Origin of the sequence: Paenibacillus sp. GCM10012306, from assembly GCF_042649265.1 — a bacterium.
GTDB lineage: Bacteria > Bacillota > Bacilli > Paenibacillales > Paenibacillaceae > Paenibacillus_AQ.
In genome coordinates this window covers 57,672-173,014 of record NZ_JBHRYW010000007.1, presented here as the reverse complement: position 1 = coordinate 173,014, position 115,343 = coordinate 57,672, and the positions used below count along the sequence as shown (strand labels likewise).

Genomic DNA, 115,343 nt, shown 5'->3' with positions numbered 1-115,343 from the left:
TATGCAAGTATGAGCATTCGCCGGATGAGGATTTTATTATCGACAGGCATCCGCTGCACAGCCATGTGCTGGTAGCCGGAGGCTTCTCGGGACATGGTTTCAAATTTTCCAGTGTGGTCGGCGAAATCTTGGCAGACCTCGCTACCGACGGGCGTTCGCGCCATGAGATCAAACCGTTTTCGCTATCGCGTTTTGATACGCGAAGGAAATCGGAAGACAATGTTATTTTGGAGGGGACATAATGAGCACTGTGAATATAGAGGGTTACCTGAACACTCATCAGCAATTGGTTCAAGCAATAGAAGGTCTGACCGAGGAACAATTGAAATGGAAGGCTGAGCCGAAGAGCTGGAGTGTGACAGAAGTTCTAACGCATCTGGCGGATCATAGTATCGTTATTTCCTTCCGTATCCGTGACATTCTGGCCGATACGAAGGTGCAGCTCCCAGCATTCGGGCAGGACGCATGGGTGAGTGGCCAGCATGCCAATGCAGGCAGTGCCGGAGATAGTCTGGAGCTTTTCCGCAGCCTTTTGCAGTATAACGGTCTTCTATTTGGACGGCTTAGTGCAGAAGAGTGGGAGAAGAGTGGTATTAATTTCAAAGGCGACAAGGTGCGGATTGTTGATATCGTAACCAGCTTTACCAACCATGTCCAGACGCATTTGGGTCAAATTGAGCGGATTAAAAAAGGGGCCTTAGCCGCGGTATCTCAAGCGCAGTAACAGTTAGTAGCTCTGCACATTACATTTTTAGGAGGAGAGAATATGGCGAAGTCAAAACAATTGAAACTGGGAGCCTTGCTACACGGGGTGGGTGGAAGCACTTCTACGTGGCGTCACCCTGATGCCAAACCGGATGCTAGCGTGAATTTTGAGCTTTACAAGTCGTGGGTACAGAAGGCTGAGGAAGGCAAACTGGATCTGATTTTTATCGCAGATGGTCTGTATATCAATGAGAAATCTATTCCGCATTTCCTGAACCGTTTCGAGCCGTTGACCATTCTCAGCGCATTGGCTGCCGTCAGTACCAACATTGGTCTGGTAGGCACCTTGTCCACCTCCTATAGCGAGCCGTTCACTGTTGCCCGCCAGTTCGGTTCGCTGGATGTGATCAGCGGCGGTCGTGCAGGCTGGAACGTGGTAACCTCTCCGCTGGAAGGCTCCGCCTTAAACTATGGTAAAAAAGAGCATCCAGATCATAGCAAACGGTATCGGATTGCGACGGAATATCTGGAAGTCACTCGCGGACTCTGGGATTCCTGGGAGGATGATGCTTTTGTCCGTGATAAGGAATCCGGTGTCTTCTTTGATCCGGAGAAGGTGCATACCTTGGATCATGAGGGAGAGTTCTTCTCTGTAAAAGGGCCGCTTAATATTGCCCGCTCCAAACAGGGGCAGCCGGTGATTTTCCAGGCAGGCTCATCTGAGGTTGGCCGGAACTATGCCGCTCAGGAAGCGGACGCGGTCTTCACAGGCCATGATACGATAGAATCCGCACAGGAATTCTACCGTGATGTCAAAGCCCGCGTGGCTGCATCCGGCCGCAATCCGGACGAAGTGTTGATCTTCCCAGGCATCGGGCCAATCATTGGTGATACGGAGGAGGAAGCGGAGCGCAAGTATCAGGAGGTAGCTGGCCTGGTAACAATTGAGAATGCACTCAACTATTTGGGACGCTTCTTCGAGCATCATGATTTCTCCCAATATCCGCTAGATGAGCCGTTCCCTGAGTTGGGCGATCTAGGGCGTAACAGCTTCCAGAGCGGGACTGACAAGATCAAGAAGGATGCCAAGGAGCAAGGCCTGACCTTGCGTCAAGTGGCTCTGCAATCGGCTACGCCACGTACGAGCTTCATCGGTACACCAGAGCAGGTAGCGGATCAGATTCAGACCTGGTTCCAGTCGGAAGCGGCAGATGGCTTCATGATCGCGGAATCTGTACCGGGCGGGCTGGAGCAATTTGTGGAACGGGTCGTGCCGATCCTGCAAGAGCGTGGACTGTTCCGTACAGAATACGAGAGTGACACACTGCGTGGCAACCTCGGACTGCCTGTACCGGAGAACCGGTATGTGAAGACTTCGGAAACCGCCGGCAGCATTTAATAGAAAAGCCATGGTGCTCTGCTTTTGCAGAAGCGGCCATGGCTTTTTTTGATTTTGTTCGGGCAAGGTGGCCTATTTGCCGCCTTGGCTTTGTTTGTTTACATAGACGATGACAGCCCGATAGGGGCGGATCGGCGATTTTTTAACATAATATATGTTGGAGTGTCTGTTTTGAAGATGATAACATTAAATGTATAAAATTATAATTTCAAGCTAGCACCGGAACATAGCCTGTCGACAGATTTCAACTGCTAGAAGCGTAAAAGCGGGGTATTCCCTTTAAACAGTTGTCTTAACCCTGAAAAGAGGGATTATCTCCCTAACTAACCGTTTTAACAGTGAAAAGAGGGATGCCTCCCCAACTAACGGCATTTTTGCACCTTATTTCTATCCAAAATGGGTAAAAGAGGGAAATAAGGGCATTATTGCATCTTATTTTTCGAAAAAGCACACCGGACGGGGTATTCTGGAAGAATTAAGGTACAATATTGCACTTAATCTCCACTAACCCTTAACTGAAGAGGATTTAAGGTGCAAAAATGCCGTTAATTAGACTTCTTAGATAAGCTCTCTTTTTCCTTGGATATGTTTGGTTTATAAATGCGTTTTATATAGCCATTAATGTTGTTATCTTGCGGTCTTATTCCAGTGCATCAGCAGAAATGGCGGGATTAAGGTATAGTAGTGCTGCAGGCCATTTATGGTGAACGATAGGAAGCTTGCTGGAGGGATGCCGGTGGGAACGGTTGTGACCAAGGTTTTCAAGTATGGGACTGAACAAATAGAGGCGCTGGGGCAAGCAGATGCCACGCTTGGAACGGCAATGCAGCGGCTTGGCCGGGTGGAACGGGGCATTATTCCTGATTTGTTCGCTGCGCTGGTGCATGCCATTGTGGGGCAATTAATCTCAGCGAAGGCAGCCGCTACAGTCTGGGGAAGAATGCAGGAACAGCTTGGCGAGATTACACCGGAGAATTTGCTTTTACATACGGCATATGATATCCAGCGTTGTGGCATGACGATGAAAAAAGCCCGCAGCATCGAGGCAATTGCTCGTATCGTGGCACAGGGAGAACTTGATTTGGAGAGTCTGCGTGAACTACCGGATCAAGAAGTCATTGCCAGACTGACGGTATTGCCCGGTATTGGCCGATGGACAGCAGAGATGCTGCTGATCAATTCCATGGAGCGCCCGGATATCGTAAGCTGGGGGGATATAGCCATCCGGCGTGGCATGATGAAGCTTTACGGACTGGATTCGCTTACCAGGGAGCAATTCGAGCAGTTCCGCCAGCGCTACTCCCCTTGGGGTTCTGTGGCATCGGTTTACCTGTGGGAGCTTTCTTTTGAATAGATATGAAGATAGATATGCGGACAGATATACGGGTTGTAGCGGTATGACATACTATGAAGGAAGGACAAGGATTATTAAGCATGGATACAACCATAAGGGAGCAGCTGTTGCTATTAACCGATGCAGATTATCAAAAGTTTACGGCGAGCTTAATTCCGAATATCAGTAACATTCTGGGCGTTCGGTTGCCCGAGCTTCGCAAGCTGGCCAAAGGGATGGCGCGGGGAGATTGGCGGGCCTATCTGGAGCAGGCGGACAGCGAATACTTCGAGGAAATCATGCTGCAAGGCATGGTAATCGGTTATGCGTCAACCCGCAAGGGAGCTGATATCGAAGAAATACTGAAATATATCACCGCTTTTGTACCCAAAATCGATAATTGGTCGGTGTGCGACAGTTTCTGCATCGGGCTGAAGTTCACTAACAGTCATCGTGAGCGGGTATGGGGGTTTCTGCAGCCTTATCTGGCATCCGACCAGGAATATGAGATCCGATTTGCCGTGGTGATGATCTTAAATTTTTTCGTTGAAGATGATGATATGGATCGGGTGCTGGAGCAGCTGGACATGATCGTACATGAGGGCTATTATGTCAAAATGGCTGTGGCCTGGGCGTTATCCGTTTGTTATGTCAAACATCCTGAGCGGGTCATGGCTTATCTGAAGCATAACTTCCTTGATGATTTTACATTCAATAAAACTTTGCAAAAAATTACGGAATCTTACCGTGTCAGCTCAGAGGACAAGCAGAGAATTCGCAGTATGAAACGTAGATGAAGCGCTGTTGCATATCGTCTGGGATCTAGGTGGGATGGCAAGACAAGTTAAGCATAAGCCGAAAGTGAAATTTGGCTCGAACAACAGTATAGGTAGTATATAAAAAATGAAATGAAACGAAATGAAGCCTCACCGGTCCTGAGTTGGATCGGTGAGGCTTCATTTATTGCGCCGGATGAAACCGGCCTGGATCAAGTTGGTTGTCGCCTTATTTGCCGTTGTTGGTTTGACTACGCAGACGCTCCAGTTCAACATCTACGGCTTGACTGAGTTTAGGATCTACTGCCGGATAAGCTGCCGGGCGGGCACTGTGGCCGGATTGTTCCGCCAGCACTTCCCATTCGGTAATTTTCTCCTCCATACGTTCGAAGCCTCGGGAAGCTGTGTTAGTAGCGTTCAAGCCATATTTGCCATAGACATTGGGACTGCCGCCATTACTGCGAGGAGCCGATTGGATGGTCTCCGATGCTTTACGGGCACGTTCTGCGAGTTCGGCTCTTTTAGCCTTCAGGCGGGTACGCTCTTCTTTGGCTCTAGTAATATTGGCTTCCAGTGTAGCCAGCGTTTGCCGGGTCTCCTCCAGACCGGCTGCGCATTCCTGAATACTTTCGGTGTACCGCAGTTTGGCCATCACTGCCAGGCGCGCTGCTTCTTCATTGCCTTGGGCCATAGCATTAACGGCCTCGGATTCGCTTTGTTCCACCAATTGCGCATACTCTTGCTTGCGACGCTCCAGCACGTTCGCGGCGACTTGCAGATCACGTTCATTGCGTTCTGCTGTTTCAATCTCTTCCTCAAGATCGCGCAGGTACTGTCCAGTCAATAGGATGGGATTCTCCAGTTTGTTCAGGCCTTCGTTCAGGGCGGCTTTAGTCAGGGTTGCAATTCTATTCAAGATACTCATAAGTAATCTCTCCTTATATTTAAGTTGGTTTCACAGGAACAGGGCAACAGTGGATTAATAGAAATCGTGTTTGTCGGAAAAACCACCATACGGTTCTTGGGGAATCAGAACGCTCAAGATGATGTACAGCAGAGCGACTGTGCCAAAGCTGAAGAATGCACCCACCACCGTAATCACTCGCAGGATTGTTGAATCGATGCCAAAGTATTGGGATAATCCTCCACACAGACCACTAAGTTTCCTATCAGTTCTGGAACGGTATAATTTTGTCATGCTATCTCTTCCTCTCATGAGTGAATTGTATCTGAATTTGTTTAACCGGCTTGCTTATGACCTTATTGTAGGATTTTTTGAGGGTTCGCAAAACGGCCTGAGGACGGTTTTATGCACTCGACCTAAGGCGGGGAAGGCTCCCGCAGAAAGACGGGGATGCCTGTGGGAGGGCATTTGAATAACGGGAAAACCTCTAGTTATTTTAATTGAAATCGCTTCTCCTCTAAAAATAACTGGAAAATATCAGACTGCCCAGAAACACCATTCTCTACGATTGTTGATGCGAAATAGCCTTATAAATCAGGCTCAGCTTCATCATCAATCCTTGTCAAAACCACTGCTTCAGAAGGTTGGAGACGTATGCATGGGGGCTAACGGCCCCCAGCGCCGTTATTTAACACATCAAGTAGCTTCTGAAACATGTAACGGACTCAGGTGCCGCTATTTCCTCCCAAACCGTGGATTTTACACCCGTTTTCTGCTCATAGCGTCTCTGGAGTCCGTTATTATCTGGAACGGTCAGTTGTTAGGAAATAACGGACCTGAGGTCCGTTACCAGAGGGAACAAGAAGCAAGTCCGGATTTCGAGATCGGTTCATTCATCAAGGGTTTAATTATGGATTTTCTCAAAACAACTACTTTCTCAACAGTCTGAGAAATTCCCTTTATTTTATTGCAAAGAAGGTGAAAGGGAATATTAAAGGTATATTTTCCAGTTAGCATAGCTACTCTTAGCTTCGCACGTGGGCTCAGGCGGTTATTTCCGGTGAAGTGTGGACTTGCGGTCGCTGATGTTCCCCCGTTCCTTCTATGTTAAACCGGCGCTATTCGCTGAACATAAAAATGATAACTTACGAATCAGTTATACAAGCTACACCCTTGTATACTAAGGATTTCGCCCATCTAGATGTTGGATTTTTTAAGTTCAGACTATATAGTATGAAAAAGCAGCTCCCGGTATATGGGAGCTGCTTAATTTGTAGTGAGGTGAGCATGCTATCTCCTTCAGGAATTTTCAACCTCGTCGTGTCACTGCCCAGAACAGAAGAGCTGCAGCGCTGACAGCGGCGCCCAGCAGGCACACTGCATTCCAGCCTCCGTGAGCATACGCATATGTCGAAGCGAGGGAGCCGGAAGCACTTCCTATGGAATAGAAGATCATATATGCGGCGGTGAGACGGCTCCGAGCTTCGGGTCGTACGTTAAAAATCAGACTCTGATTGGTAACATGTACGGCCTGAACCGCCAAATCCAGAAGAATAATACCACCCAGCAGTGCGAGCAGTGAGTAGTGTAGCAGTGAAATCAGCGCCCATGAAGTCAGTAGCAGAATAAGGGCCAGCCCAGTGGTACGCTGGCCGAATCCCCGGTCGGCTAGCACTCCGGCCCGAGCCGCTGCGAGGGCACCGGCGACTCCGGCCAGGCCAAAGGCACCGATGGCCGTGTGTGAGAGGGAGAAGGGCGGCGCGCTAAGCGGCAGCACCAGAGAGGTCCACAAGATGCTGAACGCCATAAAGATCAGCAGCGCAAGCACCGCGCGGACCCGCAGGATCCGCTCTTGCACGAATAGCGCGAGGACCGAGCGCAGCAGCTGCGGATACGATAATGTCGCGCGTCTTGGTTCCGCTGGCAAAATCCGCAGCAGGATCAGCGCAATAATGGTCATCATTCCGGCGGAGAACAGGTAGACGGAACGCCAGCCTGCAAGATCGGTCAGCACACCTGCGACCGTACGTGCAAGTAGAATACCGATGACTATCCCGCTGGTGACAAGGCCGACGATACGGCCACGTTCAGCGGGAGCGGCCAATGTCGCGGCGAAAGCGACAAGCACCTGTGTCACAACGGCAAGCAGTCCAACGATGGCCAGACCGATGAAGAGTACTGTAATTCCAGGCGCGAATCCAACGGTTATAAGAGCCAGCACAGATAATATCATTTGGCTAACAATGAGCTTGCGTCTGTTCAGCAGATCCCCCAGCGGGACCAACAGCAGCAGTCCAAAAGCATAACAGATTTGGGTAATGGTGATAACCACTCCGATTGAAGAATGGGAGATGGAGAATTCACTCGCAAGGGTGTCCAGCAGCGGCTGGGCATAATAGATGTTAGAGACGGCCAGCCCACAGGCAATGGCGAATAATAAGGCCACGGAGCGGGTCATCCCCGATGCCGGAAGCCGAGAAGCTAAGGGGTCAGAATGATCGGCAGACATGGGGATTTGTGATTCAGGAATGTGATTGTTCACAGAGGATCTCTCCTTTTTAATTTTATACTGATTAGTATAATATACTGAATAGTATGAAAAGAATCCAGTTATTTTTAATTTGTTTAGAGTGAGTGTCAGGATAATTCCACTGATTTTATTGAAAATTGATTTATTATATAAGACGATTAAAAGAAAGTAACAAAGAGCGGGAAGGAACGAGGGGGAGGTTTGGAACTATAAGAGTGAAAGTGCATACCTGAAAGCTTTCTGCAGGAAAGCCCGCAGGAAAGCTCGCAGGAAAGCTCGCAGGAAAGCTCGCATCGAAAGCTCGCTTCGGAAGCCTAAGCCGTAGCCAGATTGCAACCACGACAGAAGTCCAAATATTGATCGTAGTGAAGACCAAGCCTTAAGTGAGAATCTTAAGTTCGATTTATAAATCTACTATGTGAATCACTTCAATTTGACAACCTTTATACAAACCCTTAAAATCATAACATACTGAACGATATGAAAAGAGTTGATAAATATGGTTCGACAGCGGGAATTTGATGAAGGGAAGGCACTGGATGCGGCGATGCGGGTGTTTTGGGAGAAGGGGTTCGAGGCTTCTTCTTTAAATGATTTGACATCTGAAATGGGCATTCAGCGCCCCAGTTTATATGCAGCGTTTGGGGACAAGAAGCAGTTATTCGAAACCGCACTGCGGAAATATACCCAACTTCATGCATCCGGTATTCGGGCCAAGCTGCAAAAGGGGACAACGGTCAAGGAATCCTTCTGTTTCTTGCTCGAAGGGATCGTGGAAGAGGAATACGCGGAAGGGCCCAGCAAGGGGTGCTTTTGTATCAATACGATGGTGGAGCTTGCTCCCCATGACGAGAAATTTGAGATCCTGACGCGGGAACATCAGATGTACCTGGCTGCAATTTTTCAGGAAAGAATAGAACAGGGTGTACATGCAGGCGAACTTGCGGGTGATACCAATATAAAAGCCCTGGCACAGGGGCTGGTCATCACGTTGATCGGGCTAACAGTAATGATGAAGGCGCGCCCGGAGCGCTCTTTTGCCGACAACGCCATTCAAATGGCACTAACGATGATCAAGTAAAATTGGATAAGTGAACGGGCCAACCTTTGAGTTGGCTTTTTTGCATTATAATAACCATTCATGATAAAAAGTGACAAAATAAAGAATCTATTACTAAAATAATACAATTAACATCAATTATTATTGACGAAACTAAAAAGAAACAATAATAATTAATTATGGTATTTATTTCAATATATTAGCAGATTGGAGGAGGGTAATGAGAAAATGCTCAATTATTATTCCTACGCACAATAAACGCGAGTTTCTGGAGTACACGCTGCGTGGATACCAGGAACAGACATTCAGGCAGTTTGAACTGGTTATCGTCAACAATGGCTGTAGCGATGGCACCGGAGATCTGTTGCGGGAATTCTCCGATACACTCGAAATTAATGAGGTCAGGTTGGAAAGCAAGGTTGAATCTCCTACGGCACGCAATGCTGGATTAAAGGCAGCTCGTTATGACCAAATTATTCAGACGGATGACGATCGCATTCCCTGTCCGCGGTTTGTTGAAGCGCACTTAGAGCGGCTTCAGGATACAAGGTGCATCAGCATCGGGGGGAAACACCCTATATTGACCATCCTCAAGAAAAGAACACCGCTCTGGCAGTTTACGGAGGATTATTCCGGTCTTCAAGAAGAGCTGAAGCAAGGAGACCACTTGTTACTTTCAACCCCGGATGATATTCAAGCGCGGGGACAAGCCTATTTTGATCCATGGAACAAAGATGAAACACCAGATAATTTCCCTGCTGTTCGCCGCTCTGAAGAGTTCACGCTTTTTTTGGAGAACTTCGGCTTTATTATGGCTACGGGCGGCAATTGTGCGTACAACAAGACTCGGGGAGCAGGAGTTATATTTGACGAGGCGATCAAGGGCTGGGGCTGTGATGATAATGACTTTTTCTATAGGCTGCACTCGCAAGGCTATTATTTTTCTTTTAACAATGAAGCCCGGAACTATCATCAAGAGCACCCTAGGCGTGACAGTGAACGAGATGAACTAAGGGTAAACCTGAAGTATCTTTGTCATAAATATAACCGGTTGGAGTTTTACTTATGGGCCAGGACGTTTATGGATGAATCGGAGTTTACCCATCTGGATGGTGATCGATTCTATCGGCTGCTATCACAGGATTCTAGCGTGTCGGCGGATTATATCGGCTTTCTTACAGGCAAGTTGGATAAACATTTTTGGTAGAGGAGATGTGTGTATGGTCTGTCCGGTGGTTATCTTCTGCGGCGGGCGTGGAACACGAATGAATCAAGTCACCACAGAGATTCCGAAGCCGCTTGTTGAGATCAATGGTGTCCCGCTGATTTCTCATGTCATGGATACTTTTATGAGGCATGGATTCAATGAGTTTATTCTCTGTCTGGGCTATAAAGCGAACAAGATCAAGGACTATTTCCTTCATGAAGTGTATTACAAAAATGATATTACGCTAGATGGTGACGACATCGTTCAAATACATCATAAAGACCGTGGCAGCCGAACGATTACGATGGTTGATACTGGACTTGATGTCATGACTGGAGCGAGGCTTAATGCTGTTCGTAAATATATTTCATCTGACCACTTTTTTGCCACCTATGGTGATGGCATTGCTGATATAGACTTGCACAGATTGTACAGCTTTCATACCGCTCATGGCAGAATAGGGACCGTAAGTGGGGTGCAACCGTTTTCTCAATATGGGCATATCGAGCACCAGGGGTCCATTGTCCGACAGTTCACTGAGAAGCCTAAATTGGATCATCGGATCAATGGTGGTTTCTTTCTCTTTAAGCAGGATATTTTTAAGTATCTTTCGGATGATGCAGATTGTGTTCTTGAACGGGAGCCGCTGGAGAACCTGGCAAGTGACGGGGAGCTTATGATGTACGAGCACAATGGATTCTGGAAATCGGTAGATACTCAGAAAGATCAGCAGGATTTGGAGCTGATGCTGAGACAGCACAATAGCAAAGGGGCGGTAAGCTTTGAGCATCTCAACGTTTTATAAGGGGAAAAAAGTGTTGGTTACCGGAGATACAGGTTTCAAAGGCAGCTGGCTGGCGTTATGGCTGTCGCATATGGGAGCTGAGGTATACGGTCTTGCTAATGATGAAGGACACCCGCGCGGATTGTTTCAATTATGCGGGTTGAAAGAGAAGATCACGCATTACGCAGCAGACATTACTGATTATTCGGCTATGGCTGACATTTTCAAGAAGGTAGAACCGGAAATCGTCTTTCATCTTGCGGCCCAACCTATTGTGCAAAGATCTTATGTTGAGCCCCGTGAGACGATTGAAGTGAATGTCATGGGTACCGTCAATATTTTGGAATGCCTGCGGGACAGTGGTGTTCGAGCCGCCATAATGGTAACTTCAGATAAATGCTATGACAATACAGGAGAGTTCTGGGGATATCGCGAGTCTGATCCGTTGGGTGGGTCCGATCCATATAGCTCTTCCAAAGCATGCTGTGAATTGGTGACGAATGCTTATGCTCAATCGTTCAATCAGAACCAAGCGATGGGAATAGCTACGGTCCGGTCCGGCAATGTCGTGGGGGGAGGAGACTGGGGCGAGCTCAGACTTATCCCGGATATTATTAAGGCAATTGAAACCAACGGGACGCTTTCTATACGAAATCCGTTATCCACCCGTCCATGGCAGCATGTTCTCGATTCGCTTCATGGTTATTTGATGCTGGCTCAAGAGCTGTACCAGCAACCGCAGAAATTTGGCGGAGCCTGGAACTTTGGACCGTCAGCCGCGCATAGCTATACCGTAAAAGAGGTAGTCGAGGAAGCGTATGCTGTGTGTGAAATTCCGTACAAGCTGTGTGTAGAAGAGGGACAATTTAAGGAAATGAAGCTGCTGTCCCTTGATTCGACCAAGGCTAATATTATGCTGAATTGGCGGCCCAAGCTGTCCTTCAAGCAAATGATTACATTGACTGTCGATTGGTACAGACGCTCTGATAGCACAGATATTCTACAGCTCTGTCTTGAGCAAATTGAACTGTATCATACGGAGAGTCTTCCGCAGAAGCAAGAGTTATTCATATAGGAGGGACAACCATGTCCAGTGAAGCGAAGTGGAGTCTCATCCTGGAAGAACATTTTGCTCAGCCTGTTTTGAATTCCGAGTTATGGTCCTATGTCCAAGGAGGAGGGGGCTATGGGAATGAAGAGCTCCAACACTACACAGACAGGACCAAGAACGTAAGGATCAGTGAGGGGAAGCTCATCATTGAAGCTCATGAAGAACAATATGGAGGCGACCCTTATACTTCGGGAAAAATCATCACCAAATCTAGATTTTCTTTTCAATATGGCAAGGTTGAGATTATGGCCAGACTTCCCGAAGGTCAGGGGATTTGGCCTGCGTTCTGGATGATGCCGGAGGACGAGCATCGCTATGGTGGGTGGCCGTCATGCGGGGAAATTGACATTATGGAGATGATCGGCCATCAGCCGGGAACGGTGTATGGAACGATTCATTTCGGGCATCCGCATACATATACCAGTGGAGAGTACACCTTGAAGAATGGAGCTTCGTTCTCAGAAGACTTCCACCTATTCAGTGTGGAATGGTCGGAGCATGAAATGGTGTGGTATGTGGATAATCAGGAGTATTCCAGGCTGAATGAGTGGCATAGCTCTCCAGGTGGGGGGAGTTTGCCTTACCCTGCCCCCTTCAATGCACCGTTTTATTTGCAAGTTAACTTGGCTGTTGGAGGTAGATGGCCGGGATACCCGGACAATTCCACCGTGTTCCCACAGCAGCTGGTCGTTGACTATATCAAAGTGTATCAGTTAATACCGGAGCATTTCGTTAGTGAAAAGTGAAATTCGGATAATCATGCTATCGCTGGATGCAATGAGCCAATCCTTGAGGTTGGCTTTTTTTGTTTATGCAAGCGCACAGTTCTTGAGATTCTTTAGTTTGAACGAGTCCATCTAACGACAACTCGCGAGGTGATGGAGTGAAAAGACACTGTATGTAAATATTATTTATGGTTATATAAATAAAAAAAATATTTACATTAAGCATATTTACAATGTGAATATGAAGTTGTATAATTTCCAAATAAAGGAATGTCATCAGGTCTACTATGGATATTTGCTTCGCTACGTATCGGGTAAAAAAATCGCTCAAGGCACGCTAACGTTATCCCTATAACGAATGAAAAGAGGTAGAGATGTGAAAGGAAGAGACATTATTTTAGGCTTGCTGCAGAAAAAAAGGAGGACCGGATACGAGATTAACGAGGTGTTCAAGACTATTTTTTCGCACTTTTTCAATGGTTCATATGGAATGATCTATCCCACACTCAAGAAGCTGGAGAAGGAAAAGGTAATTGACAAGGAGGTTGTTTTTCAAGAAGGAAAGCCGAACAGAAATGTGTTTTCAATCTCTGAAGTGGGGACTAAAGAGTTCTATGAATATCTAATCTCGCCTGTTCAGCCGGAAATCCGTCAATCTGACTTTTTGATGAGAATGTATTTTGGAGAATTTGTTGAGAACGAGGTTATTATTCAATGGATTAATGATGAAATCAAACAGAAAACAGAGCAAATCGATCAGTTGAAAACAGATTACATTAAGTGGAAAGATAAACTAACCTACACACAAAAAATATCCTATGACATAGGCATCGCACAATACGAGGCGGAAATACAGGTGCTAGAGGCCAAACTGGTGGAGATGGGTTAACCTTACAGGAGGTTTTATGAAAAAGGAGATCAATCTTTTTTTAACCATATCTGTGATGTGTATGGGGATATTCTTATGTATGTTAGATACGACTATTATGAATATAACATTGCCGGCTATACAGGATAGTCTGGGTGTGACCCTGAATCAATTATCCTGGGCACTGAATATATACACAATAACTTTTGCAGTAATGACGATTCCTCTAGGCAGATTGGCAGAGATTTATGGTAAAAATAAAATCTACATTTTAGGTTTTATCATTTTTTGTGTCGGATCATTGATTTGTTCTTTTTCCAATGATGTGTCTGTGCTGATTTTCGGAAGAGGCGTACAGAGTATAGGGGCAGCTATTATTTTTCCGATTAGTATGGTTATTGGTATATCCACAGTGTCTATAGAAAAAAGAAGCAAAGTTATAGCGATTCTAGGTGTAACCCAAGGGCTTTCGGCAGCGTTGGGACCTTCAATTGGCGGACTAATCACACAATTCCTCGGCTGGAGATGGGTTTTTCTAATCAATGTTCCTTTAAGCATCATTGCGATTGTGATCTCCTTCTTCTGTCTAAACATTAAAAATGAAGAAAAAATAAAGAGCAAGAATGATTACAAGGGTGCTTTCTGGTGTGTATGCTTCTTGTTTAGCTTAACGCTCGGGCTAACGCAAGGGAACTCATGGGGGTGGGGGAGCATACGGATTATTGCTACTTTTTCAGTCTCCATCCTATCGTTCATCATTTTCATTTTCACAGAAAAAAGAAGTCAGTATGCAATGATCAATTTAAAACTGTTCAAGGATCGTCAGTTTAATGCTTCAGCGGTAACCGTAGTGTTCAGCAACCTTTTTCTAATCGGGGTTACCGTGCTCCTGCCGACGTTTCTGAACCGAATTCATGGAGAATCTGAGCTGCGAGCGGCGCTATTAGTCACTCCAATATCCGCAATGATCTTTGTATTTTCGCCGATTGCTGGTTTACTGGTTGATAAAGTCGGGAGAAAGGCAGTTATATTCACAGGTTTTATGGCGATGGCTGTTGCCTACTACATGCTTTATCATTTGGACGTATCTAATGGATACACACAATTGATCATTGCTTGTTTGGTTCTTGGGTTTGGTTATGGGATCATTGTAGGGCCGATTACAGTTCTGGCCGCATCTTCTTTTACCGGTGAATTGCTTACGGCGTCCCAGAGTGTAGTTGGGGTACTGCGCCAGGTTGGGATTGTTCTAGCGGTAGCCATCTTTGTATCCGCCCTGACAAGCAATATCGCCAATGCAAAAGTTCAAATATTAGATCATGCCCAAAAGGAAATTCTAAAACTGGATATTACAAAAGAGCAGCAAAAGATCGTACTGGAAAACACTAACAGGAATTTAGAGTCCGAGAAAATTAACACAAACGCTTCTTCTAATGATGAGAAAAAAATAATGAGTCCTGAGGAAAGGTCAGCATTAATTGAAGCAGAAGTACAGAAGGCTATTCAACAATTAGGTACAATGAAACCGCTGAATGACGCTACCAAGAAAGGGATACAAGAGCAAGTAACTGTGGCTGTTGATCAAAAGATCACTAAAGTTCAAAACGAAGTTAACGCCTATGCCGCAGACATTCAGCAATACTCGCAGAATAAGATCTCTAAGTCGTTCTCAAGTTTATACGGTATCGCTTTTTTTGTAATTATATTATGTAGTTTGATCTCTTTCTTGTATAAAGAAGCAGAAAAGAAGGACAGAAATGAAGTGATAAAAGTTGATTCATAAAATAAATGATGCAATCTATCGAATCGAACTGCCATTGAGTGACATCGGTGGTGAGAATTCTGTGAATTGTTATTTGCTCATCATTCGGATCACAACGGACTTTTGACAATATTGCCTGACCGCATCCCGATTTATATGAAATAGATATTTCCTATTTCACATATGAAGACTATGTTATCCCGACATGTAGTCTTATGAAAAAGGAACTGATCGGGGACAATGTTAAGTCGTTCGCTTGAATATGTGCACGTTCTAGTCTTGTATTTAGAGACAAGAACGTGTTTTTTAATACAGAAGGCACTTCTATGCTATACGATAGAAGCGAGAATCGACATCTTCTTAGTGACTATTGGTTAATTACACTAAAAATACAAAAAAATCATTGCATTATTGACTACAATGAAGGATATTTGTCGAATTTCGTAGAAATTAAACTATATGTTATTCGAAGCAAGGACACATTGTGGGGAAGATAACGGCGTCTGAATTTGCCGCTGTGATCTGCATCGGTGAGTTTGCTTCGTTCCCCGTTCCTTGAAACTTGGATTTGCTCGTTAATGAATCTGTCCGGGGGTGGACGGTTTTTCTTACGTTTATAAGAAAGGTCTTCGGCGTGCTGTTTGTGTCCAACGCCTGGTAGATATTTGTAGGGCACATTTTCCTTTAATGATGTTATTGTTTAGATAATTAACTAACGTATCGCGCATCTTGTAGATTGGGGTCGGTTTCATAATGAGGGGGATTCTCCGATTCGGTTCTCGTACTATCTTGCTCTATATAGCTGCTGCCGTTGTTGTTGGTTTGGTTGCTAGCTATGCCGTCATCTCTGCTTCGGATTCCCCTAAGCTCCAAAGTAAAAAAGGCATTCTGGATCTAACGCAGGTTCATGTCAGTGAGAATCCGTTAAAGTTAGCAGGGGAATGGGAGTTTTACTGGCAAGAGCTGCTGTTACCTAAGGAAATACAAATTCGTTCGGCAATGGACGGAAATCATAACCGCTGGATCAACATCCCGGGCTCCTGGCTAGGCTATCGGTTAGATGGCCAGCAGCTGAACGGTACAGGCTTTGCAACCTTTCGGTTGGTCATAAAGCTTAGCGACCAGGATAGGAATGCGCGGCTTGCTCTGCGGTTACCTACCATCTTTCATGCATATAAATTATGGGTTAATGGCGAGATGCTGGCGGAAGTTGGTGTGGTTGGACAGGACAAGAGCAGCGTGACACCGCATCTGGCAACGAAGCTGGTGTTCTTTCAGCCAGAGAACGATAGGATAGAGCTTGTTATGCAAGTCTCCAACTTTCACCATGCGCGAGGCGGCATTACCAAGTACATAGAACTTGGCGGCAGTGATGTGTTAACGGTCAAAACCAATCTGAGAATCGCTGCCGAGATGTTCGTAACGGCAAGCCTGCTAGTGATTGGTGTGTATCACCTGCTGTTGTTCCTCCTGCGACTCAATGACAGGGCTACATTGTATTTTGGCTTGTTCACCATGTTGCTCGGTATCCGATCCCTGATGGTCGGCGAGTTCTTGATCACACAATTGTGGCCAGGTATTCCCTGGGAATTGCAGTTCAAGATCGAGTACCTGATTCTTTGCAGCAGTACTTATATCATCACGATGTACTCTGATTGTATTTTTCCGAACTATGTGTCGCGTTGGTTCCGTCTTGGCACGCGGATCGCAACCAGCGTAATCTGTATAATTGTTGTGGTGACCCCTGCAATTGTATATACAAAATTGTTAGTGCTGATCGGTGTGATGATTGTTCTACATATGGTTTATCTGATGGTTGGCTTGGTCCAAGCGGCTGTGCGGAGTATGGAGGGAGCGCGGATCTTCCTCTTGGTGTCGGTGGTTGCTTTGGTTACGGTCATCAATGATTTTTTATATTACAACGGATGGTCACTAATCGGAAATACATCTCCGCTTGGTCTATTGGTATTTACGATTGCACAGATGATGCTGCTATCATCAAGATTTACGAGGGCGATATCAAACGAGGAGAGGATTGCACGTGAGCTGCAGGACGCTAACAACAAGCTGACCGAAATGAATATGAATTTGGAACGGACCGTGCAGGAACGGACAACTGCCCTATCCGAAGCTCATGATGGTCTCCGTACTTCGTATGAACGGTTGCTTCGCTCCGAACAAGGGAGAAAAAAGCTTCTTGCCTATATTACGCACGATCTGCGTATGCCGCTGTCCAGCATGCTTGGTTATGTAGAAGCTGTGCAGGACAAGATCAAGCCGGAACGAAATGAACAGTACCTGAAGTATATCCGGGATAACACGATAAGGGTTAACCGTATGATCGAGGAGTTGTCCTTCTTGTCACATTTGGAGACAGGACAAGTCTCGTACCAAATGAAGCCAGTTCATATGATTCACTTCTTGCACCAATTCTATGAACAGTATGAGCTGGTTGTGCGTGACGCAGGGTTGGATTTCATGTTGGATATCGGAGATGTGGAAGATCAAGGACAAAGCTTGCCGGTTGTAGAGATGGATGCGCAAAGACTAGATCAGGCGTTATTCAATCTGGTGTCGAACGCAATGAAGTTCACTTCTAGAGGTGGGATGGTGCGTATTACGCTAGCCGTGGACAAGGTGAAAGATACCCGCTATGCGATAATTAGCGTGCAAGACTCTGGCACGGGTATTCCTCCAGATCAGCTCGAGCAAATCTTCGATCGCAATTACAAATATGATCGACCGGGCATGGAGCAGGATGTAGAGGGGAGCGGGCTCGGGCTGGCGATTTGCCGGGAAATCGTACAAGCACATGGAGGGACGGTTCGAGCGGAGAGTGACGGCAAGACGGGGTCGGTATTCTACGTATCCCTTCCTTGTATTGTAAACGAAAGAAGGTGATGGTGTGGTGGACACTACCAAAATTATGATCGTCGATGATGATCCCCATATATGCGAGATTGTTCAGCTGTATTGCGAGAGGGAGGGTTACATAACTTCCTACAGTCATAACGGGACAGAAGCCATGGAGCTGCTTGCGTCGTTCGAGCCTGATTTGATTGTACTGGATGTATTGCTGGCTAATGAAAACGGCATTGATTGGTGCAGGAACGCACGTAACTACACGAATGCACCGATCGTGTTTCTAAGCAGTCGTGAGGAAGATGAGGTGAAAATCGACGCATTATCCTATGGCGGCGATGATTATGTGACCAAGCCGTTCAGCCCGGGAGTACTCATGGCCAAGATTAAGGCTCACCTTCGCAGAGTATCGATGGGCAGAAGGGAACAACTGCTGGAGTTACCGGGCTTGACGCTGGATTTCTACGCACAGTCCGTCAACATGGGGAGTAAAACCATTTTTTTATCGAAAAAAGAATTCAGTCTACTATCTTATATGGCACAAAACGTTAATCGTGTCATTAGTGTCGATACGTTGTTTCAGATTATCTGGGGAATGGAGAGTCTCGAGGATACGAGAACGGTTGCTGTACACATCAGTAATTTACGTAAAAAAATTGAGGCTGATCCTGTCCATCCTGAGATAATCATTACGGTTCGAGGGGCCGGATATATGCTAGTTGCCACAAATGAGTCGCAAACGCGAACATAGCGTTAAGTGTAGTAGTGTGACCATGGCTGACGCTAAACTTAGAGATCGAATTCATTAATAAAAAGCGGCGTAGGGATATCTTCCTTACACCGCTTTTTTTATGCACTATTACGATAGGACATTCCTTAATTCTTATAGTGTTAAGAACAGGTCTAGCGCGAACTTAAAGTTTTCTTTGAGTTTCATTAATGGGCTAAACTATCATGATAAAATACAATCAGGAAAATCGCTATGATTAATCATACTTTAGGAGGAAGAACACCCATGAAAAGGCGCATGATAAGGCGTATGATAAGTTTGTCGTTAGCCTTGGTACTAGCTGTGCCCCCTGTTGCCTACACGGCAAGCGAGGGGACAAAGATCAGCACATTAGCTGGAACAGGGACTGCCGGCTATTCGGGAGATGGAGAGGCGGCGACGTCAGCTCAATTGAACGATCCACGTAGATTGACTGTAGACAGCAACGGGGATGTGTATATAGCGGATAGAAATAACGCAGTAGTTCGGAAAGTGGACAAGTCGACGGGGTACATCAGTACGGTCGCGGGTACGGGGACTATTGGCTACTCGGGAGACGGAGGGATGGCGACCTCGGCACAGTTGCAAGAACCGTTGGGAGTAGCTATTGATAGCAGTGGAGATCTGTATATAGCAGATAGTGGAAACAACACGATTCGAAAAGTAGAAAAATCGACGGGAATCATCAGCACGGTGGTGGGCACGGGAACTGCTGACTATTCGGGAGACGGAGGAGCGGCGACATTAGCCCAGTTGAACTTCCCGGAAAAAGTAGCTTTTGACAGCAACGAAAATATGTATATAGCGGATCATTATAACCAGCGGATTCGGAAAGTAGATAAGTTGACGGGTATCATCAGTACGGTGGCGGGCACAGGGACTGCTGACTACTCAGGAGACGGAGGAGCAGCGACCTCGGCCCACTTGAGCTTCCCGTCTGGAGTAGCTTTTGACAGCGACGATAATCTATATATAGCAGAGAATGGAAGCAACACGATTCGAAAAGTAGATAATTCAACGGGCATCATCAGTACGGTGGCGGGCACAGGGGGTACTGGCTTTACGGAAGATGGACAACCAGCGATACTAACCACCATGAGCAACGTGACTGACGTAGCTGTGGACAGCAGCGGTAATGTATACATAGCCGATACTACTAACCACCGGACTCGGAAAGTAGATAGGTTGACCGGTATCATGGGCACGGTGGCGGGTACGGGGGAGGCTGGCTATTCGGGAGACGGAGGAGCCGCGACGTCGGCCCAATTGTTCTACCCGAATGGGGTAGCTGTGGACAGGAATGACAATGTATATATCGCGGATTCGAGTAATAACCGGATTCGAAAGGTAGGCCTATCAAGGGATGCTAGCTTGAGTAACTTGACGTTGTCGAGCGGAACGCTGAGTCCGGCATTTGTGCCGGGCGAGAAAAGCTACACGGCGAGCGTGCCAAACAGCGTGAGCAGTATTACGGTAACACCAACGGTGAGCGACAGCAGCTCGGCGGTAACCGTAAATGGTACGCCTGTGACGAGTGGTTCAGCATCGGGAGCGATCGACCTGAACGTGGGGAGCAATAACACGATTACGGTCAATGTGAGGACGCAGGATGGTACGTCGGCACAAACGTATACCGTGACGGTTGAGAGAAAGCCTGCTGCAACGATTGAACTGACAGCGATAGCTGGCAACGGACAGGTGACGTTGAACTGGGGCAGTGTATCGGAAGCAGTTGAATATCATATTTACCAGGGAACGGCAACGGGGCTCTACGGACCCACTCCGATTGCGACCGTCGGCGGAGCAACCAACAGCTACACGGCATTGGAGCTGACGAACGGAACAACTTACTATTTTGCAGTACAAGCAAGCAACGCTACAGGCTCCATCGGTTACTCTAAAGAAGTAAGTGCAATACCACAAAAAGGAAATACAACGGTGGCGGCAACCGATCTGACCATCGGAACAGATGCACCTGCGACAGGCGCGACCCAAGCAGACGGAACGAATACATTTAAACATGCAACAGCTGTTGTAACATGGTCGAGCGGAGGGGCTTATGCGCCAGCAAGCGGAACCTACTTGTCGGGCATCGCTTATAAAACCAAATATGTACTCACAGCCGATACAGGCTATGTGTTTGACGCAACGGCTAATGCATACGGGAAAAACGGAGCGCAAGATTTATCCGGGCGAATTACCCATTTAGGTGCAGGCACATTTACAGCTACCGTATCAAGTACGGTTAAAACAAACGATACGCTTACTATAATCGTAACCTGGCCGGGAACAGCGCTAAGAACGGTGGCGGCAACCGATCTGACCATCGGAACAGATGCACCTGTGACAGGCGCGACCCAAGCAGACGGAACGAATACATTTAAGCATGCAACAGCGGCTGTAACATGGTCGAGCGGAGGGGCTTATGCGCCAGCAAGCGGAACCTACTTGGCCGGTATAGCTTATAAAACGAAGTATGTACTTACAGCGGCTGAAGGATATACGTTTGACGCAGCTGCTAATGCATACGGGAAAAACGGAGCGCAAGATTTATCCGGCCGAATTACCAATCTAGGTGCAGGCACATTTACAGCTACTGTATCAAGTACGTCTACGACCAACGATACGCTTACCATTATCGCAAGCTGGCCGGCAACTTTTCAGAATTTGGTCAAAGTGAACCTGGATAACACGACTTACTTTCAAGCCTATTATAATGGCGCCATCATTCCTGGACAGGGAGTGAATATTGCAGGCGGAAGTGATTTCGGCATAGAATTGGCGAATAATTCGGTTTCCCCGTCTCAATTAAAGCCTGTAGTGGTTAAAAGCGTTACGGCTGTTGATGATAAGGGAAACAATGTACTGGTCAATTTAACACCAGATACCACGCATAGTGCTTGGGGTTTGAATTTGAACATTAAAGGAAATTCCGCACAAACGAACAGAACAGTAACTATAACTGTAAAAACGGAAGCGGCTTATTCGATTGATAAAAGCTTTTTGACTAGTTTTACAGGCATAGCTGCTTATACGGACAGCTCAAGAAATGTCTATCCGAATCAGTACAACGCCACACAGTATTTTACTGCCGGAGATAAATTGACCTTGAGTCTTTCCTCAAACGCAGTTATTCCTAATGGCGTCCAATTAATCGGTACAAAAACCTCCAAAGTGGTTGAGCTGACGAACACACTTTTTGACACGAATAATTATAAATACCAATATACATTTACAATGCCGAATGAGCCTGTATCTGTTGTTGTAAAATCAAGTACTAATGCAAATGCTCCACACAACATAAATGTAAGGCAAACAATAGATAACGTGATCCATCCAACGCTTTCGGGCGGCTCGACTTTTGTTCAGGCAACAGCAAGCACGCCAGCGAGTGCAAAGGCGGGAGAGAAGGTTACGATTTTTCCTGGCAGTTATAGTACCAAATTTTATTCAATTACCGGTGTTGATGTAAGATCGGCGCTCTTTAATGAAGTGGTGCCGGTTACTAAGAATGACAATGGTTCCTACTCTTTTGTTATGCCTTACACCGATGCAAACGTAACAGTGAATATCGTAGCCAATCCGTTCATCTCGATAACGACCACAGCTAAAAATAATAGCAGCGCTCAAATTACATCTGACACCAAAAATTATTATCCGGGAGATCGAGTAAGTTTTCAAATTACGAATACCGATCCGCACAAAACGTTGTCAGCTGTCCGTTTTATAAGAACATCGGACAATACTGTAATCTCTACCTTAGACAAGAGTAGCCATGCATTCGATTCAAGCATAAGCGATAGTTATGTCATTTATCCTAGCGGTCGTCAAGTATCTTCCAATGAAGGAGTAACCATTGTTGCCGAGTTTAATGATTATGCAGGAATTCCTGTATACAAGGGTACGCAAAATACCAAAACTGAGGCGCAATTTTCGGCTTATCCGGCAAATGTGCTGAAAAACCAGCCATTTACTTTTAAATTTACTGTACCGGATGATTCCAATAATACGCATACTCCTCAAATAAAAGTTACAAATAGCGATGGTACAGCCTCTTATATCGATTCTATCTATGAAAGTACAGATTCTCAAAATCAGAATATAAGCACCTATAAAGCTGACCTTAGCAGTTTGAAAACAAATCCGCAAAGTATTACTTTAGTGGATAAAATCAAATCTGCTAATAAGGGAAGACTTATTCAAGCGTTAAGCGCAAATTCAAAATTGCCTGGTTTATTTACGACCATCGTGGTAAACGGAACGAACATGAATAGTACAAACGGAGATCAGGCGGTGTACATCGGTACATCATCGAATCCAACGCAACAGGCCACTTTATCCAATAAAACCTCAACCTCTTTTGAAATAAAGGTGCCTAGTAATATGCTGCCAAAGGACAAAAATGTAACCTATTATATTTCTGCAAACGGCGTTCAGAAATCATTGACCATCCAAACTGAACAGGAATTGAGTCATAAGACCTTTGGTGTATTAGCTGTTGTGTCATCGAATCAGAGTCATTCTGTCATTATTGGGGCGGACGATACAGACATTAACCAACAGTTGGGTAGCAGAAAGTCCATACTTACAATGAAAGGGAAATTCGTTGTCACTGGAAGAGAATATCAATTCAGCGACACAACGATGATTAATTCTGTAGTCAGTAGTTATATGGAAAGGGAGGGTAAGCTGAAGGTTACGGATTCCGGAAACGGGAATGTAACGGTTGATGCCAAGAATGTCAGCATGGCCGCAGGCGGTATGACCTTTATGAGGGGGAATTCGAAAATCGAACTGAAAAAAGGAATCGAGTACGATATCGAGGAGTACCAAAAAGGGGATACCGGCGATTGGAAGTTCCCAAATAATCAAAATATTAAAATTGATAATGTGGATGTCAATCTCGGGGGATTAGCTGTCATTGACAGCGGGTCTACAGCAAAGATTACTGGCGCTTTGTTGATTGGTAAGAACTTCATGTTTGAAGGTAAGGTTTTTGTGGGAATCATGGCACCGGGCGGACAAGAATTTGGGCTTTCGCTGAATATAGACAGACTTCAATATGGTCTGAATGAACAAGGACGACTGGTTTATAAAGGCCTTCAAGCCGGGGGGGCTATAACGCCTCCAAGTGATTTTTATGAAAAGCTGCTTCCCGGTTTTAAACTTAATAACAGAGTGTCTATCGAAGGATCAATTGATACTTTTGAAAAAGTATACGGACTGGGGTTTGACTTAGACACCAAGCTAGCGAAAATAGCTGCCAGCGGGGTTTTAAAACGAATTGACGGCACATTTTTACCTAATAAAGTGAAGTTAATCGTCGGTTCAGAGGCGGGGCTTCCGATCTTGCCTACTGTTATTTTAAGTAAAGTTGGTGGCGGTGTTGACGGTCTTGCTGATTATATAACCAAAAATTATAAAGGTATACCACCAATCGTGTTTATGTTGAACGGTCAGTTGGATGTAGGTCCTCCTGGTGTACCCGCTGATAAAAAACCATTGCACTTTAATAATCTAGAACTGGTGTTAGGACCTTCAATGGTTCAACTGACGGGTATGCCTAATCTCTTGGGAATCGATTTGTTCAAGTCATTTAGAGCGGGTTTATATAGGGATATGGATAAAGTTAGTTTCCAAGTGGATCTTGATGCCAATATACTGAAAAATTTTGAAGTCATACTGGCACAGGGGAAAGCCAATGTTACTTCCTATAGTGATCCGAAGCGAAAGACGGATTTTTATGGCCTGCTTCAGGGAACTGTACAAATTCCTAAAATAACCTTGGCTCGCACATGGTTTGGTAATATTACCGCTGGACCGCTAACTTTGCGTCAAATGGGAGTTGGCTTGAGCAACAGCAACGCTTTTGCTACGTTCTCTATTTTGGGTTTTGGTCTTAAAGCGGATTATAGTTTTGGAAGTAGATCAGTATCTGTATCAAGATCCTTGTTGGCTTCCAGTCAAATGGACAATAAGCAGACATACTATGATGAAGACGGCAATTTCGCGGGCGAGATGCAAAGCTTCTCCAATATTAAAGTAGTAGCTACCAGCCCTTCCCAGGCAGCAGGGCGAATGTTAATGGCCGCTTCTTCGGGTGTGTCCGATCAGCCGACGATCAAGACGAATGACGCATCTACGATTCATACGATAACATTCCCTACAGGCTTGACGCAGGATTACGCGGTTACGGTAACTGGCAGCACTTACGATTTCAGCATCACAGATCCTGAAGGTCATCCGTATGCCATAACGTTTCCCAAAACGTTGAGTGACGGAAGCATCTATTATGATGATCCAAATGCTAACGCAGCATTTTTGTCTGACGATACGATTATGTTTAAGCTAGGCCATCAAGCAGGAGACTGGACGATTTCGTCCGCGTCAGGCCAGCCTTTTGCAAGTGCTGTTCTTAACATCATTCCGATTCCGCAAACCGACAGTGCAGTGCTTGATTCCAAAACAAAAACCGTTAATTGGACACTTAAAGGTTTGGATACAGTCAATGAGACCTACCAAGTGCAAGTACATTTGTCCACCGACAATGGCGATGACAAAGCAAACCTAAGCCCTGGCGTTCTAATTCATACGATTAACGTTGACCCGGCACAGGTTGTGAACGGTGGAATAAGTGGCAGTTATGTATTCTCGCAATCTGATTTGAGTCATTTGCAAAGCGGCAGTTATTATCCTAGAATTGCGCTTATTGGCATACCTAAGGACAATAAAGATAAAAATATACCTTATTCCAGCATGAATGCTAAGCAAGCTTTGGTCACAACCAATCCGCTTGCACCTGGTGATGTAAGCTCTGTTTCCGTATCAGCAGGCGGTGGGGGAACATTAAAGGCTAAGTGGAATGAGGTTCCCGGTGCGGATGGTTATCTGGTCAACTTGTTTGATGATCAAGGTAGAGCTGTGATGTCACCTTTATCTTATACAGATGAAATTGGGAGTGATGGAAAGGCTACGGACAATCAAATTCCTCACGCCGGCGTACCGATCAGTTACAGTATCTCACCAGACTATGCTGTCGATGGAGCATTTTCAGTTGATTTTTCAGGAATGACTCCAGGCAGCAGTTATAAAATCATGGTATCTCCTTTTTCATATGCCGATAAAACAGATACAAGCTCAGTTCAATTTTACGGCAACCCGACCGTTTCAAATGTTGCCTTTGTACCTGTTCCGCGAAATCCGGTGTTAAACGTTACGTCCAGTAATGGAAATGTGGCAATAGACGAAGAAGCGGGCAATTTACTTTACGTGAATGGAAACTTCAATCTGGATATTTTATCCACTTTCCTTAATCAAAAGGATGGGACAAATGTGAATCTAGACAGTAAAATTACCGTATTGCAAAGCGACGGAACGATTAACTCGGAGACCAGCAAACCTAACTTTAATAAGATTTACAGCAGTGCTGATTATGAGAGTACGATTTCCGTTCCCGTTGCGGTCAGTGATACAAACCGTTCAAGCATCATTAAAATTGTGGCTGAAAACCAAGATGGCGATAAGTCGAGCTACAGTCTGGTTGTTCATTACAACAACGATGCTCCTGCGTTATTTGTAAATGCTGATTCGAAAGGCACTATAGTCACGGACCAAAACGGCAATTATCAAATTCAAGGCAGCACACAGCCATTTATAACCGTGAGAGATAATTTTGGGAATCAGGTAAAAGCCGACGAACGCGGCAATTTTACAATCAAAGGAACGTTGAACACTGGATTGCAGGCTTACAGCACCATAACAGTAACGGATTCGTTCGGTAATTCTGCACAAGATGATGTAATTATTTCTGGAGCTACAAAAGATTCCGGAGGTAGCAGTTCTCCGCCTGCAGGTTCAAACAACAGCACATCTAATCCTGCTTCGCAAGATAGTGGCGCAACTAAACCTGCTTCGCCAAAAGATGACACAAAAACTGATGATAAGACTCCGAGCAGTGGTGTTGTAAAATCAATATTTAAAGATGTGCATTTAGAAGCGCCTTGGGCTGAACAAGCTATTGAAAAAGCTTATGCACTGGGCCTTGTAAACGGCAGATCAGTCGATATCTTTGATCCGAACAGCAACACCAAAAGAAGGGAAGCCATTACAATATTAGCTAGAGCCAAGAAGCTAACTTTAGGCCTTCCAGCAGATCTCAATAAAGCTGCATTGCATTTTGCAGACTGGGACAGTGTGCCAGAATGGAGCAAGCCTAGTATCGCGGCAGCATATGTAAATGGGCTAATAAGCGGCTCAAAAGTTAATGGGAAGTTTTATGTGAACTCAAATTCCAATATAACAAGAGCAGAGCTTGCGGTGCTTATACAAAACGCGTTTAAGCTTAAATCTGACATGAATAATGTCAAAACATTCTCTGACGATATCCCGTCATGGGCCTCTGAAAGTATAGCCGCATTGTCATCAAACAAGGCGGTTAGCGGTTATCCGGATGGAACCTTTAAACCTAGTGCCAATGCAACGAGAGCAGAAATGGTTGTTATGTTGATCAACGTTATTAAACCGGAATAGTCAAAATAAAAAATCACATTCTGTAGCAGGTTATGCTCAGAATGTGATTTTTTAGGTTTTGGTGCAATGCCAGAGCAGGGGAATTGCTAAGAGTGGATGGATCAAGTCCACGAAAGACAAAAAAGGTAGAGCTTGAGCGGATGCGCGAATCGCTCGACTCAGGGGACAATTCCTCTACGATAAGTATCTGAAAAGTCAAGGCGGAATCTTAATGAAAGGACCGAATAGCCGCTTTCCGGAGGTGAAGCTCGGTAACTTGCTATTATAATTACGGAACAGGCTACCGATTTTGACATGCTCCCCATCAAGTGCAGAGGTTTATTTCTCAATGTTGTGATGATTTATGTATCTATGAATCTAGGTTTCCTTTATATTGTTATAATAGGAAGGTAACTTTTTACAATGGAGGATTTAAATTTGCAGACCCAGCGAGTATTAAGGAAGATATTGTATATTTTTATTTTTATTTTTATTATGGGCCTGACTGTGAACGATCATAACGTAGTAAACGCGGGGAGTAAGGAGATATCTGTTATTCTGGATGGAAAGGTATTGGAGTTGTCCAAAAAAACAGTGACCATAAATGATGTGAATTATGTGCCACTGCGTGGTGTGCTAGAGCAAATGGGTGTTAATATCCAATGGAATCAGAGCTCAGGAACGATAATAGCAAGAAAAGGTGCACAGATCGTGGAATATACGCTGGGCAACTCTTATGCACGTATAAATACTATGGAAACGGTTATGTCTTCACCTGGTAAAATCATTGATGGTTCGGTAATGGTTCCGCTTAGATTTGTCGGAGAAGCATTTGGAGCAAAGGTCACTTGGAACGCAGCGGCAAGATCAATCACCATCATTTCTGACGATATGCTGCTTGCTTCCATTTCTCCTGAGCCTACGGGAAATACTGCTTCCAATCTGATGAACAACGGTTTTGCCGTTAAGCAGGGAAAGTGGATATATGGACTCGAAAATGAACAGTCAGGTTATCCAACTCATGGAAATGGCGGTTATCTGTATAAAGTGAACGAGGATGACGGAAAAAGCACCAAATTGGTCCCTGCCCAAGCGCGAATGCTGAATGTGCAGGACGATAGGATTTTTTATATCGGTCCGGATGGAATTTACAAAATACTCACAGATGGCAAGGAAGGAACACGCCTTATCGACTCCTCTTCCTCAAGACACCTGTATCTTCTGAACAATTGGTTATTCTATGATACGGAGGATGGAATATATCGATTACAGACAGACCGGTTGGGAGCAATACCTATTCGTGTTCTTGAAAATCCGAATGTTGATCAATTTACAGTCTCGCAGGGCTGGGTCTATTACAAGGGGTTTAGAGATAATGATGGACAGACCGGGGAATTAGGAAGAATTCGGATTAACGGAAGGGACAATATCGTCTACGGCAGATTCGAGTGTAATGATCTTACAGTACATGGGGGATATCTTTATTTTAATTATTTTGATGAGAATACGGATACGAATAAGATTGGAAGAATGCCTGCTGTAGGCGGTGAGTTACATTATTTAGTTGATGCTGAGGGTTATAATATTTCAAATAATTTATTGTTTTATGGAAAAGGGACAGTGATATATCGAAGTGAATTGGATGGTACTAACGCTAAACCCGTTGCTAATCTGGAGTCCTGGCCTATGCCGCTCAAGTTTGTAATATTTAATGACTTTCTGTTTTATGAAAAATCAATCTTTGGTGACAATGGCCAACACGCTTCAGCGGTATATGGAGTTAATTTAGCCGCCAAGAAGGGCTGGAGCTTGTTTGGAAAATCACTCCCTGCCGAGCGGAAAGATAACAGTCATCTTTACCCACATAACGATAAAGAGAAAATTAATGAGGTTGAACAATACGCTAAAAAAGTAGTACAGCAAACAGTTAGCCCTGACATGACTCCCCGTGAAAAAATAAAAGCATTGCATGATTATGTTGTAAAGAATACGGCCTATGACTATGAAAATTATATAAAGGACACTATACCCGAAAATTCGTACACGGTATACGGTACGTTAATAGAGCATAAGGCGGTCTGCGAAGGATATGCACTAACGATGAATGTGCTATTAAAACTCGCGGGTATGGAAAGTTATCTTATCTCAGGATTGGCCAATGGACAAGGTCACGCCTGGAACATCGTTGTTCTAAATGGTGTCTATTATCATTTGGATGCCACCTGGGATGACTCTGCACCGGATATTCCGGGTCAAGTCAAATATGATTATTTTCTAATTTCGGATGATCAGATGGCTCTGGATCATGAATTTGATACAGAAGGAATCAAGGGATTTTTTGAGAGAAAGAAAATGTTGGAGGGAATTGCTATTGATTTCGAATAACTTGTACCTATTTATCCCGTACATGCACTTCTAGGCCTCTGCCCACATAGAATAAAAGGACCATGAACCCGTAGTTCTCATTGCTGATCGGTTTCATTGTACACGTGCGGGAGGTGTCGCAAATTGCCCGGAATCATAAGTACAATTGCCCTGTTGATCAAAGAATTGACGCTGTTGGTGTCGTATGTAAGGAACAACGCGTTTCCACAGCCCCTTACCGAAGAAGAGGAAAGCCGGTACCTGGGGCGGATGGCGGAGGGGGATGCCAAGGCCCGTAACTTGTTGATTGAGCATAACTTGAGACTGGTTGCCCATATTGTGAAAAAATTCGATAATACCGGCGAAGACATGGAGGACCTGATCTCCATCGGGACCATCGGCCTGATCAAGGCGATCGAGAGCTATCGTCCGAATAAAGGTACTAAGCTGGCTACCTTCGCAGCCCGTTGTATCGAGAATGAAATTCTCATGCACTTGAGATCGCTGAAAAAGACCCGTAAAGACGTCTCCCTGCATGATCCCATCGGTACTGACAAGGAAGGAAATGAAATTACACTTATAGATATCCTCGGTTCGGAAGCCGATGATGTAATCAAGGAAGTCGATCTGAAGATTGAAAAGAGCAAAATATACCGCAACCTCGACATCCTGGATGACCGGGAAAAAGAGGTCGTTGTCGGCCGTTTTGGCCTGGACACGGGCGGGGAAGAGCGGACGCAGCGGGAGATTGCCAAGGAGCTTGGCATCTCGCGGAGTTATGTGTCGCGGATAGAGAAGCGGGCGCTGATGAAGCTGTATCATGAGTTTTATAAGGCGAAGCGGTGAAATTTAACGAAACACACCTCACTTTTCGGATGCCAGTTCCATCGCTGGTAACGTTAAGTCAGAGGTTCAATATTTCTTGACTCCATTGCACAAAAGATCGACCCAATGTCTGGGTCGATCTTTTGTTATAAGAACCCATGGGCGGCAAAGTCTCGGAGCTCACTCTGCACAAGAAAGAATTTTGAAAAGGGATAAGGACAGGAATCGGAATCTATAAAAGGGATCTAAGTTGAAGGAATAGTTTCTATTCGCAATCAGAACGCTATAACCTCCTAAATAGATATTACTATTTAGGATACATATTAACTGCTCGCAGAAAGGGGTGCTCTGCGCAGCCTCCCGAACCGTCAAAGCCTTTTATAGGCAAATAGCAGAATAATCACGGAAACAGCAGCATAGCTCAGTGAAACAAAGGGATATCCATTAATGCCGAAAAAATCAGTAACCGGTAACTTTTGCATTACACCGAGATACCAGAGGAAAAGATAGCAGAAGCTAAATAAATGCATCGAAAGAAACGAGCAGCCTATGGCGAGCGTAACCGTAAATAACAGACCTGTCAGAAGCATGATCAATTTTACGTATTCCTGTGCCAGCAGCAGATTCAGAATGGTGCCGCTAAAAAAAAGAGTGATACAGCCGGTAAAAAACACTATTTTAGAAATGAAATATTTCTGTTTATAAGCGAGGGTGGTATGGATGAACAAGTCCTTCACCTTGAATGTAATATTAGCAAACAAAAATAAAGGCGAGATCGAGGTGAAAATAAAAAGTACTCCGTCTAGCCCTTTGGATGAAGGCGAAAATTGAATCAGAAATAGAGGAATTAGCAGCAAATGCGTCTTTTCAAGGCTGCGTCTGTAAATTAACGCCTCAAGACGGATTAGTGCACCCAAATGTACATGGAAATAAGTCGAGGTCTGGGGCCAGGCCGACGATTTCGATTGGTTATGCACCAGGGCTGCCGCCGATCTATCAGACATTTTAATTTTCTGCCGGACAGGTTTAGGTGAACTGATTTTGATTTTGGAGGTAGCACCTTTCCTATAAAAAATACTGTCATAGCTTCGGGTTGCCCCAACCACATGCACAAGCAGAAATGCAAGTCCGATGATTACCAGCCTACTTGCAATAAAATCAGGTTCCCAGTTCACTTTGTGCATTAAGAATGTATTGTCGTAATGGTCAATATTCTGAAGGAAACCAAGTCCTCCATCCCATTGGCTAAGAGCCATAGCAGGAACAAATTGATCGATAATATTGTGGACAATAAACAGAAGTCCTGAGAAATCATAATAGGGATTAATTGTATCACGGTCAACTTGGACCAATACATAAGACAAATATCCGATGGAGAAGACAAAAATAAGGATGTTGCCGACAGTATTGCGTAACATATTGAACATATCCAGACACACAGCCAGACTGGCCAGAACATACAAAAAGGGGATGACGAGCAGAAGGAAAGGCAGAGCATATGACAGAAAAACAAACTCTGCGCTTTCACCACGACTAAATTGCATAATGATAGCCATTACTTCCACTGCTGCGGCAATAAAACATAGATACATAAAATTAGTTAACCTTTTGGACTCAAAATATCTATGAAGAGATAATGAAGAGCTTTTAATATACAAATCCAGCTTTGAATCTATGTCCAGTCTAATTGAACTGCGAATAAAATATATTCCACTAAAAATAAGGACGGTATGAAGGAACAGCACTACCAGAAGTCCCATCCAGGCTGAATTGTAAACTCCGCGAAAACCGCCTTCAAGTGAATTACTATGGATGACTGTTGTTAGTGTCGTATACGTCTGATTGCTGGAAGGAAAATAAAAAAAAGTGAGTATGGCAAAGAGAAGCAGAGTCCATAAAAAGGAACGTTTACGAATCTTCTCTTTTACTTGAGGAGTGACAAGCTGCAACTGGTTGAGAATCAGGGGCTTAATCATTTTAGCTCTCCCGCCAATCTGTCATGACCGCCAAATCTGTCCTTCATGTCCGGGGTGTCCTGATTCAGTTGATCTTGATGCATATAATATAAGTAGACATCTTCAAGGGTAGGCCCAATCTCTTCCGCGTGCGGGGCAGGGCGTGTGTAAGACAACACTCGTGTCTCCAGGCCGTTGCGGTTCATCTGGCTACCTCCGTAGATGTAAGGTACTTTTAAGTCTGCGTCGGGGCTCATCTCCGGAATTCTCCAGACTATATTGTTAATAGACTGCTTCAAGGTACCCGGGTCGCCTGAGGCAAGAATCCGACCTTTTTTCATAATAATGATATGTGTTGCAAGTGCCTCGACATCGGAGACGATATGTGTGAATAATACTACTGTGGAACGTTCGGCGTGTCTGGCAATGAGCTGTTTAAAGAATACCCGTTCATCGGGGTCGAGCCCTACTGTAGGTTCATCCAGAAGCAGGAAAGAGGGTTGATTTAGCAAAGCTTGGGCAATGCCGATCCTCTGCTTCATGCCTCCGGAGTAGGACTGTATCGGCTGGTCGCAAATTTCCGAGAGATTGAGTGAGTCCAGCAACTCCTGCACCACAACGGCAGCTTCCCTCCCAGGTAAGCCCTTCATGGCGGCAATATACATCAGAAACTCTCGTCCTGTCAGGACAGGGATCAGACCGATACTCTGGGGGAGGTATCCGAGCCTGCTTTTATATTTTTGGGCTGTTTTGTGAATATCATTGCCCTCATAGAGGATACGGCCACCTGACGGTTGCTCGATCATGGCGAGCATGTTCATCAAGGTGGATTTCCCTGCGCCGTTGGCTCCAAGCAGACCATAAATTCCTTTTTCTAATGTAATGTTAAGGGGATATAGAGCTTGTGTATCCTTTCCGTAACGCTTCTCTAATTGCTCAATTATAACGGTCATTAAACCCCACCTTTGATAATATTTAACAAATAAACAAGGAGAATTATACCATGAAAAATCATGAGTGATATGAAAACACAACAAACAAAAAATAATATTGTGAATTTTTGAACATGAAACTGTCAAATTAATCTTTAGCAGTGATTTAAGTATAGATGTGTGTTCATAATGCTGGTCGGCATCATCAGTATCACGAATAGAAAAGGGCACCGATGAAGCTGTATCATGAGTTTTGTAAGGCGAAGCGTTGACTTATCTGAGTAGAGGTTTCTTTTTTCCATTTATCATGAAAAGCAAGCGCAGCAAGAAAAAAACAAACCTGGCGCAGAAGCTCATCAGGCTTGTTCCTTTTCAAAAATATAAGAATTTAATGGTTTGCGCTACCGTTTCTACTTATCACCAAGCTGTATCCCCTTCTCCTCCACAAACCTCTCCAGAACCCTAAAATCCTCAGTAACCTTTTTAAAAGGTAAAGCCCCCAGTACCTTATCCCGGTAATCCTTCTTGGCTGCGGTGGACAGACGGGAATCCAGTATGCTGAGTACACCAAGGTCAGTTTCGCTGCGGATTAGCCGCCCGGTTCCTTGTCTTAAGCGGAGCAGCATGTCCGGTACAAAAACATCCTTCAACGGATTGTCTGCCATTGATGCTTTATATTCATAGACAGGATCGGAAGGAACAGGGAAGGGCAGGCGGAAAATGATTAACTGCGACAGATCGGAGCCTTCGATATTCACGCCTTCCCAGAATACACCGGTACTAAGAAGAACACCTTTACTGCCCCTGAATTCAGCGATCACCCCGTCCTGGGACGAGCCTTCTCTTTGCACATGTAGCGCCCATTCAAGCTTCTCGGAGTGTAACTTCTTATGAATGTACTTCATATCCTCCTTAGCTGAAAAAAGGACCAAAGTCCGCCCATCCGTTAAGTTGCAGAGCCTCATCATTTCCTTGTATGCCGCTTCAAGATAAGCTTCCCGGTTCTGATGGTTATAATAGGGGATGTCCTTCGCAATATACATCATGGTGTGATTGTCATAATCAAACGGTGAGGCCTGGCGCTCCATATAATCTCCCCTGTAACCGAGGGATTGCGTAAGATATGCGTATTGTTCCTCCAGCGTGTCGCCGCTTTGGCACATGGTAGCTGATGTTAAAACAACGGAGGTCTTCCCGTTAAATAACGTATATTTTAAAAATTGGCTTATGCCTTTAGGACAGATGCTGATGGTACTCTCCCGCTGGGTGTTGCTTGCCCATATCAGATAATTATCCTTCACTCCGGCGAGTACATCAAAAAGTTCTATAAGTCCGTTGATATCCTCAAAAAGATTATCGATCTCCCGCTCATGCTTGGAAGTTAAGACGGAAAGGCTGAGACTACACGCTTTTAAAATCTGTGACCCTCGTTTTAAGGGAACTCCTGTGATCTCCGATACTTTTATACGGTCATTGTCCTGCTTGGCTGTCTGTAGCAAATCTGCCTCGACCTGTTTGAAAATATGGCTAACACATCTTTTTAAAAATTTGAATTGCGCCATAAGCTCCCTATCTGCGGATTGCTTGAAGAGAATCTGTAGAGCGTCATCCAGAATACGGCCGGTTCTGCGGAATGTAAACTCGAGCGTCCCGGCATCTCTAACCTTTGCCTCCAAATTATGAGCTTCATCTATTACGATCAGAGCGGGCCGTTCAGTGATTAATCCCTTTGTTCCTTCTTTTTTCTTGATCAAATCACGGATGAGCAGGTCCTGGTTGACGATGATAAAATCCATATCGCTGGCGTTTGCATTAATTTTAGCCCTCATCTCGTAAAACGAACATGTACTTTTATATTGGCAACGTTCAAATTTGCAATCATTGACACACACGTTGGACCATACAGCATCACTAATACCGCCCTTAATATCTGCTCTCTCATCAATTTCATAATTCACAATCTGCCGGGCAAGTGTGGATAGCGGGGAACTTGAATCATCCGTCTGTAACAGGTCTGCTGCTCTGTAACGGCAAGCGTACTGTCCCATCCCTTTTCCGACTACAGAGCGAACCCTTGTAAATCCGAGCCGGCTTCCGATGAACCTCAGATCCTTATGTATCTGTTCTGAAAGCTGTATGGAGGATGTGGCAATAATGACCGGTTGCTGTGAGATCTGGTTAATGAGCAGGCTGGGAATGAGGTATGCAAAGGACTTACCGATGCCAACTCCGGCTTCAATCATTGCATTGCGTCCATTAATATAAGCATCCGCGATATCCAGAGACATATCTTGCTGCCCGAGCCGCTCTTTAAGTCCAATCCGGGGAAATCTATCGTACATCCGGAAGATGGCATTGACTAAAGAGGGCTCGATGTCCTTTTTTAGCTCCCGCTTCTGTAATTTATAGAGATCACTTAACCAGCTAATAACGACCGCCCCTTTTCATAATCAATGTTCTTCCTGCTATAGTTTTTTGGTGAGGTTGTAATTATCTTCTAAACTACACTTACAGTCAAGTGTGAGAACATAAAGCGGAGAAGGAGTGCATAGTGGGCAATTATCAAGGCGCTTGGCATCAGCCGGAAGGATGAGTGGATAGAGAAGCGGACGTTGATGGAATTTTTGTTGTAAATAATGATATTTTTAGCATTAATTTCAATTCGATTGTAGTAAAATGCTTCTTGTAAATGAAGGAAATAAACTCTATTTAAAGGAGACAATCTTTTGAATAAACTGTTAAAAACATTTTCCATTATATTGCTTATTTTTAATGTCGGGGGATGTGGGACTGGATCAAATAATCAAGAGAAGATCTTCAATGATAACAAGCGTTTAATGGATTCAGGGGATAGCTACACATTTAGCAGTAAGACAGGAAAGATTACAGAGGACCATGCAGAGATAAAATTCTCGGGCTTTTCAGGGGTCTATACTGTATGGAGCATAACTTCAGATGCTGACGTGACCACAAAGATTAACATTAACGGAAATGCTAAAGACGATAAATTTAAAATTATTCAGGTTAATGAATATAAAGAATTGATAACTCTTTGGAATGGGGAAGGAGCAACTGAGCTTACAATATCTATACCCAAAGGGAGTAGTGCAATTAAATGGGCTGGCAAACATGCTTCGGGCAAGGTGATGATGGAACTAGAAACAAAATCAGAGATGAAAATAGCTTCTCAGAAGGATCTGTTTGAGGGAGATGAATTTTTCAAAAAAGATTAATATGAGATGTAACTATCGACAAAGTTAAAGCCGTGTTGACACGGCTCTTCTTTGTATTGTGTTGTGTTGTGCAAATGGGGCAGGTGAGCTACGAAGTAAAATCTTCACCATCTTAGTCTGTAGAATGTCCCTAATGATAAGTTGTTGACTCTGTAGTCAAAAAGTGATAAAGTAACTCCCATGAGCAGACCAAGAGAATTTGATGTCGATCGTGCGTTGCACCAGTCTATGGAAGTGTTTTGGAACAAAGGATATAAGTCAACCTCCTATGAGGATCTAACTCGTACGACTGGGGTTAAAAAGCAAAGTTTGTATGGTGTATTTAACGACAAGCGTTCGTTGTTCTTAAAGGCGTTGGTACATTATCGTGAGCAAAATACAGAGATATTAGAAAAGCTGGATGCTCAGGAAATGTCGCCACTGAACAAGCTGGAGTCTTTACTTGACTTTCTTCTGAGCGAGGAAATCGCATGCCGCGGATGCCTGATGGTAAATTCCGCAATGGAGTTCGGAACAGAAGACGATCAGGTCACCCGTGAAATAGAGTTGATGTTTGCTGAAGCAGAACATGTGCTAGAGAAGATTATCATCAGTGGCCAAGAGCAGCAAATGATTACGTCCCGTTATTCCAGCAAAGAGTTGGCAGCCTATCTGCACAACGCTATTATCGGCGCGAGGATGATGGAAAAATCAGGTGCATCCCGGGAACAGGTCGAGGCAGTATTACGCGTGTCTTTTTCTTTAATATCGCCTTGATCTTTTTTTTGCCAAGTTTTTGACTACGTAGTCAAGTAAATGTCGTCGCTATCAGTAGAACGCTATTATTAAATTAAAGGAGGTGATGCTTTTCGAGATGCGCCTTCAGGCTAAATTCGAATCGAAGTCAAGCTGATCTTAAGCGCAGGCGACAAGTCTGTGATAATAATTAGATTTTTTCGAAAAATATATTAAATTTGGAGGATATTATGAACCATACTCAATCTGTAGAACCCTTGTTTACGTCTTTTGAATTAGGCAACTTGAAATTATCTAGTCGCATTGTGATGGCACCAATGACCCGGCAATTTTCTCCGGACGGCGTGCCTGGTGCAAACGTAGCTGCCTATTACCGCCGCAGAGCTGAAAATGGTGTGGGACTTATTGTGACTGAAGGAACGGTGATCAATCATCCGGATGCGTCCAATCAAGCCAACGTTCCGTTCTTTTATGGTGAAGCTGCACTAAACGGCTGGGCCAATGTGGTAGCTGAGGTGCATGAAGCGGGCGGTAAGATTATCCCACAGATCTGGCATATGGGAGCACGAGGCCAAGTGAATGATTATTCGGAAGTGGAAATTGCTGATATCGTTCAAGCTTTTGCACAGGCAGCAGCCGAAGCTAAGCGACTTGGATTTGATGGTATTGAGTTACATGGTGCGCATGGATATTTGATCGATCAATTCTTCTGGGAAAAAACCAATCAGCGTACCGATCGTTATGGCGGTGATATGCTTGCACGCACACGTTTTGCCGTGGAGGTCATTGAGGCTTGCCGTAAGGCAGTTGGGCCGGATTTCCCGATTGTACTGCGTTTATCGCAATGGAAATCTACTGAATACACAGCAAAATTGGCTGAAACACCGGAACTACTGGAACAGTTCCTGGCGCAACTGGTTAATGCAGGCGTGGATATTTTCCACTGTTCCACTCGCCGTTTCTGGGAACCTGAATTCGAGGGCTCTGAGCTGAACTTTGCCGGCTGGACCAAGAAGCTGACAGGCAAACCGACCATTACAGTTGGTTCTGTTGGCCTGGATGGAGATTTCACTAGTTTGTTCGCCGAAGGAAAAGGTGCAAATCATGTTGGGATTGACCGGTTGATTCAAAAGCTCGAACATGAAGAGTTTGACTTGGTAGCCATAGGTCGTGCTCTGTTAGCAGATCCTGCTTGGGCAGATAAAATCCGTGACGGCCGGACAGATGAGCTGATTCCTTTTACAGCAGAGGCCCTAAAGACACTTCATTAATACTTTCTCCGAATTGACAGAACACACTATTATATGTAAAATTTAAATCATACTTATCTCATCGACATAATAATATATTGGTGTGGTTGACCAGTTCGACTGGAGACTGAGGCGGATTTCACGACATGTGATCCGCCCAGTCTCCTATTTGCGTTTATCGCCAAAGGAGAGAGAGCGGATGAGTGAAAGGCTGAACGGAAGCAAGAAGTGGAGATTCGATACGTTGCAGGTGCATGCTGGGCAAGAGCCGGATCAGGCTACTGGTGCACGGGCGGTGCCGATTTATCAGAGCAGCTCTTTTGTATTTAAAAGCACGGATCATGCTAGTGCGGTGATTAATTTTGAAGAAGAGGGCAACATTTACACGCGGATCAGCAATCCGACGAATGCTGTGCTGGAGCAGCGGATCGCCGCTCTGGAAGGCGGAGTGGGGGCGTTGGCCGTAGCTTCAGGCTCCACAGCAGTAACGTATGCAATCTTTAATCTGGCAGGAGCCGGAGATGAGATTGTTGCAGCTAACACTTTGTACGGCGGTACGTTCAATCTGCTGGATGTCAGTCTGCCGAAGCTGGGCATTAATACCGTGTTTGTATCCCCAGATGATCCTGACAATTTTCGTCGTGCCATCACGGACCGGACCAAAGCGCTGTTCGTTGAATCGATTGGCAATCCAGGTTTGAATGTTGCTGATATCCAAGCCATAGCTGATATTGCTCATGAACATCATCTCCCATTGATCGTGGATAATACGTTCGGTAGCCCTTATCTTGTACGTCCGTTTGAGCACGGTGCGGATATTGTGGTGCATTCTGCGACCAAATATATTGGCGGGCATGGCACCTCCATCGGCGGTTTGATTGTGGATGGCGGCACCTTTGATTGGACCAGTGGCAGATTTCCGGGTTTTACGGAGCCAGACCGCAGCTACAATAATCTTCGTTATGTCGAGAAGTTCGGAGAACTAGCGTATATCACCAAAGTCAGGGTGCAGTTTTTACGAGACATGGGGGCGGCGATCAGTCCGTTTAATTCTTTTTTACTGCTGCAAGGATTGGAGACCTTGTCTCTGCGGCTGGAAAAGCATCTTGCGAACACGCGAGTTGTCGTTGAGTATTTGGAAAACCACCCGGATGTGGCCTGGGTCAATTATCCGGGCTTGCCTAGCAGTCCATATTACTCGTTGGCTGAGCGGTATTTTCCGAAGGGGCCAGGGTCGATCTTTACGTTTGGTTTAAAAGGAGGCTATGAGGCCGCGAATGTCTTCATCAATAATCTAGAGTTGTTCTCGCATCTGGCCAATGTGGCGGACGCCAAATCGCTGGTGATCCATCCGGCCAGTACGACACATGCCCAGCTCTCACCGGAGCAGCAGCTCGCCGGAGGAATAACTCCCGACCTGATTCGGTTGTCGATCGGCATTGAAGATCCCGAGGATCTGAAGGAGGATTTAGAACAAGCGATTCGGAAGGCACAACTAGCTGTGGCGGATGCAACTGAGGAGACAGCAGCTCCAGAGGCGGAGCAAATAACAGGTTAGCAACGTTTAGCCAGAATGGATTAATACACAAAACGGCCCTGTTTCGCATTTACTTGCGACAAGGCCGTTTTATTGTTTTGTGAACATATAAGCCAGTTTACATGCCTGCTTAATGTTACCTAAAACCAGCAATGGCGGTGCTTACAGAGGTTGAGAATATTCCTTATTTTGCTATAATTCAGGTAGTATGAGCAGTCGTCGACACTCATGAATTAGGAATCCTCTGATTAAAAGGAGACGTTCTTATGAACAAGCGTAATAAATACATTTTATTCGGAATAGTGATGCTAATCATCGTTGGTTTAGGCATCTTCTATATGTCTCCGAGTAACACGACTTTTAAAAAAGCTGTATTGGACCAATTGGATGTAGCAGAAGTAAGCTCCATTAAAATTGATAAATCAGGAGCTGCTGTAGATGAAAACGAAGTAACCATTACAGATCCGGGCGAGATCGATAAAATACTAGGCACACTCGCTCAGATAAACTTACGTAAGTCGAGGCTATCTAACATTAAATATAATGATTCATATTGGATAACCATCGAGACAAAGAGTGAGAATTTGAAGTTTGGAATCACACTCTATGATCAAAATTATTTAGAAACTTATGAATATAATGCAAAGATTCCTAAAAATAAAATCCAATCCTACAAAATAACGAACGACTTTGATCTAGAGGTTATCCGCGATTTATTTAAAAAGTGATATCAAGCTCTTGCACTTAAAACTTATGCATACAAAAAGCAGCTATTCTCCAGTGTTTTAGAGAGTCGCTGCTTTAATTTTTTTTGAGTGCTGGCGATTTTATTCCTAGGTAACCCACTACAACGAAGCGGACTCCTTAGCTGCATAACGATTCGACGGGACTTCCAGCCCGAGATGTTCTCTTAATGTACTGCCCTCGTATTCGGTGCGAAACAACCCACGTTGCTGCAGAAGCGGCACGACCTGATCCACGAATTCTTCAAGTCCGTCTGGCAAAGAGGGGGCCATTAGCATAAAACCATCGGCTGCGCCTTCCAAAAACCATTTTTCCAGAGTATCCGCAATCTTCTCCGGTGTACCTACCAGATGATCCTGGCTGAAGGATCCGATAATGAGAGAATAAACTTCCCTGAGTGTAGGGTTCTCCCGGGCAATGACAGGCTGATGTTTGGCATAGTCAGGATTCCGGGCTTCCAAGTGAACCAGTCCTGCCTGAGCGGCGGTGGTTTGTGTCGTAAATCCACTGAAATCAAGCTCTTTAAAATAATCGGCCAGGAAGTCGAGAATATCGCTATCCGGTAGCAAATCTTCCAAGCGTTTTAACTTGGCATAGGCTTCTTCCTCCGTGGGGGCAATGACTGGAGATATTCCTTGCAGAATAAAGACGTCGTCCGGGTTCCGGCCATATGAGGCCACTTCTTGCTTAAACTCCTGATAATAGGCTTTGGCATCCTCAAAATTATATTTTATGGCGAAAACCACTTCTCCGACTCGTGCCGAGAACCTCCGCCCGGCCTCCGAATTCCCTGCTTGAACCAGCACGGGATGACCTTGCGGGGAACGGGCAATATTAAGTGGCCCTTCCACAGCAAAAAACTCCTCTTTATGATGGAGCCGGTGCAGCTTATCTGGATCGAAGAACTGTCCGGACTCTTTGTCATACAGAAAAGCATCATCCTCCCAGGAATCCCACAGGCCGCGCACGACATCTACGAATTCCTCGGCTCTTTTGTAGCGATGATTGATCTCGAAGTGGGACTCTGCTCCGAAGTTCCGGGCTGTGTTCCCGGACAAGTCCCGGGTGGTGACGATATTCCAGCCTGCTCTTCCTTTACTGATCTGATCCACGGACAGGAATAGACGAGCCAAATTGAAGGGTTCAATGTAAGAGGTTGAAGCGGTGGCTACCAAACCGATCTTGGAAGAGGAGCCTGCCAGTGCGGCGATTAGCGTAATAGGCTCGAAGCGGTTGAGGATATTGGGGTGGGATTGTTCATTAATCGCGAGGCTGTCTGCGAGAAAAGCCACATCGAACTTTCCGCGTTCAGCGGTTCGGACAAGCTCACGGTAATAATCAATATCTATGCTGGCTCCAGGATGTGCTGACTCTAGTCTCCACGATGAAGCATGCATACCTGTTCCGACGAGATAAGCGGATAATTTAATTTCTCTTTTGCGTGTCATTTGGGGCATTCCTCCTAAATGAGGGTCTCCAGTTGACTGGTCGAAACTCATATAATCAATAAGTATGTAGGTTTGATTAATGGGTATTTATGCAAAAGATTTTAAATAGATGAACTAGGTTTGTCAATATTAAATTTTCAAATTATTAGCAAAAAAATAGGTTGTTGACGATTGTTAAAATTTGCGATACTATGACCTCAATATAACCGATTGAATTACTCGGAAATAAATGCGCGACCAGTCAACTGGAGATGCCGCTTCTAAATCAACTATTTAGAGCTGCATCTTTTTTTATGAGATGAGGTGGGGAAGTGGCAAGGATAGGCGCGGCAGTCGTAGAACGAAATGTGCCAGTACCGATGAGAGATGGAACCCTCTTGTATGCGGATGTATACCGCCCTGAATCCGAAGGTCTTTATCCGGTGCTATTGCTCAGAACGGCATATAACAAGGAAGATGCCCAGAGTATGAACTATGCCCATCCGTCCTGGTATGCGCGGCAGGGATATATTGTCGTGGTACAGGATGTCAGAGGGCGGTGGGCTTCAGAGGGTGAGTTTCATCCTAATAGCTATGAGGAGGAGGATGGATACGACACGGTTCAATGGGTATCGGCGCTTCCTGGCGCCCTACCCAAGGTTGGCATGTACGGGTTCTCCTACTGCGGGGCAGTGCAATGGCAAGCGGCATTAGCACGGCCACCAGCGCTGATATGCATTGCTCCGGGAATGATCGGTTCAGACGCCTATCAGGGAAAGACGTATCGCAATGGCGCTTTTGCACTCGCGAGTCTGTTATCCTGGGTGCTATTCGTGGCCCAGGACACAGCGCTGCACCGGGGGCGGAGTGATTGGGCGGCGGACATCCCTGGGCTGTATGCGGGAATCCATTCGTTATATGGCAAGCTCCCGCTAAAGGAGCTGCCGGAGCCGCTTGAGGAGCTAGTTCCCTTTTATAAAGAATGGTTGGAGCATCCAGAAAGAGAGGAATACTGGCTTCCCTCGTCACTAAAGGAGCAGTATCAGAAGATTGAGGTGCCTGCTCTGCATATCGGCGGCTGGTATGACCTGTTCATTGACGGAACGATTGAGAACTACAACGGTGTCCGCCAGCATGGGGCCACTGAGACCGCCAGAGAGAACCAGCAGCTATACATCGAGCCATGGTTCCATATGCCATGGTCCAGATATGTAGGCGAAATGGATTTTGGGCCGGAAGCGGTTAACCGGATCGATGAGTTGCAACTGCAGTGGTTCGACAGATGGCTGAAGGGTAAGGTGCCGCAGGGTCGTGAAACAGCGAACATCCCCATCCAGTTCTTCCTGATGGGAAGCAATAGCTGGCGGCAGGCGGAAGAGTGGCCGTTGCCTGGGACACGAATTACGGATTACTACTTACATAGCACGCGTAAAGCCAACTCCATCAATGGAGATGGGCGACTAGATACGCTGCATCCAACGGATGAATATCCGGATGTCTATGTCTATCATCCTTCCATTCCGGTGCCTGCGCTTGGGGGGAGGTCGGGCGCTGTACCAGATTTAACGCCGATGGGGCCGAAGAATCAAATCCCTGTGGAACTGAGGAACGATGTGCTCGTCTATACCTCGGAGCCGCTGACCAAGGGATTGACCGTCATTGGAGAGGTTGTCGCTGTCCTCTTCGTTTCTTCGAGTGCCGAGGATACAGATTTTGTTGCTAAGCTGGTCGATGTCCATCCGGATGGTCGGGCGTTCAATGTTGCAGAAGGCATTTTACGGGTCAGTTACCGGAACGGACTGGAGCGGCGCGAGCCGATTATTCCGGGTGAGGTGATGGAGCTCCATCTCTCGCTTGGGCCAACGGCGATAGAATTTTTACCAGGGCATGCGATCAGGCTGGATGTGACAAGTTCATTGTTCCCCACCTTTGACCGGAATCCGAACCGGTTGCTGAATCCCGGAGAGGTGACGGAGAGGGATTTCGTTACAGCGACGCAGAGTCTTTTTCACGATAACAATTATCCATCGAGGCTTGAGCTGCCGATCATCGAGGAATGAAAAACAAAAGAGGTGCAGGGGATGACAGTAGCTTATATCTGGTTTGATCTTGGATACACGCTGGTTTATTTGGAAAGGGAGGCGGCGTACCGTGAATTTCTGCTCGAACAAGGCATAGAGAGGTCTCTGCAGGCCATTGAAAAAGCCTATCATCAGACCGACAAACTGTTCATGCGTCAATATAAAGGGGCGCTAGGCAAGGATACGGATACGTTCTATCCGTGGTACATCGGTATATTGAATTACTCTCTGAACGTACATTTCGATCTGGTCCGCCAATGCAGACGGCTGCGGGAAATTGAGGCCCAGCAGCAGAGCGGCTGGCGGGCGTTCCCTGAGACACTGGAAGTGCTGGGTGCCCTTAAAGAGCGTTCTTACGGGATTGGTCTGATCAGTAACTGGGATCTTACGGCGAGATCGGTGCTGGAGGAGAACGGGCTGCTGCCCTTCTTTGATCAGATTGTCATTTCCTCAGAGGTGGGCGCGGTGAAGCCGGATGAGGTCATTTTTCGGAAGGCGCTGAAGTTGGCGGGAGTGAGTGCCGGGCAGAGTCTGTATGTGGGTGACAACTATTATGACGATGTCATTGGCAGTCAGCGCGTGGGGATGGAGAGCTGTCTCATCAACCGGTTTGGCAAGCTTGGGATTGAGGAGATTGGGCAAGTGCCGACTCTTTCATCCATTAAGGAACTTCCGCAGCTGCTGGGCGCATCACCGAAGAAAATATCAAGGGGCTAGTAAGTGTACATTATCGCGAGGCATTAACGATTGCACATTACTAAGATAAAGGTGGGAAAGAAGATGACGAACAAAAAGCTAACGAACACAAAGAAATCCTTATATGTCCTCTCGTTGATTACGGCTGTACTCATGGTGCTGGTGTTATCTGCCTGCGGCAAAGATACAGCGAAAACGAACGCTTCACAGTCACAGTCAAAGTCACAGCCCACCAGTAGTACAGAAGCAACGCAAGCTCCTGAAAGTACAGAAGCACCGAGTGCTGAACCGAAAAGCGGAGGCAAGGTCGTCGTCATTATCCCGCAGGATCTGGATTATTTGGACCCTCATCTGGCGGTAGCGGCTGGAACGGCCGAAGTGCTGTTCAACGTGTTTGAAGGTCTTCTGAAACCGAATGATAAAGGCGAGCTGTATCCGGCAGTTGCTGAATCCTATGAGGTATCCCCGGACGGCTTGACCTATACCTTCAAAATCCGCAGCGGTGTAAAGTTCCATAACGGCAAAACCGTGACCTCTGCAGATGTGAAGTATTCTTATGACCGCCTGGCGGGTACCGCCACAGGCAAGCCACTGTCCACAGCTTATGAAAGTGTAGCCTCGATTGAGGCGCCAGACGCTTCAACGGTTGTTTTCAAGCTGAAGGAGAATAATTCCTCGTTCCTGACCTCCTTGACCGCGGCGAGCGGAGCGATTATTCCGGAAGGTTATGAGGACAGTAACAAAACGCCTATCGGCACAGGCCCGTTCAAGTTCAAGGAGTATCTGCCCGGACAGCGTCTTGTTGTTGAGAAGAATTCCGATTATTACGTGAAGGATATCCCTTCGCTGGATCAGGTGGAATTCCGGATTATTACGGACAGTGAAGCTGCGCTACTGGCTTTGAAGTCAGGAGAGGCGGATATTTATCCACGGATCGGGACAGAACGGCTTGAGGAAGTGGCTGATAAGTTCAACGCCGTCAGTGCCCCGCAAAATCTGGTGCAGCTCGTGACCTTCAACATTGCCAGAAAACCGTTCAATGATGTCAAGGTGCGTCAGGCGATCAACTATGCGGTTAACAAAGATGAGATTATTGCCGGGGTTGCACTGGGCAAGGGAACCAAGCTAGGTTCCAATCTAAGCCCTGTACTTGCCAAGTACTATCAGGAAGGTCTGGAGGATAAATACGCCACGGATATTGAGAAAGCCAAGAGTTTGCTCGCCGAGGCCGGTTATCCGAATGGTTTTGAAACTACCTTGTCGGTGCCGTCCAACTACCAATTCCATGTCGATACGGCACAGGTCTTCGCTCAGCAGCTTGCGCAAATTGGCATTAAAGTCAAGATCGAGCCTGTGGAATGGGCAGTCTGGCTGGAACGGATTTATAAAGGTCGTGATTACGATCTGACGATTATCGGGCTGGATGGCAAGCTCGACCCGTACTCTATTTTGAACAAGTATCTGTCAGATTCGCCGAACAACTTTTTCAACTATAAAAATCCGGAGTTTGATGAGACGCTGAAAGCTGCCGTTAAGGAAGTGGACGATGCCAAGCGGGTGGAGTTGTATAAAAAAGCCCAGACCATTCTGGCTGACGATGCTGCAGCTGTGTATATTATGGACCCTAACCTGAACGTAGCTATCAGCAAAAAGCTGACCGGATACAAGCAGTATCCGATCTATGTACAGGATCTGTCGACCGTGCACTTTACGGAGTAACCTGCGGGAGGATTCAAGGCATGAACTATTACGCACGCCGGTTAGTCACGCTCTTTTTGACGGTATTGTTCGTCGTAGTATTGACGTTCACTGCCTTTCGCATCATCCCTGGTAATCCGGCGTTGGCCATTCTGGGAACGGAGGCGTCGAATGAGCAGATTGCTCTGCTTGAAGCGAAGCTCGGCACCGACCGTCCCCTTCTGGTCCAATTCGGTGATTGGCTTGGTAACGCGGCTCTGCTGGATTTCGGCGAATCACTGCGTTTCTCGGAGCCGGTGTTGAAGCTGATCATCAGCCGTGTTCCTGTCACGTTATCACTGGCGCTGCTTGCGCTAGTGATTTCCGTGTTTACAGCGGTGCCGCTTGGTATTCTGGCCGCCAAATCGCACGGCAAGAAATGGGATGCTCTCATCTCGATCGGCACACAGTTCGGATTAGCCATTCCCTCCTTCTGGATGGGCATCATCCTGATTCTTGTGTTCGGGCTGACGCTGAGGTGGTTCTCGGTCAGTAGCTATGTACCGTGGTCAGAGAGTCCACTTCTGGCATTAAAGTCGATTGTATTGCCCGCTGTTGCGCTAGCGATTCCGCAGATCGCAGTGATTGTCCGGTATTTGCGCACCACGATGCTGGAACAGCTGAATCTGGATTATGTGCGTACTGCCAGAAGCAAAGGGCTGTCTGAACGGTCGATTCAATATATACATGTGCTCAAAAATGCGCTATTGCCGGTCATAACTATTGTCGGGATTAATTTTGGCGAACTGCTGGCCGGTAGTCTTGTCATTGAACAGGTCTTCACACTGCCAGGCTTCGGCAGTCTGCTGATTACCGCCATCGGCAACCGTGATTATCCGCTGGTGCAGGGGCTGGTGCTGCTAATCGCTGTCACTGTCATTATCATTAATTTTATTGTCGATCTGTCTTACCGCTGGTTGGACCCGAAAATTCGTCTAAAGTAGAGGGCTCTTAAGGATGAGGATAAATAAAAGCTTCAGTCTGGTGCTCGGTAGTCTGTTCGTAGGGCTGCTGCTTGTCATTATGATAATCAGCCTCTTCTACACCCCTTATGGGGAGAATGTCATGAGTATAACCGAACGCTTGCAGGCACCGGGCTCAGCGCATTGGCTGGGAACGGATAACTTCGGGCGAGATGTGCTTAGCCGCATTATGGTCGGGGCACAGACAGCCTTTCTGGTCGGCTCTATATCCGTAGCGATTGGCCTTACTTGTGGTTTCATTGTGGGTACCTTAGCCGGGTATGTGGGAGGCTGGGTCGATGAGTTGATGATGCGGGCTACGGATGCATTGCTGGCCTTTCCCGGCATTCTGCTGGCGCTGTTGCTAGTGTCTATCTTCAAGCCAAATCTGTTCCAGACTATTATCGCTATAGGTGTGTTATCCGTCCCATCCTTCGCACGGGTGATTCGCAGCGGCGTACTGCAGCACCGGGAAGCGGACTATGTGCGAGCGGCAAGAGGAATTGGCGCAGGACATTTCAACGTCATTTTTATTCAGATCCTACCCAATATTATTTCTTCTATTATAACAACGGCGGCACTTAGCTTCTCGACGGCGATTTTGGTAGAAGCGGCGCTCAGCTATCTGGGACTTGGCGTTCAGCCACCTGATCCCAGCTGGGGCAGGATGCTGAACGAAGCGCAAGGATATTTGAACAAGGCACCTTGGTATGCGCTGGCGCCGGGGCTGTTGATCACATTATCGGTGCTTGGCTTCAACCTGCTCGGGGATGGTATCCGCGATTTGCGCGACAACGTGAACAGAGGGGGATGACTAAGTGGCTGAGAGGGAAACGGAACGTCAGAAGATACTGGACATCCGCAATCTACGAATAGAACTGAAAGGACGGCGGCGGGAACGGCTGACTGTAGTGGACGGAATCTCGCTGTCGGTATCTCGGGGAGAGACACTGGGGATTGTCGGCGAATCGGGCTGTGGCAAAAGCGTGTTGTCACTTTCAATGCTCGGACTGCTGCCCAAGGCGATGGAAATCAGCAGCGGGGAAATCTGGTACGGGGAGCGGGAGGGTACGGCGCAACCTTTACATCTTCTGAAGCAGAAGGAGCTGCGGAATATCCGCGGCCGGGAAGTAGCCATGGTTTTTCAGGACCCGATGAGTTCCCTGAATAACAGCTTGACGATAGGCTATCAGGTGACGGAAGGACTGCGTCTCCACCTGGGCTATTCCCGTCAGGAGGCTGCGGCACAGGCTATTGAGCTATTCCGTAAGGTTGGTCTGGCGCGTCCAGAAAAGCTGCTGAAGGAATATCCGCATCAGCTCTCTGGCGGCATGCGGCAACGGGTGATGATCGCCATTGCTATCGCTTGCAATCCCGGGCTGTTGATCGCAGATGAACCGACCACGGCGCTGGACGTGACCATCCAGGCGCAAATTCTGGAGGTCATGCGGCAGATCCGCGATCAGGACGGAACTTCGATTGTACTGATCTCACATGATCTTGGTCTTATCGCGGAGATGTGTGACCGGATTGCAGTGATGTACGCGGGACGGATCGTGGAGGAAGGGACGGTGGGAGATATTTTTGACCGGCCTCGTCATCCGTATACGATTGGGCTGCTGAACTCTATTCCGTCGCCATCCCATAAAGGTCACAGGCTACACTCGATCCCGGGTGTCGTTCCGGGTCTACATGAGCGGTCGGTTGGCTGTACTTTCGCTCCCCGCTGCCAATATGCCATGGAACGTTGCCGAACAGAGCAACCTAAGCTGTCGCCGGTTGGATTCGGGCATACATCCAGCTGCTTTCTGGTAGCGGAAGAGGGGGTGAAAAAGGGTGACAACCGAAATACCGCTGATCGAGCTGAGGGAACTGGAGAAGTATTATACGAAACGAGTGTGGCCGCAGAAGAGACAGGTGCTACGAGCCGTTGACGGTGTCTCTGTTTCGATACGGAAGGGAGAGACGCTGGGATTGGTCGGCGAGAGTGGCTGCGGCAAGTCGACATTAGGCCAGATAACGGCCAGGCTGCTTGAGCCAAGCGGTGGTGGTCTTTTCTACAATGGGGAGGAGATATCTGGTTCAAAAGGTCGGAAGCAGCAGGAGCTGCGGCGCCGGATTCAGTACGTCTTCCAGGACCCGTTCACCTCCCTGAATCCACGCTTCAAGATTGGACGGCTGCTGGAGGAGCCGCTGAAGTTGAACCGCTTGGGCAAGGCTGCGGCCCGGTGGAGCAAGGTCAATGACATGCTGGAGAGTATCGGTCTGGACGAGTCGTATCGGAGCCGGTATGCCCATGAATTAAGTGGTGGGCAGCGCCAGCGGATCGGCATTGCGCGAGCACTTATGCTCAACCCGGAGTTTCTCGTGCTCGACGAACCGGTGTCTGCGCTGGATGTCTCTGTCCAAGCCCAAGTGCTCAATTTGCTAAAAGACCTTCAGCAGGAGCTATCGCTAACGTATCTATTCATCTCGCATGATCTGAATGTCGTCCATTATATGAGTGACAGAGTGGCTGTCATGTATCTGGGCAAAATCGTCGAGATTGGTGATATGGAGGAGGTGTACGCTCATCCTCTGCATCCTTATACGCAGGCACTGGTCTCCTCCATTCCGGCAGAGCGTACGGCACAGAAGCGGGAACGAATCGTACTTGAGGGCGATCTGCCAGACCCTTCTGCGATTCCATCGGGCTGTGCGTTCCGCACGCGCTGTATGCACGCCCACGACAGATGCTTCTCGGAAGCGCCCACCCTTGCGGACGTGAGGGAAGGGCATGCGGTCAGTTGTCATTTGTGGACAGAGGAGAGTTATAGCGTGAACAAGATTAGAGAAGTCAGAACCGCCTCCCTATAAAATCGCGAAGAGCACAGAGGGATTTTTCAAAATGGTATGTATATCTTTAGGCGAGCTCTTAACGGGTGATTGGCACATGTATCGATAGGGTGCCTATCCCCGTTTTTTATTGTCATGAAGAAACGCGGGTTACCCCGATTAGTTGAAGTTGAGACGTCTAAGTCTCTCATCTATTGTCATAACCTAGAAAAAACTGCTATATTTATTGGGGATTACAAGAAATAGCGGGGTGCATCACATGGGGGATCGGCTTTGGAAATGGTATCGCTTCACATTTATACAGACGCCAATAGCAGCGCTGGTGATTATTGCCTTGCTGGTGGGAGGCATGTATGCGCTGATGACGGGGATTGAGGTTCGCCAGTACAGCTCGGCGCTGGGGACGATTGATGCGGACAGTAACTCAGAGGTTATCCATTTGAGTGTCTTGTTAGGCACCGGAACCCCTGAACTGCAGAGTAACGATGAAGTCGTGTGGTACACCGAAGAAAGCGGGAATCGTTATCCCGCCAAGGTGAACAGTATCCATGAGGAGGACCGGGGGACGATTGTGGTCATTCAGGTAGAACCTGCAGTGTGGGATCGGGCCAGCGCGGAAGGATCAGGGAAGCAGAAGCCATATGTCGTGGAGATTCCAGTCGGCAAACAGACGGTTATGCAGCGGCTTTTCCAGAAAGGGGATAGTCATGGGGAATAACACTCAGCAATCGGTGTGGTCACAGCTCCGCATGTTATGGCCCATTATCCGCAGGTATCGACTGCCATTAATCAATCTGTTTCTATGTGTGCTCGTCACATCCGTTGTTGGCATGGTTTATCCTTACATATTTGGTCTGTTGGTTGATGAGGTTTTCTATCATCGGAACATGTCCTTCTTCTTATTTATTGTAGCAGGCTATGGTTTGATCTATATCTGTGAGCAAGGGCTTCACCTGGTACTTAACAGTGTGTGGACCTATCTGGTCACACGCTTCACATTTGATATCCGTAAAAAGCTGTATGATAAGCTGCTCACCCTGAAGTCCACCTTTTTTCATAATAGTCGTACAGGGGACCTGATGACGATCCTTAACCGGGATACAGAAGAGGTCATGGAGTTTATTCATTGGAACATTTTTTATTTATCGGCGAACGCCCTTAGACTGCTAACAGCTGTAGCGTTTGTCTTATACGCGAACGTGTATCTAGGACTGCTTATGGTGGTTGTCATTCCTGTGGTTACCTTTACTACACTTGCATTTAACCGGGCCACGAAGTCACGAATGGAGCGGCAGCGCAAACAATATGGGAAGCTGATGAGCTGGTGTGTAGAGATGCTTGGCGGATTACGTGATATTCGCTTGATGGGTGCTGACCGTTATACTACCCGCCAATTTGTCCATCAACTTGCCGATTATATGCGGCTTAAGAATCAAACTAGCAGCATCGGGTTCTTCTCCGAACGTGCAGTTAGCTTGGTTGCGCTCGTATCCGACCTGATTCTGTACATAACTGCAAGTATCCTCATTGTGAATGGTCAGCTGACGGTAGGCGGGTTCGTGGCGATGATTGAATACTTTGCCAGAGCGAGTGGCCTACTGAAGAATATGTCAGGAGCTGGCGCGAGACTGCAGCAAAATAAAGTAGCCCTTGAACGCGTGAGGGGCCTTCTGCTTGAGCAAGAAGAGGATCGCTCGCTGAATTCCCCTGATCTGTTGATCACAAAAGGCAATGTAGAATTCTCGAAGGTTTCGTTTGGTTATCGGAAAGAGACGCCAGTCCTTCGCGATTTAAGCCTAAGCATTCCAGGCGGGCAAACGGTAGCGATTGTAGGAAAAAGCGGAAGCGGCAAAAGCACGCTGATCTCGCTGCTTCTTCGTCTGTACGATCCGGAGGAAGGAGAGATTCGGATTGACGGGATGCCGATTCAGCATTGCCGGTTGGCTTCGATCCGCCGTTCAATTGTGGTGGCGCTACAGGAGCCATATCTGTTCGAAGGCACGATTCGCGACAATTTGCTGTGGGGCAATGCACAACAAAGTGATCAGATGTTATGGCATGCCTGTGAGCAAGCTGCGATCCATGACTATATTCTCAAACTGCCGCATGGACTGGACACAAAGGTAGGAGGGACCGAGGGCATATCCATGTCGGGAGGTCAAAAGCAACGGATAGCCCTTGCGCGAACATTTATGAAGCAGCCGAGAATGGTCATCTTTGACGAAGCAACATCCGCATTGGATGGGGAAACGGAGCAGGTGGTCAGAGATAGCTGGCGCAAGCTGGGTCGTCAGACGACGATCATCATCATCGCTCACCGCCTTTCGACGATTAGGGAAGCTGATCAGGTGGCTGTGCTGGATGAGGGACGAATCGTTGCTTATGGACATCATGAGGAGCTACTTCAGAGGAGCAGTGCCTACCGTAAGCTTTTTGCAGAACAGTATACAGAATACGGGGAGGTCATAGGTAGATGAAGCAGTCGCTAACGATACGTATGCAATGGTTCCGATCGTTCAAGCCGGAGTGGAGACAGCATCGGTTATTGTTCGGCGGATTGATTGGAGCGAATGCGATGCTACTCCTGCTGGGGCTAGCCTCTCCACTGCTATTCAAGCTTTTAGTGGACCGGGTAATGATCGGCCGTGAGCTTGGGTTGCTTTGGTACATTGGCATAGGATATATCCTCCTGTATGTCATAGAGAGCGCAGTGACGGGTGGACAACTGGTGGCACAGAATAAACTTTCCAATCGATTGACCTTCGCAGTCCGCAGGAAAGTGTGGGCTCGGTTTATACATATGCCGTTCGAGAACTATGAACAACAGAATTCAGGTGACCTGAAGAATAGAATCGACCAAGACGTTGAAGCTGTAGATCGCCTGTTTAAATCCCATCTGCTTGATTATGGTTATAGCGTTGCTTTTCTGGTGTCCAGCGCATTACTGATGGCATGGTTTAGTTGGAAGCTGACATTGTTTGGCTTGCTGATGGTGCCACTATCCTTCTGGATGACTAAGTGGCTGGGAAAAGGAGCGAAGGAAGCCGCAGAGAACTACAGGGAGACGTTTGGACGATACGAGGGATGGCTGCAGCATTCGATTCGCGCCTGGAAAGAAGTTAAGGTAAATGGGATGGAGAAAAGGAGCTCGCTAGCCTTCACCGAGTATTGGCATGAGCTCAGCGGGTTATTTTTCAAACGTCATATGTATTGGTACGGCAATCGCTCATTTCAAGCCCTTAAGGATTTCTTTATTACACGCATGAACCTGTACTTTGTGGGTGGTCTGCTGATCATTCATGGGGATATGACGATAGGCAGTCTCCTGGTGTTCATGAAGTATTACGAACAGTGCTTCACACAGCTTGCCAAAATTATGGATCTAGATATGAAGCTCATGGACGATATCCCCTCTCTCCAAAAGGTGAAGGATACGCTGGAGGAAGCTAAGTCAGAGAAGAAGAGTTCGCAACTGAATATGAAACCATTTCTTCTGCCAGGAGCGGGATCGATTTCCTTTGAAAATGTGAGCTTTCGATATGGGAATGCTGCAAAATCGGCGCTGCAAGGCATTACTTTCCGTATTGAAGCAGGGACGAAGGTAGCTATTGTCGGTCGAAGCGGCTCAGGTAAAAGCACGCTGATGAAGCTGCTGCTAGGGATGTATCAACCTGATTCAGGGCGCATCGTTCTAGAGGAACGCGATATTTCAACCATTCGGCATCTTGAGCTGCACCGGGAGATCGGCGTTGTGATGCAGGATTCTAATATTTTCAACATGTCAGTGCTGGAAAATGTACGTCTGGCCAGGCCCTCGGCTACCGACCTTGAAGTTACCGAAGCCTGTGCGGCAGCGCAGATGGACGAATTTATCCTTAAGCTGCCACAGCAGTATGAGACGATGATCGGTGAGCGTGGTGTTCAGCTCTCGGGAGGACAGAAGCAGCGGCTCGCCTTGGCCCGGATGATGTTATCGCAAGCCAGGATCGTTGTCCTGGATGAAGCCACTTCACAGCTCGATCAGGAATCGGAAAATGGGATCAACCGAACTCTGGATCAATTGGCTGGCGAACGGACCGTTGTTATTGTGGCTCACCGTTTCTCATCGGTTAAGCAAGCGGAACGAATCGTGCTTTTGGATGACGGGATGCTGCTGGACGAGGGCAGCCATGAAGAACTGTGGGCTCGAAGCGAGACATATCGAAGTTTGTTTACTCATAACCGGCGGGAGAGCGAGGCGGGGTAAGCTCCGGGTAACCCTCTTTGTTCGGACGAACGTCTACCCATTATGATGAAATGGGATTGCTGATTGAAATTGTGATTATCGGAAATTATAGTATACACATGTTCAGTAGTCGATAGGAGCTTCAATATACAGCGGCACGAATTGGAGGCATTACGATGGTGCATTACAGATTAGCTGAAGAACATGAATTAACACAAATAGCGGTGCTATTTGATGAAGCTTTTAAAGGATATCCACTCTTCAGCGTAATGGTAAGCAGTAACAAGAGTAACGAGGATTTCTTTTATCAGATGCATCTCGTAAATACAAAGGCGTATTATCGCCAGCATTGCTGTCTGGTAGCAGTTGATGGAGAGCAAATCGTAGCTGCAGCTTTACTGAAGCATCGTGATAAGCCTGATATTGGATTTTGGGACTTTGTGCTTGCCGGAGGTCTCAAGTTATTGTGGAGTGCGGGGGTCTCGCGGATTCGAAATCTCATGGAAGTGATGGATGAGGCCAAGCATGCATTTGTGGATTTAAAAGAACCCTATTGGTACTTGGAGTCCTTTGCGGTAGCGCCACATTATCAAAGCCAGCATTTGGGTAGCAAAATGATAGAGGACTGTATCCTCCCCTACATCGCGAAAAACGGCGGGGGCGACTTAACCTTGATTACCAACACCGATAGCAATCGAATATTTTATACTAAACGCGGGTTTTCGGAGTTCGGTGAATCTGTGATTAGCAGATACGGTCTGGAAGTTGGCAACTGGAGCTATATAATAAAAGTTCACTGAGGTCATGGCTAATATAGAACGGAGTGATCATATGATAGTTCAAAATGGTAGCTTAGCGGTGCGTGCACTAGAGCCAAGGGATAATGTCTTGTTAGTGAAATGGCTGTCGGATCCCACAGTGCTGGAATTTTATGCAGGAAGGGACGACCCTCATGATCTGGACAAGGTGAATGCGGTATTTTACGCTCAAGAAGACGATGAGGTTAGATGTATTATCGAGTATGATGCTAAAGAGATAGGATACATTCAATTCTATCCGCTAGATGACGAAACCAAGAGGGAATATGGCTATGAGGATGAGAAAATCTATGGAATGGATCAATTCATAGGCGAAGTCGATTATTGGAATAAAGGTATCGGGACATTGCTCATTACGTCTATGGTTAAATTTCTGACCGGAGATCGCCGAGCAGATGCGGTGGTTATGGACCCACAGACAAGAAACGTCAGGGCTATCCGGTGTTATGAAAAATGCGGGTTTAGAAAAGTAAAGCTTTTACCGAAAAATGAACTGCACGAAGGAGAGTATCAGGATTGTTGGCTGATTGAGTACCGATGAGACCTGCGCTGTAGAACAATAAAGGTCGATGCATCCAAACCGAGCTTCCGAATCTTGCATACACTATATCAAAATTCTTCCTGACATTGATAGGGAGAACTTTTGAGGTGTAGGAGAGGAGGAACAGACAAGATGGGGATTCTAACTACTGGTCCGATTGTGAATGCTCCTGTTAATGGGGAGAGACCGACGCAAACGGTAACGATTAAGATTGTGAACAACGATCCGGTGAACACTTCCACAGTGTTACTAGAAGGGTATTATCTGAATGGTACGAGAACTTTATATGTACTTGAGGATTTTTCAGTAGGTCCTAATGAGGTCATCACTCACAATAACTATGCTAATTTGGATGGTTATGAGTTTCTGTTCACCGTCGGTGATGATGTTGCACGTCAGACTGAAATCTCGGTATGGGGCAAGAATGCGAACGGAGAATTGGTGGATGCGCATCGATTGGTATCTTCCGAGGTGAAATGCTAAATGGTTGCTGAGTTTGATAGTCATAGAGAAACAGCCCTGCGTTCTCTGATTCCGTTCAGAAGCTCGCAGGGCTGTTTTTTCTAAAACATTTCAAATAGCGAGCAGGTTATGTTCGAACATGTGAAATATCGCTACCTGAATCGCTCCTACCACAGCCACTGACTGAATCATTGCCCTCCACTGGAATTGACGCAGCTATGGCTGCACCCAGCATTCAGGTTATGTCCGCTCGGATTGGAGGGTCCATCAGGATTAGGACTATCCTCCTCATGCGGGTGTGTATAGTTCTGAAACAAATCTGGCCCGGAGGTCGCTATGAAGCCTGCGGAGTCATCATTGCTGTATTTTGCTGATTTTCCGCTGTTTTTTTTGCCGTTATCTCGTAAAATGGTTTGCATAATGATAAGCACCAGCACACCAATCGCTAAAATTCCAACGCCCATTCCATCGCTCCTTTTAAAAAGGACTTTAAGGCCTTCTTCAGAATTGTACCACATTCCCCGAAGCGTGAGAGCCGAAATGTACAGAAAGGGAGGGCTTGCGTTCCAGTCTCCAATTTGCTAACATGTAATGTAACTTAATCAATGTTTGGTTTTCTAGGGTTCCGCAGCTTGTCTAAGCTGGTCTGGTCCGAGGGAAAACGCACGGATCGTGAGATTCGTGTTCACACGGAGGGATAAAAGCCCGGGAGGAATCGTCTATTCATGACGAGCGCCTCCCGGGCTTCTTTTATTGTGCTGCAGTGAGAAAGTTAAGGACTAATAAGGGGGAGAGACAGGTGAAGAATAATCTGGATTGGGCCAAGGTTGTGGTCGCGGCCTGCTTTGAGGTGATCTGGGTCATCGGCCTGAAGCATGCCTCCGCTCCATGGGAGTGGCTTGTCACGATCATTGCGATTGTTATCAGCTTCTACGGCATGATTTCGGCCAGTCAAAAGCTACCTGTAGGTACGGTCTACGCTGTATTCGTTGGCCTTGGTACAGCGGGTACAATTATGGCGGAAATGATCTGGTTCGGGGAACCGTTCAAGCTGTTGAAATTGGTACTGGTACTGATTCTGCTGGCTGGTGTCGTGGGCCTGAAGCTCGTTACCAAGGAAGAACCTAGCAAGGAGGTGGCTTAAGTGGCATGGTTATTTCTCGTGGTAGCCGGACTGTTAGAAATGTTCGGCGTAACGATGATTAACAAATTGAACAAGGACCGCAACTGGCAGGCCCTGTGTCTGCTGCTGCTTGGTTTTGGTGGGAGTTTTCTCTTTCTGGCGCTGGCAATGGAGAGCCTCCCGATGGGGACAGCCTATGCAGTTTGGACAGGAATTGGTGCCTCTGGCGGGGCCATTCTAGGCATGCTGCTCTACGGTGAGCCGAGAAACTGGAGGCGGATTGTTTTTATCGTGATGATTCTCGGTGCGGCGGTTGGGCTAAAGGCGATAGCTTAGTGTTCTCATAAATATTATATATTTAGACACGTCCTCCAGGTTTCGATCGTTTCAAGGGGGTAAGTATAGTAAGTAAGTATACAACTCATTCATTAAGGGGACTTCAAACATGAACTGGCAGGTCAGTGAAGAAGAATTGGAAGACATCAGACAGGCCAATCGGAAGAGTCGCATTCAGCTTCCGGATGGTGCTTCAGTGCCCAGAATCGGCCAAGGAACCTGGAATATGGGCGACACATCTTCCGCAAGAGAAGAAGAGATTGCCACGTTGAGGCTCGGCATAGAACTTGGCCTGGATCTCATCGACACAGCCGAGATGTATGGTGACGGCAGATCGGAGGAGATGATCAGCGAGGCGATTAAAGGTATACGAGATAAAGTCTTTCTTGTCTCGAAGGTATATCCGCATAATGCCGGTAAGGAGCGGCTGGCCCGGAGCTGCGAAGAAAGCCTGAAACGACTGAACACGGATCACCTCGACCTTTACTTACTGCACTGGCGTGGCGAAATCCCGCTGGAGGAGACAGTGGAGGGCATGGAGGCATTGGTGGCCGCCGGCAAGATTGCCAGATGGGGCGTATCCAACCTGGATATTGAGGAGATGCAGGAACTTCAGCGCATTGCGAAGGGAAGCCATTGTATGGTAAATCAGGTGCTATATCATCTCGGTTCGCGGGGCATCGAGAATGAGCTTCTGCCCTGGATGAACGGACACAAGATTCCGCTCATGGCCTATTCGCCCCTTGCGCAGGCGGGGGCTCTCCGCAAGGGGCTGGTGGAGAATGAGGTTGTCCGTGAGATTGCAGATCATCATCAGGTGACACCTCTACAAGTACTGCTGGCTTGGACAATTCGTGAGGATCTGGTCATGGCCATCCCTAAGGCGTCCTCCCGAAAACATGTACTGGAGAATGCAGCAGCTGCAAAGATTAAGCTCAATAATGACGAATTGTTAAAGCTGGATTATGCGTTTCCGCAACCTTCCTGGAAAGTACCGTTGGATATGGTTTGATAATCAATGGGAAAAAAGAATATACGCTTGGTTTGTATTTGTAACCGGCCTGCATTTGCCGCCTATACAGGGCAGCAGAAATTGCAGGCCGGTTTTGATTTATGTAAGCTATGCTTCAGGTCGGTATTCTATTATTGAGGTGTATGATTTCACCATTACTTGGAGAAATTAACGTTAATCTTGTGCTGTCAATAGCAGAGAGATAAGTCGAAAGTCGTGAATATCTGGAAGGCTGAAAGGCGATTTTTCCGCGCCGTTCTGCGGCTTTTCGGGCGTTTGATTCCAATTGGCAGGAATTCTTAAATGTTGTCAACAACGTTCATGACGAAACCGTGTTTTCAATTTGGTGACAAAGAAAGCGCTTTGATTTACGATGTGGTCATAGGGGATTTCCTTTACACCGAAGACGTAAAGATGTCCCGCTTGAATAAATTTTAAGGGGGCTTATTGCAATGGCCACGGAAACAAAACAATCTTCATCCGGTGGTGCACGGGTGAAAGTCCAACAATTTGGCCGTACCCTTAGCGGTATGGTTATGCCGAATATCGGGGCATTTATCGCTTGGGGCTTGATTACGGCTTTATTCATTCCAACTGGCTGGTGGCCGAATGAGAAGCTGGCAACCCTGGTTGGCCCAATGATTACTTATCTACTGCCGCTGTTAATTGGTTACACGGGCGGAACGATGATTCACGGCAAGCGCGGTGGCGTAATCGGGGCAATTGTTACTATGGGTGTCATCGTGGGTGCATCAATCCCAATGTTCCTTGGAGCAATGATTGTTGGACCTTTGTCAGGCTGGATACTGAAGCAGTTCGACAAGGCTGTGGAAGGTAAGATCAGAGCAGGCTTTGAGATGCTGGTCAACAACTTCTCGATTGGTATTATCGGAGGTATTCTGGCTATCGTGTCCTTCAAGGGGATCGGGCCGCTGATTCAAGCTTTGACGAACGCATTGTCCTCAGGTGTAGAATTCTTGGTGAACCATCACCTGCTGCCACTCGTTAACATTATTATCGAGCCAGCAAAAATTTTGTTCCTGAACAACGCGATCAACCATGGTATTCTTACACCAATTGCTGCTGAAGAATCCTTGAGACTGGGAAAATCCATTCTGTACATGCTGGAATCCAACCCAGGTCCGGGTCTCGGTGTTTTGCTGGCCTACTGGCTGGTTGGACGCGGTTCCGCTAAGGCTTCCGCACCAGGTGCAGTTATCATTCACTTCCTGGGTGGTATTCATGAGATTTACTTCCCGTACATTCTGATGAATCCGCGCCTGATCCTGGCGGTTATCGGTGGTGGTGTGTCCGGTACGTTCACCTTCCAGATGCTTGGTGCAGGTCTGACAGGTGCAACTTCTCCAGGCAGTATCATTTCTTACATCGCCATGACGCCTAAAGGTGGTTACCTGCCGATGTTCGCCGGAGTCATTGTAGCAACTGTTGTATCCTTCCTTATCGCTTCTGTTCTTCTCAAGACAAGCAAGAAGAATAACGAAGAGAATGATATTGAAGAAGCAACAGCCAAAATGCAAGACATGAAAGCTGCCGGAAACACCGCAGCTCCAGTAGCAGCAGCTCCACAAGCTAGTGCAAACGCAAGTGCAGCGAGCACAGGAAACGTTCGCCGCAAAGAAGATGTGAATAAGATTGTCTTCGCTTGTGATGCAGGTATGGGTTCCAGTGCGATGGGGGCCTCCGTGCTGAGAAAGAAATTGCAGGCCGCAGGGGTTAACATTACAGTTGTGAACTCCGCAGTCAGTGAAATTCCAGCGGATGCCGATATTGTTGTCACCCAAAAAACGCTGACTGACCGCGCGATTGCCAGCAATCCAAAGGCGGAGCACATCTCTATCGACAACTTCCTGAAGAGTCCGAAGTACGATGAGCTTGTCGAGCGTTTGAAATAAGTGATAAATGTGTAGGATAATCAATCAAGAGTAGTTTAGGATTAAATAAGGGAGACGCTGGCGGCATTTATGCCAGCGTTTGTCTCCATGTAGGCGAGGGTTCCGGGAATGAGGAAAATGACCGCCAGACAGCGACAAATGATAGGACTTCTCCTTGGGGTGAACGAAGAGATCACCGCTGCCGAGATCGCTGCGGACACTGGAGTCAGTGTCCGCACCGTTCACCGGGAAATGGAGGATATTGAGGGCATCCTGAAGGATTTTGGTCTGGACTTGAGTAGGAAATCCGGGAAGGGAATTCAGCTCAGTGGTCCGGAAGATGGCCTTGAGGAATTACGGATATACTTGCGGGAAGAGAAGCCGGCGGAATATTCCGGGGAGGATCGCAAGATCTATGAGCTATGCTCCCTGCTGGAAGCGGAAGAGCCGGTAAAGCTCTTTGCACTGGCTCATTCGCTGAAAGTGACCGTAGCGACTATCAGCTATGATCTGGATGAACTCGAGCCGTGGGTGCGCAAATTTGGTCTGAAGCTCGTCCGAAGGCGCGGATATGGCGTGGAAATTACCGGCACCGAAGTGGATAAACGCCGGGCTATTGGCCGTCTGGCTGCTGAGCATCTGGACCAGTCGGACCTGGTTGGCCATTTGATGCCTGCACAAGGTAATCCGGTGTTCACTATGCTGCTGTCTAGTGTGGGCAAGAACAAACTGATGGATGTAGAGAATACGCTCTGGGATATGGAATGGAAATGGACCGCGGAGCTGCCCGAAATCGTCTATATGGAGCTGCTGCTGGGGCTGTCAGTAACCGTAAGACGGATATGCATTGGCAGGGAAATCGATCTCACGGAAGATGTGGGGTACCCGCGGATGTCAGACCATCGGAATATTGCTGCTTCGGAGCAATTCGTTCATCAACTGAATCATATCCTGGGTCTGACATTTCCGCGAACAGAAATTCTCTACATCGCGGGACTGTTCGATCGGGTGCAGGAGTCGTTCTCTTCCACCGGCTTTGCGTACGGGGACATCGAGCTAGTGGAGATTGTCTACAGACTCACGGATAGCATCGCGAGGCGGACTGGGGTTCCATTCCTGCGCGACCGTTCGCTTCGGGAGGGCGTGATCGAGCATATCAATCCCGCGCTGAAGCGGATTCGTGAAGGAACCCGTATCCGTAATCCCCTTCTGGGTCCGATCCGTAAGGATTTTGAGTATTTGTTCCAGACCGTCCGGGATTCGGTGGAAGATCTGAACCTGGATCTCGTCATTCCTGATGAGGAGATTGGCTTTCTGGTGATGCATTTTGGCGCATCTATGGAAAGACTGAATCAGCTCAGGCGCAGTGTGCGGGCCATTCTGGTCTGTGCCAGCGGACTGAGCTCTTCACGGCTGCTGGCCACCAGGCTTAATAAGGAGCTGCCGCAAATTGAGGTTATGGGCAATGTCTCCTGGTATGAGGCAGCTCGACTGCCGGAAGAGGATTATGACCTTATTATCTCGACCATCGATTTACCCTTGCCGGGTGATCGATATATTAAGATCAGCCCCCTGCTGACAGGGGAAGAAATAGAAAAGCTGATGAGCTATATACAAAATACTGTACCGAAAGAACGTGAAGAAACTCCTGCAGGTGAATCAGGGACTGTAGTTCGGGAAGAAGCTGCTTACGACCGAATGAAGAGTTATAGCGTCATCTTGGAAGAGATGATCAGTCTGATTGAACGCTTCCGTCTCTATTCGCTAGACAATAGCGGGATGAATCTGCCGGCTACCTTGGCCGTCATGCTCGACATGATTGCGGACTTTGGTGTGATCGGCGACACAGGGCTGGTGCTGGACCGGCTTTTGGAGCGGGAACGAATGGCCAGTCAGGTGATTCCAGATACTCGGCTGGCACTATTCCATACCCGTAGTAGCCATATTCATAAGTCTTCCCTGACCCTATACCGGTTGGAACAGCCGGTCAAGCTGGATGGTGAGACGGAAGTCAGGGTCATCCTGCTCATGCTTGCCCCGCGCAAGCTGTCCAAGGAAAGTCTGGAGGTCCTGAGCGAGATCAGCGCTATGCTGCTCAATTCAGAGCTGGTGAAGCTGCTGGAGGAAAGGGCGGAGTCGGAAATCCGGCGGTATCTGTCGTCCGAACTTTTACGTTTTTTCGAAAATAAACTTTGAAAGTGAGAGAAACCATATGAGTATACTGTCTGAGAATAAAGTAATGATGAACGCAACTGCCAAGGATAAATATGAAGCCATTCGAATGGCCGGGCAGTTATTGGTAGACGCAGGTCATGTAACCGAAGAATATATTCCGAAAATGCTGGACCGCGAAGAGGTAGTTTCCACTTACATGGGCGAAGGCTTGGCTATTCCGCACGGTACGAAGGAAGGCAGACCATTTATCAAATCCACTGGACTGTCGATTCTGCGCTTCCCGGATGGGGTGGACTTTGGCGGCGATGAACCTGCTTTTGTCGTGATTGGTATTGCCGCAGCTGGTGACGGACATATGGAGATCTTGACCAATGTAGCGATGATCTTCAGCGAAGATGATGCCATCGAGCGTGTCATGAGTGCAGCGACACCGGCCGATGTTCTTGCCATCTTCGAAGGAGGCTTGGAGTAATGAAGGCCGTACACTTTGGCGCAGGCAATATCGGCAGAGGGTTTATTGGCCTTCTGCTGTCCCAGGCCGGGTATGAGGTTACTTTCGTCGATGTGAATGAGGCATTCGTCTCGCAGCTTCAGCAGCGTGGTGAATATCCTGTTACTTTGGCCAGCGAAGGTCAGGAGACAGTTATTGTTCGTAATGTTACTGCACTCAGCAGTGTCACACACGGGGATGAAGTAGCGGCAGCTATTGCCGATGCTGATCTGGTGACTACCGCTGTAGGTGTATCCATTCTGAAACATATTGCAGGTGCCGTTGCGGAAGGGATTACCCGCCGGCTTGCCGGTTCCCCGGCCCCACTGCATGTCATTGCCTGCGAGAATGCCATCGGCGGCAGTGCACAGCTCAAGGAGCTGGTATATGCTAAGCTGGACGAAGAGACCAGACGCAAAGCGGATGCTTCAGTTGCATTTCCGAATGCCGCTGTGGACCGGATTGTCCCGCTGCAGCAGCATGAGGATATCCTGAAGGTGGTTGTCGAGCCATTCTATGAATGGGTAGTGGATGCTTCGCAGATGATTCCGGGCTACACACCTGTAAACGGGGTCCACTATGTAGATAACCTGGAGCCATACATCGAACGTAAACTGTTCACAGTGAACACTGGTCACTGTTCTGCGGCTTACTTGGGCTACTTGAAGGGCTATGAGACAATTCAGCAGGCGATGGCTGATGATGAGTTGACTGCACGTGTGCGGGAAGTGCTGGAAGAGACCGGTGCAGTTTTGGTGAACAAGCATGGGTTTGATAAGGCGGAGCACGGCAAGTATATTGATAAAATTCTGGAGCGTTTCCGTAATCCGGCGCTGACAGATGAAGTTTCTCGTGTCGGACGTTCTCCGATCCGCAAGCTGTCTCCGAACGATCGCCTCGTTTCTCCGGTCAGTCAGGCATATGCTGCAGGATTGGGCTTCACAGCACTGACACGTTCGATGGCAGCAGCGCTGCTGTTTGATGTTAAGGATGATCCGGAAGCAGTTGAGCTTCAGACTTCCCTTGCAGACATCGGACTATCGGAAACGGTAGCTAAATATACCGGTCTTGCTGCTGATCACAAGGTGCATCAGTCTGTCTTGGCGGAGTATGACAAGTTAAAGGCTAATTAGAACTGACCTTTGCTATAGCATTGAAATAAAGCATAAAACAAAGACGGCTGGGATCATCTCCCGGCCGTCTTTGTTTTATTTAAATATGCTTGTCCTGATCAGCTATTCTCCAGGATCGTCTGCAGGGTGGTCCGGTCAAGCCCTTCCACCAGCTTGATCAGCAGTTCCTTGGCGGCTGCGTAATCATCGCTGTGGATGACAGAGGAAGCCGTGTGGATATAGCGGGAGCAGATCCCGATTACCGCAGAAGGAATGCCGATACCGCTGACATGCACCTGTCCTGCATCCGTTCCGCCTTGGGAGACAAAATACTGATATTTGATACGGTGAGTATCGGCAGTATCCTGTACATACTCGATCAGACCGCGGTGGGTAATCATGGTTGGGTCGTAGATGCGCAGAAGCGCTCCCTGTCCAAGTTGGCCAAAGGCCTGACGATCACCAGTCATGTCGGCAGCTGCGCTAGCGTCCAGGCCGAAGAAAATATCCGGATTGAGCAGGTTGGCAGCTGTCCGGGCGCCCCGCAGGCCAACTTCTTCCTGCACGGTGGCTCCGGCGTATACGGTGTTCGGTAGCTTTTTACCGGATAGCTCTTTGACAAGCTCCAGAGCCAGTCCGACACCGTAGCGGTTATCCCAGGCTTTAGCAAGGATCTTCTTAGGATTGGCCAGTGGAGTGAACGGACAGATCGGCACGATCTGTTGACCTGGCTTTACGCCGAAGCTTTGAGCTTCCTCACGGCTGTCTGCACCGATGTCGATGTACATTTTGCCGATATCGCTTGTCTTGGTGCGCTCCTCATTGCTCAGCAGGTGGATCGGAGTGCTTCCTACTACCCCTGTCAGCGGACCATTCGGTGTAATGATGTGCAGCCTTTGGGAAGAGACAGCAGAGGAGAGCCATCCGCCTAGTGGCTGGAACTTGATCATTCCGTTGTCAGTGATGCCAGTAACCATAAAGCCGACTTCGTCGAAATGTCCCGCGACCATGATCTTAGGACCATTCTCTTCACCGCGTAGCACACCGAACAGGCTGCCGAGGCGGTCCTGGACGAATTCGTCGGTATAAGGGGACATAGCCTCTTTGACATAGGCGCGTAGCTCACGCTCGAAGCCCGGGGCTGAAGGGAATTCGGTAAGTGTTTTGAACAAATCGAGTGTTTCTTGATTCATATGCAATCGCTCCTTTACTAACGTATAGTATGAACATTTTGGAACGACTTGTCCACGTCTCGCGGATAAAACGACACAGGGCGTCGTCTCCACGAATACTATGCAGAAGTAGCCCTGATGGCAGGGGCTGAAAGAAAGGAAGCGATTGATAACGATGAGGGTTGTCGGAAGCAAGCCCCAGGGAAAGCTGCAGACCCGGGCTGTCTATGGATATGGTGTCCGGCGCAGATATAGTCCTCGCTATGGTCCGCCGAATGAAGCGGTATTCATCTTGATATTGTTTTTGCTGCTTATTGTAATCCTGCTTTATTTTACCTGAGCACAGGAGGACATAAGGAGGGACCGGATAGCGAACAATAAGGAAAAACTTCTAAGCGAAGACAGTTCTGGAGCCTGTACTAGCAGGAACCGACTGCTGCAGGCTCCTCTTCGCTAAACGATAGGAGGTATGCTCATTGCCGGTTAAAACAAAGCGATCAGGGGTTAAGCTGAAGCTCGATTCCTTGACCCCGGAGTCTTATGAGAAATTGTCCAAGCCTTATGTCCCTGCCCGTCCTGTCGGGAAAAACTGTATTCGCGCCTTTCTAGCTGGCGGTTTAATTTGTCTGATCGGACAAGGTATCCAGGAAGCCTATATGGCGATCTTCGGAATGAGCTCCAAGGTAGCGGCAAGTCCTACGGTAGCCACACTGATTCTCATCTCCGTCATCCTGACCTGCTTTGGTGTCTATGACAAGCTGGCGCAATGGGCTGGAGCTGGCACAGCGGTGCCGGTTACGGGCTTTGCCAACAGCATGTGTTCCGCAGCGCTGGAGCATCGGGCTGAAGGGCTTGTGCTTGGTGTGGGTGGCAATATGTTTAAGCTGGCGGGTTCTGTTATTGTATTCGGAACCGTTGCAGCATTCATCATTGGTGTAATCTACGCCTTGATGGGCTGGGGAGGTGCACATTAAATATGAAACAGCTTGGCAGCCAGACCTGGGAGTTCACTTCAAGACCTGTTATTTTGGGTGCTTCCTCTGTTGTCGGTCCAGAGGAAGGAGAGGGGCCGCTGGCCGCGGATTTTGACTTCATTTATGACTCGCTGAAGATGGAGGAGAAGACTTGGGAGAAGGCAGAACGGGCGCTGTTCGAGAAAGCCTCTCAGTTGGCACTGATTAATGCTGGTGTGAAGCAGGAGGATCTGGATTTCTTTGTTGGGGGCGACCTGATGAATCAGATTATCAGCAGCTCTTTTGCAGCCCGTAAGCTTGGAGTCCCCTACCTTGGGGTATTCGGTGCTTGTTCTACGTCTATGGAGAGTTTGGCCCTTGCGTCCATGATTGTGGATACAGGCGGGGCCAAGCTTGCGCTGGCCGGAACCGCCAGTCACAACTGCACGGTGGAGAAGCAGTTTCGCTTTCCAACGGAGTACGGGTCGCAGAAGCCGCCTACCGCGCAGTATACTGTCACAGGCTCAGGTTGTGCTGTCGTCGGCCGTAATGATGGTTCTAACAAAGGGCCGGTAGTAACGCATGCCACAATTGGACGAGTAATGGATTTAGGAGTTACCGACCCCTTTAATATGGGGAATGCTATGGCGCCGGCTGCAGCAGACACCATTACGGCTCATTTCCGTGACACCACTCTCTCCCCTGGACATTATGATCTTATTGTAACCGGAGATTTGGCCTCCGTAGGCCTGCCGATCGCCAAGACATTGCTGGCTAAGGAAGGGATACCGATGGAACAGACCCGGTTCGATGATTGCGGTCTGCTCATTTATGATCTGGAGAAGCAGAAGTACGTCATTGCAGGAGGAAGCGGCTGTGGCTGCTCCGCAGTGGTGACTTATGGCCATATTTTGAAGCGTCTGAGAAAAGGTGAGCTGAAAAGGGTATTAGTAGTCGCTACAGGCGCATTACTGTCCCCTATATCCTATCAACAGGGTGAGAGCATACCATGTGTTGCTCATGCAGTTTCCCTGGAGAGTGGAGGTGAAGGAGCATGATTTATTTGTGGGCCTTTCTGGTCGGCGGAGCAATCTGTGTAATTGGCCAACTAATGTTCGACGTGCTGAAGCTGACGCCTGCGCATACCATGAGTACACTCGTCGTAGCGGGCGCAATTGCCGATGCCTTCGGTTTATATGATCCGCTCGTTAAATTCGCGGGTGCAGGCGCATCTGTACCTATAACAAGCTTTGGTAATTCCTTGGTGCACGGGGCGCTGACTGAACTGCAGCGGGATGGATGGATCGGCGTAGTAACCGGGATTTTCGATATTACAAGTGCCGGTGTTTCATCGGCCATTGTGTTCTCGTTTCTGGCTGCACTTCTGGTCAGACCGAGAGGATAAGGGGTACTTAACAAGCAGGCTGGGATGACATTCCCGGCTTGTTTTTTTGTGCGCAGGAAAAAGGGTCTTGGAAAGTGACTTTTTACATATATAGAAACAACATCATCTGTAATTCGATTGCTTCCATAATGTACTTTGGGCCCCCTAATCATGTAAAATAACATTAATACTGCTTCATTCTGACATAGGAGGTTTACCATTCATGCCCGTACGTCAAGAATCTATGCATACCATGAACACTGTACGCCACAACCTTGAATCCTGCATCCTTGGAAAATCATTCGAAATACAGCTCCTGCTGACGGCAATGCTCGCCGGCGGCCACGTCCTTATTGAGGATGTGCCGGGTACGGGTAAGACTCAACTGATTCGTGCACTGTCCAGATCCATGTCCGGTGAATATCGCCGCATCCAGTGCAATCCTGACATTCTGCCGAGTGATATTACCGGTGTGTCCGTCTATCACCCGAAGGACGAAATGTTCCACTTCCGCCCGGGACCGGTCATGACGAACATATTGCTCGCAGATGAAATTAACCGCGCCACGACCAAGACACAATCCGCACTTCTTGAAGTGATGGAAGAACGCAATGTCACCGTAGACGGTGAGACGTATACGCTTCCACATCCGTTTATGCTTTGTGCGACTCAGAACCCCATTGATTTTGAGGGGACGTATACATTGCCGGAAGCCCAGCTGGACCGGTTCATGTTGCGAATCAGCCTGGGTTATCCCGATGCGGAGACAGAGAAAACGCTGCTGCTTACCCATCAGGATGGACAGCCGGTAGACAAGCTTACGCCGGTCACCAGCATGGAGCAGATTGCTGCCATTCAAGAAGAGATCCGTGACGTCTACATCAGCGAGCCTGTGCTGAACTATTTGCTGGATGTGGTACGGATGACTCGTGAGCATCCACTGGTGTTATTGGGTGCAAGCCCGCGTGCCTCTCTATCCTTCATGATGGCTTGCAAAGCCTTTGCCTTCCTGCAAGGGCGTGATTATGTGCTGCCTGATGATGTTAAGATTCTGACCCCTTATGCATTGTCACACCGGATTCTGCTGCGTCCGGAATCCCGTCTGGATAATATTGGTGTTGATTCCCTGCTACAGAAGCTCCTGCAAAATATCCATGTGCCTGTCACGATGAGGCAATAACATGAGACGTTATTTGTCTGCGGCGGCCGCTGTCATCCAGCCGGCGAAGCTTGCCGGCATCCTCGCAATTTGGGGCATCACACTGCTGTACGTACTGTTTCAGGGTGGAAAAACATCAATTATGCTGTTTATCATGGTTTCTGTTCTCATTCTCTACTTAATTATCGGAGGGCTCGGCGGTGTTCGCCGAGCTACCGGCTCCCGCAGCTTCCATTCAGAGCAGGAGAAGCCCGATCTGCTGTCTGCAGGCGGACATCTGCGAGTACGGCTTAACGTAACGATCCCCGGGTTTCTCCCGCTGCCCTATGTTATTGTTCGTGAAGTTATGAAGCGACATAACGGCGAGAGCTGGGTATTCGAAGATAGCCTGATTACGAATCTCAGGGGTGAAGGAGAGCTACGTTTTCAGACACCTCCAATGGAACGCGGCAGCTATACCTTCGGGGAGACAGATGTCTTAAGCGAGGATATCTTCGGACTCGTGGAGCACAAAGGCTCCTTTACGACCGGAGGTCAGTTCCGTGTTCTCCCGCGGGCGATATTCATTCCGCGCTGGCAACTGTATGAGCGCAAATCAAGGCTGGCTGGTCCGCAGGTCTCCCTGGCTCAGTCCAGACGCGAGACTACGCAAATCAACGGTGTTCGCGATTATGTGTACGGCGATCGACTGACTCGTATTCACTGGAATGCTACTGCCAAGACCGGAGCTTGGAAGTCCAAGGAATTCGAACACGAATCGATTCCTAAGACCATGATCGTCTTGGACAGCGGTTCAGGAGCATATGATACGGCTGCACAGTTGGAACTGGCGATCTCGATAACGGCTTCACTGCTTGGCTTTGGGATCCGTGAGCGAATTGGCATCGGCTTATGCTGTCTGGATAAGACCACCAAGGTCTTCTCACCCGCTGAGAGCGGGGCAGAGAGACAGAAGATGGTGCATTACCTGATAGATATCAACGCCGAGGGTCAGGGTTCAATTGTGGCCCGGCTGGAGAAGGCACATCGAATGTTCCCCAAGGGGGCTTATTTCGTACTGGTCAGCCCGAAGAGTGGACACACTGTGCTGGAGACTTTGCGCTGGGCGGAAAGCCGTGGCATGACCCCTTCCCATCTTCATGTGCAGAACCCTGCAGGGATGAATCGCAGCGGGAGCTGGCTGGAGATTCTGAAGGCACGCGGGGTTACAGGCTACAGCATCGCTTCGCTGCATGAACTTCCTGCTGTATTGGGAGGGGAGTCCTGATATGAAAAGCTGGCTTAATCTGCTGAAATCATCTTGGCATTATGCGTTCAGCCTATTATGGGTGATCATCATTGCCCTGCAATGGCTTTCTTATTCTAATCCGATCTGGCTGCAAGAGACGACAGCCTCCGTGCTGATCGTTCTTGTTGCTGTAGCAATTATAGAAATATTATTGCCCATTCAGCGACCTTATCGCCTGTTGATCGAAGCCTGTACAGTGCTGTATCTCTTGTACAGAACGCTGCTGCATTTTGGAATTTATGATACGGAGATCATTTATCAGACAAAAGGAGAATGGCTGACAGATATCGCGAGTCGGTCTGCACCGTATCTGGGCTTCGTTCTTGGGGCGTGGGCGTTGTTGTTGCTGGCCTCATGGTGGGTCAATACGAAGGCGCGCATTCTGATGTTTATTGGGATGAACATTGCTGCCTTCGGTGCCTTGGATTCCTTCACATCATCCGTGTTGTGGCAGGAGGTTGCGTGGACAGTGTTCGCAGGGATGGGTTGGCTGGTCAGCCAGCATCTGCGCAGCTTTCAGGTACGCTATCCGCATGGCTGGTCTTATTTGCTGGATTATCCCTTGAAAGCAGTTGTGAATATCGCCATTATTTTTTCATTGGTTATTCTTACAGGCATTAATATGCCAGAGGTTCGACCTACATTGACTGACCCCTATACGGCTTGGAAAGAATGGAATGGCGATGGAGCGGGTGTCGGTGGCGGCTTCTCAAGCTCAACAGAGACGAGCGCTGGGAAGAATTTCGCTAACAAGACCTCGTCCGGGTACAGCTTGGATGATAGCAAGTTGGGCGGTGGATTCAATTTTGATTATGCGCCCGTAATGAGCGTAATATCCGATCTGCGCACGTACATGCGTGGAGAGACCCGAATTGTATATTCGGGGAAAGGCTGGACCGATGACGACAGGCAGACAAGAGGTCCGCTTCAAGCTACAGAGATCGGTGCAACCCTGAATGCTGTTCCAACGAAAGGAAAGACCCGCGAGTTAAAGCAAACGGTAAAAATGCTGAACAGCTATGAGTATCCAGTAATCTTCGGGGGCTATTCCATTGCAACCGTCGATTCTGTTAACGAAGAAGCACAGAGCGATGGCCTGTTCTGGCGGAATCGGGACAGTGAGATGCTGTGGGACGCGGATGGAAAGAAACGGCCCTACCCTCAGACCTATGAACTGACTTCGGCGATCCCGGTCGTTCCTGTTCAGGAACTCAGCAAGAAGAGCTTTGATCAATTGTACGGCGGGAAGGAAATCGACCCGGCGCTGCTGAAGTTGCCGGCGTCTTTCCCGGATCGCGTCAAGGAGCTGGCTCGGGAGATTACGGCCGATGCCAGCACCCCGTATGAAAAAACGGCGCTATTGCAACAATATTTACAGCTGAACTTTCCATACACCAATCAGCCAGATCTTTCGCATGCCAAGAGTTCTGATTTTGTGGATAGCTTTCTGTTTGAGATCAAGGAAGGGTACTGCGATTACTACTCTACCGCATTTGTCACGATGGCTCGTTCCCTGAATATCCCTGCTCGCTGGGTGAAGGGTTATGCGCCGGGAGAGCAACCTGAGCTGCCGGATAATCTGGGGATGCGACCGGGTGGAGCATTCAATAACAATTATACGATTACAGATGCGGACGCTCATTCCTGGGCCGAGGTGTATTTTGGGGATTATGGCTGGGTTCCTGTCGAGGCAACACCAGGCTTCAATGTTCCATTATTGGTACAGAATGAGACCCCAGACCGTGATCCTCTAAATGATCAGCAGGACCAGGAAGAACAAGAGAAGGCAGCCAAAGCTGCAGCGGCAGATCAAAAAGGATTCCGCATAGGAACCTGGGCAGTGGTCGCAGCTGCGGCGGTACTAGTGATGTGGGCTGGATTCCAGCTCTGGAATCACCGTCTCAAGCTTCGTTTTCTGCTGCAGCGCCTGAAAGGCGGCGGTCCATTGACCCCGGATCAGAAAGTCTTGATTGAGACCGGGCGGTGGGTCAAATATATGCGGCGCAGAGGAATGAGGAAGGAAACCCATGAAACGCTGCGTGAATCGGTGGCTCGCTGGAGCAAGGAACGGCCGTCAGCAGCTGAAAATTTAGCGGTTCTGCTCAGCATGTTTGAACAGGCGAAATACAGTCCGGATGTTATAGAAGACAAAGACTGGCGCACAGTGTATACTGAAGCTTTGCGGCTGCGGAAAAGCATGAAAGCCGGCAGATGAAGCCCCGGGGCAGAAGAAATTCTGCCTTGGCTTTGTTTGCGAAGACCATAGAGTATGATATAGTTTTTTGTATGAAATCGAGGTGAACGTATTGTTTGAAAAGTTGGTCCCGAAGCTCCGGGTAAATACGGTGTTCGATATCGCTCTGGAAGAGCTGTATCAGCAGGGCTACCGGGGCATCATTACGGATCTGGATAATACGCTGGTCGGCGCGAAGGCGCCGTTAGCGACTACTGAACTGCTGGTATGGTTCCAGAAGGTGAAGGAGCTAGGTTTCAAGCTGATTATTGTATCCAATAATAATATGGATCGGGTCTCGCGTTTTGCCACACCGCTCAATATTGAATTTGTACATCAAGCCCGCAAGCCAATCAATGCTCCCTTTTATAAGGCCATGCAGATGATGGATCTGTCACCTAAACAAACGATTGTGGTGGGGGATCAGATGCTGACCGATGTATATGGAGGCAACCGGCTTGGTCTGTATACGGTGCTTGTGCTACCTATTTCCATTAAGGATGAGGGGTTCGGCACAAGGATCAACCGTCGGGTAGAGCGGATCGCCCAAAGCAGGCTCCGCAAAAAAGGATTGTGGCACGAGGAGGAAAAACCCCAATGAATCAACACAGTGAAATACAGCACCCTGTTAAATGCAGTGGCTGCGGCATCAAGCTTCAGACCGAGGACAGAGAGCTTCCAGGCTTTATTCCTGAGTCGGCTTTTAATCGGGAGCCCGTGATCTGTCAGCGTTGTTTCCGGATCAAGAACTATAATGAAGCTTCATCCGTTTCGGTAGATCAGGATGAGTTTTTGCGTCTGCTGAGCGGAGTAGGCGAGAAGAATGCCCTTGTCATTCATATCGTCGACTTGTTCGACTTTGAAGGCAGTTTGATTTCGGGTCTGCAGCGCTTTGTCGGCAACAACCCTGTCATTCTGGCAGTGAACAAAAGCGATTTGTTGCCTAAGGTTACGAACTGGAACAAGGTTCGCAACTGGGTACAGCAGCGTTGCAAAGAGCATGGATTGCGTACGGCGGAGATTGTACTCTGCAGTGCCAAGCGTAACCAAGGCTTTGACCGACTGTTGGAATCAGTCTCTGAACTGCGCGGTCAACGTGATGTCTATGTCGTAGGCGCAACCAATGTGGGTAAATCCACGCTGATTAACCGTCTGATCTCAGACTATAGCGATCTGGATCAGGAATTGACGACCTCCCGTTATCCGGGTACAACCTTGGATACTGTGAAGATTCCGCTGGACGACGGTCATTATATTATTGATACTCCAGGGATTGTCTACCCTTGGCGTTATAGTGAACTAGTGAACCGCCGTGATCTGGATGCGGTTATGCCTGTGAATCCGCTGAAGCCGGCCGTATATCAGTTGAATGCAGGGCAGAGTCTCTTCTTTGGTGGCCTGGGACGCTTTGACTTTGTGCAAGGGGAACGTCAGTCGTTTACCTGCTTCATCAGCGGCACACTGAAAATTCACCGTACAAAGCTTGAGCGTGCAGACGAGCTATACGCGAATCACCGCGGCGTTATGCTGTCTCCGCCAGCAGCGGATATTATGGACGATCTGCCGCAGTGGCAGCGCCACGAATTCCGTATTGGCCGGAATAGCCTTAGCGATCTATATATTTCCGGTTTGGGCTGGATTAAAATCAATGGGACGGAAGGTGCGGTTGTGGCCGTTCACGTTCCGCGTGGCGTGAAGGTACTTACTCGCCCTTCGCTGATTTAGAAAGAGGGGGACGGTCGGTATGGGATCTGCTACCGCAAAGTACAAGAACGGGGATATCCTGCTGGGTGTGATGGGAGATCCGATTGGACACTCCAAATCTCCGCTGATGCACAGTGCCGCCTTGAACGCTATGGGCATTTCTGGGGCTTACGTGCCCCTGCATGTGAAGCCTGAGAATCTCGGCGAGGCCGTGCATGCTATTCGGACACTGGGGTTTCGTGGGGTCAATATCACGATTCCGCACAAGGTGGCAGTTATGGAATACTTGGACCGGCTGGATGAAAGTGCGCTTGCCATCGGCGCTGTCAATACCATTGTCAATGATGATGGTGTACTCACAGGCTATAATACAGACGGCATCGGGTATGTGCGTTCCTTGAAGGCGGAAGCAATTCCTGATCTGTCCGGTACCCGGATCATGGTGATTGGTGCTGGTGGAGCGGCTAGAGGGATTGTGGCTGCCCTGCTACAGGAGTCACCTGCTTCCATCATCATTGCCAACCGTACAGCGGACAAGGCCCAGGAGTTGGCGGCAGAATGGAGACAATCGGGAAGTTTGGCCGGAATCTCCCTGGATGAAATGACGGAACATCTGAAGGATATCGATGTGTTGATCAACACCACCTCTGTCGGGATGTATCCACATATCGACGGACTGCCGGTCAATCCGGCATTGCTGCCCCCGGGAATAGTGGTCAGCGACTTGATCTATAACCCGCTGCACACGCGGCTTCTTACGGAGAGCCTGGAAAGAGGCTGTATCATTCACGGAGGTCTGGGAATGTTCGTCTATCAAGGTGCATATGCTCTTGAGTACTGGACAGGACAGGCTGCTCCTGTGGATATTATGCGTCAAATCATTGAGGAAAGCCTCGGCGGCAGAGCATAAGCAATGTATTTACTGGTTTAGGGTAATAATATGTTAATTAAGGAGTTTTGTTCATTTATGTTAACTGGAAAACAAAAACGCTATCTGCGCTCGCTGGCGCATCATCTTGATCCTGTATTTCAAGTCGGCAAAGGCGGAGTGAACGATCATCTGATCCGTCATATCGATGAAGCTATCGAGAAGCGGGAACTGATGAAGGTCAGTGTGCTGAATAACAATATTGAAGATCCGAAGGAAATTGGTGCAGCATTGGCCGAGCAATCAGGTTCAGAGCTTGTACAGGTTATTGGAAAGACTATCGTTCTGTACAAGGAATCCCGTGACAACAAGACGATTGAGCTGCCGCGCTAATAAAGCAAGAATATAGGCGTGAAACGAATAGGAAACGGGGAGGCGAGCCTCTTGAAGATTGGCATTATGGGAGGCACCTTCGATCCTCCCCATATCGGTCATATGTTGGCGGCTGAATCGGCAAGGGATACCTATCGTCTCGATGAGGTCTGGTTCATGCCCTCACATATTCCCCCGCATAAGCATAAAGCAGGGGCATCCGGTGAAGACAGACTGGCCATGGTACAGGAGGCGGTGAAGGATCATCCCTCCTTCCGCGCGCTGGATCTCGAAGTCCTGCGAGGCGGTGTTTCCTACACCATTGATACGATTAGGGAGCTGCAGAGCAAGCATCCGCAGTCGGAGTTTTACTTTATTATTGGTGCCGACATGGTGGAGTACCTGCCAAAGTGGCAGTCTATCGATGAATTGGTGCAGCGTCTGACCTTTATTGGTGTGGGTAGACCTGGGACGACGCTGGATCTGAAGGCGCTGCCTGATCATATTGCCGGCCGGGTTACACTCGCGGATATGCTGCAGGTGGATATATCATCGACAATGCTGCGGCAGCGGGCGGCTGAAGGCAGGTCGATCCGTTATATGGTACCAGATGGTGTTTATGAATATGTGCAAAGGGGTGGACTATATGGCATACAGTCGTGAGGCGCTAATTGAGGCGGTCTCTGCGCAGATGCCCGACAAGCGATGGAAGCATACGCTGGGCGTCATGGAGTCCTCCGTCAAGCTGGCGGAGACCTACGGAGCTGACCCTGTTCGCGCGGAAACTGCAGCCATTCTGCATGATGTAGCTAAGTATTGGCCTGTGGAACGTATGCGGGATATTATTGAGCAGAACGGTTTGTCCAAAGAACTGCTGGCACATGACAAGCAGCTTTGGCATGCAGAGGTAGGAGCTTTTGTCGCAGAACATGACTATGGCATTACCGATTCCGAGATACTGGATGCCATAAAGTATCATACCTCAGGCCGTGAGGGCATGGGGATACTAGAAAAGGTGGTTTGTCTCGCCGATTACATTGAGCCAGGACGCGACTTTCCAGGTGTCAATCACATTCGCAAGCAGGCGAAAGCCAGTCTTGAAGACGGACTAGTCGCCGGTTTTGATTCTACCATCAGCCTGCTGCTCGAGAAACGCCGAATTGTGTTCCCGCTGACCGTACTGGCCCGAAATGATTTAGTCAGAATATTGGAGGAAAAAGAATGAGTCCAACACCTAGCAAGCTATTGCAGCTGGCGCTTAAAGCTGCTGAAGATAAAAAAGCTATGAATGTCGTTGCGCTGGATCTGCGCAATATTTCACCGATCAGCGATTACTTTGTCATCTGTCACGGTAATTCCGATATCCAGGTGCAAGCCATTGCTACCGAGGTTCGTAAAGCTGTGCATGAAGCAGGCGGTGTTATCCGCGGCATCGAAGGAATGGATTCTGCACGTTGGGTGCTGATGGACATTGGGGATGTAGTTGTCCATATCTTCCACCGCGATGAGCGCGAATACTACAATATTGAGCGTCTGTGGTCCGATGCCAAGGTTGTGGAGAACGTATGAATCTGATTGCTGGAACTACAGTTACCTTAACGGTAGCGCGTGAAGTCTCTCCGTACGGTTATTTTTTGACTAACGGCGACGAAGAAGTCATGCTTCACTATACGGAGCTGGCTAATAGAAGCAAGCCTAAAGCAGGCGACAAGCTGGAAGTGTTCATTTTCTTTGACACCGAAGACCGCCTTGCCGCTACCTTGAATAAGCCTTATCTGCAACTTGGCGAAATGGCGCTGCTGGAAGTAGCGGACATCCATCCACGACTGGGCTGTTTTCTGGAAATGGGACTTGGCCGTCAACTGCTGCTCCCAATCCGCGAGTTGCCTGATCTGAACGAGCTTAAGCCACAGATTGGCGATAAGGTGTTTGTTCTTATGGAACATGATAAACAGGGTCGTCTACGAGCGAAGCTGGCTGGGGAGCAGGAGCTAGCTCCGCTCGCAGTACCAGCGCCTGAGTCATGGAAGGGCCAGACTGTTTCCGCCAGAGTTTACAAGCCGCTGCAAATGGGGACATTCGTCCTTGTGGATGCCGGTGTACTGGGCTTTGGTATCATCGGTATGGTTCATTCCTCCGAACGTAGTCGCCTGCTTCGCCTGGGTGAACAAATCGGGGCACGGATCTCGCATATCCGCGAGGATGGCCGGGTCAATCTGTCAATGAGTCAGCGCAAGGAAGTCGGTCGTGATGTGGATTCCACGACGCTGTTGGAATTCCTCCAATCGCGTCCTAACGGTGCGATGCCATACTCCGATGCAACGCCTCCAGACATTATCAAGCAGCGCTTCGGGATCAGTAAATCGGCCTTCAAGCGGGCGCTTGGTAAGCTCATGAAGGAGGGTCTAGTCACCCAGAAGGAGAACTGGACCCACCTAACGAGTTCGCAGGAGGATGCTTCGGCAGAAGGAAACGGTGCCCGTGAGGGCGAATCCGGACAAGCCGGACAATAAGCTTGATTATAGAAAGTGCGGTGAACGCAGTGCCTGCCTACGGGAAATTTGCTTATGTATACGACGAGCTGATGGCGGACATGCCTTATCCAGACTGGATTACATTTGTCGAGACAGCCTGGAGTAAATACGGCAAGCCGCTGACGGTAGCGGAGCTGGGCTGCGGAACGGGAGCAATCACGATTCCGCTGGCAGGAGCCGGCTACCGGATGACGGGCATTGATCTCTCGGAGGACATGCTAGCCGTTGCTCAGCGCAAGATGGAAGATCATCCACAGGGCCGGCGTTTTCTTAGAGAGGGAAGTGTTCGTTGGGTCAATCAGAATATGAAGGCCTGGGAACTGCCTGAGCCGGTGGATTCTGTAATTTCATTCTGCGATTGTTTGAACTATGTCGTGGAAGAGGAAGATATCCGCGCCGTCTTCGCTCGTACCTATGCTGGATTAAAGCCGGGAGGAACGTTCCTGTTCGACGTCCATCACCCGAATACGCTGATCCGCTATGAGGAAGAACAGCCTTTTATTCTGGATGAGGAATCAGTATCCTATATCTGGACTTGTGAGCTGGATGTACCAAGACGCGAGATTGAGCATCACCTCTCCATTTTTGCCCGTGAAGAAAGAGGTAATGGTTTGTACCACCGATTTGAGGAGACTCACATCCAGCGTGCTTACGAACCGGAATGGTTAAAGGCGGAGCTGCGCAAGGCAGGTTTCTCCAGCGTGGAGACGTTCGCTGATTTTGAATGGGTTGAGGCGGATGATGATGCCCAGCGGTTATTTTATATTTGTGTAAAATGAATGGGTTGGATGGCTCACTGATTTAGTCTAGGGGCGGGGAGTTCGCTGAACTGGGGCGCTGCGGGCCGGAGGTTTCTTACGATCGCTGTTAAAGTCCGATTTCTGATTGTAATAAGAGATTATAGGGTGAAATCGGACTTTAAAGGCGAACACTATCGTTTCTCCAGAATTCCTCCGGCCCTTCGCTCTGTTCGAGCGACAGGGCACCACCCCTAATCTCAACAATGAGCCTCAGGGATGGCAGCAGTCTATGTGATTTTCGCAGGCGGCTGCCTTTTCTTTTTGACCGAATCCGTTTGTGGCCCCTTTCATGGCCCCTCCTTGAGTCACGGAAGAGGTTCTCTGTTCAACCGCGTTGTTTTCCGCGCTGCCCCCATATTGCTCTCCGCGACTCCCCCCGTCTTACTTCTCTCCTGCCTCGCTAATGCTGAAATAAGTGCATTTTTGTACCTTAATTTGGCCGGAAAGAAGGCGGGAAGAAGATTAAGGACATTTTTGTATGTTAATTCTTTCGATGGAACGTATTTTAAGGATAAAGTGGAGAAATAAGGTACAAAAATGCTCTTAATTTCCTTTTTTCTCTAAAATGATGGATATAAGGTACAAAAATGTCGTTATTTTAAGTATTGGCCAGAGGTTATCCTTCCAGTTCAATCTGTTTCTAGAAGTTACCTCCCCGGTTCGCCTGGTTACAGTATAAATTCCCATAAAATACATAATAACCTATAAACCCCATAAATCCAAAGAAATCAAAGAAACCAAAGATACCGGGGATATCAGAGAGACCAGAGTTACTGTAAAAACCACAGAAGCCACCAGCCCCACAAGCCCACAAGCCCACAAGCCCACAAGCCCACAAGCCCACAAGCCCACAAGCCCACAAGCCCACAAGCCCACAAGCCCCACAAGCCTCATAAACCCCTCGGCGCAAAAAAACCGGACCACCGTGCTTTTAGACACGAGCGGTCCGGTATCCTTCAACCAATTACCGGTGTTCAAACAGATCGATGGCGCCGAGCACAATATGCGCCAGACCAAACCCAAGCACGCCGGTTGCAGCCATCTTATACTTGCTGCCTAGAAAAGCAGCACTAGAAGCAGTAACTACGGTTCCAAGAACGGTGGGAATCAGACCTTCACGCATATGAAACACTCCTTCTCGGTGGTTTGAAAGACAGAATTAGTGTGGGTAGAGGGAGCGCCAATTATACAGGGTCCTGACTGGGGATGAATGGAGAAGACAAGGCAGAGAAGGGCCAAAGAAGGAGGAAGAAGAGAGAGAACGGGCTGAGAACGGGCTGAAAAGAGACAGAAGAGAACAAAAAAGGCTATGCCTACTTGAAGGGGATAAATCTTCCAAGCGGGCGTAGCCTATTTGAATTTTTAAAACTTAAGGAATGTATTGCTGAACGATGGAAGTGATTACGCCATCTTTGATCGTGAGGTGATAAGGGAACTGGCTCAGATCCAGATTGTGATTCTTGGCAAATTGTTGCGTGAATTCCTCTAGGCTGATCTTCTCGTTCCAGTGAATATCAATATCCTCCAGCTTGCCGGTACGGTCATAAATCTGCATGGTCACGGTTGCGTCAGGCGCTATCCGGTAGGTGGTGAGTGTAGGACTGTCGTTCACGATATAATATCCGTCAGGCGTTCCGCCGAGCTCTGCTGCGGCTTCCGGCTCTCTTTGGGCGAAAATTTTATCAGCTTCGGCACCTTGATACCATTCAATCTCATCAGTGATTGCCGATAATACACCTTTGTTTGAATGAAGAGAATGAATATACACGGTTGTATGCTGAACGGTGTCACCGCGGCCTTCCGCGCTGGCCGAGGTTCCGACTGTACTTGCCGATGTAATGAGGGACAGGAATAATAGGATGACAACGGGCAGGACATAAGCTGACTTTTTCTTGAACAATGAAATCTCCCCCTTGGCTTGATACACAGTGTAAGATTAATTACCCCTTGGGCTGTTAATCAAACGAGTATTGTACTACTAATAACGATGAAATGGTGGAAAGGTTGCAAATATTTTTGGGCTACTGCAAAAAAAGTGAATAGTCCCCATTCATAGTAAACGAAGGCTGCTCCGGGCATATTAGAATATCCAAACTTGAGGCTGGGAGTGACCGGAAAATGGCTGGAATTATCACTATCTACCGTAACGATTGGCGCAACGTCTTCAAGGTACCGACGGCAGTTCTGCTGATTGCTGCGCTTGTTGTGCTGCCTTCCATCTATGATTGGGTGAATGTAGCGGCTGTGTGGGACCCTTACAGCAATACCTCAGGGATTAAGATAGCAGTAGCTAGCCAGGATGAGGGGGCTTCCGTGGATAACAAGAGCTTCAACATCGGCGAGGAGGTTCTGGAAAGTCTGCATCATAATACGAGTCTGGGCTGGACCTTTATGGATGCAGAGCAGGCTAGGCATGGGGTACAGCGAGGAGATTACTATGCCAGTGTCGTTATTCCCAAGGACTTTTCCAGCAAGATGGCCGGGATTCTGGAAGGCCGGCTAAACAAGCCGGAAATCGAATACACCGTGAATGAGAAGATTAATGCGATCGCTCCCAAAATTACGGCTAAGGGTGCGTCATCCATCACGGCCCAGATTAGCGAGCATTTTACCGCTACCCTCAGTGAAACGGTGCTGACGGCCCTCGGCAGGATCGACCGCCAGTTTCAGTCTGAGCTGCCCGTGATCCGCAGAGTGGAGAAGGGATTGTTCCTGCTGGAGGATAACCTGCCGCAGATTGAAGCCGCCGGGAGAACGGTGCTGAAAATTCATCAGGAGTGGCCGCAAATTCACCAGTCAGCAGAGCGGCTGGCGACGCTGGAGCAGAAGCTGCCAGAGGTCGAGAGAGCTGGAACGGCGCTAGAAACGGTCGATGCCCATTGGCCGCAGATTAGTGAAGCGGCTGGGCATTTGACGGAGCTGGAGTCCAAGTTACCGGAATTGGAGCGGGCAGCGAAGCTTGTCAGCGGACTGGATGAGCATTTTGATGACGTGGCCGGGGTGCTTAACAAGGCGAGCGTGGATCTGGAAAATGGGAGGAAAATCGTGGATGCAGCGATGAAGGCGCTGCCACAGGCTGACAAGATTGCCGCTGCCGGAAGTGCCTTTGGTCAGCAACTGCAACAGTTTATCGAGAAGAACAACGCCGCCCTTGCGGCAATTCCCCCTGTGATCAAGCAGAATCTGTACTTGCTGGACCAGACGGAGGATGCTGTCGCTCAGCTCGCAGAGGGCTTGAAGGCCGGTACGCTGGAGACAGCGGCTGCGCTGAGCGCGCTTAATAGTAATCTGGCCCGGCTTGCGGCTGGGAAAAATGTACTGGACCGCACGATCTCGCTATTGAATTCACTGGATGAACTGTCGTCTGGAAATGCGCTTGCGGCCGATGTCCAGGCCCTGGAAGGGGTCCGAGACCAGTTCGCTGCGCAGTCTGCCCTGGCCGGCAGTCTCGCCTCAGCACTGGAAGCCGGTAGCGAGCCGGATGCTGGTAGGGTGCAGCAGCTCAGCACCGGAACGGGACAGGGATCAACGGCGCTTGGCCGGCTGATCTCCCGCTTCGAGACGCACACGCTGCCAGGCATTCAGAGCGCACTGCAGCCGCTGACTGCGGCTGCACAGGACGCGGCGACCCGGCTCCGGGAGGTGCCGGGTCGCCTGCCCGCACTGGCCGCCATCCTGCAGGATGCAGCGGCGGCCATACAGTACGGGCAGGAGGGCTTGGCGGCGCTGCAGAAGGATCTGCCCGCCATCAGGGCGGCCGTCCATACGTCGGCCGCCGGGATTGCGGATAAGATGCAGCGCTTCAGCGCTTTTGTCCGCGACGTCCTGCCGCGGATTCAGCAGGGGCTTCCCGCCGCTGGGCAGCGAATCCATGAAGCGGCGGATTTTGCCCGCCACGATCTGCCAGCGGTGGAGCAGAAGGTCCGCAAGGCAGCGGACCTGATCCGCACCGGGCTGCCGAAGGCGGACAAGGGGGTGGAACGCGCAGCGGAGCTGGTGCGGGACGATCTGCCGCTACTGGAGACCGCCATCCGCAAAGCGGCGGCGACGATTCGCCAGATCAAGCAAGATGTGAATCTGGAGCAGATTGCGGATCTACTTGGGGGCGATATCAAGTCCAAAAGTGATTTTTTGGCCAATCCTGTAATCCTTAAGGAGAATAAGCTGTATCCAATTCCGAACTATGGATCGGCCATGACCCCTTTTTACGTAGTATTGTCCATATGGGTGGGCGGAACGCTGTTGATTTCGCTGCTGCGCACATCTGTGGAGACGGAGGGCATAGTTTATAAGTCGTATCAGCTCTACTTCGGACGGCTGCTTACTTTTCTCACTGTAGGTATTTTACAGGCGCTGGTGGCCGCACTCGGTAATATTTTTATCTTGCATTGTTACGTCGCCGACAAGTGGTGGTTCATCCTGTTCGCGATGCTGATCAGTATCGTATTCGTGACGATTGTCTTCACCTTTGTCTCCGTGTTTGGCAATATCGGCAAGGGGATTGCTATTGTGTTCATGGTGCTGCAGTTTTCCAGCTCCGGAGGGACTTTTCCGATCAGCACCACCGGTCCTTTTTTTCAGGCGCTGAATCCGTTCATGCCATTCACCTATGCGATTAGCTTACTGCGGGAAGCGGTTGGCGGCATACTGCCAGAGGTGGCTATTCGTGATGCTCTGTATCTGGTTGGCTTCGGCCTGATCGCTCTTGTGCTGGCCCTGACACTTAAAAAGCCGTTAGAGCGGTTCATTCACAAGGCCGCAGAACAGGCGGAGAAATCAAAGTTGATTTCCTAAGAATATAGAAAAAAGAAAAAAATTTTCAACATCTTAAAGATATCTTTGAAAACTCAACCATTTTATTGACCTGTGTAATATTTACATCTAATATATAGGTATAAATGATCTTTAATTCTAATATATGGGTTTGGAGGTGGTGTTTGTTTGAATCCAGAGACCACAATCCGGGCGGAGTTGGACAAGTATCTGAGAGACAACGATCTTACGGTGAGCCAATTCTCCAAAATATCCGGGATTCATTCCGGCACGCTCAGCAGACTTGTCAGCGGTAACCGTCCGATTGCCATGCAGCAGCTTGAGCGCATCACCTCGGGGATGGGACTTGGCGCAGGCGCCTTGTACGATTTATATGTGGATGAATGCTTCGTACATTCTACTCCTAACTGGCGGCGATTAGGCCCCTTTCTTCATCGTTGTGCTGACTTGAACAGACTGGAGTGTATCCGGAAGATAGTCGCTAATCTGATGGATAATTTGATGTATGCCCAGGTATTATTTGAAACGGCTGAAGACTTTTTTAATGATGACAAATATGAAGCTGCTGCAATTTTGTACGAAAGCGTGGCCGAAAGTGAGAAGTATCAGCATTCCGAACGGCTAGCATTATGTCAGTACCGGCTGTTCAAGATATCGCTAGGATATGACCAGGATGCTAATCTGCGGGCTGCGGTATATTTTGAGTATTTTGTCGAGCGGTTGGATGAGAGCGATCAACTGGATGCGCTGCGGGATTTGGCGAATATCTACACCTCACTGCACCGCTGGAGCAATGTAGATTCTCTGGCTAAGCGAATGGGAGAAAAGGCATTCATTCAATATGAGAACAAATATGATAAAAATATCAGCCGCACTGAGCACAAGAAACCTGAAAAACCGCTGTGCTTTTATATCTTGTACTCCTATTTATTAAGAGCAGCGGTCAGCCATGAGAATGGTGACTATGAGCAGGCCATGCGGTATGCAGCACTGTATTCTGATTCTAGCTGGATACGCGAAGATAGTGAAGAAGCCAAGTGGATTATGGAACAGTTCAAGGAATGGGCTGTAGCCAATACATATCTACACCGTCTGATGAATGGGGAAGTTGAAATCCTTTCAGAATACGTGGCGTATATAAAAACTAGGGAAAATGAAGTTCTGCCAGCTTTTATCAAAATTATGCAAGCAGCGAACCGTATCGGGTTCAATGCAGATGAGGTTATCACACAGTTCCAATCTCACTTAATGTATAAAGAACACCGTAGCAAATTGGGGAAACTTAGTATGCAAGTCATGTCAGATAAATATACTAATCTTTTATGTGAACTGGCGACCTACTATTTACGAACCAATAGATATAAAAAAAGTGTCTATTATATATTAAAAAGTTTGGAACTTTCTGTTAAGATAAATAATGACAGCTGTGTGATTCAATGTGTTGGATTATTTGAAGAAATCCGACATCTAACAACAAGAGAAAATCAAGAGAAGTACAAAAAATTAATAAGTGAGGTGCAAAGACTTAATGAAAAGAAAAATGAGTATGTTGCTGGTTGTTTTTAGCGTGGCTCTGACCGTTGCGGTTCCTGCCTATGCTGCAGATGTTAATTCTAGCCAACCATCTATCAAAATTCTGATTCATGGAACTGGTAGCTAAGAAATTATACTTAGGCATAGAAGAGCATTAGTATACTTATAAAGTAAAGAAAGAATCTCTGCTTAACGTAGAGATTCTTTTTTTATTGGCTCAGCCTCATAGTCAGGCTACTCTTCGTTCGAATAAATCAGCGACACTTGATGACTGTTCAAGAACTCGATCCATTCTTCGGACGGTTTCTGGTCGGTAACAATATAATCGATTTTATCAAAATTCAGCAGCTTGATGAACGCAATCCGGTCAAATTTGGTATGGTCTACGAGGAGGACCACCTTATTGGCTTGCTGCTGCATAAGCACCTTCAGCTCGCTTTCCGCTTCATTGGAATCACTGACTCCGCCTGTCATGGACAACGCCTTGCAGCTGAAAACGACCACATCCACATTGTATTTCTGGATGGTATGCGAAGCATTCGGGCCGACAAAGGAACTGGTCTCCGGCCCCAGTGTACCGCCTGTGGAGATCAGCTTCTGCCCGGAATGCTGAAATTCGGACAACACTACCAGCGAGTTGGTGATAATCGTCAAATTGCTCTTCACTTCGATGATCCGGCGCAACGCCTCAAAGGCCGTCGAACTGGTATCCGTCATCACGCTGTCGCCATCGTTGATGAGATCCAGCACGTTGTCTGCGATTAGCCGCTTGGCTTCAATGTTGACCTGATGCCGGTTGGCATAGGAGGGGTCTTCATTGGTATGGGCGTTCAGGATTGCGCCGCCATAGTTTTTCTTGGCCAGACCGTCCCGGTCTAACTTGTCCAAATCGCGTCGTATCGTTTCCTCAGACACCTGAAACTTCTGTGCCAGGTCCGCAACATGGACTTTTCTGTTCCGGTACAGCTCTTTAATAATCAGGTCCCGCCGTTCAAATGCTTTCATCCGTTCACTCACCTTTTTCAATATCTCTATCTCCTAGTTTACTACAAGGATTATAAATGCAAAAGAATTGTAATGAAATGAAAAACCACATTCGATATATATAATATCACATAATACCACATTAATGTTTCGGTTAACTGTGGTTTTTATGTTGACTTAAGCGTTTACACCTTTTATGATGAAGAAGAAATGATTGTTGGCTGAAGTTGCAATGATATAAATTCGATTATTTAACCAAACATAATGTGATGCTGAGGAGGAAGTACAGTGGCAGCTAAATATCCGAAGATTGGGATTCGTCCGACCATTGATGGCAGAAGACGCGGGGTACGTGAATCGCTGGAAGTACAGACCATGGGAATGGCGGAGCGGGTGGCTGAGTTTTTACAACAGAACTTAAAATATCCCGACGGCTCGCCCGTAGAGTGCGTTATTGCTGATACTACAATCGGTGGGGTTAAAGAAGCGGCGAATGCCCGCGATAAATTTGCTGTAGCAAATGTAGGGGTGTCGATCACTGTGACGCCTTGCTGGTGTTATGGTACGGAAACGATGGACATGGATGCAACGATTCCGCATGCGGTGTGGGGCTTCAATGGAACCGAGCGTCCAGGTGCGGTGTACCTTGCGGCTGTATTGTCCGCTTATGCCCAGAAGGGCATCCCGGCCTTCGGTATCTATGGAGAGGATGTGCAGGACTCCGGCAGCGAAATCATCCCGGATGATGTGCAGGCCAAGCTGCTCCAGTTCGCCAGATCGGCACTGGCGGTAGCGATTATGAAAGGCCAGTCCTATCTCTCGATGGGTTCTGTCTCCATGGGGATTGCTGGCTCGATCGTGAACGAGCAGTTCTTCCAGGACTACCTTGGCATGCGTAATGAATATATAGATATGTCTGAATTTGTACGCCGCATAGAAGAGGGCATTTATGATCCGAAGGAATACGAGCGCGCATTGGCTTGGGTGAAGGAGAATTGTGCCGAAGGTGCAGATAACAACCCGGCGCATCTGCAGATCAGCCGTGAAGAGAAGGATAAGCAATGGGAGACTGTTGTAAAAATGACGCTGATTGCCCGTGACCTCATGGTCGGCAATTCGGAGCTTGAGGCACTTGGTTTCGCGGAAGAAGCGAATGGTCACAACGCGATTGTGGCTGGATTCCAGGGGCAGCGCCAATGGACAGACCACTTCCCGAACGGGGACTTCATGGAGACGATTCTGAGCTCGTCCTTTGACTGGAACGGCAGACGCGCACCTTATATGTTGGCTACAGAGAATGACAGCCTTAATGGTGTAACGATGCTGTTCAACTACTTGCTGACGAATACAGCGCAAATCTTCGCTGATGTCCGTACATACTGGAGCCCAGCGGCGGTGGAACGTGTGACCGGCCATAAGCTTGCAGGTGAGGCAGCAGGCGGTCTATTGCACCTGATTAACTCCGGTTCGGCGGCGCTGGATGGAACGGGTGAACAGACCATTGATGGTCAGCCGGCGATTAAGCCATTCTGGGAGATTACAGACGAGGAAGCGAAGATCTGTGTCGAGAAGACGGAATTCCGTCCGGCGTCGCAGGAGTATTTCCGCGGGGGCGGCTTCTCTACCGACTACCTGACCAAAGGCGGCATGCCGGTAACGATGGCGCGTCTGAATCTGGTGAAGGGTCTTGGGCCGGTTCTCCAGCTTGTCGAAGGCTACACGGTAGATCTGCCAGAGGATGTGCATCATACGCTGGATCAGCGGACCGATCCGACTTGGCCGACTACTTGGTTTGCACCAAAGCTGACTGGCGAGGGTTCATTCAAAACGGTATACGATGTGATGAACAACTGGGGCGCGAACCACGGGGCCATCAGCTACGGCCATATCGGTGCAGATTTGCTGACACTGGCATCCATGCTGCGTATTCCGGTAAGCATGCACAATGTGGCTGAAGAACATATCTTCAGACCGCGTGTCTGGTCGCTCTTCGGCACAGAGGATCTGGAAAGTGCAGACTACAGAGCCTGCCAGAACTTTGGCCCGCTCTATTAAACTTCGGAATAAGCAGGTGGTAGGAAGATGAGCGAGATTCAGAGACTGCTAGCAGTGGATCTTGGCGCCAGTTCCGGCCGGGTCATGCTGGGTAGTTATGACGGTTCCACGATTCAGATCGAGGAGATTCACCGTTTTGACAATACACCGGTACAGGTACAGGGCCATCTACACTGGGATGTGCTGAGACTATTCCACGAGATTAAGCAGGGCGTGCGTGAAGCTGCGCGGGTATATGGCAAACTGCTGTCGCTAAGCGTAGACACGTGGGGTGTGGATTACGGATTTATCGATCACCGGGGGCAGCTTCTGTATGCGCCACATCATTACCGGGATCAGCGGACGGTTCCGCACCGCTCCGGTCTGGAAGAGCGTCTTCCGCCCCGGGAACAGTTCGCTTTGACCGGCAATCAGCCTGCGCTGATCAATACTGTCTATCAACTTTATGCAGATTTGCAGGACAATCCATCTCTAGCGGAATCGGCTAGAACAATGCTGCTGACGCCCGATTTGTTTCACTATCTGTTCTCCGGTGTAGCGGCTGCGGAAAAGTGTATCTGGAGTACTAGCGGGTTGGCAGATGCAGTAACCGGTGAACCTTCACATGAGGTCTTTAAGACTCTGGACCTGCCGATCTCGCTGATTCCTGAACTTGTCGCCGAGGCTGGAACGGTGCTGGGTGAGGTGACACCCGCTATTCAGGAGGAACTGGGATTGGGCGCTATGAAGGTGATAGCAGGCGCTTCTCATGATACGGCCTCGGCTGTAGCTTCTATTCCTTATGCTGATAAGGATGGGGCAGCGTTCATCAGCTGTGGTACCTGGTCCTTGGTGGGCAGAGAGAGCGAGGGTCCGGTAATTACTGACCAGAGCTATGCGTACGGCTTCACAAATGAGGGCTGCTATGGTGGTACGAACCGGGTGCTGAAAAACATCACCGGATTGTGGATTCTGCAGGAGTCTCAGCGTCACTGGGCCGCATCGGGTCAGCGTATCGGTCATGCCGAGCTGGCGGAGCTAGCTGCAGAGGCTGGCCCGGCCGTCGCGATTATCGATCCTGACGATCCATTGTTCTCCACCCCAGGCGATATGCCGCAGCGAATCGTTGAATACTGTCGGAGAACACAGCAACAGGAGCCGCATACTCCTGGGGAGACGGCTCGCGTCATTGTGGAGAGTCTTGCTCATACTTACAGTTGTGCGATAGATGACCTTGAGGAAATCACAGGCCGGCCCGTACGTGTTATTCATATGGTTGGCGGGGGAATTCAAAATCGGCTTCTCTGTCAGCTCACGGCTGACCGAACCGGCCGGGAAGTCATTGCAGGGCCGGTAGAAGCCAGTGCGATCGGGAATATGGTAACTCAGCTGTTGGCACTAGGTGTGGTGGAACTATCTGCGGTAAGCGAGCTTATCGCGCACTCCAGCACACTGATAACCTATCAGCCAAGTAATAGTAAGAATCCTGCGCGGTGATAGCGTCGACCGATGTTTTAGGATCCAGCACTAATGTTGATTTTTTGAACATATACAACACATGGATAAGAGGAGAGATTATCGTATGGAGAATCATGAACAGCAGTTGCGTCGCCAGATTTGTGAGATTGGGAAGAACCTTTTCAACAAGGATTTTGTAGCGGCTAATGACGGCAATATCTCGGCACGCCTGTCGGCCACCGAAGTACTGGCTTCTCCAACCGGCGTCAGCAAAGGCTATCTGGAGCCTCACATGCTGGTCAAAGTGAATCTGCAGGGCGAGATTCTGGAGGCAGCCGAAGGCTACCGTCCTTCTACGGAAGTAAAGATGCACCTGAAGATTTACAATGAGCTGCCGGAGATGAACGGAGTCGTGCATGCTCACCCACCATATTCCACTGCTTTTGCCATCAAGGGAGAAGCACTGGATAAGATGCTGATGCCGGAATCCGTTATTGCGATGGGTGACATTCCGCTGGCAAAGTACGGTACGCCTTCTACCAATGAAATTCCAGACTCCCTGGAGCCTTTCCTGGGCAAGAAAACGGCAGTGTTGCTGGAAAGCCACGGCGCGCTGACCTGGGGCAAGGATGTTATGAGCGCGTACATGAACATGGAGCGCTTGGAGTTCACCGCTAAGCTGACCTTCCTGACCCGTATGATCGATGGGGAGCGGGAATTGCCGCAGCACCGGATTGACGAATTGATCGCATTGCGGTCTTTCTACGGCATGTAATTTGGAGGTTGAATTCCTATGTTGAAGAAGATTCCCAAGCTGCTGTCGCCCGAACTGGTTCGCGTACTGATGGAAATGGGCCATGGCGATGAAATTGTGCTGGCGGATGCCAACTTTCCGGGGCATTCACATCACTCCCGGGTTATCCGGTACGACGGGATCGGCATTCCAGAACTGCTGGATGCGATTCTAGAATTGTTCCCGCTAGACCACTATGCTGAGCATCAGGCTGCATTCATGTCTGTGGTACCGGGTGATCCTACCGTTCCGGTAATCTGGGAGACGTATAAGGAGATCTTGGCGAAGCATGATGCAGAAGCCGTGATTGGTCATGAGGAACGATTCGACTTCTACAGCCGCTCGAAGCAGAGCTACGCCGTTGTAGTCACTGGTGAAGAAGCGCTGTATGGCAATGTGATTTTGAAAAAAGGGGTTGTCCGCTCCTAAGCTAAGGAAGTTAGTATAACATACAGAAGAAACCGTTCCTTGCAGGAGAAGCTGGCGCATGTAGCTGCAGCTCACCTGTCATAGGTACGGTTTCTTTTTTGTAGACCAAGCGGCTCTATTTTATATTCCTGCGCTTCTGGTCTTCTTGAACTTGATTGCCATCGTAATGAGTTGAATCACAAAGATTAGTCCTATGATATAAACTAGATTCTGTGTGCCTTGTTCCCAGATGGTGGTAATGACTTGAAGAGCATCGCTACCCTCCGAAATAAAGCCGGACTGATTGATTTGTGTCAAGAATTGCGGGTTCCAGATGTTATGGCTGGAGAGGATGAACAGAGCTACAATGAACTCGAATGCACTGACTAGCGTGCTGAGGATGATAAGAGAAGGAGTCCAGCGTCCGGTAATTATTTTCAAAGTTTCTCTCAGAACGTTCGTGGCAAAAGCAATCCAGATCCACGGCAGGAAGCTGCGAAATACCTCTACATTAAACAGGGGCACGATGAGATGTGAACCGTTATCCTGAAGGAACCAGATCCCGAATAGTTGGAGATTGAAGAGGAACAAGAATGCAAAGATTGCAGTAAAGATGATATTGAAGATTGGGTCGGACCGTTTGATCGTTAGCTCCCGGGAAGGAAGCTGCGGTAGCTGCGAGGGAGTCCAGGAATGGTCGGAACGACGCTTGAGCTGATCCTTGTGAATTCCTTTATATTCGACCAAAGCAAAAATAACGGTAACCCAGGCAAAGGCCTGAAAGAAAGCCAGCAGAATATCGTTAAAATAGTCTCTTAAATGCTGCGACATATGGGATGCATCGGACAGGCTGTCCACGGCAAAGCCGACGGCCATGGCAATGGCTACTGCGGAGAATACGACCCGAAGCACGGTCAGATAGGTGGAAAAAAGCTCCGGACCGATCAAATACCGCCCGGTTCCCCGGTATTTATCTGCTAATGCCTCGGGATCTCCAAGCTCAAGCAGCACGGCTTCGACTTCTTCCTTGGTATGACTGCCGGGAGAAGAGCGTTCTTCCAGCATATCTTCTATCAAACCTTCAAGCTCTTTCTCGATGTCAGTTCGCTGCGACTCGGGCAGCCTTCGTACTACCGCATGAATGTAGCGTTTAATCAGTTCCACGGTTGTTCCCTCCATCAATCAAAGTGTCCATACTGTCTCTCATGCTTCGCCATTCTTCACATAGCCTGATGTAGACCTCTTGCCCGGCTGGACTTAGGGAATAGTATTTGCGGGGGCGGGTCTCATTGGTATCCCAAGCGCTTTCCAGCAATCCTTGCTTCTCCAGTCTGCGTAAGAGCGGGTAGAGGGTGTTCGGATCGACAGTTACACCCTTTTCTTTCAGTACAGTAACTAGGGAATAGCCATACTGGGGCTGGGTTAACTGGCTGAGCACACCGATGATAATCGTTCCGCGCCGCAGTTCTTGCACCAGTCCGCTTACTGTTTCCTGGATATCCATGATGTGCATCAACTCCTGATTGCATTATACTGTGTGACGCACACTATTACAATATGAACAATATCATGATTTATAAAATAAAAAACTTTGAATGAAAATCATTTTTTCCATTTATAGCAAGCTAAAGATGGGTTACACTGGAAAACAAGTGCTACCCCTAGTACAAGAATGTTGACATCTTTCTGGGAAAGGTCTCCGGTTGTACCGGGTGTTTTGTTCTGTTCCAATGCAAAATAGGCAATCCTTGACGAAAAGTTTCTCTTTTTCTCCGAGACGGATTCTTTATACTGACCGTATAACAAGAACCCGGAAGAGGTGAGAGGATTGTCTACAATCCCCAAGCTAGAAAACTATCTCCGCTATACGATTGCTACTGCTCTTTTTCCGCTGACATGTACTCAGGCGTTGTGGACGCAGTATGACCGCTACCGATACAAGCCTGCCGGACAGCACATCAGCATCGGTTCCCGTGAACTTCATGCCCATGTTACGGGAAACGGAAAAACGACCATTGTCATGGAGGCCGGAATGGGCGGAAATCTGCTGGATTGGTCGTTAGTGCAGCCGGAGCTGTCACGTGACGCTACGGTTGTTACCTATGATCGTGCCGGACTAGGCTGGAGCGAAGGCTCTGACAAGCCTGCCACCTGCCAGCAGTATGTTGACGATCTCCGCAGCCTGTTAGCTGCCTTGGAGCTGCAGCCTCCGTATGTACTGGTAGGGCATTCCTTCGGCGGGATGGTGATGAGGCTGTTCGCTGCAGAGTATCCGGATGAAGTGAAGAGCTTGATTCTCGTGGACGCCGTCCATGAGGGCCGATATCTTGCAACTGATATGTTGGAGACAGGACAACGCAACAGGGATAGCCTGAATCAGTTGAGACTAGGCTATCTGCTGTCTCCGACTGCGATACCCAGATTGGCTGGCCGTCATATCGGCTCGCGTCGCTTGCCACCTCCTATGCTGGAGCAGGTCAAGGCTGCCGGATACAGAAACAGCGCATACAAGGCGATCTATGCTGAGCTGTTGGATGCACACGAAAGTGCCTTGCAATTGGCTACAGCTGAGCCGCTACGAGTAGATTTGCCGATTGTTGTGCTGAGTGCAGGGCAGCAGGATAAAGAGTGGCACAGGGGGCAGCTTCAGCTGGCCGAGCTTACATCCCGCACCCAACATATTGTTGTAAGGGATAGCTGGCACTCCATTCAGATTTACCGACCGGATGTCGTTATTGACGCTATACGAAGTCTATTATAGTAAAAGCGCATCTACTTGAACTGGAAGAAAGACTGCTGCAACCAGCGGTTCGTACATCGGTAGAAGAACTCTCAGCATTGCTCGCGGATGATTTTATTGAATTTGGCAGTTCGGGCAACGTGTGGTACAGGCAAGAAGGGCTCAACGAGAATGGGATTGGTGTAGTAAATATGACTTTGAGCGATTTTGAAATTCATTCATTATCCGAGAATACGACATTAACAACGTACAGGATATTTAATGAGCATAGACAGCAGTATTCCTTACGCAGTTCTATCTGGAAATTCAGAGAGGGCAGATGGCAGATGTTCTTCCATCAAGGTACCCCTGTCCTTAAATAAATTAAAAGTTCACAAGGAGATCTAATATGACACCTAATTATGAAATTACTTATGGAAGTCAGGAAGAATCGGAATACATCAGGCGAAAGTTGATTGAATTTAATGCGAAGAACGTTCCGGAAGCGTTAAGTTCCCGTTATGAAGAAATTAATCTAAGCGTCAAGGATGCGCACGGTACGGTGGTCGGCGGGATGCTGGCAGTACTCTGCTGGAATTGGATCGAGGTAGAAATATTATGGGTTGAAGAATCGATGCGAGGGCAGGGCTACGGTAAACAGCTGCTGAACCGAATTGAGGATATCGCCAAGGAGAAGGACTGCACGTTCATCAAGCTCAACACGTTCAGCTTTCAGGCTCCGGATTTCTATCCCAAGTATGGTTATAGGCTAATGGCCGTTATTGAGGATGCACCGCTGGGCAGTCAGCATTATTATTACATTAAGGAGCTTACCACAGACTGATGGAGATGGTATGCTTCTCAGATAAAAAGCCTCAGCGGTTGTTATGACCACTGAGGCTTGCTGTCTATCTACGGACACTTTGCAGGGTTCCACCGCGGGTTCCGTTAGGGCGTCCATCAGGCACAATGATCGCCCTAGAGTGGCAAATCGCGCCGGCGGAACAAGGCGATGCCGAGGCTGAAGGCGGCCAGGCCCACCAGTAGCAGGACGGCCGAGACCAGGCCGACCTGTGTACCGTCCTTCACAATCTCGCCAGGGCGATAGAGTGTGAACAAGGTCAAATACTTCACCCAGCTCAGCTGGTCGCTGATTTTACCTAGCAGATCCAGGGTGAAGAAGCCGAAGGTGATTCCCCCTGAAATACCGAGCGCTTTCTTCTCGTCGTTCGACACGCTGGAGATAAGAAAAGAGATCCCGCCGATGGCAAAGAAAAGCAGGAAGGCAACGGTGTTGAGATCAAGGAAGCGCCCGGCGTTAAAGTCGTAGCCGTTCCCAAGGAACCAGAACACCCCAAGGAATCCGGCGCCAGTTGTTGCGGCCACGATAACCAGCAGGGCCGTAATCAGGACAAGCGCCTGTGTTAGCGCCACCTTGCTTCGGGTCGTCGGTGTGGACAATAGGTAGGCCATGGAACCGCGGTCCACGAGTCTGGCCATGAGCCCAGTGGACATTTGCACACAGAGAATGGATAGCAGCAGGACAAGAATAAGGCCATAATACTCGCCAGAGATGAAGGCTTCGGCGCTGGAGAAGCCGCTGTTTAGTCCGAAGGCGTTGCCTACGCTCTCTGGCATAGCACTCACTAGATCATTTATGGCTTTCATATTGTTCGCTAAGGCCGGATAGAGCCAGATAATCAGCAGAATGTAAAAAGCAGACCCGAAGGCATAATTCAAAATTCCCTTCAGGTTGACCTTTATCATTTCTTTATAGAGTGGAAGGTTCATCGCGCTTGCCCCTCCCGTTCATAATAATTCATAAAAATATCCTCTAGGTTCTGGGTGAATACATCTAAGCTGCGAATACTGTATTTCGCCGTTTCCCGGATGAACTGATCATAATTCCCTTGTACCGCCACTCTTACCCGGCTCCCGTCACGGGACTCCACGTGCAGACTTCCTTCGGAACAGAACCTGTCTGCCTCGTCGCTGTGTTCAAACACTACATCAAACAGCTTCCGCTGCATGGATTGCAGCTCGTGAATATTCTTGACAGTGATAATCCGGCCATCCTTGATGATGGCAGCCCGGTCACAGGTGCGCTCAATCTCCTGAAAGCTGTGCGAAGACATCAGGAAGGTGGTTCCGGCGGCCTTTTCCTCTAATACGAGTTCTATAAATACCTTCTGCATCAGCGGGTCGAGGCCCGAGGTTGGTTCATCCAAAATCATAACTTCCGGACTGTGCATGAACGCGGCGACGATACCGACCTTTTGTTTCATCCCTTTGGACATTTTGCGGATGGGTGTCCCTGCATCAAATTGCAGACGTTCGATCAGGGCGGAGCGCTTCGTGAAGTCCTTCAAGCCCTGCATTTTCGCCATAAAATCAAGAAAGCCCTTGCCTGTCATCCCGTCTATAAAAGCAATCTCTCCCGGCAGATAGCCGATATGCTTCTGAACACTTCCTTGCGCCTTCCAGACATCCAGACCGGCTACTGTTGCAATCCCCCGATCAGGCTTCATGAAACCCATAATATGCCGGATGGTTGTGGATTTCCCTGCGCCATTCGGCCCGAGAAACCCGAAGACCTCTCCTTTCCTAACGGAGAAAGATACATCTGTAATTCCCTTGCCATTGGCAAAACGCTTTGTTAAGCCTTGCACAGTCAGCATGGCGACACCTCCACTGTCCTGTAGAATGCAAATAATGAACTATTATTGGGAATATATTTCATATATTATATACGTATGAACGGTTTTGAGAAAAGATCTGCGCTGATTAAGGAGAAAATTACAAACGCAACGCTTGAGATGCTAAAGACCTCGGAGCCGAAGCGGATGCGGATTGCCGATATTGCCAAGGCTGCGAACGTCTCACAAGTGACGCTATATAAGCATTTTGGCAGCAAGGAAGAGCTGCTGAGGGAAACTCTCAAGCACCTAGTGGAGCAATCTACGCGTGAATTCGAAGCTTTTATTCATCAAGAGCCTTCTATGAAGGAGATCGTTCAGTATATCCTTGGGATGAAGAAAGGAACCTATACCATACTGCGTCCAAGTCTGGTGCAGACATTGATGATTGATGATCCGGAAATGTTTCAGTACTTGCAGGTACAATATGCCGAACGAACGCTTCCGCTTATGTTAAGGATGGTAGAAGAGGGACAAGCACGCGGGGAGATTTCCTCTAAAGTGTCGGCCAACGCCGTACTAATGTATATGCAGATGTATATGAAAAGTATGGAGGAGCTCTTGGAGCAAGCTAAGGTGGAGGAGAGCCTGGATACCTTTATGGAAGAGACGCTCCATCTGTTTTTCTATGGTATTTTCGGAAGGGAAGCAGAAGAGTAGGAGCATTGACTTCAGCACTATAACTGTAGGGAAACACGGTTGCCTTAAGCTCTCTGTATTTAAGCGAGTCGCCTGAACCTTCTTTCTGAAGGATTGGGCGGCTTTTTGGTATACCCATTATTTCTGTACGAAATGACCCACCTGAAAATTAGTAACTCTACCTTGAATGAGATGCCTAGTTTCAAAAATATGAACCGTTTACAATTAATCACGTAAAGAGGTTTTTTTTGGAGGTGCATAAGTGATATGAAAGCCAGTACACAAATTACTATGGAATCAAGCTCACCTAATGCGAGAAGGGAAGGATGGAAAGCGATATTCAGAAAAATTTATAGGCAGCGATACCTTCAAATTATGGCTTTGCTTGGTATAGCGTGGATGATCGTATTCAATTATATACCTATGTATGGAATTATTGTCGCGTTTAAGGATTATGACATCATTTCTACAATTGCAGAAGCTCCATGGGTTGGTTTGGAGCATTTCAAAGAATTTTTGCAGGATGATGCACTAGTCGAGGTCATTCGCAACACGCTTGGTATCAGTTTAATTAAACTGATTGTTGGTTTTCCCTTACCGATCATATTCGCTCTGTTACTAAATGAAGTTCGGTCTGTTTTCTTTAAAAAATCAGTTCAGACTATTACTTATCTTCCACACTTTCTGAGTTGGGTTGTTCTAGGTGGGATTTTGGCAACTTGGCTGTCTGATGTAGGTGTGATTAACAAAATATTAATGGCTATGAATGTTATTGATGCCCCGATAAGTTATCTGGCGGAAGCTAAATACTTTTGGACAATAATCATTGCATCTGACATTTGGAAAGAACTCGGATGGTCGGCGATTATCTATCTTGCAGCTATTAGTGGTGTTTCCCCTGAAATGTACGAAGCTGCAACGATAGATGGTGCAGGGAGATTTCAAAAAATCCTTAATATTACGCTTCCGTCTATCATGGGTACTATTTCCATCCTATTTATTCTAGCTGTTGGTGGTGTATTGAACTCAAATTTCGATCAAATTCTGGTACTCCGCAATCAGCTTAATGCAAGCGCAAGTAATGTTGTCGATATCTACGTCTATCAAACGGGATTGAATGAAGGACGTTACTCGTATTCAACAGCCGTTGGTCTACTGAAAAACGTTATTGCTCTTATGCTTTTAGTCGGAGCTAACTCTGTAACCAAAAAGCTTAATAATACTTCACTATTCTAGTATCTTGACATGAAAAGAGGAATGCACATGATTTCAATGAAGAGGCAGACGAAAGGCGAATTCGCTTTCGAGATTATGAATGGCATTTTGATGCTTGCCATCTGCTTCATCACCCTTTACCCCATTTGGTATGTTGTCGTAAATGCCTTCAATGATGCTAACGATGCAATGCGGGGAGGGATCTATTGGTGGCCTCGGCAGTTCAGCTTAGAAAGTTTTAAGGCTGTATTTGATAGTAAGGGTATCATGACAGCTATGGGAATTACTGTTGCAAAAACTGTCTTGGGTGTTCTGGTTCACGTCCTGTTTACTTCTATGGTAGCGTATGCGTTTAGTCGCGAAGAATTATATGGGCGTAAATTATATATGATTATCGGGACAATTACGATGTTTTTTGGCGGAGGATTAATTCCAACTTATCTTTTAATCCGTAATCTTCATCTACTTGATAATTTCTTGGTTTATATTATTCCAGCAGCTTTTAGCTTTTTCGATCTCATCATCTTTATGAGCTTCTTCCGTGAAATACCAGCAGGATTGGAAGAGGCGGCCAAAATTGATGGTGCAAATGACTTCAAAATATTCCTGAGGGTTATCATACCTGTATCTATGCCAGTAGTAGCAACCATAGCTCTCTTTCATGGTGTCTATCAATGGAATGATTACTTTACAGGAATGATCTATATCAATAATACCAATTTGCAGCCTATTCAAACCTTCTTATATCGGGTGGTTGCCCAGTCCAGTTCCAATCAGATGATCTCGGCAATGCCTACCGGTGTAGCCAAGAATATAACTTCTCAGTCACTGAAACTCGCTACCATGATTGTGACAACTGCACCAATTGTAGTAGTATATCCTTTCTTGCAGAAATATTTTGTTAAAGGATTTATGATCGGTTCCATTAAAGGATGAACTAGCAAGCTGATCACAATTATCCATCCACCCTTAAGCGTTGGATTGATGATAAATGAAGTTTATATCTAAATTAGAAAAGGGGAAGAGCAATGGGAAATTCTTTACGAAAGACTACTGCAGGTCTACTAGCACTTATCATGGCTTTTTCGGTTACTGCGTGTTCTGGCGGAAATAACAATGCCAATGGTTCTGCCGAGAAGACTAACAACAAACCGTCAACGAATACAACCACAGAGGAAGCCGCAGCTCCTTCAAGTGATGAACCAACCTGGAAGCAGGATACTTCACCGATTACGTTCGACTGGTATCTCAATTTCAGTTGGGCTGATGTCAAGTGGGGAGATAACGTGGTTACAGATTATATCACCAAAAAAACCGGTGTTGATGTGAATTTTATTGTTCCTGCCGGGAATGAAAATGAAAAGCTTAATACGATGATGGCTTCCGGCTCCATGCCTGATTTCATTACTCTGGGCTGGTATGAAGAAGCCATTAAAAAGATGATTAAAGGTGATCTGGTCCTGCCGCTCAACGAATTGGCAGAGCAATACGACCCGTACTTCTTAAAGGTAGCTGACCCGGCCAAACTTGGCTGGTACACACAACCTAATGGAAATGTGTATGGATATCCCAATGCGTCTTCCTCTCCTGCGGATTATAAAAAATATGGAGAGCAGTTTACCTCCAATCAAACATTCGTAGTGCGTAAAGATATGTATGAAGCGCTGGGTAAGCCGGATATGAGTACTCCAGAGGGTTTCTTGAATGCGCTTAAGCTAGCCAAAGAAAAATATCCGGAAGTGAGCGGCCAGCCGTTGATTCCGCTTGGACTTCATGAATTCACAGAAACAGGAAACTACTCGCTTGAAGGCTATCTGCAGAATTTCTTGGCGATTCCTCAAGAGAAAGACGGCAAATTATACGACAGACGCCAAGATGCTGAATATCTGAATTGGCTGAAAGTGTTCCGTCAAGCCAATCAGGACGGACTGCTAGCGAAGGATGTCTTTATTGACAAACGGGCACAAATGGAAGAAAAAATTGCTCAAGGACGTTACTTTGCGATGTTGTATCAACGCACAGACTTTGAACCGATTAATACAACTTTGTATCAAAAAGATCCTAATTCCGTTTATATTGCTGTAGATGGACCAGCCAACAGTGCTAAAGATGCGCCTACACTTTCTGGTCCGGGAATCTCTGGATGGACTGTGACCTTGATTTCCAAAAACGTCAAAGATAAAAAACGCGCGATTGCCTTTATGAGTTATCTGCTTAGTGAAGAAGGAAATAAAGACTTGTTCCTAGGTGAAAAAGGTGTAACTTATGATACTATTGATGGTAAAGATCAATTCTTGCCTGACGTGCTAAATCTCTTGAATACGGATCGTACGGCTTTCGACCAAAAGTACGGTGCTTCTTTCAGATATTGGATGCTTATGGATACCAATATGAACTTGGCGTGGAACCCACCGGGAGCGCTACCTAACAGTCAAATGGCGGATTGGACCAAAGGTAAAGCTATCAGCATGGCCCAATATGATAATCTTGATCCGGATGCAACCAGCAAGGAAGGTATTGCCAATAGTAAGAACGCTCGTTTATGGGGCAAGGCGCTTCCTAAAATGTTAATGTCGAGCTCAGATGCAGAATTCGATAAAGTGTTCAACGACTACTTGAAGAACCGCGGCGAGCAAGAAGCTATCGATGCATACCGTCAAAATGCGTATGAGTCTAATATGAAAAAGTTGAGTTCTTTTGAACAATAGTAGTATTCATTAATAAGCAAGCTCGGATATTCACTCTGTAATTTTGAATGAATATAACCGGGCTTGCTTCTATCATTATGTAGAATGTGGTGGATATTTGAAGATTAAAAATATAAAAATGCTAGTGTATATCCAAAAATATATACGCAACCTTTCGCTTCAAGCGAAGTTGATCCTTTCGTTTATGATTTTGATTTTTATTCCGGTGCTTATTTTCTCGTCTTACAGCTTTTCTCATGAAAATTCTAAATCTATGGATGAACTGATCAGAAATAATGAAACGATTCTCGATATTGAGAAAACAAATATAGAAAACAATATTGAACTTATGGAGTGGACAGCTCAACTTGCACTTTCCAATCGGGAAATGAACGATTTTCTGCAATCCCAGAAAGACTTTAACACAGAAGCCTTGCTCGAAATCAAAACGAAATTAATAAGGGAGTTTCAATATTATCTTTTTAACAATCCTAGAGTATCCAAAGTCAGATTATTCACAAGTAACCCCAATGTGCAGGAGTTTTGGCCAGTACTTCTTCAGGAGTTCCGCATTCAAAATAAATATTGGTATAAGGACGTACTGGAGCAAGAAGGCAGTAGTTATTGGGTAATGGGCGAGCAGGAAGGCGTATTGGTCGATGCACCTTCAGAACCCGTAAGGTTCGACGCATCGCTACTCAAGGAGTTTAAATTTCTTGATGATACTACGCATAACGGCATATTGGAAATAAGTATGAGCATGCAGAATTTTTTTCTGAAAACCTTTAGTAAAGTTCAAGATCCATCTTCTCAATTGGTTATTGTTACTCGGGATCATAAAGTATTTAGTTTGGATTCTTCGGTCATGTTCAATAATGTCTCCGCCGAGCAATATATTGAAAGCGTTATACTGAGCAATGAGCCAAGCAACGAAGTGGTTAAATTTTATACAGCTGGACAACCTTATTTGGCCATTCAGAGCTATATCCAATCTATTGATGTCCATCTTGTCAATATTGTGAGTCTGGCAGATACGATGGCTGATATCAAAGAAAGACGAAACAAATTAATTATCATCATTATCTTTTTGATGGCGTTCTTAAGTTTATTATCTTATTTCATGCAGTCGATGATTCTTAAACGTCTTAGAGTCTTGAAAGATTCAATGAAAAAAGTGAGAGGCGGCAACTTTAATGTGGATCTTCCGATAACGGGAACGGATGAGATCGGAGAGCTCGGACATCATTATCGGAAACTGCTTAGTAAAATTAATGAACTCATTGAGGAGCAGGCAAATAGGCAAGCGGCAGGTAAAGAAGCAGAGCTGAAAGCGCTCAAGAACCAAATTGATTCGCATTTTCTGTATAACACTTTGGAGAATCTGAAGATGCTTGCGGAGATGGAAGGCCAATATGTTATTTCGGACACACTTACCTCGCTTGGAGGGATGATGCGTTATACACTGCAGTGGACACGAGAGCATGTAAAGCTAAAAGAAGAGTTGAATCATGTTCATCATTATATTGACATCATGAATATCCGTTACAATGGTAAAATTGAACTGGGTGTAGTGGTAGATCCTGCGTTATTAAATCAGGAATCACTAAAGATGTCTTTGCAGCCCATTGTGGAAAATGCAATTAAACATGGGATGAAGCAGATGAACTCAAAATCCGGTAAGTTTATCATTTCTATTACAGCTATGGCTGAGAAGAATAATTGTCTCATTGAGATTATGGATAATGGTTGCGGCATTCCCGAAGAGAAGATCCGTATTCTATCCAACTTGTTGCGCATGGAGGAAAGAGACTATCAGGAATTACGGGGAAAGGTTCAAAACGGAGGGGGCAGCGGCATCGGTCTTCGCAATGTGGATCAACGCCTGATTATGAGCTATGGACTTAACTATGGTATACGCATAGAGAGTATGGTGGGTAGTTATACTCGTGTTGTAATGAGTATGCCCCTTCTTAAATTTGAAGGGAGGAAGGACATTGATGATTAAATTAATGATTGTTGACGATGAGTATAATATTCGAATGGGACTACAGTCCATGATCGAAAGGAAGTTTCCTGAGGTTTATTCTTTTCGATTCGCAGAGGACGGAAGTGATGCCTTGGAGCAGCTAGAACAGGATCCTGCAGACGTCATTATTACGGACATCCGAATGCCTGTAATGGATGGAATCACACTATTATCCCATATTCAGAAGTTCCCATATAAACCAGAGGTTTTATTACTTAGTGGATACGATGATTTTCAATATGCACAAAAAGCGATACGATATCAGGTTAGGGACTATTTGCTCAAACCCGTCGTACGCGAAGAATTATATTCATTTTTGGAGAACATCAGGATTGAGATACTGGATCGAAAATTGCATAATGAATTGTTAACCAGATCTTCTCCTTCGGATTGGATCGCCACTATTCTCAATTCTAACAGCAACGATTCTAGTGAAACATCCACCAATTTGCTAAATGCAGGATACGGTTGGCTAGAGGAGCAATACATATTGGGGATTATATGTATAAAGCAGAATGATCTCATATCTGGCCTGCTGTCTGAAGTGCAGAATATTATTTTTAGCAAAGACAACGAAGGCAATATAATAGTTGTAACTCAAAATAAGGATGAATTTCTTCAACTAGCAGAAGAGCTGAAGAAATTAGGTGAGCGGGAATGCCGAATTGCTCTCAGTTCTAGTACAGAAGGGATTCAGCAATTGCGCAAAGCGTATAGTGAAGCCAAACAGACGATGAAATATTTCCTGGTTATCAATAACACGGAAGTTCTATTCTATGACCATATTATAAAGCGGAATTTAAATTGCGAGATACCTCTAGAGACGATCCGCCGAATCTCCAATCTGCTTGGTACAGACCGTCTGCCAGAGGTTAAGCAGCTCTTTCAACAGATCTTCAACAGCCATGTGATTAGCCACTGTGAGATTGGATATTTGGAGTGTATCAGTGTAATCATGAATGAAGAAATTTTTGATAAGGTTTACCGGTATTATGGTCAAGAATCAATTCATATTTTGCGGCTATATAGCCAGGTGGGTCACATTGGGAATTTTCAGCGCTTTGAAGACTATTATAATAAGGTTGAAGAACTGTTAGAGCGTTTAGATGTCTTTATGAAAGTGGCCAGAGAGCAAAGCAGTCAAGAAAACAAGAGTATGCAAAAAGCCGTTAATTACGTGCATAAGCATTTTGCCGAAGACTTGAACATGGCTGTGGTCTCAAATCAATTGTCACTCAACTATACTTACTTCAGTCACGCATTTAAAGAATATACGGGAACAAGTTTTTCTTCATATTTAAGAAATTTCAGGCTGGAGAAGGCAAAGGAGCTCCTTTCAGATTCTGATCTAAAAGTATACGAAATAAGTAAGCAGGTAGGCTTCGATAATGTGAAACATTTCATCCGGATTTTTAAAGAATCAGAGGGAATAACCGCGCTGGAGTATCGGAATCAGAACCAGCAACCCGTCGTTTTAGAGAAAAACTAATGTATAAGTAGGAAGAGTACGCATACGGGTGTGCGTGCTCTTTTTGTATACCCAAAAAAACAATACCCTACCTGAAATTGAACGGATAGGTTATTAAAATGGATTTTCTTATAATAAAAGCAAGGCGAAAGTAATCAGTAGGTATTATCAATTCAAATGATTGCAAACGCATACAAACTATTATATGAGGAGGGGAAGTATTGAAGAAATTATTTTGCTATGTATTAAGTGCTCTTCTGCTCCTTATTGGGCCGCAAACCATTAATGTTCAGACAGCATTCGGCCAGTCAGCTCCACAAGATTCCCGAAACGCGGGAAAAGTATCTGTATGGTATTCCTCAGAAGACGGAAGCAATCATCTTACACCACAGCAGAATGGCCAATTTACGGAGGGAATCTCTGAGCGTAATGTAAGAACGCTAAGCGTGGATGATCGCCAAACCTTTCAACCCTATCTTGGGGTAGGCTCCTCGCTGGAAGAATCTACAATCTATAATTTAATGAAGTTGTCAGATGAAAAGCGTGAAAAGGTTCTGAAATTCTTAATGGACCCTAAAACAGGGCTTGGGTGGAACGTCATTAGGATAACATTTGGAACCTCGGATTTTACCAGTCGTGAGTGGTATAGCTATAATGATCATCCTCCAGGTGGAAGTGATGCGGAGATGAAATATTTCTCCATCCAGAAGGATATTGATTATCATATTATTCCGGTGATTAAAGAGGCTCTTAAATATAATCCGAATGCGAAAATCATAGCCTCTGCGTGGAGTCCTCCAGGCTGGATGAAGGAATCGGGAAAGATCGAGGGCGGAGTAGATAAAACAGGGAAGATGAAGGATGAATATTTGCCAGCATTAGCTCTTTATTACCGCAAGGCTATCGAATCCTATGCCGAGCATGGTATTCCTATTTATGCGATGAGTCTTATTAACGAACCTAATATCCAGGTTGATTATCCAATGACTCAAATGACCGTCGCTCAGCAGACGGAGTTAGTCAAACTTATGAAAAAAGAATTTCAAAATAAGAAAAATGGAAGTATTCTCAATACCCAGGTGTGGGTGAATGAATTCAATATTTTTGACTGGGAGAAAAATAAGGCGATTTATGATGATCCGGAAGCTTATGCCGCAGCAGACGGAACTTCATTCCATGACTATTATGGTGAATTAACCGGTATGAGCGAAGCTCATCATGCATATCCTGACAAACCCATTTATTTGACGGAGAGATCCGTTTGGGGAACAAAAGGTGTCGATAGGATTATACAATATTTCCGAAATTATTCGCGGACTTATGTTGCCTGGGTCACCATGCTTGATAATAATGGACAACCAAATGTCTCCAGCACGGCAGCTGGTCGCACTTTATTAACGCTTGATGCAGAGAAGAAAGATCGCGTAACGTTAAATTTTGAAGCTTATATGCTTGCCCAATTCTCAAAGTTCATTCAGGAAGGCGCTGTGCGGATTGAGAGTAACCATTTTGATGCTGCTTTTGATCAATTAAAAGCCGGAATGACTTCCGATTCCATCTCCCCGGCCATTTCAAACGTTGCTTTCAAGAATCCTGATGGCAGTATCGTCATGGTAGCTACTAATACTTCGGCAACATCCAAAGACCTGCGGGTTACCTGGAACGGTGCTGAATTTAATACCACTTTGCCTAGTAAAACAGTTGCCACATATAAATGGACTCCTTGGGCGAAGGGAGCTCTGAAAGATACCATAACTTCACCAGTAGTCTCTTTGGGAAGCGGGAAATATGTAGATGAGGTACAGGTAGCCATATCGACAAAGGTCAAAGGAGGCATCATTCGATATACGTTGGACGGTAAGAATCCATCCGCTACTTCCCCGGCGTATCATTCGCCGCTTACATTGAAACAAACGGATACAGTATTGAAGGCAGCCGTTTTCGTTACAGATAAGAATGAGGACGGAAAAAAAGGAACGGTTAGGATCTCCCCATTGGTCTCACCTCGATATGAATTTGTACAATCCAAGCTACTTCCTGGCAAGTTCGAAGCAGCTGATTATATGGATACTAATGATGGACAGACAGAGAACAGTTCAGAAGGTGGATTAAATGTAGGATATATTGATAAAGGGGATTGGATGGATTACCCGGTTGAGATATCCGAATCTGGTAGCTACAAATTTGTATATCGTATCGCTACTAATGGAGGAAAAGGAACAATTGATGCCCAAATCAACAGCAAGACTGTAGCCCAAACTGCTGTGAAGAACTCGGGGGGCTGGCAAGTCTGGGGCAATATCGTTAGTGAACCTGTCGTGCTTGAGAAAGGTAAGCAAACTCTTCGTCTATATATGAATGGTTCGTCGTTTAACCTTAAGTCCATTCAACTGGTTCATGAAACAGACAGCGTTGGAGGTCTACTACAAGATCCAGAGGATTTAAAGACTGTTCCAATCACAGGCAATCAGATAAGAAATGGTGAGTTTACGAAGGACGCTACCGATTGGACGCTTTGGCAAAGTAAGGGGAACACAGACGGTGCAAAAGGTGAGGCTAAGTTTGATGTGGTTGCCGATGAAATGAAGATCAAGGTAGTGAATGAAGGTGATTGGGGTGGAACCGACGGCTGGGAGATTCAAATGAAGCAAGGTAAGCTGCAATTAGTCCAAGGCAAGACATACGTCGTGAAATTCCAAGCCAAATCTTCGGCTGCTCGGACGATTCAGGTAGCTGTGGAAGGAGCGAATAATTCAGATGGAAGCCAGGACTATAGTGGGAAAAGAAACATTGAGCTTACGCCAGCAACAACCGAACATACCATTGAATTTAAAATGCTGAATACTACGGACGCTGCTGCGCAGTTGAATTTTTTAATGGGTCATGTGGGTACGAAATTGAATGCATCCCACGAAATTACAGTAGATAATGTGAGCATTTCAATGAAAGAAAACTAAATATTAGGAGGGGAAATGTGTATGAAACTGAATATGAAGGCTGCTCCATTAAAAATGTTATCCATTTGCCTGGTAGCTTCCTTGCTTGTGGTAACGCCTCCTCCGAAACCTGCCAGTGCCGCTCCTACATCCGAGGTATGGTTAACCGACTCCAGCGCAGGTGCTAAGCTGGTCCAAAGACCGGGCACTTCGTTTACAGCAGACGATGGGGCTGCGGGGCTGGCTATCGTAGTTGATGAGAATATAGCCTATCAACAAATGGATGGTTTTGGCGCATCGTTGACGGATGCTTCTGCCTGGCTGCTACAGCACCAATTGACAACAGCCAAACGGACAGAAGTTATGGAAAAGCTGTTCGGTACTTCCGGGATTGGACTTAGCTTACTTCGGCAGAGTATTGGTTCCTCTGACTTCAACTGGGAAATCTACAGCTACAATGAGACACCCGGGGATACCAACATGAACAATTTCTCGATTGCCAGAGATTTGCCTTATATTGTTCCCATGGTGAAGCAAGCGAGAACAGTTAATCCCCAGATTAAAGTCATGGCAGCAGCCTGGAGTCCACCAGGTTGGATGAAAAAAGGGCAGTTTCCTAATGTCAGCAATCCAATGAATACTGGATACTTAGACCCTCAGTACTATGGGGCTTACGCTAACTATCTTGTGAAATTCATTCAGGCCTACAACAATCAGGGTATACCGATTTATGCAATAAGTCCTGTTAATGAACCTGGTCTGCAAAATGCAGAATACCCGACCACGTATATGTCTGTTTCGGATCATAATAACTTTATCAAAAACAATCTGGGCCCGGCTATTAGAAACGCAGGATTAAATACGAAGATCATGGCTTACGATTTTAACTGGGATAATATTTCGTTCCCTCAACAAGCCTTAGCCGATCCTGCCGTAAATTCATATGTGGCTGGAACAGCATTTCATCACTACGGTGGCGATCCGTCAGCTATGACGATTCTGCATAATCAATTCCCTAATAAGGATATCTGGTTCACAGAGGGCGGCTATGGCTCCTGGAATCCTAGCTTCAACGGAATGATGCGTGAGATGATTGCAGTGCCAAGAAACTGGGCGAAATCCTATATTCTATGGAATCTGGCACTAGACCAGAATAATGGCCCGTCGCTCTTATCCAACAGCATAAATTGGGGAACGATTACAGTTCGATCTGATGTGAGGGATAATGTCACTTATAATGATCAATATTATGCCATTGGTCATTTTAGTAAATTTGTAGCTCCCGGTGCTTATCGCATTGCCTCAACTACGTACGGAACGGGTACGCTTGATCAGGTGGCCTTCAAAAATAGTGATGGTAGCAAAGCGATCGTTGTATATAACTACGGTACATCAAGTAACACCTTTAAAATTGTCTGGAATGGACAAAAAATTACGTACACTTTAAATGCCAACTCTGCAGTAACCTTTAAATGGAGTTAATTACCGCATAGAAATTTAGGCAGCTGAGAAGGAGATAAGACTCATATGTTTGAACATACAGATCGCAGTTTAGTCAAAGGATTCCTGCGAGCGCAGGGAACAGATGTTGTTAATGGAGACGGGGAAAAAATTATACTAACCGGTTGGGGACTGGGGAACTGGTTACTGCCCGAAGGGTATATGTGGTTGTCACGTTCGGAAAGATTCGACCGACCGCGAAGAATGGAACAGGTTATCCGCGAACTAACAGGTAGTCAGTATTCTGAGAGCTTCTGGACCCGTTTTCGTGAAAACTATGTTACCCGTGAGGATATTCGCATGATGGCTGAACTGGGTTATAACTCCGTAAGGATTCCGTTTAGCTGGCGGGTGCTGATGGAGGATGAAGCGGGAACGATCTGGAACGAAGATGGCTTCGCTTTGCTGGACCGATGTCTGGATTGGTGCGAGGAGTTTAAGCTGTATGCCTTTTTAGATCTACATGGTGCTCCTGGTGGACAGACAGGTGCCAATATCGACGATTCGGTGGATGAGTTCCCGCGGCTTTTCACCGATCCTGAAAGCTGGAATAAGGGTATCGAACTGTGGAAGGAATTAGCCCGTCGTTATAAGGACCGCTGGATTGTAGGCGGTTATGACCTGCTGAATGAGCCGCTTCGTCCCGGACTGAATGAGGGTTATCACCAGTATTATCTTCTGCAAAAGCTGGCAGATTTCTATGATGAGGCTATCCGCGAGATTCGCGCCATTGATCCAGTGCATATGTTATCTATTGAGGGGCATCATTGGGCTTCAGATGTTTCCGTATTCTACAAACGTTACGATGACAACATGGTCATTCATTTCCATCGTTATGCCTGTATGCCAGGAATCGAAGCCTTTCAGGAGTTTCTGGATACCTCCAAGCGTCTGAATCAGCCTTTGTGGCTCGGTGAGACGGGAGAGAATTATCCGGAATGGTTCGCAGCTATGTATCCTTTAGCGGTTTCTGTGGGAATCGGTTACAATCTGTGGCCGTGGAAAAAAATGGAGTGTACCAATTCGCCTTTCTCTATCGCTCAACCTGAGGGCTGGAAAGAATTTCTCGCGTATTCTGAAGGTGGCCCTCGTCCGGAGGAAAAGGATGTACAGAGGTCGCTGGATGCTTTCCTTGAGAATATGAAGCTAGAGAATTGCCTGGCAAATCCATTGGTAACGGATTCGGCATTCCGACGTCCGGGCTGCCGTGTGCGGGCGACAGATTTCGATGAACTGCCTGGTAAAGGTCAAAGCTTCAGTGGCCTACGTGAGGAAGGGAACATTTACCGCTATCGGTCTACGACAGGGATGAAGCTGATCTCGTTATCCGATAAGCTGGAGAAGAAGCGTTTTGGTTTTGACAGTGGCTGGGACTTGTTGGGGCTTGAACTACGGGAGCAGGAGTTTGCCTGCTACACTTTCAGCGAAATTAATGACGATGGTTATGTGCAGTTGGAGTTGAAATGCACAGAAGATGCTCAGTTAACAGTGGAGCAAGATGATAAGGAAATTCAGGTAGTCAAATTGCAGAGTAACGATGAGAAAACTCATGTCCGTGTAGGTCCGTTTAAGAGTGCTCAGGAATCGGTAATAAAAGTAGCTCTTCAGCAAGGTACTATAGAACTGCTGTCCATAGAACTCGAACGTTTAGCGTGACGCTAAAACTAGTTTACAGTGCTTGCGGGGTTGTCGCCAGTTTGTGAGGCAGAGATCGAAGAAGCTTACAAGTTTAAGCAGCCAGTCTCCGGAAATCTACCGGGGACTGGTTATTTGGGTTCGCTCAGCATGGGCATCATCTCTAATAATGCACTAGATTGAAATCGGGTTGAGGGAACAAACGAACCGTCAGTATTTGGTGAGAGGACTAAAGTGAGCGTCGTTCTATTGAGGGCGGCGTTTTGTTGTTTTTATTGCTTTTCTTCATTATAAATGGAAAAATGTTCGTTCTATGCTGTTTTGTCCCCTTTATAAGGGTTAATTGTACGCAAAATACCGAAATGTACCTATCCTGGGAATCCATCTTCTACTATGATCTTTCCGTAAGAAAGCGCTATCAAAATGATTTTAACCAACATTCAGAGGGGGTAGGAATGATTTTGAAAGTAATCGGAAAAAGGTTGGGTATGAGTTTGCTGGTATTCATTATTGCAGTAGCACAGTTGGGTTTTGCAGGGACGAAAAGCAATGTGGCGCATGCGGCAGATCCAAGTATGGCCCAGAAGCCGTACATGGGCTGGAGCAGTTACAGCATGCAGGTGTATGATGGGGCAGGCGATTGGACATCGGCAGAGGGCGTCAAGAAGCAATCGGATGCCATGCGTGAGAAGCTGCAAGCCCATGGCTATGAATATATTAATATTGATGCAGGATGGAACGGCGGCGAGGATCAATATGGCCGGCCCATTCCGAATGAGGCCCTGTATCCGAACGGATTTCAGGAGGTCATCGACTATGTTCATAATAATGGACAGAAGATCGGGATTTATCTGATTCCAGGAATGTCGATAACTGGCTATAACGCAAACTATGAAATTTATGGGACTAACGGACAATGTCGTATGCGGGATATAGCAGCACAGCCGCTTACGAAAATGGACTATTGGGATTCCTATATGTATAAAATTGATTTCAGTAACCCATGCGCCCAAAAGTACATTGATTCCATCGCGGATCTCCTTGGCGAATGGGGGATTAACTTTGTCAAATTTGACAGTGTGACCCCTGGTTCGGGGATCAACAACCTGAGCCGTGATGCACGCGGCGATGTAGAGGCTTGGTCCAAGGCACTCGCGAGAAACAATATCTGGTTCGAGCTTTCATGGGCACTGGACCATAATTATGCGGATTTTTGGAAAAAGTACGCCAACGGCTGGCGGATTGACTGGGATATTGAATCCTACGACAGCAGTAAAGGATTAACGGAATGGCCGAATATTTCCCGTTTGTTCCCTCTTGCGGCTGTTTGGTGGAGGGAGGCAGGACCAGGGGGCTGGAATGATTTTGATTCCCTGAATATCGGAAATGGCTCCATGGATGGTCTGACCAGAGATGAGCGAAAGACAGCCATGACGTTCTGGTCGATCTCTTCTGCCCAGCTCTACACAGGCAATGACCTGACAAGACTGGACGATTATGGATTGGAGCTGCTGACCAATGACGAAGTGATTGCGGTCAATCAGGCTGGACGTCCCGGTCATCCGGTATCGATGGATAAGCAGCAGCAAGTTTGGTATGCCAATAACGGAGATGGCACTTACAGTGTAGCTTTGTTCAATCTGGGCAACCGCAGTGCGGAGGTTAAGGTCAAATGGAGTGATCTCGGACTTGAAGGTCCAGCTTCGGTACGTGACCTGTGGAGCCATTCCGAGCTAGGTAATTTTGACAAAGAATTCAGCGGCGGTGTACTTGAACCTCATGCTTCACGGATGCTCAAAGTGACTGCGCTGAGCGGCACATCTGCCGTCAATGACGATGATACAGGCATGCGTTATAGCGGAGACTGGAAACGCAATGGCGGCAAGGAGCAGTTGAACGGAGCACAGGACATCAGCATAGCGATCAAAGATACTACTGGTGCAAATTCAGCGCTAGCTCCACAAGCTGATAATCTGGACGCTGTAGCTGATAATGCTGTAAATTCAGCTTTGGCGAACAATGCAACCGTTACGAATGTAGTCTACATTAATGATGATGATAGCAATATTAAATACAACGGCTCGTGGAAATCGAGCACCGGAAGAGCTTTCGGTGATTACAATAGCGATGTGCATTACACCGAGACTAATGGTGATTCTTTTGAGTACACCTTCATAGGCACAGGCATCGATGTGCTGACGGAGAAGGATAGAGAACAGGGCGACATGATTGTTACCCTCGATAATGGAACACCGCAAACTGTAAGCGCTTATACGAGCGGACCGAGAGAAGTACAGCAGGCTGTGTACAGTGCTTCGGGTCTGGCTAACGGTCCACATACGCTCAAAGTGGTTAAGGGTTCGGGCCAGTACATGCTGCTTGATGCTCTCAGAGTGACAACAGAAACACCAGCAGGCGGACAGAATAGCACAATTAATCCTGTGTCGGCTGGCTTTGACAAGGCTGTGGAACAACAGAAAGATATTACTGTTTCATTGTCTCTGAACGGCAATACACTAGTTGGCGTTGAGAATAACGACGTACCACTTAGTACGGACGATTATACGGTAGCCAATGATAAGCTTACTATTAAAAAGGAGTATCTCGCACTACAGCCTGTTGGCACTACGAGCTTGAACGTAATTTTTAGCTCGGGTGATCACCAGACACTGACCATCCGAATCAGTGATTCTACGGGCATTCGTTATGCGTTCATTAATAACGATGATCCTGGTATTAAGTACAACGGTTCCTGGTCGCGCAGTACCGGAAGAGGGATGGGCGACTATAAGGATGACGTGCAGTACACGGAGACTAACGGCGATTCTTTCGAATACACCTTCAGAGGAACGGGAATTCAACTGGTCACAGAGGTAGATCAGTCACAGGGAGATATGGATATCTATCTGGATGGTCAATTCCAACAAACCGTTAGTGCCCATCGTAATGGACGGTTGGCTCAACAGGTCTTGTACAGTGTCTCCGATCTACCGGATGGAATGCACACACTCAAAGCTGTGAAGAAATCAGGCCAATTCATGCTGCTAGACATGCTGAAGGTTGAAATTCCGAATATGATTAATCCGGTACAAGCGAGCTTCGATAAGTCAGCTTCTGCTCAGGCGGATCTTAATGTGACGCTGCTGCAACAGGCAGAGAGCTTCATCGGGATTACCAATGGAGCATATAATCTAATTCCGGGGACCGATTATACGCTTGACGGGAACCGTGTTACCCTGAACAAATCTTATCTGGCTGCGCAGCCGGTGGGTACGCTGAACCTCAGCTTTGCCTTCGGCGGCGATTATCTCAATGATGTGCATTACACAGCGGTTGATGGTGATTCCTTTGAATATACTTTCAAAGGTACTGGAATCAGCATGATCACACCTACTGGACCAGAGCAAGGCGAAGTAGATATATATGTAGACGGACAGCTGGTACAGACCGTAAATGCTTACAGTCCGAGCCGTCAGATTCAACAAGAGATCTATAGCATCTCGGGATTGTCCAGCGGGGTACACACGCTCAAAGCCGTAAAGAAATCCGGTGAGCTCATGCTCACAGACCAGTTGAAATTCACGGTCGTTACTGCAGATCAAGGTGGACCGGTGAAGCCAACTGAATCACCAGCGCCGACCGAAACGCCAGTGCCAACAGAATCTGCTGGACCAACTAATCCAACAGGACCATCGAATCCAAGTGATTATTCTAGCTCTGTAGTTCAGCCTACAGCTACTCCAGCTCCAACAGCAACCCTTGCTCCTACTACCACTCCGGCACCGAGTACAGGGGATGATGATTCTCAAGTCATTCAACACACAGCGTACATCAAAGGTTATCCAGGCGGCTTGTTCAAGCCGGATAACAAGATCACCCGTGCTGAAATGGCAACTATTCTTGCAGGTATTGCTCAGAAAGAAGCCACTGGATCAAATGTCGTATTCAGTGATATCAAGTCCGACTATTGGGCTGCAGAAGCTATAACCAAGGTTGCCAAGATGGGGCTGATGAATGGCTACCAAGACGGTACATTCAAGCCGAACCAATTCTTGACCCGGGCAGAGCTGGCAGTTCTGGTAGCTGCTCTTGACGAGACCGCTGCACCTGCGGGGCATGGTTTCTCTGATGTTGCAGGCCACTGGGCACAAGCAGACATCTTGAAAGCTCAGGGTGCGGGCATCTTGAATGGTTATGCTGATGGAACTTTCCGTCCTGCGATAATTCTGACACGTGCGGAAGCAGTTGTTGCCATCAATAGAGTGCTGGGCAGAGGCCCGCTCAAGGGAGTGTTACAACCACAGTGGAGTGATGTTCCATCTTCCCACTGGGCATTTGATGACATTGAAGAAGCATCTCGAGATCATGTTTCCAAGCCCGGAACAACAAGCGGAGAACAGTTCGTGAAATAATTACAAGAAGGACTAGAACAACGGGGGGCCCTTCGGCCCCTTTTTTCTGAATGAATAGGGATGTTAACGAAAGGGGAAGTCAGATGAATATTTTGATTACCGGTGCCAGTGGATTCATCGGTAGAGCCTTGGTCAAGCACCTGGCGGACAAGCATTGT

94 protein-coding genes and 1 riboswitch (2 of these 95 cut by a window edge) are annotated in these 115,343 nt (G+C 47.3%); of the genes, 78 read left to right on the top strand and 16 right to left on the bottom strand.

Annotated elements, in window-relative coordinates:
- The 5 genes from solA to ACFORK_RS16645 form a co-directional block, all read left to right on the top strand.
- Window positions 1-242, top strand: partial view of an N-methyl-L-tryptophan oxidase gene (gene solA, locus ACFORK_RS16665; RefSeq protein WP_379200865.1) — the 3' end only. The gene continues 931 nt to the left of window position 1, outside the view; 242 of the gene's 1,173 nt are visible here — the last part of the coding sequence; the start codon falls outside the window, past its left edge; it ends in the stop codon at window positions 240-242.
- Complete coding sequence (locus tag ACFORK_RS16660) at window positions 242-724, top strand: DinB family protein (RefSeq protein ID WP_379200862.1); 483 nt, start codon at window positions 242-244, stop codon at window positions 722-724. Before solA ends, ACFORK_RS16660 begins: the two co-directional genes overlap by 1 nt.
- 42 nt (window positions 725-766) lie before the next feature.
- On the top strand, window positions 767-2,104 hold the full coding sequence (locus ACFORK_RS16655) for an LLM class flavin-dependent oxidoreductase (protein ID WP_379200860.1): 1,338 nt from the start codon (window positions 767-769) through the stop codon (window positions 2,102-2,104).
- 736 nt (window positions 2,105-2,840) lie between these two features.
- On the top strand, window positions 2,841-3,458 hold the full coding sequence (locus tag ACFORK_RS16650) for a DNA-3-methyladenine glycosylase family protein (RefSeq protein ID WP_379201245.1): 618 nt from the start codon (window positions 2,841-2,843) through the stop codon (window positions 3,456-3,458).
- A gap of 80 nt (window positions 3,459-3,538) precedes the next feature.
- Complete coding sequence (locus ACFORK_RS16645) at window positions 3,539-4,234, top strand: DNA alkylation repair protein (protein WP_379200858.1); 696 nt, start codon at window positions 3,539-3,541, stop codon at window positions 4,232-4,234.
- Window positions 4,235-4,442: 208 nt separating this feature from the next.
- Here ACFORK_RS16645 and ACFORK_RS16640 read toward each other — a convergent pair whose 3' ends face one another.
- From ACFORK_RS16640 to ACFORK_RS16630, 3 genes are all read right to left on the bottom strand, one after another.
- Complete coding sequence (locus ACFORK_RS16640) at window positions 4,443-5,138, bottom strand: PspA/IM30 family protein (protein WP_379200856.1); 696 nt, start codon at window positions 5,136-5,138, stop codon at window positions 4,443-4,445.
- Between the two features lie 54 nt (window positions 5,139-5,192).
- Complete coding sequence (locus ACFORK_RS16635; RefSeq protein WP_379200854.1) at window positions 5,193-5,411, bottom strand: PspC domain-containing protein; 219 nt, start codon at window positions 5,409-5,411, stop codon at window positions 5,193-5,195.
- 1,015 nt (window positions 5,412-6,426) lie between these two features.
- Window positions 6,427-7,626, bottom strand: coding sequence for an MFS transporter (locus ACFORK_RS16630; RefSeq protein WP_379201243.1), 1,200 nt, complete (start codon window positions 7,624-7,626; stop codon window positions 6,427-6,429).
- A gap of 520 nt (window positions 7,627-8,146) precedes the next feature.
- Between ACFORK_RS16630 and ACFORK_RS16625 the strand changes: the two genes are divergently transcribed.
- From ACFORK_RS16625 to sigK, 12 genes are all read left to right on the top strand, one after another.
- On the top strand, window positions 8,147-8,728 hold the full coding sequence (locus tag ACFORK_RS16625) for a TetR/AcrR family transcriptional regulator (RefSeq protein WP_379200851.1): 582 nt from the start codon (window positions 8,147-8,149) through the stop codon (window positions 8,726-8,728).
- Window positions 8,729-8,927: 199 nt separating this feature from the next.
- Window positions 8,928-9,914, top strand: coding sequence for a glycosyltransferase (locus ACFORK_RS16620; RefSeq protein WP_379200849.1), 987 nt, complete (start codon window positions 8,928-8,930; stop codon window positions 9,912-9,914).
- A gap of 13 nt (window positions 9,915-9,927) precedes the next feature.
- The gene (locus ACFORK_RS16615; RefSeq protein ID WP_379200847.1) at window positions 9,928-10,719 is read left to right on the top strand and encodes a sugar phosphate nucleotidyltransferase; all 792 of its coding nucleotides are present in this window, start codon (window positions 9,928-9,930) and stop codon (window positions 10,717-10,719) included.
- A complete protein-coding gene (gene rfbG / locus ACFORK_RS16610; protein WP_379200845.1) occupies window positions 10,697-11,773 on the top strand; it encodes a CDP-glucose 4,6-dehydratase in 1,077 nt (358 codons plus the stop codon). The genes ACFORK_RS16615 and rfbG overlap by 23 nt, the downstream gene beginning before the upstream one ends.
- 11 nt (window positions 11,774-11,784) lie before the next feature.
- Window positions 11,785-12,555: a glycoside hydrolase family 16 protein gene (locus ACFORK_RS16605; protein ID WP_379200843.1), complete on the top strand. Its 771-nt coding sequence runs from the start codon at window positions 11,785-11,787 to the stop codon at window positions 12,553-12,555.
- A 355-nt stretch (window positions 12,556-12,910) separates the two neighbouring features.
- Window positions 12,911-13,423, top strand: coding sequence for a PadR family transcriptional regulator (locus ACFORK_RS16600; RefSeq protein ID WP_379200841.1), 513 nt, complete (start codon window positions 12,911-12,913; stop codon window positions 13,421-13,423).
- 16 nt (window positions 13,424-13,439) lie between these two features.
- The gene (locus ACFORK_RS16595; protein WP_379200839.1) at window positions 13,440-15,185 is read left to right on the top strand and encodes an MFS transporter; all 1,746 of its coding nucleotides are present in this window, start codon (window positions 13,440-13,442) and stop codon (window positions 15,183-15,185) included.
- Window positions 15,186-15,953: 768 nt separating this feature from the next.
- Window positions 15,954-18,065 (top strand): sensor histidine kinase, encoded by a 2,112-nt coding sequence (locus ACFORK_RS16590; RefSeq protein WP_379200837.1) that lies wholly within the window; start codon window positions 15,954-15,956, stop codon window positions 18,063-18,065.
- A 7-nt stretch (window positions 18,066-18,072) separates the two neighbouring features.
- Window positions 18,073-18,777: a response regulator transcription factor gene (locus ACFORK_RS16585; RefSeq protein ID WP_379200835.1), complete on the top strand. Its 705-nt coding sequence runs from the start codon at window positions 18,073-18,075 to the stop codon at window positions 18,775-18,777.
- Between the two features lie 231 nt (window positions 18,778-19,008).
- Window positions 19,009-27,324: an NHL domain-containing protein gene (locus ACFORK_RS16575; RefSeq protein ID WP_483874850.1), complete on the top strand. Its 8,316-nt coding sequence runs from the start codon at window positions 19,009-19,011 to the stop codon at window positions 27,322-27,324.
- A gap of 402 nt (window positions 27,325-27,726) precedes the next feature.
- Window positions 27,727-29,688 (top strand): stalk domain-containing protein, encoded by a 1,962-nt coding sequence (locus ACFORK_RS16570; protein WP_379200832.1) that lies wholly within the window; start codon window positions 27,727-27,729, stop codon window positions 29,686-29,688.
- 123 nt (window positions 29,689-29,811) lie between these two features.
- Window positions 29,812-30,513: an RNA polymerase sporulation sigma factor SigK gene (sigK, locus tag ACFORK_RS16565; RefSeq protein ID WP_066373374.1), complete on the top strand. Its 702-nt coding sequence runs from the start codon at window positions 29,812-29,814 to the stop codon at window positions 30,511-30,513.
- Between the two features lie 347 nt (window positions 30,514-30,860).
- On the opposite strand, the gene ACFORK_RS16560 is transcribed toward sigK, so the two are convergent.
- The 3 genes from ACFORK_RS16560 to ACFORK_RS16550 all read right to left on the bottom strand — a co-directional run bounded on the left by ACFORK_RS16560 (window position 30,861) and on the right by ACFORK_RS16550 (window position 35,721).
- On the bottom strand, window positions 30,861-32,468 hold the full coding sequence (locus tag ACFORK_RS16560) for a hypothetical protein (protein WP_379200829.1): 1,608 nt from the start codon (window positions 32,466-32,468) through the stop codon (window positions 30,861-30,863).
- Window positions 32,465-33,400 (bottom strand): ABC transporter ATP-binding protein, encoded by a 936-nt coding sequence (locus tag ACFORK_RS16555; RefSeq protein WP_379200827.1) that lies wholly within the window; start codon window positions 33,398-33,400, stop codon window positions 32,465-32,467. Before ACFORK_RS16555 ends, ACFORK_RS16560 begins: the two co-directional genes overlap by 4 nt.
- 389 nt (window positions 33,401-33,789) lie before the next feature.
- Window positions 33,790-35,721 carry an ATP-dependent DNA helicase gene (locus ACFORK_RS16550; protein WP_379200825.1) on the bottom strand — a complete coding sequence of 644 codons (1,932 nt, stop codon included), beginning with the start codon at window positions 35,719-35,721 and terminating at the stop codon, window positions 33,790-33,792.
- Window positions 35,722-36,105: 384 nt separating this feature from the next.
- Here ACFORK_RS16550 and ACFORK_RS16545 point away from each other — a divergent pair, with 384 nt between their 5' ends.
- The 5 genes from ACFORK_RS16545 to ACFORK_RS16525 all read left to right on the top strand — a co-directional run bounded on the left by ACFORK_RS16545 (window position 36,106) and on the right by ACFORK_RS16525 (window position 40,862).
- Entirely contained in the window at window positions 36,106-36,612 is a 507-nt protein-coding gene (locus tag ACFORK_RS16545) for a hypothetical protein (protein ID WP_379200823.1), read from the top strand.
- 180 nt (window positions 36,613-36,792) lie between these two features.
- The gene (locus ACFORK_RS16540; RefSeq protein WP_379200821.1) at window positions 36,793-37,368 is read left to right on the top strand and encodes a TetR/AcrR family transcriptional regulator; all 576 of its coding nucleotides are present in this window, start codon (window positions 36,793-36,795) and stop codon (window positions 37,366-37,368) included.
- A gap of 209 nt (window positions 37,369-37,577) precedes the next feature.
- Window positions 37,578-38,618 carry an NADH:flavin oxidoreductase gene (locus ACFORK_RS16535; RefSeq protein ID WP_379200819.1) on the top strand — a complete coding sequence of 347 codons (1,041 nt, stop codon included), beginning with the start codon at window positions 37,578-37,580 and terminating at the stop codon, window positions 38,616-38,618.
- Window positions 38,619-38,808: 190 nt separating this feature from the next.
- Window positions 38,809-40,155, top strand: coding sequence for an O-acetylhomoserine aminocarboxypropyltransferase/cysteine synthase family protein (locus tag ACFORK_RS16530; RefSeq protein WP_379201239.1), 1,347 nt, complete (start codon window positions 38,809-38,811; stop codon window positions 40,153-40,155).
- A gap of 245 nt (window positions 40,156-40,400) precedes the next feature.
- Window positions 40,401-40,862 carry a hypothetical protein gene (locus tag ACFORK_RS16525; RefSeq protein ID WP_379200817.1) on the top strand — a complete coding sequence of 154 codons (462 nt, stop codon included), beginning with the start codon at window positions 40,401-40,403 and terminating at the stop codon, window positions 40,860-40,862.
- Between the two features lie 117 nt (window positions 40,863-40,979).
- Here the strand turns inward: ACFORK_RS16525 and ACFORK_RS16520 are convergent, their stop codons facing one another.
- Window positions 40,980-42,326: an LLM class flavin-dependent oxidoreductase gene (locus ACFORK_RS16520; protein ID WP_379200815.1), complete on the bottom strand. Its 1,347-nt coding sequence runs from the start codon at window positions 42,324-42,326 to the stop codon at window positions 40,980-40,982.
- Between the two features lie 311 nt (window positions 42,327-42,637).
- On the opposite strand from ACFORK_RS16520, the gene ACFORK_RS16515 reads away from it, so the two are divergent.
- From ACFORK_RS16515 to ACFORK_RS16455, 13 genes are all read left to right on the top strand, one after another.
- On the top strand, window positions 42,638-44,365 hold the full coding sequence (locus tag ACFORK_RS16515) for a CocE/NonD family hydrolase (protein WP_379200813.1): 1,728 nt from the start codon (window positions 42,638-42,640) through the stop codon (window positions 44,363-44,365).
- Between the two features lie 21 nt (window positions 44,366-44,386).
- Complete coding sequence (locus tag ACFORK_RS16510) at window positions 44,387-45,103, top strand: HAD family hydrolase (RefSeq protein ID WP_379200811.1); 717 nt, start codon at window positions 44,387-44,389, stop codon at window positions 45,101-45,103.
- 63 nt (window positions 45,104-45,166) lie between these two features.
- Window positions 45,167-46,801 carry an ABC transporter substrate-binding protein gene (locus ACFORK_RS16505; protein ID WP_379200809.1) on the top strand — a complete coding sequence of 545 codons (1,635 nt, stop codon included), beginning with the start codon at window positions 45,167-45,169 and terminating at the stop codon, window positions 46,799-46,801.
- Between the two features lie 20 nt (window positions 46,802-46,821).
- Window positions 46,822-47,763 (top strand): ABC transporter permease, encoded by a 942-nt coding sequence (locus ACFORK_RS16500; RefSeq protein ID WP_379200807.1) that lies wholly within the window; start codon window positions 46,822-46,824, stop codon window positions 47,761-47,763.
- Window positions 47,764-47,776: 13 nt separating this feature from the next.
- Window positions 47,777-48,595, top strand: coding sequence for an ABC transporter permease (locus tag ACFORK_RS16495; protein WP_379200805.1), 819 nt, complete (start codon window positions 47,777-47,779; stop codon window positions 48,593-48,595).
- A gap of 4 nt (window positions 48,596-48,599) precedes the next feature.
- On the top strand, window positions 48,600-49,715 hold the full coding sequence (locus tag ACFORK_RS16490) for an ABC transporter ATP-binding protein (RefSeq protein ID WP_379200803.1): 1,116 nt from the start codon (window positions 48,600-48,602) through the stop codon (window positions 49,713-49,715).
- Window positions 49,618-50,637, top strand: coding sequence for an ABC transporter ATP-binding protein (locus ACFORK_RS16485; RefSeq protein ID WP_379200801.1), 1,020 nt, complete (start codon window positions 49,618-49,620; stop codon window positions 50,635-50,637). Before ACFORK_RS16490 ends, ACFORK_RS16485 begins: the two co-directional genes overlap by 98 nt.
- Before the next feature lie 238 nt (window positions 50,638-50,875).
- A complete protein-coding gene (locus ACFORK_RS16480; protein WP_379200799.1) occupies window positions 50,876-51,334 on the top strand; it encodes a hypothetical protein in 459 nt (152 codons plus the stop codon).
- On the top strand, window positions 51,324-53,093 hold the full coding sequence (locus ACFORK_RS16475; RefSeq protein WP_379200797.1) for an ABC transporter ATP-binding protein: 1,770 nt from the start codon (window positions 51,324-51,326) through the stop codon (window positions 53,091-53,093). The genes ACFORK_RS16480 and ACFORK_RS16475 overlap by 11 nt, the downstream gene beginning before the upstream one ends.
- Window positions 53,090-54,862: an ABC transporter ATP-binding protein gene (locus ACFORK_RS16470; protein WP_379200795.1), complete on the top strand. Its 1,773-nt coding sequence runs from the start codon at window positions 53,090-53,092 to the stop codon at window positions 54,860-54,862. Before ACFORK_RS16475 ends, ACFORK_RS16470 begins: the two co-directional genes overlap by 4 nt.
- A gap of 155 nt (window positions 54,863-55,017) precedes the next feature.
- Complete coding sequence (locus tag ACFORK_RS16465; protein ID WP_379200792.1) at window positions 55,018-55,641, top strand: GNAT family N-acetyltransferase; 624 nt, start codon at window positions 55,018-55,020, stop codon at window positions 55,639-55,641.
- 31 nt (window positions 55,642-55,672) lie between these two features.
- Window positions 55,673-56,200: a GNAT family N-acetyltransferase gene (locus tag ACFORK_RS16460; protein WP_379201237.1), complete on the top strand. Its 528-nt coding sequence runs from the start codon at window positions 55,673-55,675 to the stop codon at window positions 56,198-56,200.
- 132 nt (window positions 56,201-56,332) lie between these two features.
- Window positions 56,333-56,683, top strand: a complete 351-nt coding sequence (locus ACFORK_RS16455; RefSeq protein WP_379200790.1) for a hypothetical protein — start codon at window positions 56,333-56,335, stop codon at window positions 56,681-56,683.
- A 167-nt stretch (window positions 56,684-56,850) separates the two neighbouring features.
- Here the strand turns inward: ACFORK_RS16455 and ACFORK_RS16450 are convergent, their stop codons facing one another.
- Complete coding sequence (locus ACFORK_RS16450; protein ID WP_379200788.1) at window positions 56,851-57,126, bottom strand: hypothetical protein; 276 nt, start codon at window positions 57,124-57,126, stop codon at window positions 56,851-56,853.
- Window positions 57,127-57,268: 142 nt separating this feature from the next.
- Window positions 57,269-57,376, top strand: a riboswitch (guanidine-I (ykkC/yxkD leader).
- Between the two features lie 85 nt (window positions 57,377-57,461).
- Between ACFORK_RS16450 and ACFORK_RS16445 the strand changes: the two genes are divergently transcribed.
- The 7 genes from ACFORK_RS16445 to ACFORK_RS16415 all read left to right on the top strand — a co-directional run bounded on the left by ACFORK_RS16445 (window position 57,462) and on the right by ACFORK_RS16415 (window position 64,823).
- Window positions 57,462-57,806: a DMT family transporter gene (locus ACFORK_RS16445; protein ID WP_379200786.1), complete on the top strand. Its 345-nt coding sequence runs from the start codon at window positions 57,462-57,464 to the stop codon at window positions 57,804-57,806.
- Window positions 57,807-58,121, top strand: coding sequence for a DMT family transporter (locus tag ACFORK_RS16440; protein WP_379200784.1), 315 nt, complete (start codon window positions 57,807-57,809; stop codon window positions 58,119-58,121).
- 109 nt (window positions 58,122-58,230) lie between these two features.
- Window positions 58,231-59,133 carry an aldo/keto reductase gene (locus ACFORK_RS16435; protein ID WP_379200782.1) on the top strand — a complete coding sequence of 301 codons (903 nt, stop codon included), beginning with the start codon at window positions 58,231-58,233 and terminating at the stop codon, window positions 59,131-59,133.
- Window positions 59,134-59,585: 452 nt separating this feature from the next.
- A complete protein-coding gene (locus ACFORK_RS16430; protein ID WP_379200780.1) occupies window positions 59,586-61,046 on the top strand; it encodes a PTS mannitol transporter subunit IIBC in 1,461 nt (486 codons plus the stop codon).
- A gap of 108 nt (window positions 61,047-61,154) precedes the next feature.
- Window positions 61,155-63,221, top strand: a complete 2,067-nt coding sequence (locus tag ACFORK_RS16425) for a BglG family transcription antiterminator (protein ID WP_379200778.1) — start codon at window positions 61,155-61,157, stop codon at window positions 63,219-63,221.
- A gap of 16 nt (window positions 63,222-63,237) precedes the next feature.
- On the top strand, window positions 63,238-63,672 hold the full coding sequence (locus tag ACFORK_RS16420) for a PTS mannitol transporter subunit IIA (RefSeq protein ID WP_066373444.1): 435 nt from the start codon (window positions 63,238-63,240) through the stop codon (window positions 63,670-63,672).
- On the top strand, window positions 63,672-64,823 hold the full coding sequence (locus tag ACFORK_RS16415) for a mannitol-1-phosphate 5-dehydrogenase (protein ID WP_379200775.1): 1,152 nt from the start codon (window positions 63,672-63,674) through the stop codon (window positions 64,821-64,823). The genes ACFORK_RS16420 and ACFORK_RS16415 overlap by 1 nt, the downstream gene beginning before the upstream one ends.
- A 98-nt stretch (window positions 64,824-64,921) precedes the next feature.
- On the opposite strand, the gene ACFORK_RS16410 is transcribed toward ACFORK_RS16415, so the two are convergent.
- A complete protein-coding gene (locus ACFORK_RS16410; protein ID WP_379200773.1) occupies window positions 64,922-65,995 on the bottom strand; it encodes a M42 family metallopeptidase in 1,074 nt (357 codons plus the stop codon).
- 154 nt (window positions 65,996-66,149) lie between these two features.
- On the opposite strand from ACFORK_RS16410, the gene ACFORK_RS16405 reads away from it, so the two are divergent.
- The 16 genes from ACFORK_RS16405 to ACFORK_RS16330 all read left to right on the top strand — a co-directional run bounded on the left by ACFORK_RS16405 (window position 66,150) and on the right by ACFORK_RS16330 (window position 79,248).
- Window positions 66,150-66,314, top strand: coding sequence for a hypothetical protein (locus tag ACFORK_RS16405; RefSeq protein WP_379200771.1), 165 nt, complete (start codon window positions 66,150-66,152; stop codon window positions 66,312-66,314).
- A gap of 169 nt (window positions 66,315-66,483) precedes the next feature.
- On the top strand, window positions 66,484-66,948 hold the full coding sequence (gene spoVAC, locus ACFORK_RS16400; protein ID WP_379201235.1) for a stage V sporulation protein AC: 465 nt from the start codon (window positions 66,484-66,486) through the stop codon (window positions 66,946-66,948).
- 2 nt (window positions 66,949-66,950) lie between these two features.
- Complete coding sequence (gene spoVAD / locus ACFORK_RS16395; RefSeq protein WP_379200769.1) at window positions 66,951-67,985, top strand: stage V sporulation protein AD; 1,035 nt, start codon at window positions 66,951-66,953, stop codon at window positions 67,983-67,985.
- Complete coding sequence (spoVAE, locus tag ACFORK_RS16390; protein WP_379200767.1) at window positions 67,982-68,332, top strand: stage V sporulation protein AE; 351 nt, start codon at window positions 67,982-67,984, stop codon at window positions 68,330-68,332. The genes spoVAD and spoVAE overlap by 4 nt, the downstream gene beginning before the upstream one ends.
- Before the next feature lie 202 nt (window positions 68,333-68,534).
- A complete protein-coding gene (locus ACFORK_RS16385; RefSeq protein WP_379200765.1) occupies window positions 68,535-69,491 on the top strand; it encodes an AAA family ATPase in 957 nt (318 codons plus the stop codon).
- 1 nt (window position 69,492) lies between these two features.
- Entirely contained in the window at window positions 69,493-70,737 is a 1,245-nt protein-coding gene (locus ACFORK_RS16380; RefSeq protein WP_379200763.1) for a DUF58 domain-containing protein, read from the top strand.
- Between the two features lies 1 nt (window position 70,738).
- Window positions 70,739-72,973, top strand: a complete 2,235-nt coding sequence (locus ACFORK_RS16375; RefSeq protein WP_379200761.1) for a DUF4129 domain-containing transglutaminase family protein — start codon at window positions 70,739-70,741, stop codon at window positions 72,971-72,973.
- A gap of 91 nt (window positions 72,974-73,064) precedes the next feature.
- Entirely contained in the window at window positions 73,065-73,592 is a 528-nt protein-coding gene (locus tag ACFORK_RS16370) for a YqeG family HAD IIIA-type phosphatase (protein ID WP_379201233.1), read from the top strand.
- Window positions 73,589-74,716: a ribosome biogenesis GTPase YqeH gene (gene yqeH / locus ACFORK_RS16365; protein ID WP_379200759.1), complete on the top strand. Its 1,128-nt coding sequence runs from the start codon at window positions 73,589-73,591 to the stop codon at window positions 74,714-74,716. The genes ACFORK_RS16370 and yqeH overlap by 4 nt, the downstream gene beginning before the upstream one ends.
- 19 nt (window positions 74,717-74,735) lie before the next feature.
- Complete coding sequence (gene aroE, locus ACFORK_RS16360) at window positions 74,736-75,605, top strand: shikimate dehydrogenase (RefSeq protein ID WP_379200757.1); 870 nt, start codon at window positions 74,736-74,738, stop codon at window positions 75,603-75,605.
- A gap of 57 nt (window positions 75,606-75,662) precedes the next feature.
- Window positions 75,663-75,956, top strand: a complete 294-nt coding sequence (gene yhbY / locus ACFORK_RS16355; RefSeq protein ID WP_379200754.1) for a ribosome assembly RNA-binding protein YhbY — start codon at window positions 75,663-75,665, stop codon at window positions 75,954-75,956.
- 51 nt (window positions 75,957-76,007) lie between these two features.
- Entirely contained in the window at window positions 76,008-76,598 is a 591-nt protein-coding gene (locus ACFORK_RS16350) for a nicotinate-nucleotide adenylyltransferase (RefSeq protein WP_379200752.1), read from the top strand.
- Window positions 76,582-77,160: a bis(5'-nucleosyl)-tetraphosphatase (symmetrical) YqeK gene (gene yqeK, locus ACFORK_RS16345; RefSeq protein ID WP_379200750.1), complete on the top strand. Its 579-nt coding sequence runs from the start codon at window positions 76,582-76,584 to the stop codon at window positions 77,158-77,160. Before ACFORK_RS16350 ends, yqeK begins: the two co-directional genes overlap by 17 nt.
- Window positions 77,157-77,504 carry a ribosome silencing factor gene (gene rsfS, locus ACFORK_RS16340; RefSeq protein ID WP_379200748.1) on the top strand — a complete coding sequence of 116 codons (348 nt, stop codon included), beginning with the start codon at window positions 77,157-77,159 and terminating at the stop codon, window positions 77,502-77,504. Before yqeK ends, rsfS begins: the two co-directional genes overlap by 4 nt.
- On the top strand, window positions 77,501-78,448 hold the full coding sequence (locus ACFORK_RS16335; RefSeq protein WP_379200746.1) for a CvfB family protein: 948 nt from the start codon (window positions 77,501-77,503) through the stop codon (window positions 78,446-78,448). The genes rsfS and ACFORK_RS16335 overlap by 4 nt, the downstream gene beginning before the upstream one ends.
- Window positions 78,449-78,477: 29 nt before the next feature.
- Entirely contained in the window at window positions 78,478-79,248 is a 771-nt protein-coding gene (locus ACFORK_RS16330) for a class I SAM-dependent DNA methyltransferase (RefSeq protein ID WP_379201231.1), read from the top strand.
- Window positions 79,249-80,233: 985 nt separating this feature from the next.
- Here ACFORK_RS16330 and ACFORK_RS16325 read toward each other — a convergent pair.
- Together ACFORK_RS16325 and ACFORK_RS16320 are read right to left on the bottom strand one after the other, a co-directional pair.
- Entirely contained in the window at window positions 80,234-80,392 is a 159-nt protein-coding gene (locus ACFORK_RS16325) for an asparagine synthase (RefSeq protein ID WP_379200744.1), read from the bottom strand.
- 246 nt (window positions 80,393-80,638) lie between these two features.
- Window positions 80,639-81,169: a hypothetical protein gene (locus ACFORK_RS16320; RefSeq protein WP_379200742.1), complete on the bottom strand. Its 531-nt coding sequence runs from the start codon at window positions 81,167-81,169 to the stop codon at window positions 80,639-80,641.
- 218 nt (window positions 81,170-81,387) lie between these two features.
- On the opposite strand from ACFORK_RS16320, the gene ACFORK_RS16315 reads away from it, so the two are divergent.
- Complete coding sequence (locus ACFORK_RS16315) at window positions 81,388-84,063, top strand: YhgE/Pip family protein (RefSeq protein ID WP_379200740.1); 2,676 nt, start codon at window positions 81,388-81,390, stop codon at window positions 84,061-84,063.
- Between the two features lie 147 nt (window positions 84,064-84,210).
- Window positions 84,211-85,608 (top strand): helix-turn-helix domain-containing protein, encoded by a 1,398-nt coding sequence (locus ACFORK_RS16310; protein WP_379200737.1) that lies wholly within the window; start codon window positions 84,211-84,213, stop codon window positions 85,606-85,608.
- A gap of 201 nt (window positions 85,609-85,809) precedes the next feature.
- Here ACFORK_RS16310 and ACFORK_RS16305 read toward each other — a convergent pair whose 3' ends face one another.
- Window positions 85,810-86,592, bottom strand: a complete 783-nt coding sequence (locus ACFORK_RS16305; protein WP_379201229.1) for a DeoR/GlpR family DNA-binding transcription regulator — start codon at window positions 86,590-86,592, stop codon at window positions 85,810-85,812.
- A gap of 255 nt (window positions 86,593-86,847) precedes the next feature.
- On the opposite strand from ACFORK_RS16305, the gene ACFORK_RS16300 reads away from it, so the two are divergent.
- The 4 genes from ACFORK_RS16300 to fucU all read left to right on the top strand — a co-directional run bounded on the left by ACFORK_RS16300 (window position 86,848) and on the right by fucU (window position 91,273).
- Window positions 86,848-88,614, top strand: coding sequence for an L-fucose isomerase (locus ACFORK_RS16300; RefSeq protein WP_379200735.1), 1,767 nt, complete (start codon window positions 86,848-86,850; stop codon window positions 88,612-88,614).
- Window positions 88,615-88,641: 27 nt separating this feature from the next.
- Window positions 88,642-90,090, top strand: coding sequence for a rhamnulokinase (locus ACFORK_RS16295; RefSeq protein WP_379200733.1), 1,449 nt, complete (start codon window positions 88,642-88,644; stop codon window positions 90,088-90,090).
- 85 nt (window positions 90,091-90,175) lie between these two features.
- Window positions 90,176-90,826 (top strand): class II aldolase/adducin family protein, encoded by a 651-nt coding sequence (locus ACFORK_RS16290; protein WP_379200731.1) that lies wholly within the window; start codon window positions 90,176-90,178, stop codon window positions 90,824-90,826.
- Between the two features lie 18 nt (window positions 90,827-90,844).
- Window positions 90,845-91,273 carry an L-fucose mutarotase gene (fucU, locus tag ACFORK_RS16285; RefSeq protein ID WP_379200729.1) on the top strand — a complete coding sequence of 143 codons (429 nt, stop codon included), beginning with the start codon at window positions 90,845-90,847 and terminating at the stop codon, window positions 91,271-91,273.
- A 120-nt stretch (window positions 91,274-91,393) separates the two neighbouring features.
- On the opposite strand, the gene ACFORK_RS16280 is transcribed toward fucU, so the two are convergent.
- Together ACFORK_RS16280 and ACFORK_RS16275 are read right to left on the bottom strand one after the other, a co-directional pair.
- Complete coding sequence (locus ACFORK_RS16280; RefSeq protein ID WP_379200726.1) at window positions 91,394-92,416, bottom strand: HAAS signaling domain-containing protein; 1,023 nt, start codon at window positions 92,414-92,416, stop codon at window positions 91,394-91,396.
- The gene (locus ACFORK_RS16275) at window positions 92,403-92,756 is read right to left on the bottom strand and encodes a PadR family transcriptional regulator (RefSeq protein WP_379200724.1); all 354 of its coding nucleotides are present in this window, start codon (window positions 92,754-92,756) and stop codon (window positions 92,403-92,405) included. The genes ACFORK_RS16280 and ACFORK_RS16275 overlap by 14 nt, the downstream gene beginning before the upstream one ends.
- 315 nt (window positions 92,757-93,071) lie before the next feature.
- Here ACFORK_RS16275 and ACFORK_RS16270 point away from each other — a divergent pair, with 315 nt between their 5' ends.
- The 3 genes from ACFORK_RS16270 to ACFORK_RS16260 are packed head-to-tail and all read left to right on the top strand — an operon-like array spanning window position 93,072 to window position 94,815.
- Window positions 93,072-94,013 (top strand): alpha/beta fold hydrolase, encoded by a 942-nt coding sequence (locus tag ACFORK_RS16270; protein WP_379200722.1) that lies wholly within the window; start codon window positions 93,072-93,074, stop codon window positions 94,011-94,013.
- Window positions 94,007-94,354 (top strand): nuclear transport factor 2 family protein, encoded by a 348-nt coding sequence (locus tag ACFORK_RS16265; protein WP_379201227.1) that lies wholly within the window; start codon window positions 94,007-94,009, stop codon window positions 94,352-94,354. The genes ACFORK_RS16270 and ACFORK_RS16265 overlap by 7 nt, the downstream gene beginning before the upstream one ends.
- A gap of 26 nt (window positions 94,355-94,380) precedes the next feature.
- Entirely contained in the window at window positions 94,381-94,815 is a 435-nt protein-coding gene (locus ACFORK_RS16260; protein WP_379200720.1) for a GNAT family N-acetyltransferase, read from the top strand.
- Between the two features lie 134 nt (window positions 94,816-94,949).
- Here the strand turns inward: ACFORK_RS16260 and ACFORK_RS16255 are convergent, their stop codons facing one another.
- Window positions 94,950-95,762, bottom strand: a complete 813-nt coding sequence (locus ACFORK_RS16255; protein WP_379200718.1) for an ABC transporter permease subunit — start codon at window positions 95,760-95,762, stop codon at window positions 94,950-94,952.
- The gene (locus tag ACFORK_RS16250; protein ID WP_379200716.1) at window positions 95,759-96,649 is read right to left on the bottom strand and encodes an ABC transporter ATP-binding protein; all 891 of its coding nucleotides are present in this window, start codon (window positions 96,647-96,649) and stop codon (window positions 95,759-95,761) included. The genes ACFORK_RS16255 and ACFORK_RS16250 overlap by 4 nt, the downstream gene beginning before the upstream one ends.
- A 75-nt stretch (window positions 96,650-96,724) precedes the next feature.
- On the opposite strand from ACFORK_RS16250, the gene ACFORK_RS16245 reads away from it, so the two are divergent.
- The 11 genes from ACFORK_RS16245 to ACFORK_RS16195 form a co-directional block, all read left to right on the top strand.
- A complete protein-coding gene (locus ACFORK_RS16245) occupies window positions 96,725-97,327 on the top strand; it encodes a TetR/AcrR family transcriptional regulator (protein WP_379200714.1) in 603 nt (200 codons plus the stop codon).
- A 270-nt stretch (window positions 97,328-97,597) separates the two neighbouring features.
- Window positions 97,598-98,542: an ABC transporter permease gene (locus tag ACFORK_RS16240; RefSeq protein WP_379201225.1), complete on the top strand. Its 945-nt coding sequence runs from the start codon at window positions 97,598-97,600 to the stop codon at window positions 98,540-98,542.
- 27 nt (window positions 98,543-98,569) lie between these two features.
- Entirely contained in the window at window positions 98,570-99,457 is an 888-nt protein-coding gene (locus ACFORK_RS16235) for a carbohydrate ABC transporter permease (protein ID WP_379200712.1), read from the top strand.
- 92 nt (window positions 99,458-99,549) lie between these two features.
- Window positions 99,550-101,229 (top strand): type 2 periplasmic-binding domain-containing protein, encoded by a 1,680-nt coding sequence (locus ACFORK_RS16230; RefSeq protein ID WP_379200710.1) that lies wholly within the window; start codon window positions 99,550-99,552, stop codon window positions 101,227-101,229.
- A gap of 97 nt (window positions 101,230-101,326) precedes the next feature.
- Window positions 101,327-103,213 carry a sensor histidine kinase gene (locus ACFORK_RS16225; RefSeq protein ID WP_379200708.1) on the top strand — a complete coding sequence of 629 codons (1,887 nt, stop codon included), beginning with the start codon at window positions 101,327-101,329 and terminating at the stop codon, window positions 103,211-103,213.
- On the top strand, window positions 103,206-104,723 hold the full coding sequence (locus ACFORK_RS16220; RefSeq protein ID WP_379200706.1) for a response regulator: 1,518 nt from the start codon (window positions 103,206-103,208) through the stop codon (window positions 104,721-104,723). Before ACFORK_RS16225 ends, ACFORK_RS16220 begins: the two co-directional genes overlap by 8 nt.
- A 200-nt stretch (window positions 104,724-104,923) precedes the next feature.
- Window positions 104,924-107,659: a carbohydrate-binding protein gene (locus ACFORK_RS16215; protein ID WP_379200704.1), complete on the top strand. Its 2,736-nt coding sequence runs from the start codon at window positions 104,924-104,926 to the stop codon at window positions 107,657-107,659.
- A 21-nt stretch (window positions 107,660-107,680) separates the two neighbouring features.
- Window positions 107,681-109,120, top strand: a complete 1,440-nt coding sequence (locus ACFORK_RS16210) for a glycoside hydrolase family 30 protein (RefSeq protein ID WP_379200701.1) — start codon at window positions 107,681-107,683, stop codon at window positions 109,118-109,120.
- Window positions 109,121-109,165: 45 nt separating this feature from the next.
- Window positions 109,166-110,794 (top strand): glycoside hydrolase family 5 protein, encoded by a 1,629-nt coding sequence (locus tag ACFORK_RS16205; RefSeq protein WP_379200699.1) that lies wholly within the window; start codon window positions 109,166-109,168, stop codon window positions 110,792-110,794.
- Window positions 110,795-111,228: 434 nt separating this feature from the next.
- Window positions 111,229-115,185, top strand: a complete 3,957-nt coding sequence (locus tag ACFORK_RS16200; RefSeq protein ID WP_379200697.1) for a X2-like carbohydrate binding domain-containing protein — start codon at window positions 111,229-111,231, stop codon at window positions 115,183-115,185.
- 83 nt (window positions 115,186-115,268) lie between these two features.
- On the top strand, window positions 115,269-115,343 hold the start of the coding sequence (locus ACFORK_RS16195; protein WP_379200695.1) for an NAD-dependent epimerase/dehydratase family protein. It continues 780 nt past the right edge of the window; only the first 75 of its 855 coding nucleotides appear in the window; its start codon is at window positions 115,269-115,271; its stop codon lies beyond the right edge, outside the window.

Coding starts and splice junctions, on each gene's coding strand:
- ACFORK_RS16570 (WP_379200832.1), top strand. CDS start 27,727: ATGGAGGATTTAAATTTGCAGACCCAGCGAGTATTAAGGAAGATATTG.
- ACFORK_RS16430 (WP_379200780.1), top strand. CDS start 59,586: ATGGCCACGGAAACAAAACAATCTTCATCCGGTGGTGCACGGGTGAAA.
- ACFORK_RS16625 (WP_379200851.1), top strand. CDS start 8,147: ATGGTTCGACAGCGGGAATTTGATGAAGGGAAGGCACTGGATGCGGCG.
- ACFORK_RS16240 (WP_379201225.1), top strand. CDS start 97,598: ATGGAATCAAGCTCACCTAATGCGAGAAGGGAAGGATGGAAAGCGATA.
- ACFORK_RS16295 (WP_379200733.1), top strand. CDS start 88,642: ATGAGCGAGATTCAGAGACTGCTAGCAGTGGATCTTGGCGCCAGTTCC.
- ACFORK_RS16260 (WP_379200720.1), top strand. CDS start 94,381: ATGACACCTAATTATGAAATTACTTATGGAAGTCAGGAAGAATCGGAA.
- ACFORK_RS16635 (WP_379200854.1), bottom strand. CDS start 5,411: ATGACAAAATTATACCGTTCCAGAACTGATAGGAAACTTAGTGGTCTG.
- ACFORK_RS16315 (WP_379200740.1), top strand. CDS start 81,388: ATGGCTGGAATTATCACTATCTACCGTAACGATTGGCGCAACGTCTTC.
- ACFORK_RS16510 (WP_379200811.1), top strand. CDS start 44,387: ATGACAGTAGCTTATATCTGGTTTGATCTTGGATACACGCTGGTTTAT.
- ACFORK_RS16385 (WP_379200765.1), top strand. CDS start 68,535: ATGCCCGTACGTCAAGAATCTATGCATACCATGAACACTGTACGCCAC.
- ACFORK_RS16210 (WP_379200701.1), top strand. CDS start 107,681: ATGAAACTGAATATGAAGGCTGCTCCATTAAAAATGTTATCCATTTGC.
- ACFORK_RS16450 (WP_379200788.1), bottom strand. CDS start 57,126: ATGGGCGTTGGAATTTTAGCGATTGGTGTGCTGGTGCTTATCATTATG.
- ACFORK_RS16505 (WP_379200809.1), top strand. CDS start 45,167: ATGACGAACAAAAAGCTAACGAACACAAAGAAATCCTTATATGTCCTC.
- aroE (WP_379200757.1), top strand. CDS start 74,736: ATGGGATCTGCTACCGCAAAGTACAAGAACGGGGATATCCTGCTGGGT.
- ACFORK_RS16520 (WP_379200815.1), bottom strand. CDS start 42,326: ATGACACGCAAAAGAGAAATTAAATTATCCGCTTATCTCGTCGGAACA.
- ACFORK_RS16605 (WP_379200843.1), top strand. CDS start 11,785: ATGTCCAGTGAAGCGAAGTGGAGTCTCATCCTGGAAGAACATTTTGCT.
- ACFORK_RS16555 (WP_379200827.1), bottom strand. CDS start 33,400: ATGACCGTTATAATTGAGCAATTAGAGAAGCGTTACGGAAAGGATACA.
- ACFORK_RS16405 (WP_379200771.1), top strand. CDS start 66,150: ATGAGGGTTGTCGGAAGCAAGCCCCAGGGAAAGCTGCAGACCCGGGCT.
- ACFORK_RS16480 (WP_379200799.1), top strand. CDS start 50,876: ATGGGGGATCGGCTTTGGAAATGGTATCGCTTCACATTTATACAGACG.
- spoVAE (WP_379200767.1), top strand. CDS start 67,982: ATGATTTATTTGTGGGCCTTTCTGGTCGGCGGAGCAATCTGTGTAATT.
- ACFORK_RS16575 (WP_483874850.1), top strand. CDS start 19,009: ATGATTAATCATACTTTAGGAGGAAGAACACCCATGAAAAGGCGCATG.
- ACFORK_RS16275 (WP_379200724.1), bottom strand. CDS start 92,756: ATGGATATCCAGGAAACAGTAAGCGGACTGGTGCAAGAACTGCGGCGC.
- ACFORK_RS16645 (WP_379200858.1), top strand. CDS start 3,539: ATGGATACAACCATAAGGGAGCAGCTGTTGCTATTAACCGATGCAGAT.
- ACFORK_RS16660 (WP_379200862.1), top strand. CDS start 242: ATGAGCACTGTGAATATAGAGGGTTACCTGAACACTCATCAGCAATTG.
- ACFORK_RS16420 (WP_066373444.1), top strand. CDS start 63,238: ATGAGTATACTGTCTGAGAATAAAGTAATGATGAACGCAACTGCCAAG.
- ACFORK_RS16455 (WP_379200790.1), top strand. CDS start 56,333: ATGGGGATTCTAACTACTGGTCCGATTGTGAATGCTCCTGTTAATGGG.
- yqeK (WP_379200750.1), top strand. CDS start 76,582: ATGGCATACAGTCGTGAGGCGCTAATTGAGGCGGTCTCTGCGCAGATG.
- ACFORK_RS16495 (WP_379200805.1), top strand. CDS start 47,777: ATGAGGATAAATAAAAGCTTCAGTCTGGTGCTCGGTAGTCTGTTCGTA.
- ACFORK_RS16375 (WP_379200761.1), top strand. CDS start 70,739: ATGAAAAGCTGGCTTAATCTGCTGAAATCATCTTGGCATTATGCGTTC.
- ACFORK_RS16475 (WP_379200797.1), top strand. CDS start 51,324: ATGGGGAATAACACTCAGCAATCGGTGTGGTCACAGCTCCGCATGTTA.
- ACFORK_RS16470 (WP_379200795.1), top strand. CDS start 53,090: ATGAAGCAGTCGCTAACGATACGTATGCAATGGTTCCGATCGTTCAAG.
- ACFORK_RS16435 (WP_379200782.1), top strand. CDS start 58,231: ATGAACTGGCAGGTCAGTGAAGAAGAATTGGAAGACATCAGACAGGCC.
- yqeH (WP_379200759.1), top strand. CDS start 73,589: ATGAATCAACACAGTGAAATACAGCACCCTGTTAAATGCAGTGGCTGC.
- ACFORK_RS16235 (WP_379200712.1), top strand. CDS start 98,570: ATGATTTCAATGAAGAGGCAGACGAAAGGCGAATTCGCTTTCGAGATT.
- ACFORK_RS16410 (WP_379200773.1), bottom strand. CDS start 65,995: ATGAATCAAGAAACACTCGATTTGTTCAAAACACTTACCGAATTCCCT.
- ACFORK_RS16255 (WP_379200718.1), bottom strand. CDS start 95,762: ATGAACCTTCCACTCTATAAAGAAATGATAAAGGTCAACCTGAAGGGA.
- ACFORK_RS16220 (WP_379200706.1), top strand. CDS start 103,206: ATGATTAAATTAATGATTGTTGACGATGAGTATAATATTCGAATGGGA.
- ACFORK_RS16335 (WP_379200746.1), top strand. CDS start 77,501: ATGAATCTGATTGCTGGAACTACAGTTACCTTAACGGTAGCGCGTGAA.
- rsfS (WP_379200748.1), top strand. CDS start 77,157: ATGAGTCCAACACCTAGCAAGCTATTGCAGCTGGCGCTTAAAGCTGCT.
- ACFORK_RS16560 (WP_379200829.1), bottom strand. CDS start 32,468: ATGATTAAGCCCCTGATTCTCAACCAGTTGCAGCTTGTCACTCCTCAA.
- ACFORK_RS16500 (WP_379200807.1), top strand. CDS start 46,822: ATGAACTATTACGCACGCCGGTTAGTCACGCTCTTTTTGACGGTATTG.
- yhbY (WP_379200754.1), top strand. CDS start 75,663: ATGTTAACTGGAAAACAAAAACGCTATCTGCGCTCGCTGGCGCATCAT.
- ACFORK_RS16640 (WP_379200856.1), bottom strand. CDS start 5,138: ATGAGTATCTTGAATAGAATTGCAACCCTGACTAAAGCCGCCCTGAAC.
- ACFORK_RS16465 (WP_379200792.1), top strand. CDS start 55,018: ATGGTGCATTACAGATTAGCTGAAGAACATGAATTAACACAAATAGCG.
- ACFORK_RS16655 (WP_379200860.1), top strand. CDS start 767: ATGGCGAAGTCAAAACAATTGAAACTGGGAGCCTTGCTACACGGGGTG.
- ACFORK_RS16250 (WP_379200716.1), bottom strand. CDS start 96,649: ATGCTGACTGTGCAAGGCTTAACAAAGCGTTTTGCCAATGGCAAGGGA.
- ACFORK_RS16200 (WP_379200697.1), top strand. CDS start 111,229: ATGATTTTGAAAGTAATCGGAAAAAGGTTGGGTATGAGTTTGCTGGTA.
- ACFORK_RS16540 (WP_379200821.1), top strand. CDS start 36,793: ATGAGCAGACCAAGAGAATTTGATGTCGATCGTGCGTTGCACCAGTCT.
- ACFORK_RS16615 (WP_379200847.1), top strand. CDS start 9,928: ATGGTCTGTCCGGTGGTTATCTTCTGCGGCGGGCGTGGAACACGAATG.
- ACFORK_RS16380 (WP_379200763.1), top strand. CDS start 69,493: ATGAGACGTTATTTGTCTGCGGCGGCCGCTGTCATCCAGCCGGCGAAG.
- ACFORK_RS16460 (WP_379201237.1), top strand. CDS start 55,673: ATGATAGTTCAAAATGGTAGCTTAGCGGTGCGTGCACTAGAGCCAAGG.
- ACFORK_RS16325 (WP_379200744.1), bottom strand. CDS start 80,392: ATGCGTGAAGGTCTGATTCCCACCGTTCTTGGAACCGTAGTTACTGCT.
- ACFORK_RS16290 (WP_379200731.1), top strand. CDS start 90,176: ATGGAGAATCATGAACAGCAGTTGCGTCGCCAGATTTGTGAGATTGGG.
- ACFORK_RS16425 (WP_379200778.1), top strand. CDS start 61,155: ATGAGGAAAATGACCGCCAGACAGCGACAAATGATAGGACTTCTCCTT.
- ACFORK_RS16595 (WP_379200839.1), top strand. CDS start 13,440: ATGAAAAAGGAGATCAATCTTTTTTTAACCATATCTGTGATGTGTATG.
- spoVAD (WP_379200769.1), top strand. CDS start 66,951: ATGAAACAGCTTGGCAGCCAGACCTGGGAGTTCACTTCAAGACCTGTT.
- ACFORK_RS16620 (WP_379200849.1), top strand. CDS start 8,928: ATGAGAAAATGCTCAATTATTATTCCTACGCACAATAAACGCGAGTTT.
- ACFORK_RS16550 (WP_379200825.1), bottom strand. CDS start 35,721: ATGTACGATAGATTTCCCCGGATTGGACTTAAAGAGCGGCTCGGGCAG.
- ACFORK_RS16230 (WP_379200710.1), top strand. CDS start 99,550: ATGGGAAATTCTTTACGAAAGACTACTGCAGGTCTACTAGCACTTATC.
- ACFORK_RS16205 (WP_379200699.1), top strand. CDS start 109,166: ATGTTTGAACATACAGATCGCAGTTTAGTCAAAGGATTCCTGCGAGCG.
- ACFORK_RS16630 (WP_379201243.1), bottom strand. CDS start 7,626: ATGTCTGCCGATCATTCTGACCCCTTAGCTTCTCGGCTTCCGGCATCG.
- ACFORK_RS16525 (WP_379200817.1), top strand. CDS start 40,401: ATGAACAAGCGTAATAAATACATTTTATTCGGAATAGTGATGCTAATC.
- ACFORK_RS16535 (WP_379200819.1), top strand. CDS start 37,578: ATGAACCATACTCAATCTGTAGAACCCTTGTTTACGTCTTTTGAATTA.
- ACFORK_RS16415 (WP_379200775.1), top strand. CDS start 63,672: ATGAAGGCCGTACACTTTGGCGCAGGCAATATCGGCAGAGGGTTTATT.
- ACFORK_RS16245 (WP_379200714.1), top strand. CDS start 96,725: ATGAACGGTTTTGAGAAAAGATCTGCGCTGATTAAGGAGAAAATTACA.
- fucU (WP_379200729.1), top strand. CDS start 90,845: ATGTTGAAGAAGATTCCCAAGCTGCTGTCGCCCGAACTGGTTCGCGTA.